This window comes from Desnuesiella massiliensis, assembly GCF_001403615.1.
GTDB lineage: Bacteria > Bacillota > Clostridia > Clostridiales > Clostridiaceae > Desnuesiella > Desnuesiella massiliensis.
In genome coordinates this window covers 517904-633246 of record NZ_LN879456.1, presented here as the reverse complement: position 1 = coordinate 633246, position 115343 = coordinate 517904, and the positions used below count along the sequence as shown (strand labels likewise).

The window sequence follows — 115343 nt, the reverse complement described above, 5'->3', positions numbered from 1 at the left end:
ATAAAGTCAAAATACTAGGCAAAATAATTAAAAAGTTATTACTTAAAAAAGTAGAAAGGCTTATCAGTTTCAAAGTATACCAAGGAATTTCTGCATTTAGCCCTTCGAACAAAGATATAAATTGAGGAATTACATTTAATATAATATAAGTAGCTACAAAAAATGTAACAATTATAACCAATATAGGATATGTTAGGCTTTGCTTGATTTTACTTTGAAAATCTATTTTCCTCTCATAATACTTACCAAGGTTATATAGTACAGAATCTATATTGCCACTTTCTTCTCCTAACTTTATAGAAGTAATAAAGAAACTTGAATACTCATAATTATTTTTTAAAAAGGCCTCACTTAAGGAATATCCCTTTCTTAAATTATCATTGACAGCTTTTAAAGATTTTTTTAGTTTTAAACTATCACATTGGTCATAAATAATATTAATACATTCCTTAATAGGTACGCCTACTTTATATAGAGTAGCAAAATCTTTACAAAATAGCATTAAATCCTTTATACCAACCTTATATAAAGTTTTTAAGAATATATTTCCGGATATACTTATATATCTTACAATCTTTAGGTTTTTCTCTTCTAATTCATTTAAAAGCTCAGCTAAATCACCTTTATAAAATGCTCTTCGCTTTTTACCCTCACCATCTATAAAAACAAAAAATATATACTTCATTTTATTAAATCTCTCCATATATTTGATTTTTATATTTTATATACTCTTCTAAGGAAGTAGTTCCACTAACAACTAACTTTTTACAACAGCTTACGATAGAATTATCTAAAAAAACCTTTAACTGTTCTCTAATTTTATAAATGCCTTCTCCTTCAATTAATATTTCTTTAATCTTACTATTAAAATGAATAACTTCGTTAATACTTGTTCTTCCACTGTAGCCACTGCCGTTGCAATAAATGCACCCCTTAGGTTTATATAAAACTAAATTCTGCGCTTCAGGGAGATAAAGAAGTTGCTTTTCTTCCTTGTTAGCATTGTATGTTACTTTACAATTATTGCATAGCTTTTTAACTAGTCTTTGACATACAATCCCAGTCAAGGCCTCTACTATCAAATGCCTATCAATACCTAGATCCATAAGTCTTAATATTACTCCCATAGCGTCGTTAGTATGGATAGTAGACAGTATTTTATGCCCTGTTACCGATGCTCTGATTGCTATTTCAGCTGTATCTCTATCTCTTATCTCTCCTATGATAACTACATCAGGATCTTGTCTAAGCACACTTCTTAGCCCAGCTGAGAAGGTCAAACCAGCTTTCATATTTATATTTATTTGATTTATACCATTAATTTTGTATTCTACTGGGTCCTCAATAGTACTTATGTTAAGCTTTGATATATCTAGTTCATTAATTAATGAATACATTGTAGTGGTTTTTCCGCTGCCTGTAGGCCCTGCTATTATAATCAATCCGTTGCTACTATTTAAAATATTTTTCAATAATTCAACCTGATTCGTACTAAAACCTAACTCTATCATATTATTTATCTTATAGTCTTTGTATAGTATTCTAAGTGCTAGTTTTTCCCCATTAATAGTAGGTATAGAAGATATTCTTAAATCATATTTTTTATTATCTAAGCTATAAATTATTTGACCATCTTGAGGCAATCTTTTTTCTGTTATATCCATACCTGCCATATACTTAATTTTGGAACATAAATTAGTATATTCATTAAGCTCAAGGTTTTTATAATCAGATAAATCTCCATCTATTCTCAATCTAATAAGAGCGCTATCATTAAAAGGCTCAATGTGAATATCTGTAGCCTTAAGATTTACTGCATTTTTAATTAGAAGATCATAGCTATTTAATGCAAAGTGTATATCTTCTGATAACGAGGTGTCTTTACCACTATGTTCACTAATGAGCCTAGATAACTTATCCTCAGAAACTATCATAGGAATTATATTGGAATTGTAAATCATTCTTAATTTTTCAATATCTAATTTTGAATGCTTTTCAGTCATAGCTACATAAATGTTATTATTATCCTTCTTGAAAGGAAATAACTTAAATTTACTTATTATCTCCTTCTGCAATAAATTTAAATTCTCCAAATGTAATCACCTCGTATAATAATATTGTTATAATTTTTGACTTTTTTTCCAAATAATAATCAATGTATTATGCTAAAAGCAGTAACAAATATAAGATTTTTAATGTGATTAAATATAATAAAACACTATGAAATTCGTTAAGTTTACATGAATTTCATAGTGTTTTATTTTCCGCACTCTCATGGATTAAGCTTAATTTATTGCTTTATAAAGGTGGTAGTAACTTAAATCATCAATAATAAGATTTATGGAGTTATTTTCTCGATTAATCATGTATACATTTGAGTTAAAATCAGCATCTATGTCTAAAAAATATAAATTTCCTTTTTCATCTGTAGTGAGACCGCCTTTTTCATGGACTTTTTTAGGAAAATCATAAATCAATCTTTTAATTTTTCCTAAAGAATTAATATTAAAAATTGATATTACATTATTTACATCCTTAGCTAAAATGAAAATATCATCTTTAAAAAATGTCATATCATATATGGTATCAATAGAATCATTTAGAATGGTATATTCCTTTGAAGCTAAATTATATTTTATTAATTGGCTCTTTTTCTCGTTTACTCGTAGAAGAATAATTAACTCATCACTATTTACAAAGTCCATAAAAGTAATATTACCTTTAAAGCTTTTTTCTTCATATTCTTCATTCTTTTCAAAATCAAATTTATATAATGCAGCTTTTTTTAAATTGTTTTCAGTCTTTACTCCATAATAAATCAAAGTATTTTCACCGTGCCATTTGAATAAATTTCCTGAAATCAAAGTATCAATAGGTATTTCTTTATATTTATTTTTATCTATATCAAATATCCTAGGTTTATCTTCAAAACTTAAATAATCGTCCTTAGCATAAGCTCTAAAAGCTACAGCTGTTCCTTTTGGACTCATAGTAATATCCGAAGCTGAGTAAAAATCATCTAATTCAATAGATTTATTGTTTGTGGTAATGCTTATATAACTATTGCTTAAACTTTGTCCTGTACTTTTTATAAATTGGTACAAATAAACATTATCTTTAATACTATATTTAAAGTTAGCTATGGGCTTAAGAGAATCAATATAATCCTTTTTCCCATTTATCAACTTAAATTCCTCTATTAACTTTGAAGAACTATTTTTCATCAATGTAACTTTAGAATAGGATTTTGTATTATTTACTTCTAATTCTTTATTTGTCTCTATTTCTTTTTTTGTACAGGAAGTAGTCATAAATAAAATTAAACTCATCATGAAACATAGTAATAATTTCTTCTTTATGAACATAATTAACTTCCTCTGCACTATTTATTTTAAAATACCGTCAAATACAAAAGTAGCATTTCCAATCATAAACACTTCATCTCCTACTATCTTTACTTTAAGATGACCTCCCTTAATATATACATTAATTTCATTCTCTATTAATCCCAATCTATAGGCTGCAAAAGCGGAAGCACAGTTTCCAGTACCACAAGCTAAAGTTGGTCCGGCCCCTCTCTCCCAAGTCATTACTTTGATATTGTTTTTATCAATAACCTCACAAAAGTCCACATTAGTACCTTTTGGAAAAAGCTCATGCTTTTCTAAATAACGGCCTTCTTCTATTTGAAAATCATGAAGTTTACCAAAAACTACTGTATGAGGTACACCTAAATGCAAAGATGTGATTGTATATTCCTTGCTATTTGCTGTAATGACTTCATTAATAATAGGTTTATTCAGTAATGCTGGTATGGAATTAGGATCAAAGGAGGGAATTCCCATGTCAACTACAATACTGTCTACTTCTTCATCTTTTATAGATATAGCTACTTCTTTTATACCGTCTCCAGTAAGAATTTTAAGTGGATTTTTTACAGAGATACCTCTTTCAAAAACATACTTTACAAAGCATCTTAATCCATTTCCACACATAGAGGCATAGGAGCCATCTGAATTAATTATCACCATCTCCGCGTCTGCTTTCTCAGTTTTTCTTACTAAAATAATTCCATCAGCACCAATTCCAAAATTTCTATTACATAATTTTTTAGCTAAATCTTCTTGTTCACTAGCTAATAAACCATGAAAGTCTTCAATCATAATAAAATCATTACCATTACCATGCATTTTGCTAAACCTCATGTCAAACACTTCCTTTTAAGTTATTTAATATATTATATTTAAATATTTATTATTCTTATAAAAAGTTCTGTTAACTATATTATATAATACGCGAAAAAATAATAAATAGATTTTTAAATTTTATATTAATTATTGGTATAATATATATATATATTTTATTCTATGTTAAAATTAATAAGAAAAATCTAGAAAGGATGACGTTTTTATGGCTTTAGATGGAGTATTTTTAAGTAAGATAGTAAAAGAGCTTAAAGCTTGTTTTATAAATAGTAGAATAGATAAGGTAAATCAACCTGAAAAGGACGAAATTATTATAACCTTTAGAAGTTTTAATGAAAATAAGAAATTATTAATAAGTGCCAGTGCTAACTACCCAAGAATACATATTACTAATCATAATAAAACCAATCCCCTTCAACCGCCTATGTTTTGCATGCTGCTTAGAAAATATTTAATAGGTTCAAAGGTTAAGGATATAGAGCAGATAGATAATGACAGAATAATAAAGATATCCTTTGAGGTTCAAGATGAGTTAGGTTTTAATAGTATTTACAATTTAATTATTGAAATTATGGGAAGACACAGCAATATCTCTTTGGTTAGGGATAGAGATCATATAATTATGGATAGTATTAAACATGTCAGTGCAGATATGAATAGCTATAGACTACTACTTCCTGGAGTAAAATATATCTATCCACCAAAATCCTCTAAACTTAACCCTTTTAACAATAACTTTAATGATCTGCTAACATTAGTAAGAGAAAAAGATATTAAAGTAGATAAATTCATTTTTTCAAATACCTATACAGGAGTTAGTAGTCTGCTATCTAAAGATATGTTCATTAGATTATCCGATGAATTTAATATTGGAGATATAACCTATGAAGAAATCTTTAATTTTACTAATAACTTCTTTTTAAAATTATCAGAAGAAAAAACTTTTCTTTGTTACTATCATAAAGATGAAATTAAAGAGTTTTATTGCATTGAGTTAAAAGCTTTTGAAGAATTTGAAAAATCAATATTTAAAGATGCTTCTTCATTATTAGATGAATTTTATTATAAAAAGGATAAGCAAGATAGGATTTATGGAAGAACTGCTGATATCCATAAAATATTACAAAATAACATTGATAGGTGTTTAAAAAAGATTTCAATTTTAGAAAATTCTTTAGAGGAATGTAAAGAAAAGGAATCCTATAGAATAAAGGGAGAATTATTAACTGCTAATATTTATAATGTAAAAAAAGGTATGAAAAGTATTGAAGTACAGGATTATTATAGCGAAAAGGAACAGTGGGTTAATATTGAACTAGACGAAAACTTAACTCCTTCTGCAAATATTCAATATTACTATAAAAAATATACTAAATTCAAGAAGGCTGAAGAAGTAGCTTTTGAACAATTAGAAAACGCCCGTGAGGAGCTTCACTATCTTCAATCCGTTTTAACTAGTATAAATAATATAGATAAATATGAGGAAATCCAAGAGATTAGATCTGAGCTTATTGAAAGTGGATATATTAAACATAGAAAAAAAGAGAAATCTAATAATAAATCCTCTAAGCCACTTCATTTTCTTTCTTCAGAAGGAGCAGATATATATGTAGGAAAAAATAATATGCAAAATGATTTTTTAACCTTAAAGTTTGGTGAGAAGAACGATATTTGGCTACATACTAAAAATATTCCTGGATCTCATGTTATAATTAAAGCAAAAAATTACACTGAAAGAACCTTAGAGGAAGCTGCTATATTAGCAGCATACTATAGTAAAGCTCAAAACTCTTCTAAAGTTCCAGTAGACTACACAGAAATAAAAAATGTAAAAAAACCCTCTGGTGCTAAGCCCGGTATGGTAATTTATTATACTAATAGAACTATTTTAGTGACTCCCTATGACTTAAAGCTTAAAAAAGTTGAATAGATATGATTAAACAAAGGTGATTATAAGCTATATATTCAAGAGAGCATAAAGGAATTGATAATGTTCCTTCATGCTCTCTTATTATGTAACTATTACAGATATTGATAATAATAACATTGAATTTTTCCGTTATAAAGCTTTCTATTCTTATCCGCTTTTTTTCCAAATACCTTTTCAAAGTTATTATAGGAAGTTAATATGTAAAGCTTCCAACTTGGCATATGTTGCTTTAACTCTCCAAGCTTTTTGTAAAGATTTATTACAGATTCCTCATCCCCTATTCTCTCTCCATAGGGCGGATTAGTAATCACATAACAGTAAGGCTTTTTAGAACTAAAATTATTGAAATCCATTCTATGAAATTCTATATACTTAGATATACCTGCCTTTTCGGCATTTTGCCTAGCTACTCTTAATACCTTATCATCAACGTCATATCCTAAAAACTTTAACGGAGATGTTTTTATGCTATTTCTCGCACTGCTTCTAACTTGTTCAAAATTGTCTGGATCCATAATAGGCCAATCTTCACATACGAATCTTCTATTTAATCCAGGTGCTATATTTTGAGCTATTAGACAAGCTTCTATTAATATAGTTCCTGAACCACAAAAAGGATCAACTAAGGTGTTTTCAGCGCTCCAATCGCTCACTAGAACAAGGGCTGCCGCCAGAGTTTCCTTAAGAGGTGCAGCACCTGCAAACTCTCTATATCCCCTTTTATGTAAACCTGGTCCTGTAGTATCTAATGTTAGAGTAGCTATATCTTTTAGTAAACCAATTTCTACTTTGTAGGTTGGTCCATCTTCCGGAAACCATTCAACCTTATAGCTGCTTTTCATACTTTCTACAATAGCTTTTTTCACTATAGATTGACAGTCAGGCACACTATATAATTTAGACTTAATTGACTTACCAACTACATGGATTTTACCATTAGAAGGTATTATATTAGCCCAGTTAATAGCCTTTGTTCCTTGAAATAAATCTTCAAAAGTCTCTGCTTTAAACTCACCTAGACTGATTAGAATTCTATCTGCAGTTCTAAGCCAAGTATTGCATATAGCAATATCTAATTCATCGCCTTCAAAGGTTACTTTCCCATTGTCAATCTTCAAATCATCATAACCTAGTTTTTTTAGTTCCTTTGCTGTTATTGCTTCTATACCAAAAGTTGTTGTTGCGATTAATGTGAACATGTTTTTTCTCCTTAAAAATTTAGTTCAATAAGTATTGGGCAGTGATCTGACCCCATAACTTCCGTTAAGATGTCGGCCTTTCCTACGAATGGTAATAAATTATTAGAAACAAAATGATAATCTATTCTCCACCCTGTATTTCTCTCTCTTGCTTTAAACATATAACTCCACCAACTATATTTAATGATATCAGGATTTATATGCCTAAAAGTATCCGTGTATCCATTGCCAATAAGTTTAGTTAACCACTCTCTTTCTATAGGCAAAAATCCAGAGGTCTTTTCATTAGCCTTAGCATTCTTTATATCAATTTCCTTATGCGCTGTATTATAATCCCCACATATTACAAGCTTTTTTCCTTGGCTTACAAGATTATTACAATAATCTAAGGTTGCATCATAAAAATCAAGCTTAAATTTTAATCTATCTTCATTCATTTGTCCATTAGGAAAATATATATTAATTAAGGTAAAATCCTTATAATCTGCTCTAAGTATTCTTCCTTCAGTATCAAAGGATTCTAAGCCAAAGCCTTTATATATTGCTTCTGGCTCATGCTTGGTATAAATCGCCACTCCACTATAGCCTTTTTTCTCGGCAAAGCTAAAATAAGATTTATAGCCAGCAATATTAATTATCTCTTCTGTTAGTTGATTTTCTTGAAGCTTAGTTTCCTGTAAGCAGAGAATGTCTGGATTTTCAGAAGTTACCCAATCTATAAAGCCTTTTTTCATTATTGCTCTAATTCCATTTACATTCCATGATATTATTTTCATATTCTTCACCCCAAAGTATTGATTTAGGTCTCATATATTTTTACTGAATCTTCTTCATCATACTCAACAATTTGAACTGCAATTATCTCTTCTTTTGATGTTGGTATGTTCTTGCCTACATAATCTGCTCTAATAGGTAATTCTCGATGGCCTCTATCAATTAGCACCGCTAATTGTATGCATTTTGGTCTACCTACATTGATAATAGCCTCTATAGCAGCCCTTACGGTTCTGCCAGTATAAAGTACATCATCTACCAATATAACCTTTTTATTTCTTACATCTACCCCTAAATTTTTATCGTTTAGCCTTGGAGTATCAGAAGCGTAAGTTAAATCATCTCTATACAATGTAATATCAACACTTCCTACAGACAAATCAATTCCTTCAAATTTTTTAATATTTTCTGCTAATCTATTTGCTAAGGGATATCCTCTTCTTTTTATTCCAATTAAAACTATATCTTCTATGCCTTTATTTTTTTCTATAATCTCATGAGAAATTCTTATTAAGCTTCTTCTTATGGCATCTTCATCAAGTAGAGTTGACTTGTAATTCATAAATACTCTCCCTCCAAAATTTAAAATTAAAAGCGCCCTATCAAACATTAAAGATAAGCGCTTTACAAAACTCTTTCTTTCAAGAAAATAATACTATAGACAATCTATTATTTCAACTCTTTACTTAAAATATTTAGAACATTTACATAATAATCTGGTAGTTCACTTTCAAACTGCATATACGTATTTTTTGTAGGATGAATAAATCCAAGAATCTTGGCGTGCAGTAATTGACCTTGAAGATTGAATCTTTGTTTTTTGAATCCATATACTGGATCTCCTAGTAAAGGATGTCCTATGTGACTCATATGTACTCTAATTTGATGAGTTCTTCCCGTTTCTAATATACACCTAACTAAAGTATTATTTTTGTATCTTTCAATAACCTTATAATGAGTTATGGCTTCTCTTCCATCTTTTATAACTGCAATTTTAATTCTTTCTACAGGATGCCTGCCTAAAGGCTCATTTATGGTGCCCTCGTCTTGTCTTAATAAACCTTCTACTACTGCATAGTATTCTCTTTTCATAGAATGCTCTTTTAATTGTTCTGCCAGTTTATTATGTGAATAATCATTTTTAGCAACCACAAGAATGCCTGAAGTATCCTTATCAATTCTATGAACTATTCCTGGTCTTAAAACTCCATTAATGCCAGATAAATCTTTACAATGATATAGTAATGCATTAACCAGTGTACCATTATAAACTCCAGGAGCAGGATGTACTACCATACCCTGCGGTTTGTTAACCACAATTATATCACTATCCTCGTACATAATTTCAATAGGTATGTTTTCTGGTTCTACATTTAATTCCTTTGGTTCTGGAATATTTACTAAAACAAAATCCATCTCTTTTAATTTGTAATTGCTCTTCTTTTCTTTGTTATTTACTAAAACTTTGCCTTCATCAATTATGTTTTGAATACTGGATCTTGATACATCTTGAAGAACTAAGGCTAGAAATTTATCTAGCCGAGTTCCTACATTTTCTTTTGTTACAATAAAATTAAAATCATTCATTATTTAACATCCTTTACTATGCATAAACCTAATATTATGGTTCCAAAAACCACTAACATATCTGCTATATTAAAGGTTGGAAAATAGTAAACATCCTTATAATGCAGCTGTATAAAATCTACCACATAAGTATAATAAAATCTATCAACTAAATTTCCTACGGCCCCAGCAATTATAAAAGAAATGCTTAGTTTTAAAATCTTTGATTGAGGTTTAAATTTAAATAGATAAAATATCATACCACTTACCACAATTAAAGTGGTTAGTGCTAAAAAGATAGTTTTATTCTGTAAAATACCAAAAGCAGCTCCTTTATTTTCTAAATATGAAAAGGCAAATATATTTTTAATTACAACAATATCATTGCCACCTTTTAATGTATTGATGGCCCAAACTTTTGTTATTCTATCTAATAAAATCCCTAGAAAAAGTATTAAATATGTCATTCCCATCCCCCTTAATATTAATCTGGCAGTTGATTTCTATACTGCTCATTACTGATTTTTTCAATAGGTTCTACATACTCCTCATCTTCATCATAAAAATCTTCTACATTTTGTAGCTTTTCGAACTGTTGCACTCCTTGATAACTATCTTCTGCATCAAAACCTACTTCATCGTATTCACTAATATCATTATAACCATAAGTAAAAGGATTTCCTATTACTTTTTCTTCTAAAGGTCTTTTTGAATAACTAGCATTCTCTATAGTGCTTATTTTCTCTTGACAGCTAACACAATACTGAGCATAAGGCACTACCTCTAAACGCTCTTTTATAATTTCTTTACCACATTTTTTACAAGTTCCATAAGTATCATGTTCAATATCAAGTAATGCTTCATCAATCTTTTTTATTAAAGATATTTCATTCTCTTTTAAGGCAGCCCCTCTTTCTAAATCATACATTGCACCTGCTATATCGCCCGTATGATTATCATAAAAAGAAAGCTCAGAAGATATTTCTGATAGAGAATTTAAAGTATCATATTTTTTCATCTTTTCTATAGTTCCTAGTACACTCTTTCTTTCATTTAATAATTTTCTTTTAAAATATTGTTTTAACTCATTATTCATACTATCCTTGCTCCTTTTTATTTGTTATCATTAGTTATTCTTTCAAAAGCAAGGATTTTTATTACATAGTTTTAGAAAAATATTACTAGAAATTTAAAAACATTCTAAAATATTTTTCTGAATTTGGAAAGGATATTTTAGTACAATCCCAATCTAAAATTTTTGTTTCACCTTTATTCCTTGAGGCTAGCACTGCAAAAGCCATAGCTATTCTATGATCACCAAAGGTCTCTATAGTAATATCCTTATTTATGAAATCTTCCTTTCCTTCAATATATAGATTATTATCAGTGTAACTGCAATTTATATCGCAGGTGGATAAATTACTCAAAATGCAGCTTATCCTATTACTTTCTTTATACTTTAATTCATTAACACCTTTTATAATAGATACTCCACTGCAGAAAGAGGCTAATATTGAAAAAACAGGTATTTCATCAATAATATTAGGAATATCCTCTTCTTCAATAATTATTGGCTTTAGCTCACTGGATTTCACTTGTAAACTCCCTATTGCTTCACCACATTCCTCTCCAGTAACCTGGTATTCAATATCAGCTCCCATAAGCTTCAGTATCTCAATATATCTCTTTCTTCTTTTATTTAGCAATAGATTATTTATTGTAATAGAGCTTTTAGGTATTAATATGGTGAGAGCTATTATAAAGGCTGCTGAAGATATATCTCCAGGTATATTAAGATCTCTACAGTGCATTTCAGAATTTTTTATATTTATAACTTTATCCTGAACTAATAGGCCTGCTCCAAGAAATTTAAAAAGCAATTCTGTATGATTACGGCTGTAATTCCTTTCGGTAACCTTCGTTATTCCTTCAGCCATATATCCTGCAATAAGTATACTAGACTTAACTTGAGCTGAATCTACTAACATATTATAGTCAATTCCCTTCAAAGCTCCATGTATAGACTTATTTATTGATAAAGGAAGTTTTCCCTCTATACTTCCTATATTCCCCCCCATATCTTTTAAAGGACCTATTACCCTATCCATAGGTCTTTTTGAAAGAGAAGTATCTCCAAGAAGCTTAGTCTGAATATTAGCTCCACACAATAACCCTGTTATAAGCCTAGCTGTGGTACCAGAATTACCGCAATCAATAGAATCCACATAAGAATTAAATCCTCTGTATCCTGGAGTAACTAATTCAATATTTTCATGATTTTCATATATTTTTACTCCTAAAGCTTTCATAGCATTCAAAGTAGAAATACAATCCTCACTAAAGGGAAAGTTTGTTATTCTATATTTCCCTTTAGGCAGGGCTCCAATTAAAAGTGCCCTATGAGATATTGATTTATCTCCTGGAAGTGATATTTCACCCTGAACAAAACTTTTATGTCCTTTAATTACTAAATCCATAAGCTTCACCTATAATATTTATTTTATCAATAATATCTTTCAAAGTTAATATATCAATGGTTTGTGCTGAATCTGAAATTGATATGTCAGGTTTTATATGCGATTCAATTATTAAACCATCAGCTCCCGCCGCTATAGCAGCCAAGGACATTGGAGCTACTAATTCTCTTAATCCAGTACCATGACTTGGATCAACAATTATTGGCAATCTATACTTATTTTTAATATAAGCCACGGCATTTAAGTCTAGTGTATTCCTTGTAGAGGTTTCAAAGGTTCTTATGCCCCTCTCACATAATATTATGTTCTCATTTCCATTTACCATAATATATTCAGCAGCATATAACCATTCTTTTATGGTTGCACTAATTCCTCTTTTTAGTATTACAGGAGCCTTAGTTTTACCAACTTCTTTTAATAAGCTATAATTATACATGTTTCTAGAGCCAATTTGTATAATATCAATATAATCTAGCGCATGTTCAACATCTCTTGTATCCATAATCTCTGTTGAAACTATCATATCAAATTCATCTTTTATTGACTTTAATATGCTTAACCCCTCGTTTTCCAACCCCTGGAAATCATAAGGAGAGGTTCTAGGCTTAAAAGCGCCTCCTCTTAATATATTTATGCCAATATTTTTTAGTTCTTTTGCTATAGCCCTCATAGTATCATAATTTTCTATAGCGCAAGGCCCAGAGATAACTATTTTATTTTTTAAACCAATTGTCTGGCTTTCTTTTAGTTTTATTTTTATAGGGTCTCCAGATAATTTATCTACCAAGAGTCTATCCATCTAATTATCACCTTCTATACTTTCTTTTATAGCCCAAAGCAATTCGTCCTCTGCTACAACAACTTTTATGGTCATATCACCAAAGGCGCCTAATAATACGAACCTCATATTATCATCATTTTTTTTATCGCTTTTTATTGTCTTTAAGAATTTTCTATAATCTTTTATACAATAATTAAGCTTTAAATCAAGCTTTCTATATAGATTCTTTATTCTTAAAAACACTCTTTCGTCTAAGCCAAGCTTTTTTTCTGAAAGCTTAAGAGCTACTAAAATACCTAGAGCTACTGCTTCACCATGAGACAATTCATATTGGGAGTCAATTTCAATGGCATGGCCAACAGTATGACCAAAATTTAAAGTATTTCTTAAACCCATATCCTTGAAATCTTTTTCTACTATATTTTCCTTTATTTCTACACATTTATTAATTATATAACTAATAACCCTAGGCTGTAAACTAGTTAAATCATCAATGTGCTGTTCAACATAAACTAACAGATCCTCACTATCTATTAAAGCATACTTAATTATTTCCCCAAAACCGTTTATCAATTCCTTTTTAGGTAATGTACTTAGAAAATCAGTGTAAATTAGTATTGCTTCAGGGTCATAGAAACTTCCTATAGCATTTTTAACATTACTATAATTGTAACCTACTTTACCTCCAATGCTACTATCCGTCTGGGAAATTAATGTAGTAGGTATATTTATATATTTAATTCCTCTCATATATGAAGATGCAACAAATCCACCTATATCTCCTAGGATACCGCCTCCAATTACTACTAATAGGTCTTCTCTGTTAGCCTTATTATTGAGTAAAAAGTCATATATTCTATTTACTGAGTGAAAATTTTTACTTTCCTCATTTAACCGAATAATCAACTTATGACTTAGCTCATAATTTAATAATTTTTTAATTGTCTCTAAATGTAGATTATACACTTCTGTATCTATGATATAAAAACACTTTTGATTTCTTTGAATTATACTATAAAACTCTCTAATAAAATCAATACTGCTTTCAAAAATCCATATATTTTTTTTCACACTAATCACTCCAAGCTAAAAATAAAATTCATAAAAAAACTCACTCAAAGTGAGTGAGATTTTAACTATTTCGTGCAAAGAAGCTTTTAATAGCATCTAAGTCTTCAGTCTTATAATCATCTTCATCTAAATTTTTTAAATCTAGATTTTCTACAGGCTCAATAGCTTTTTCTCTTATATCTTCCTCAAGAGGAGTTCCTATACTATAGTTCTTAACGAAATCTTTTTCTAAATCATCGAAAGTCTGTAGTTGAACATTCATAAAATTTCTAAACTTAGCTCTAAACTTTATGAATTCTTGTTTTATTTTATCATATTCTTCATTTACACCCATAACATCATTATGGGCTTTATCTAAAATCCTTTGAGCATTGTCATTAGCACTCTTAATAATGATCTCTGATTCCTTTTGAGCTGAAAATTTAGCTTGCTCTGCTGCATTTTGTGCTAATAATAATGTATTTTGAATAGTGCTTTCTATCTTTGAATAATGCTCTATCTTCTCATTCATCGCTGTAATTTTTTCTTTTAAAACAGAATTCTCTTTAAATAATTCCTCGTAATCCTCAACAATCTTATCCAAAAACTCATCTACTTCTTCTGAATCATACCCTCTTAATACCTTTTTAAACTCTTTATTATTAATATCCATAGGAGTTAATTTCATGAAGCTCACCTCATTTTATACATATTTTAGTATTTCTTTTCTTAATTTACCTTTAAGACTAGTTCCGATATTTTCGCCGATTCTAAATTTACCATAGCCTCTAACTGTTATAATATCTTTTTCTTTAATTAACACATCTTTTTCATTGATTTCTATGTAATTAATCATCACCTTACTTGAAGCGACTAGGTCCTGGGCTTTTGACCTTGAAATATTGCATATAGAACTAATAACGCAGTCAATTCTATCTGAAGAAACTAAAATAATCTGTCTATTAAAAGATACCTGAGGTAATAATTCTAAGTTTTCTATTAAGCTAACTTTACAGGATGAATTACCAATCTTATTTAGATTAGTTAAAACATATTCATAAATATCCTCATGAACCACTGTATAGCAGCAATTTTCATTAACTATAAAATCCCCAAATTTATTACGCTTTATTCCTAAAGCCATTATTGCCCCAAGATAATCCTTATGACTTAAAATTGAAAACTTTGATTTATTTTCAATTTTTAATACTTTCATAGGAAAGAGACTATATTGGTCTACATTAAATCCAATAAGTCTTCTTTCAGATAATTCAAAAATTCCTTCAGTTTTTAGTGCTATTGAATGATTATTAGCCAGTCTACTTACCTTACTCCAAATATAAGGTGGGTAAAATTCATTGGTAAATAATTCTTTATTAGTTTTATTAGCTAATAAAAATTTATCATATAACAATGAAATGGAATTTTTGTCATCATATTCATTAAAATAATTAATAAACTCATTCTTATTCATAATTTTCATCCTAAAATATAATAAAAATTATCCTTTGTAAAAATATATTATACATGTTTATTTAGACCAGTTAAATAAACCTTTTGAAGAAAGTTCACTTTTCAACTCGTTGGATACTTCAACATTAGAAGGAGACAATATATATACTCCCTTTTCTATTTCTTGTAATTCTCCACCTAAAGCGTAGCTTGCTCCTCCCATAAAATCAAGAAGACGTTGTGCAACTTTAGGGTCTAAGCTAGTTGTATTCACAACCACTATTTTTCTATTTTTTAAATCATCACAAATATCTGTTGCCTCTTCATAAGCTGAGGGCTTAGTTATAGTGACCTTTGCTGATACTGCAGTATGAATGTTTACAACTTTACTTTGTTTTTTAGAATTACTGCTAGGTATTATTGGTTCATACTCTTCGTCGTTATCTTCTCTCTCCATCTCCATGTCATCCAACTCTTCATCGTATTCATCCTCAAGTCCTAAAAATCCCCATACTTTATTTAATACCTTTGCTGCCATTTTTATTACCTCCTACTTTTATTTTTAAATATCGTAAATTCTTTTTCCGAATATACCTTCTCCAACTCTTATTATATTGGCGCCCTCTTCTATAGCCACCTTATAATCATTTGTCATACCCATTGAAAGATATGTCATTTTTACATTATTATAAGATTTGGTTTTTAAATCTTCATAGATTGATTTCATCTTTTTAAAGTAAATTCTAGAGCTTTCTTCATCACCCTTAGGTATTATAGTCATTAAGCCTTTAACTTTTACATAGCTGCATTTTTCAACTTCATTGATTAAATTAATTAAATCTTCTTCCAAAATACCACTTTTGCTTTCTTCTCTGCCAATATTAATTTGAATTAAGACTTTTGCTATCTTGTTTTTTAGACTAAATTGCTTTTCTATTTCTTCTAGCAATCTTACACTATCTAAAGAGTGGATTAAATGCACCTTATCCACGATATATTTAACTTTGTTTCTTTGTAAGTGGCCAATAAGATGCCATCTTATATTCTTATCCATTAAATTATCGTGCTTTTCAATTAGTTCTTGAACCTTATTCTCACCAAAGTCTCTAATATCTGCTTCATAAACTTTCAATATCTCTTCTATACTCCTGGTTTTGCTTACAGCAACTAAATTAACATCTGCAGGTATAGATCCAGTTATTATTTTGATTCTTTCTGATAAGTCCAACTATATCTACCCCTTTATAACATTATATTTGTTATATCTACTATTCTTCATAAATCTTAAAAATCCTTCAAAAATATTACTTAGAAGGTGATAAATATTTATTTTTCACATCACTTGTAATAGAGGGGATAACTACTTCTTTCTCCTCATATATGCTGACTTCAATTCCTCTATTTATAAGAGTTCTAACATAGCTATCATTACTTAATATATATTTTTTTATAACTTCTTTATTGCCTATAACATTTATGTAAAAGGGAGCAGGCAATTTGACCCCATTAATTCTTAAAAAAGCCCAACTACAATATATCTCAGAATTTGGCATAATTCTTTGGCCATTTATAGAAATAGCCTCTGCCCCTGAATTTCTTAATTCATTAATAACCTGAATCATATCAGTATTATGGACAGTTCTAGTATATCTTAATATAGGATCATCAACACTATTGCTGAATTCTCCGCTACCGTCTTTTATGGTAATTGCTAATCCTTCACCTTTTACATCTTTATACCCTAATATCATTTTATTAAGTTCAAGCTCACTAGAAATATCCTCAATTATTTTTGACTCCGAAGCTTCTCCTTGTTTATAATTTGAAAGCTTAGATAAGTTTTTAGAATATTCATCTTTTAATGCATATATATCTTTTACAAGTTTATTTCTTGAATTATATGCTTCTTGATATTGCTTTGCATTCAAAACTATTCTTTCTTCTGTATTATTAAGGTTAATATTTAAGGCAATTAGAATACCAATAATAATTGCTGCTATAAATACAAATACATTAGCTTCATTATTCTTCATTAAAATCACCTCATCAATGTGATTTTGCTTTTTCTATTAGCAGTCTCCTAACTATAGCAAAGTTATCAAAAATTCTTCCACCAAATACAATAACAGCAGCAATGTAAATTGGAATACCAAGTCTGTCTCCTAAATAAGCTAACCCAGCTGCCAAAGCTGCATTTCCAAAGAATCCAGAGATAAATATATCCGGTTGAAAGTTTTTTGATAAGGAAGCTCTTATAGCTCCAAACACAGAATCTAAACAAGCTAATATGGCAACGGACATATATGGAGAAAACTTATCCGGTATATTAACTTTCCAGACTATGCCTATAATTATTCCAATTAATAAACCTACAAAGGCAATCATACTATAATACCTCCTATTTCACTGGTTTTAAATAATCGTATTTATAAGTTCTATTGAACTTAGGAATTTTAATCGAATCAGATTGCTCGAATTTTTTATCATAGTAAGGTAAGGCTTGAAAATCTAGTGCTCCTGGGAAATTCATCATACCATATAAGTCACCTTTGTTTCCTATAGCCTTTATTACTATCCTTTCTCTTGGAGATACTTTTTCACCATTTATCTCAATAAAATTATTATTTGAAGAGCTTTTTATACCTGTTTGAATAGATACTCTTTTATCATTAATTGAAATAGCTTCAGCTCCAGAAAAATTAAGTTCGTTAATAATATACACCAATTCGTTATCGGTTATATATTGGTTAGATGCATTACTAGAAAATACTGAGTTTTTAGGATTAAGATAAATAATTATTCCTGGTCCCTCTACATCAACATTACCCATTATCAACCTAGTATCATCAAGTTGCTTTTTTAACTCCTTTGTTAAATCATTATTATCTGCAGCCGCATCTTCATATTTTTTTAATTGATTTAATAACTCATTGTTTTTTTTCTCAACTTCTGATTTTTCCTTCTTTAACTGCTCTATTTCTGCAGTTATATCTACTTGGTTGTAATTATTAGGGGTTATAGCTTTTTCTTTATCACTTAAAAGTTTAAACTGATAAGCTAAGAGAAAACCTAATAAAGCACACACACAAGCAACCAAAATCTGTGAAATATATTTTTTCATAAGCTATCCTCCTATTTTTCTATATATACTACAGGATTGCCGTTAAAGCTTATATCAATGTATCCTTTTGAATCTTTTATATTTTCATAAGATAATATATTTATAGCTTTATTTAATTTAGTTTTTAAATCATCTAGAGTTCCAATTATTACTTTCATATTATGATAATAGAGTTTTATATTTAATGTATCATTCAAATCTATGGAAGTAAATTCTATATCACTGGTATTATACTTCATTAATTTAGCATATTCTTCTAGCCACTGTAATCTTCTGTCATTAATGGGCAATAAGTTATCGCCCAGGTTAGTATTAGATAACTCTAAGCCATCTAACTTAATCAATTCATTATTAACTAAGTCCTTCTTTATTTCTAATAATCTTGACTCATCATCCAATAAGTAGAAGCTGTCACCTACTTGAATATAGTATCTAGGAACTCTTTCCTGCATTTTTATAAGCAATGTAGAGGGTAATTTTCTTTTTATCTCTACATTTAGTGCATATGGATTAGTTTTAATATTATTTATGTAGATTTCTTTATTTATATAAAAAATATTTTTACCTAATTCAATACCGCTATTTTTTACGATTTCTTCTTTCGACATTATTTTATTATTTACAACCTCAATATTAGTTATGTTAAAATATGGAGCCTTAAATAACAAGGTAAAAAACAGAGATATTAAAAATATAATAAAAATTATAGCTTTCTTCAATCTTCTTTTATGTTTTCGTCTTTTTATTAACTCATTTTTTTCTCTTACTCTTACTATTTCCCCCATAAAATACCTCTATAAAAAATATTCATACATATATAATAACATTGTATAAGATTAATTTCATTAAATTTTTTACTTAAAATTAAATTTTCATGTACAAATAATACATTTTCATGCTTTTACGCTCATAAATAGTGGCATGCAATAATGCATGCCACTGCTAAATATTTGCCTTTTGTCTAGATATGTTCAATAATACACCCATGGCTATCATATTAAAAAGCAAAGAAGATCCTCCATAGCTTATAAAAGGTAAGGGTACTCCAGTAACGGGCATAGAACCAGTTACAACAGCTATATTTACCATAGCCTGAACTGCTATTATAGAGGTTATTCCCGTAGCTAATAAAGTTCCATAGGTATCTTTTGCTTCAAGAGCTACCTTAATTCCTCTCCAAATAAAAACGAGGAATAAAGTTATTATAAAAATACAACCAACTAATCCAAGCTCTTCCCCAATAATAGAAAAAATAAAATCATTATGTGGTTCTGGCATGTAATAGGCCTTTTGTCTTGACTGTCCTAATCCTAATCCTAATATTTTTCCAGAGCCTAGAGCCAATAGAGATTGGATAAGCTGATAGCCATTACCAGCCGGATCCTGCCATGGATTTAAAAAATTAAGCATTCTTGCTCTTCTATAATCAGAAGAATATATAAAGAAAAGTGCCAATGCAGTAAGAGCTGGAGTAACTATTCCAAAAAGGTGGAAAGCCCTTGCGCCTGCCACAAAAAGAACAATCAAAGTAACTATCATTATTACAGAAGCAATACTCATATTTTTTTCTAGAAGAATCATTCCCGCATAAAATCCTGACACTAGGAGATAAGGAAATACCCCATAAAAGAAATCTTTAACTTTTTCACCTTTAAAATCAAGGCTTTTAGCTAAATAAAACACTACAGCATATTTTACTATCTCTGAAGGTTGTAAAGAGGCCCCTCCTATTCTTATCCATCGATAAGCACCATTTGTATCTGGAAAAAAGAAAACTGCTATTAACAATGGAATACATACTATAAGCAAAGGCACTGTAAACTTTTTTAATTTACGATAGTCAAAACTCATGCCCACAAACATGGCAGTAATCCCCAAAGCTGCCCATAATAATTGTCTTTTAAGATAGAACATGCTGTCTTTTTCTTTATATATAGATATATAAGAGCTGGCGCTATAAACCATTATTACTCCTATGGCAAGTAATAATAAGATTACAGAAAATAAAACAAAATCCACTTGCCCCTTAACAGGGTTCTTTTTTTTCATAAATAAGTATCCTCCTATTTTTTAAAAGGATAAAAATGCAACTAAGCAAAGCAATAAAGTAACTATAGAAAATACTGAAACGATTTTTGTTTCTGCCCACCCTAACTGCTCAAAATGATGATGTATAGGTGACATCCTAAAAACCCTCTTTCCGGTTAATTTAAATGAAGTAACCTGTATAATAACAGATAAAGTTTCTATTACGTATATTCCACCCACAATTACAAGGAGTAATTGAAATTTTAGAAGCATTGCTACCGTAGCCACCGCTCCCCCTAAAGCTAAGGATCCAGTATCTCCCATAAACACTCTTGCAGGAAAAGCATTATATCTTAAGAATCCTAATAACGCTCCAGATAAAATTAAACAAAAGATTGCTAAGGTATTATGTCCCATTCCATAGCTGATAATAGCAAAGAAAACTATTACTAAAATTGTTACTGAAGTTGCAAGTCCATCTAGCCCATCCGTTAAATTTACTGCATTAGTAACTCCAGCAAAGTAAAAGAGCATAAAAGGTATATAGAAAAACGTCATATTCAGTTCTCTATTTAAAAAAGGAATGTAAAGGTTAGTTCCTACTTTTAAATACGCATAAGTAGAAAGAGCTCCTGATACTATTAATAATAAAACCATCTTTTGCCATGCTCTTAACCCTAAATTGTCTTTATGTATGATTTTTAAGATATCATCTAAAAATCCTACAAAGCCATAGGCCATAAAGGCATATAAAGCAACCATAGCCTCATCACTGGGTTTACCCACCAATATAATCATGGATATTAAAGCAGAAAAAATAAAAATTATACCGCCCATAGTTGGGGTACCTGCTTTTTTTTGATGGCTTTTAGGACCATCTTTTCTAATGTTTTGACCAAACTTCAATTTATGAAGGATTGGAATTACTAAGGGTGCTATCAATGATGAAATTAAAAATCCTAAGGCAATAGGTAATATAGTATATGCATTTATAATGTTTTTCATGTCGTTAAATATCATATGAAATCCTGCTTAAACTATAAGCAGTTTCCTCCTTTCTATTCTTAGCTGTTTAAGTTCTGTAATTTAGTTATTATGCTTTCAAACTTCATTGACCTTGAAGCTTTTACTAGTATTATGTCCTCATCTTGAATAAGTTCTTCTATGATACCTGCTACTTTCTCTGTGGTTTCTACTAGAATACACTTACTTTCATCTTTAAATCCATGTAAAAAAGCTTCATTATATTCACCAACAGCTATTAGAATATCTATTCCCTTTTCTTTAGCATACTGTCCAACGGATTTATGAGCGCAGTAGGAGGCTTCCCCTAGCTCTTTCATAGTTCCTAATATAGCCACTTTTCTTTTGCCATTTATATTACACTGCACATCTAATGCTGCACGCATAGAATCTGGACTTGCGTTGTATGCATCATTTATAACTGTAAATTTGCTTCCTTTATTTATTTCCAGACGCATGGATGTATAGGTTAAGCTTTTTATGCCTAGCTGAATTTCATTAAAGCTTACTCCTAACAGCCTAGCGCAGGCAAAGGCTATTAATGCATTTTCTATGTTATGTCTGCCGGGAATAGGTAATGATAATACTCCTTCTAAGGTATTATTATTATATATCTGAAATTTACTGCTATCTTCCTCTAGTGATATGTTTCTTGCAAAATAGTCATAGTGATTTTCTTCCATACCAGCTTTAACTAAAATATATTTTTCCGTATTAATACTTTTTAACAGATCACTCTCACAATTAATTATCAAAGTGCTTTTAGCAGTAAAAAAGTCTGTAATCTCCATTTTAGCTCTTAATATGTTCTCTCGAGTTTTAAGGGTTTCTATATGAGATATTCCAATATTAGTGATTAAGGCAATATCTGGTCTAGCTATATCAGCCAAATTATGGATTTCATTTAAATTGCTCATCCCCATCTCTAGCACTGCAATATCATAACTCTCATCTAATTGAAATATCATCAGTGGCAATCCGATTTCATTGTTAAAGTTCCCCTTAGTCTTAAACACTTTATATTTGTAACCTAAAAATGCTGCAAGAAGATCCTTTGTAGTGGTCTTACCCGTCGAACCTGTGATTCCAACTACTTTTATATTTAGCTTTTCTCTATAATATTTTGCTAGCTTCTTTAAAGCTTCCCTTGTATCTCTAACCTTAATTACAGTACATGTTTTTGCTTTATCTGCATCAAATAACACTTCATCTACTATACATAGTAAAGCACCTTTATTAACTGCATCTAATACGAACTCATTGCCATTAAAATTATCGCCTTTTAATGCTATAAATATACTTTTATCATTAATGTTTCTGCTATCAGTTGAAAGACTGGTATATTCGCAAGTATTACCTATATTTATACATACACCCTCAACAGCTTTAATTATTTCATCTAAAGTTAATTTTATCATAGCAACACCACTTTCTAATTTGTTCTTAAGATCTCTTGAACAATTTTCTTTTCATCAAACTCTATAGTCTTATCCTTTAGTATCTGATAAGTTTCATGACCTTTTCCAGCAACTACTATAATATCATTTTGCTGTGCCATGGCTATAGCCTTTTCTATAGCTTCTCTTCTATTTTCAATGATAATATAATTTTTCTTAGAAAGCCCATTTACAATATCCTTTATAATATTCATTGGTTCCTCTGTTCTTGGATTATCCGAGGTGATTATGCATAAATCACTTATTTCAGTTGCTATTTTTCCCATTATTGGTCTTTTAGTAGCGTCTCTGTCTCCTCCGCATCCAAATACACAGATCAATCTCCCTTTTGTAAATTCTTTTACAGTACCTAGTATATTACTTAACCCATCTGGAGTATGAGCATAATCTATAATTACGCTAAATTTATCATTACCTATTATCTCACATCTCCCTGGCACTACTATCTTATTTATGGCAGCTTGTATAACTTCTTCCTTTACACCTTCATTTAGAGCTATTCTAATGCAACCTAGGGCGTTATAAACATTATATTTTCCTGGAACAGGCATGCTAAAGCTTAGCTTTTCTTCATTGTATATTATACTAAATTTGATCCCTTTTTCGCTAATAGAAATTCCTTTTGCCATAAAATCTGAGGCTTCTTCAATAGAAAATTTAAATATTTTCTTATGGCTAACATTGCTATTTATATAAGCTTCAATTTTTTTGCCATAGATATCATCTATATTAATTATTATATTTCTACTATTTTCAAATAATTTCAATTTTGCATTAAAATAATTTTCAAAGGTCTTGTGAAAATCTAAATGGTCTTGAGTTAAGTTAGTAAAAATTCCGTAATTAAACTCTATTCCGTAAACTCTATCTAGACTTAAAGAATGAGAAGAAACCTCCATTACACAATAATCTACTTTTTTCTCTACCATTTCATTAAATAATTTTTGAAGTTCTAAAGATTCAGGAGTGGTCCTTTCAGATTCATATCTATCTTTACCTATATAATTTGCAATAGTTCCAATAAGCCCAACTTTATAACCAGCTTCTTCAAGGATAGACTTTAAAATATAGGTGGAAGTGGTTTTACCATTGGTACCAGTTACGCCAATTATTTTTAACTTTTCAGAAGGATTACCATAATAGTTAGCAGAAGCTAATGATAAAGCTTTTCTACTGTCTTTTACTTTTATAATAGTGCAGTTTAACAATTCCTCTATATCATCTTCTACAATAATTGCCACTGCACCTTTTTCAAAAGCTGCTTTAGCATATTTATGTCCATCAGCCTTCAAGCCTTTTATGCAGAAAAACACATCACCTCTAGATATCTCTTTAGAATTATAATGAATATTATTAATATGGATATTTTCTTCTCCAAAGGCGACCTCATAATCCACTCCCTTTAATAATTCGCATAAATGCACCCAAATCATCTCCTAATAAATAAAATTTAAAACATAATAGTGGCATGTAGAATTACTATTAAGTAAAAAGCTACATGCCAAAAATTATTATCAATCTCCACCAGTTAGGTCTAGTATTATATCTAAAACTGTATCCTTTGAAACCTTTTGCTCAGGTTCTACACTTTGTTCCATAACTACACCTTCACCTGTGAACTTTGCTTTTAATCCAATACTCTTAAGGATTTCCATAGCTTTTTCCTTGCTATATCCTTTTAAGTCTGGCACTACTACCTCTTTATTATAGTTTGCCTCCTGAGATGTGTAAAGAATTATTTTGGTGCCTTCTTTAACTGTTATTCCCGGTTTGGGGCTAATATCTGTAATTATACTGTTGTTTTTGTCTAATTCAAAATTTAAGTTATTTGCCTTTAATATTTTAATGGCCTCTTCCTTCTTCAATCCTCTTACTTCTGGAATTATTACATCCTTCAAAAGGCTTCTTGCTACACTAGCGTCATCGGCATCTGCTTCTATGGCTAAGTAGTTGAAGATATCATTAAAGACTTGTTTTGCTACAGGAGTAGCAATTACACCAGCATAATATTCTCCAGCAGAGGGCTCATCAATGGATATAAAAATGCTTATTCTAGGATTTGATGCTGGAGCCATACCTACAAAAGAAGAAACATATTTTCCTCTTTCGTAAGTACCATTTTGGGAATTTACCTTTTGAGCGGTACCTGTTTTTCCTCCAATATGGTATCCCTCAATAAAGGCCCTTTTACTACTTCCTTCAGATATTACTTTTTCCAGGTAGCTTCTAAGAAGCTTTGTGTTCTCCTCACTAGCAATCCTTTTATTCACAAAATCATCAAAGGTTTTATATAAAACTTTATTATTATTGTTGTCAGTATAAGAAATCTCTTTCATCAAATGGGGTTTTACCCAAACTCCATTGTTAGCAACAGCATTGAAAGCTGCTAAGAATTGAACCGGATTTACTGTATTAGTTTGACCAAAGGATATAGTAGCAAGATCCACATCATTAATGCTACTAGTTTTTTTTACTATGCCCTTTGCTTCACCAGGCAAGTCAATACCTGTCTTCTGTCCAAGACCAAATAAACTAATATATTTATTTAACTTCTCTTTACCTAATCTTTGACCTATATTGATAAAACCTACATTACAAGAATTTTTTAATATATCTACAAAGTTTTCTGTACCATGACCTGTTCTTTTCCAACAATGGATTGTCCTATTTGCTACCTTAATGCTTCCGCCACATACAAATTTATCATTCTCATGTACTAGCCCTTCTTCCATGGCAGCAATAGCTGTAATAACTTTGAAAATTGATCCAGGTTCATAGGTATCATTAACGGCTCTGTTTCTCCAAAGTTTCTGCAATTCTTCATAACTACTTGTTTGCTCTCTTGAATTATTAGGATTAAAATCTGGCTTATTTACCATAGCCAGTATTTCACCAGTTTTAGTATCCATAGCCATTATAGACACAGCTTTAGCTTTATTATCTATTAATGCCTGATCAGCAGCCTTCTCACAGAAATATTGTATCTTTTCATCTATAGTTAAATAAATATCTTTCCCATCTATTGGTTCAGTATATTCAGAAATGGTATAAGGTAATTCATTGCTTCTTCTATCAATTTCAGCAATTCTTACTCCCGGCATACCTGTAAGTTCTCTATCATATTGAAGTTCAATGCCTGTTAACCCCTTACCATCTACATTTGTATTACCTAAAACATGAGCTAAAAAATTATTATTAGGATAATATCTTTTAGTGTCTGGTGATACCAAAACTCCTGAAATAAAAAGTCCTCTTACCTTATCCGCTTCTTGTTTTTCTATTCTTCTAGCTAAATTGGCGGAACCCGCTGGTGCTCCACTGGGCAGCCTTGTATTCAATGCTTTTAACACCTTAGATACGTCCATATTCATAGCTTGTGCAATTTTCGGCGCTATATCATCGTTATTTAAATTATTTTTTACTAAGTATTGTTTTATGGTGTTAAGATCGAAATCTACCCTATAAACATTAGCACTAATAGCAAGTTCCTTACCATTTCTATCTAATATCTTTCCTCTTCTAGCATCTATTTTAACAGTACTTGTCCATTGTTCTTCAGCCAAAGCATAATAATCTTTTGATTTTAAAATCATTATATATGTTAATCTAAAAAAAAGCATGAAAAAGATAAAGCAAAAAAACCCAAAAGCGATTATCATACGCTTTTTAATTATTACTTTATCTCTAAATCTTTGGCCTAACATTTTACCTCCATATTAAATTGCTAATTAAAATAAAAACCTTTTTAAATTATCAATAAAGTTATTTATTAGGTTTTTTTCAGCAGTATTCTCCTTAGGAAGGTCAAAATTATCTTTTGATAAATCTATGGCCATAGCACTATTCTTTTGAGGTTCTACCATATTTAAATTTTTTTCTGCTTGTGTTTTTACATATTCTATGCTACTTACCTTAAGCAAGTCAACTTTTAAAGCTTCATTTTTTAATCTTGTTGTTTCAATCTCTCTTTTTGTAGTAGCTAGATTCTTTTGCATATTGTATATCTTAGCATCTCTCCATACTAATGTAATACCTGATATAAAAACTAAGGCAACTACCTGTATTACAGATAACTTTCTCTTTCTTTGCTTTTGTTTAATCCTTCTATTTCTCTCCTGTTTAGCCCTTTCTAACTCTTTATATCTTTCTCTTTCTAATGCACTAGAATCCCTATTAGGAGATAAAACATTACTTCCAATAATATATTTTTTTTCATCTCTTAATACCATTCTTATTCACCTCTGATTTAAATTAGAACTAATTTTTCCGCAACTCTTAATTTTGCACTTCTACTTCTAGGATTATAGTTTAATTCTTCTTCACTAGCTTCAATAGGTTTTCTACTAATAACTTTGATAAGAGGTTTCTTTCCACACACACATATAGGAAACTCTCTTGGGCACGTACATGGATTTTCTATTCTTTTAAATACATTTTTTACTATTCTATCTTCTAAGGAGTGAAAGGTTATAACTGCAATTCTACCTTCTGGATTAAGATTTTCTATACCTTTCTCTATGGTGTTTTCTATAATATTTAGTTCATTATTCACCTCAATCCTTATAGCTTGAAAAGTTCTTTTTGCTGGATGAGGCCCTTCTCTCCTTGCTTTTGCAGGTATAGCTCTTTTTATTATATCTACTAATTGAAATGTAGTTTCAATAGGTTTGATTTTTCTGCTTTCAACAATGAAATTAGCTATTCTCCTTGCAAACTTTTCTTCTCCATATTCTTTTATAATTCTAAACAAATCTTCCTCGCTATACTCATTTATAATATTGTATGCTGTAAAGGTCTTATCCCTATCCATCCTCATATCTAAGGCAGCATCATTCATATAGCTAAAGCCTCTTTCAGCATTATCTAACTGATAAGATGATACCCCTAAATCCATAAGTATTCCATCAACCTTTTCTATTTTTAAATCTTTTAATATTTTTTCTATATTATAAAAATTATCGTGTACATAAATCACATTTTTATAGTCCTTTAATTTTTCTTTAGCCGCAGCAAGGGCATCACTATCCTGATCAATTCCTATAAGAATGCCTTTATTGGAAAGTCTTTTTAATATTTCACTAGAATGGCCTGCCCCACCTAGGGTGCAGTCTATATATATTCCATCCTCTTTTATATTAAGTGCTTCTATGCATTCATTTAATAGCACTGAAATATGTTTAAATTCCATAAATTATATCTCCTTCTAAATGCCTAATTCACTCATTTTTTCTGCTATTTCATCGAAATCTATATTAGAGCTATTATAATCTTCCCAATGATTTTTACTCCATATTTCTATTCTTGTTAATACTCCTATGCTTACAATATCCTTTTCTATTTTAGCATATTCTAATAGATTTTGTGGAATTAATGCCCTTCCTTGTTTATCAATTTCAATTTCATTGGCACCAGAAAAGAAAAATCTAGTAAAAGCTCTAGCATCTTTGCTTGTTAAAGGCAGCGCTCTTAATTTTTTCTCAAGTTCCTTCCACTCCTCTATGGTATAAGCATATAAACAACCGTCCAACCCTTTTGTCAGAACAAACTTTGCTCCTAATTCTTCTCTAAATTTAGAGGGAACTATTATTCTATTTTTACTATCAAGAGCATGATTATATTCACCTATAAACATATCTTGTGCATTTCCCTCCACTTTAATCCACTTTAAACCACTTTATAATTTAATTCTATAAAAAAATAAAAAACCCTTCTTAATTTTAAGGGTTTTTATAAAAAATTTAATTATATTTTACTTTATTCTATTATTGACAAAACGCTATTATTAATTTTAAACAACTCATTCTTATATTCTTTAATTAAGCTTATGTCAATAGACTCTAATAAACTCTTATATTCAAATATATCTATATCCCTAATTAAATATTTACTAATAAAGTTTCCAATACCGTCTATACTGTTAAACCTATAAGCATACGAGCCTAACAAGGCCTTTTTTACTCTATCCACATCAGAAGTTTTTATATTCTCCTCTCTATTTAAAGAAAAATGATCTAATAAATACTTATTAAATTCTTTAGGATTTTTACTTTCTCCTCCCATTAAAAGATAGGCATATTCCTCTTCAATAGCATACTCATAAGAAAAGCTATCATTTATTAAGCCTTTATTATATACAGTTTCAAAAAAATCAGAAGTTCTACCTAAATATAGCCTACTTAATATATTTATTATAAGCTTTCTTCTAAGTAATTCTTGCTTACTAATAAAAGTAAAATTATCTTTAAAACCTTGGATAAAATTCGGTACACTTAATCCCATAGAATTTTCAACCAAGTGTGTTACAATGTTATCTTTAGAATCATACTGTCCTAATACTGGAGTAAACAACTCCTTTTGCGGTATAAACTCATAAAGATTTTCTTTAATCTTATTTACATCCACATCCCCAACTATTACTAGTGCCATATTTTGAGGATTATAAAAGGTATTGTAGCAGTGATATAACATTTCCGGGGTTATCTTGTATATGGACTCTACAGTACCTGCAATATCATATTTAATAGGATGAGACTTATACATGTTTTGAAGCAGATTAAAATACACCTTAAATCCTGGATTATCCTCATACATTTTTATCTCTTGTTCAATTATTCCCTTTTCTTTCTCTACATTTTCATTAGTGAAATAAGGATTAAATACAAATCTTATCAATAGCTCTAAGCATTTTTCAAAGTTTGAAGTACAGGAGAAGTAGTAAGAAGTATTTTCAAAGTTAGTGTAAGCGTTGGGAGAAGCTCCCATAGCAGAAAATTGATTAAAAATATTTCCCTCTTTTTCTTCAAAAAGCTTATGTTCTAAAAAATGAGCTATCCCTAAAGGATATTCCTTTAAAGGCTCTTCCTTTGATTTTGAAAATTTGATATCTTTGGAACCATAATCTACAGTTATCATGGCAAAATACTTATTATATTCTTTTTTAGGTAAAATATAAGTCTTTAAACCATTTATATTATCATAATATAAGTCTTCATTTATATAATCAAGTTTTCTCACATCCATAACTATCATCCTTTCTTTATTGACCTATTGTATATATAGACCCTAGCTGTAAAATTTCAGCGGCTTTCTTTATTCTTTCAATATTAACCTTTTCAATATTATCTATAATATCTGCTATAGAATAAGTAACATTATAAATTTTCAGAGCAGATAGATAGTCCATAATACTGTACTGACTATCCTGAAGATTTTTCAAATCATTACTTAACTTTCTTTTTGCACTGGTAACTTCTTGTTCAGAAAACAAACCCTTTTTAATTGATTCTACCTGCTGAAAAATAATTTCTTTAGCTTTCTCGAAGTTTTTCGTGTCCACACCACTGGTTATAGTTAATAATCCCTTAAATTTATCAATAAAAGAATAACTGTAGTAGGCAAGACTATGTTTTTCTCTTACCTCATTAAATAATTTTGAATGAGTTCCTCCACCTAAAACCGAATTCATAACCGCTAAGGCAAAATAGTCCCCATTCATTAGTGTGGCATTAGTTCTATAACATAATGCTAATTTTCCTTGATTTACCTTCATACTATCCTGTACTACCTTTAATTCTTTTAAGCCGTAACCACTATTATTATTGTTAGTTACTTTTAAATTGCTTAGCATAGGAAATTTACTTAATTCATCAATGATCTGCGCTTTGTCAAAATTTCCTTGAATAAAGGCATACATATATGTATTTTTCTTTATGTCTTCCCAAAGCTTAAATAATAAATCATTTTTTATTATATTAAGTCTTTCCAAATTGCCATATTTATATATGGAATAAGGTTCACCCTCTGTGCAAAGTTCTTCTGCTCTTTCTATGGCATAATTATCCTTATCATCTATTCTTGAGTTTATTAAAATCCTTAAGTTTTCTTTTTCTTGTTCAAAATATTCATCATTAAATTTATTATTTTGAGATAAGGTTTCATCAATTATTTCATATAAAAAATCAATGGCTTTCTTCCAAAGATCTTCATTATTCATGGTATACTGCTTATCTAAAAAAGAAAAGTAAAAATTCATCATTAGCCTCTCACCTTTTTTAGATATAAATATATCAAAAGCTCCTCCATACATTTCTTGTAAATAAGTCCATATCTCTTTTGTAGATTTAAATTTATTACAACCTCTCTTTAAAACACCAGTTAGTAAATTGTAGTCTGTGGTGTATTCGTTTAATTCTAGAGGAATAATTAAACTAATGGCATTAGTCTTAAATTTACTAGTTTCTAAAAAAGTTATATTATCCATATAAAATCTCTCCTTTACTCCTTAAGATATTATAAATCAATTTTTATTAATATTATATATATTAAATATATGATTTCAGAATTCAGTTGTCATGTGTCTATTTTATCACAAAAATGCTACAATTATTTACTTTTAAGTATACGTTGACAAAATAAATTACATATTGTAGAATAACATAGTAAGTTTGTACTTTATGGGGGTAGATGAGTGCTGGTGTGCTCGCCAGTCTTCAAAACTGTGTTGCCGTGCTAAGACCACGACGGGTGGGTTCGATTCCCACATACTCCCGCCAATTATAGTGAAATCAATGCTTTGAGTCGTTATATCATATATAACCCTCAAAGCATTTTTTATTTTCAGAAAACTTAAAGACTCATATGCACTTCATAGTATTACTCAATTTCTAATAAATATAGAAAGCGGGTGTTTTCAATGGGTTCAAAGAAAATGAAATTAACCAGCAACATAAGTCCAAGACTACCAGAGCTACGTGAGCGGAAATTATTCCACAGTATAACAGTTAAAAATTTTTTTGAAACACATGATAAGTTTATGGCTGATAAATCATTGGAAGGTCTAAGAGAAAGTATATTCAACTACAGCAAGAAGATTTAATAGAGCATCATAAAAAAGCAAATATGTAGAGTATTTATTTAAAATAGGAATCCACTTCCATAGCAGATGTTTTTCATAAAACAATAAGGTGGAGTATTTCTCCACCTTATTAAAATTCCTACATTAATATATCAAATTTAAATCAAGGGGTAGACATTTCATCTCCTCCTTAATCCTTATGGACTTTTTAGCAATACTAAATTTATTTATCTAACTTCAAATAACGAAAATAGATGTTAAAATTACTATTGTACAAATACAACCTACTATAGTATTATAGAAAGTACTTTCTTCTTTTTTTACTTTTTTTAGTATAGAAACTGTATTAACATATAATACTATTCCTGCAATTATTGAACCATAAAAATATAATGCCCCCTTAAATTCATTCCCTTCCTCTAAATCTGTTTTACATTTATAAAATCTCATATTTATTATAATTCAACTCTTATTATATAAATCCTCCAATAAATGAAAATAGCCCACTAAGGGCAATATCAAGTCAACTTACTAGAATAGCGCTTTTAGCAAATATAATATTATGTAACACTTTTATTATTGATAAATATAATAATACTAGGTTACTGCTTAACCTATATACCAAAAGCGTTTTCTCAACCCAAACCCTTATGCATTTAGGCCTTAGAGTTACTAAACCTAGGATCTAAATGCATTTATTTTTATTTAGCTGTTTAAAAGTAAATCATAGGATTTATAACAAGAATTTGACTTTAGCTTGCTTCTGATATTGTTTATTGACCTTTCTTGTCTATTGCAAAGTATATTTCAATTTCAGGTTTTTTTGATACACTTTTTTCAGTATGATATTCATACTCCATATTTAAGGCTTTATAGCCCGAATTTGGTAACCATTGTGCATAGAAATATCTTTTTGCTTCCCCTATTGATAATCCCCATAAAAAACCTAACTTAGGCTTAATAGTAACTATTCCATAATATCCTTTTGGTAGTTCTACTTTTTCAAGGTTACTATTTTCTAAAAATCCGCCAATAAAAAGTTTAAAGCTTTTTGTTTGTTCATTATAATCCTTGCTTAAAACATAAAACGGTAAAACTTTACCATCTCTTTTATCTGCTATTTCATAATATTTTTTAGATAAAGTTATAATGTCTTTTGATACAGATTTATCATTGGAATTGAGCCATAATCCAAATACTGATATTCCTTCTGTTTTTTCAATTATTTTTACTTGCAACTTACTCATATACTTTCACCTCGAGATTAAAATACTCCTCACACTATCAAGTAAATATTTCTATAAATTATTCAACATATATAATAAAAATCCTTCCAAAAAATAAAAAAGAAGGTATCCTAAGGATTTATCCCTAAGCTACCTTTTAAGAAGAACACAAACCATAACTTGAATAATAGAGTTATAGCATACCTGTCTAAATATAACGTCTCACTTTATTCATATATTTTATATATTCTTCTCCGAATTTCTTAATACACCATCTTTCTTCTGAAAGAATAATCCAGTGTGCGGATACTTGAAAACCGATTAATAACGCAAGTAATATCAAGGATTGTGTTAGCAATACACACCCTAAAAAATAAATAAAATATGCAATGTACATAGGATTGCGGGATACTCGGTATAATCCGTTTAAATTTATTCCATTCATTTTAGGCTTAGCATAATTTACTACAGATACAGCGTATAAAATAATTCCTAAACTATATATTCCTAAACCTATGTAAAACCAATCAGAGTCAGTTTTGATTTTGAGTAATAATAGGTATAGTAAAATAAGGACGGTTGTAATTTGATAAACCCAGAATGCTACTTTTTCTCTTCCGATTAATGGAGCAAAGAAACCCGCACGTTTAAGTGATTTTTTGTCTATTATACTTAAAATCCCATATCTAATAAGTATTAGTGGTATTACTATCAAAAACGCATTCATTTTACCCCACCTTTTAGTTTTTTGCTCTATAACATTTCTATTTTAGTTGGTTCGCCTTTTCTAACTATTGTTTCTATAAAATCTATTCAACACTCGTAGTAAAAATCCTCTTAAAAATAATTATAATTGTATTACTTCTTATAAATTTGATATAATAACACATATATCCATTAAAGTAAATAGTTTTTAAAGTAGTTAGGAGATGGATTAATGGAAAAGTATTATTGGTTTTTTGCTTGGTTAAGTCTTTCTTTAGTTATTACACTATACGCATATGTATATAACAGAATTATACTTAGGCCTGTATTGGTATTTTTAGTGCCTTTTTTAATACTACCATGCTTTTTAGTTTCAAAAGCAATTGAACGCCTCCGTGATTTTTCAAAGAAGAATTTTAAATAAACTTTAAACCTATATTTTATACTTAACTTTAAGCAAATAAGAAAGGCAGCTCTTAGGGTAAAACCTATGGGCTGCCTTTCATAAATTTCTTTTATACTCCAAAATAAGTTTCCTAAAGCTTGTTTCAATTCTATGCACTTTTCATGCGGCAAGTACTGTGTTTCTATTCAGATGCCCTTATCATTGTTCTTCATATAAAATCTCACACCTTGAAATATAGATACTATTTGTTCCATATTAATATATCCGTTAGAATCTCCTTTAAGATAGTTGGTAACTATGTAATATCTTTTATTAAAATTCTCAATTATTTCTTGACCTGTTGCAGCCTTAATTATAGCTTTTGCTATTTTATTAGCATCATATTTGCTAACATCATTAACATTATCTATAAATACTCCTTCTACAAGCACGCAAGGCATATTTGTATATTTAGGTATATATAAATTACCCCCCTTAATACCTCTATTATAAGTACCTAAAGAATTTGAAACTTCTCTGCATATATTAATAGCAAATTGTTCTGACTTCCCTCCAGTACCACTAATCCAACACTCAGTTCCATAAACTTGAGTATTATACTTATTATAGTGAATACATAAATGTAAGTCTGAATTAATTTCATTTGCTTTTTTTACCCTATAGGATAAACTCTCATTTACAGAGTTAAATTTCATATCATAAGGTGTTATATCATAAGCCTCATGTCCTAAAGCATTTAAATACTTTATCAAATATTGAACTGTCTCTTTAGTACAAATATTTTCATCTAGTAGACCAACTGCTCCCCCATCAGGATAACAGTTATGACCAGCATCAATAGTTATCTTCATCAATATCACCTATACTTATTTTCTTTCACTGCTTGTCTAGTTGTAGATTGTCCAAAATAAAAACCTACAATCATCGTATAAATGGACATAAAATAAGTGTTAACCTCATTTCTAAAAGCTAACACACAAAATACTAAAGTAAGCAATAAAGCTATTAATTTTTTAACCTATAGTAAAGATTTCAACTCTTTAAATCTATCTTCATTTTTCATAAAATCACCTTCTTATTTAAATAATTGATTTTTAATATCTTCAACATCCTTTTTTACATCTTCCACGATATTAAACTTTTGAGATAACTCTTTTATAATTTCTTGGTTTTTATCTATAGTTGTACTTAGCCTTGTTTCCCTAACCATACTCTCATCCTGAATCCTGCTTACAAGCGCTTTATAGTCAATGCCTTGCTTATAATAAAACCACGCTAATAGCCCTAATACTGGACTAATTTTTATTAATTCTAAAAATATATTTTCCATATGTCACCTACTTTCTTAACTTTGTTAATTCTAGGCAAAATAAAAAAGCCTTTTACAGCCCTCTATTTTGCCTTTAATTCTATTTTTGTTTATGTCGCATTAGGTTTAAAAGCGGCGTGAGATTGAACTTACGCCGCTTAACATGAAAAAGGTTCACAACTAAGACTTATTTTTTGACTTTGAACGTAATATCAGTGCAATTATAAAGAATATAATGCTTGGTATTAAAAATATTACTCCATGAATCAGATTGTAAACATATAACGGCGTAGAAGCGTAAGGACTTATATTAGTATAATAATCATAATGTAAATACACTAGACCTCCAAAAAAACATATCAATAATACAGCACTAATACCAAATAGAATTTTTGCAGAAATAGATTTCACCATTTCACACTCCTTCACAAATTCCTCTTTACTTATACCACATTTCCTACATAAACGTATTAACTTCCTTAAGGAATATTATACCAAACACTACACTAATATAAAATAAAGAGTTTTATGTTAAATATATTGAAGAATATGTTTCATATATGATGTAACACAAATCTATAACGAGCTTAAAACAGAATCTCAATCTTTTTGAGAATTTGGTGCTTAGTCTCAAGCTATTTAAAAACGACAATAAGAAAAAAATAAAGGCGATATAAATTACCCTCATTTAATTATAAGTAGTATCAAGTTATTTTTTTACAATACTTATATTTTGCAAACAATTGTATAACTATTAAAAATAACAATATACCTAGCAAGCTTTTATATAATTGATGAATAGACATAAATTGTTTTTGAAGCAAATAAGCAATTCCAACGGAACATAGACCAGTTACAATATATTCGATTTTACTTGCTATTAAGTAAGATTTTTTATTAATGACTTCGAAGCCTTTAAGTATCGCTCTTTTTGAGGTAAAGTATTTTTTTTCATTGATCGTTATTCCGTAAACAATAAAAAATATACCAATAAGATAAAATATTGAATATATAATTATAACTCTCAAATACATCTCCCCTTTCTTTAATAGAATAACATTTTAATTTATTAATTTTAAGAATATAAATTCTTAAATATTCTTAATTATTAATTAAATCTTATTGAGTATTTTCTTTCAAAAGCGACGAAACTTTTTACATTACGTCACTTAATAACAACCTTACGTCTTCTCCAACACAAGTCTAACTTATTAGCCATAATTCAAATTATAGTTTCAGCCACAAAGCAGGACGAACACCGCCTTTATTGTCGCCTGAAGGGTGAAAAAGGCTGATGTTACATCTGAAGATATTGTTGCCGGAATTATTCTTGATTTGTCAGTTGCGGTGAATTTACCATAAAATTCACCGTTAAGATATTTTCTCAACTCACAGTCTGCCCATGTTGTGTCTTTATAAATATTATGGTAGGCGCGTTGCTCCACTATATCTTCGGTTATAATCAAAGCCGTGTTGTTTTGTATGTCAAGTATGCACCATTCGTATCTGTCAAATACTATTTTATCTCCTACTTGCATTTTTACATCCCTGTAGCGTTATATTTTCTCGGAATCTCTAAGCCTTAATTTATCTGGCTTCCTGATTCCTTTTTCACTAAAATCCCCCACTTTTCCGCAGCAAATTTTGACAATTACACCCTTGTAACTATATTCCATAATAGTTCGAAAAATCCTTCAATATTTAAACTATACTGTTATTGTTTAGTAAGTTTGGTTTCCTTTATACTTTAAATCAAGTCCATACTAACTCACGATATAATCATACTCTTCCTGAGTTATTTGATTATTAGCCAACATTTCATCTAATTTTTCTAAGCTGTAATTAAATCCATTCTTCCTTGTTCACTTAAATAAGCATCTACGCCATCTTTTAAGGTTGGTCGTTTAGCCATTACCTCCTCATACGTAAATCTGCCATCAATTATTCTTTGTGCTAAGTATTCTGCCATATTTACATACCTCGCATTAGTAATTCATCAATTACACCTTGCATAAGCTTTTGTGTTTTTAACAAATCTTCATTTTCCTTTTTTAATAAATTAAGTCTTTCATCATAAGACAAAGGTGCATCTATAATCTTATAAGTCAATGTTTTCTGTGGTAATACAACTTGATATTCTATTTCTTTTCCATAAGGTATTACAGGTGCATATAGAATGTTAAAAATAATATAAAATCCAGTTATATCAATGGCTTAGAAGGGTATAAATTTTTACACGAACTTCAAAACTGTGTTGCCGTGCTAAGACCACGACGGGTGGGTTCGATTCCCACATACTCCCGCCAATTATAGTGAAATCAATGCTTTGAGTCGTTATATCATATATAACCCTCAAAGCATTTTTTATTTTCTACATCAGAATTTATTTTTTTATATTGCAAATACTATAAAAGCAAACAATGAATAATTAGTGCTATGATAAGGAGAGATAAATATGAATAAACAAAAAAATAATATGTTAAACAACCTTAATAATGCTAAAGTTAATTCTGATGTACTAAATAATACTATTAAAGATGAATACAATAATGAACTTGAGTCGCTAAAAAAGTCTGAGGCTCAAAAGGCTAATTCCTATGATGAAGAAAACTTAGAAGATGGAGAAGACTTTTAAGCTAAGAACATAAAAAAGCTTTAAGAAGGCAAATTGCCTTCTTAAAGCTTTTTAAGCAATATGTTTTTAACAATTATATTGACTACACATTAAATCTAAAGTTAACTACGTCTCCGTCTTTCATTTCATATTCTTTTCCTTCTAACCTGTAATAACCTTTTTCTTTTGCAACAGACTCAGAGCCGCATTCTACTAACTTGTCATAGGATATTATTTCCGCACGTATAAAGCCTCTTTCTATGTCTGTATGTATTTTCCCAGCAGCTTGAGGGGCCTTTGTTCCTCTTACTATGGTCCAAGCTCTTACTTCTTGCTCTCCAGCTGTTAAGAAACTCATAAGGCCTAGCAGCTTATAGCTAGAGGTTACTAATTTATCTAAGCCAGTTTCTTGCAGACCATACTCTGCTAACATTTCTTTCTTTTCTTCATCTTCTAAGGTAGATAATTCTTCTTCAAGCTTAGCACAGATAACTATAACCTCTGAATCTTCCTTAGCAGCATACTCTTTTACCTTTTTAACATATTGATTTTCTAGATTACCTTCCATAAGCTCTTGTTCTGAAATATTTGCTGCATAAAGTACAGATTTAGAAGTTATTAAAAAGAACCCTTTTATAATTTCATTTTCTTCCTCGGTAACCTCTAGAGTTCTTACTGGATTTCCAGCTTCTAAATGAGCTTTAATTCTTTCCATAAGCGCATACTCTTCTTTAGCTTTCTTGTCTCCAGATCTTACAAGCTTTAATGCCTTTTCCATTCTTCTTTCTAATACTTCTAAATCTGAAAAAATCAGCTCAAGATTTATAGTTTCTATATCTCTTATTGGATCTACAGAACCTTCTACGTGAACTACATTTCCATCTTCAAAACATCTAACTACGTGCACTATAGCTGCCACTTCCCTTATATGGGATAAAAACTTGTTTCCAAGGCCTTCACCTTTACTAGCGCCTTTTACTAAACCTGCTATATCATAAAATTCAATAGCAGTATAAACTTTTTTTCTTGAATTATATATTTTCTCTAATACATCTAATCTTTTATCTGGAACGCTAACCACCCCTACATTTGGTTCTATAGTACAAAAGGGATAATTAGCTGATTCTGCACCAGCTTTTGTTATAGCATTAAATAATGTGCTCTTACCCACATTAGGCAATCCAACTATTCCTAATTTCATTTAAGTACATTCCTTTCTAACTTTAGTTTTTACATCTTCTAAATTATACTCTAGGAACTAGTTAATTTCAAGAATTTAAGCACAATACTATAATTTTATAATCCTATTGCCCTAACTGGAATTCATTGTTATAATGATATTTGTATATTTTTTAGCTTATTTAGTATATAAAATAACATAGAGGAGGTATGTATTATGGAAATGTGGATTAAGGAATCCCAAATTAATGATGCTGCCATGACTTATATGGTAAAAGAAACTTTAGTTAGAAGAAAAACTGAATATCAGGATCTAGCAATTGTAGACACCTATGCTTTGGGCAGAATGCTTTTATTAGACGGAATCGTTCAAACTACTGAAAAGGACGAATATGTTTATCATGAAATGATAACTCATATAGCTTTAAACACTCACCCAAATCCTAAGAAAGTTTTAGTTGTAGGTGGTGGTGACGGAGGAGCCATAAGAGAAATATTAAAGCACCCATCAGTAGAAAAAGCTGTGCTTTGCGAAATTGATGGAGCTGTTATAGAGGAATGTAAAAAGTTTCTTCCTCAAATAAGTTGTGCTTTAGAGGATCCAAGATGTGAAATATTCATAGGTGACGGAATAAAATATGTTCATGAGCATAAAAACGAATTTGATATAATAATTGTAGACTCCACGGACCCTTTTGGAGCAGCTGAAGGATTATTTGGTGGAAGCTTTTATAAAGAAATATCAGAATGCTTAACAGAGGATGGAATTTTTGTTGCGCAAACTGAAACACCTTTCTATCTGCCAGAAGTAGTTAAAAAGGTATTTGACGATGCCAACGCTGTTTTCCCCGTTACAAAATTATTTATGGCTGCAATTCCTACTTATCCAAGCGGATATTGGAGTTTTACCATAGGTTCAAAAAAACACGATCCTGAAAATGCAAACCTAGAAAACAGTCTAGAACTGAACACTAAATACTATACAAAAAAATTACATAAGGCAAGCTTCGTTTTACCTAAGTTTGTTGAAGATTTATTAAAGTAGTGTAAGCCTCGCGTTTTGCGAGGCTACTTTATTTTACTACTAATAATATTCAATTCTTCCTCAGTAAAATCAAAATATTGGTAAATAATTTCTTCTGAGTTAAAGGAATTTATAACATTAAATTCAGGTATACTTGCTTCCATTATTTTATTTGGATAGTATTCATATATATCCTCACCTAGTTTTTTTAGAATACACTTTAGGTAAAACTCGTAAATATCACAATTAAGCAACCTTACTAGTTTTTCATAATCGTAATGTTCATTCTTTAATATTATTGCATATACGTCTGCACTAAAATAATTCCCTTTATCTATAGCAAATCTATTATGTTTAGACTTATAAGGAAAGATTATTTTTTCCCTATTAAATATTTCACTTTTTCTTCCCCACTGCAATCTGTACCATGGCCTAATGCCCTTCTTACATTCCCTTCTATTTTCTAATTTTTCCTTAAAGGCTATAACATGTGTTAAAAAAACTGGGTATTCTTCTAAATTTATAATATCATCACTATATATTAATAACTTAGTATTTCCCTTAACTCTTCCCTTTTCTATATCAGTACTTTTTATCCAAGGCTTCAGTAAATCTTTTTCTATTAAAATATTATGTATATTACTCTTATCCAATATGAATGCCTTATCACAGCCGGTTATTATACCTTGACAGCTATAGGAAATATCTATTAACTTATTAGAACACTTTCTTTCAATCTTTTCTATAATAGCCTTCTCTTTTTCATGAGCTAAAATCCATATGCTATCCTTTAACTCTTTCTGATTTATATAATAATAGCTACATTTCTCCCTAATTATTAAATCATTTGCTTCTTCAACATTTTTAAATCTACATACTTTAATAAAATTTTCTTTTATATCCTCCACCCTTTTCTGAAGAAATATAATGCAAGGGTCTACTCCGATATTTTTAAAAGGTCTTATACCATAAAAGTCAATAAGCATCATAATATTAAACTTAGAATTTATATAATTTCTAAGATTCATAGCGCTTTGTGCCTCTATGAAGTATCTGCTCGTTATAAAAGAAACCTTACAATTCTTTTTACCAATCTCATAAGCTCTTTTAAAAAAACAATAATATATATCGCCTTTATTATTATAAACTTCATCAAAATTTTGTTTTAATAAATATACGTATTCTTTATTAACCATTTTATGTCCGACATAAGGAGGATTTCCAATAATAATATCAAAATCAGCATTTATAAAATCTGCTAAGAAATCCTTAAACTCTAAATTTAATTTTAGATTTAAAGGCTCCTCTATAAACATATCTATATTTAGAATTTTCAAGGCAAATTCATCTATATCAAAACCATATATATTATTTTGAAGTATGTGGCAGCCTATATTTGAAATATCTAAGCTCAAATTATGATTTTCGTTAATAATATCTAAATTATTTATATATATGGTTTTTAAATGTTTATAGCAGGGAATTAATATATTTCCACAGCCACAAGATGGATCTAAAATTTTCATAAAAGGATTTTGTATCACATCTTCTTGAGTTATGGATTCTTTAATTATCAAATTAGCTAAACTTAGCGGAGTATAGACAACTCCCTTTTCTTTTTTATTTTTTAAAGATCTATAGTAATAATCTCCAAAAGAACCTTTTCCATCAATGTTTAGCTCTTTTTTATATTCATTTATTTTAGATAATATGTGAATAATATCATTAGAGCAATGTATTAAATTATATAAATCCTGAATTACAAAATTAAAGTCCCTATTCATTGCATTTCTCCATTTCATTAATGTTAAGAGGTGATTTTATGAACAAATTTATTTCAGTACTATGTGCTGCTCTAATAAGCTTTAATGTGGCATCTTTAAGCAAAATAGATTTAAATTCAAACTATTCTTCCAAGGAATTAAACTGGTACTTTAATCCTAGAAATGATGGATTACCTCCTGAAGGTGCTAAAGATGGAATACATTTATTACAAAAGTTTGATTCTTATTATTTAGGTGATACCTCAAAAAAAATTCTTTATTTAACCTTTGATGAGGGATATGAAAATGGTTATACTAATAAAATACTTGATACCTTAAAAAAATACAATATTAAGGCAGCCTTTTTTGTAGTAAAACCTTATATAAAAGCAAATCCGGAAATTATTAAGCGAATGCATACTGAAGGTCATTTAGTTTGTAATCATAGTGCTAATCATCCTTCTATGGCATCTATTAAGGATTTTAGTAAATTCAAAACGGAGTTAACAGAGGTTGAAGAAGAATATAAAAAAATTACTGGTTCAGAAATGCCTAAATATTTTCGTCCACCTATGGGAAAATACAGTGAACTTTCTTTAAACTATACAAAAGAATTAAACTATAAAACTATATTCTGGAGTTTTGCTTATAAGGATTGGGAAGTCACTAAACAACCAGAGTTAGAAAAAGCAAAAAAGATTATATTAAATAGAACTCATAATGGTGCAATAGTTTTGCTTCATGCAGTTTCAAAAACCAATGCAGAAATCTTAGAAGATTTGATTAAGAGTTGGGTGAGTAACGGATATGAAATTAGGCCTTTAAGTGATTTATAAGGTAGTATAATAATAAAAGTAGCTATAAAGCTACTTTTATTATTATAATTACAGTATTATCCCTGAATTTTCTTTTCAACACTATCTAATATTCTGTTTCTTCTATTTAGCCCACTCTTAATCACTTCTTCACATTCTTTTGTAAGTAAGCTTCTGAAATTATCATCTTTTAAGCTAGTTAAGTTAATTTTTACATTCAAGACTGCACTTTCTATAGCCGTTTGCAATAACAATGCTGCAACTCCTGCATCAGACACCGCATTGACATTTCCTAGCTTTACAGCATGCTCAATATGATCATATAATTCAATAGATTTTAAATATAAACTTCTTGGAACTTCTAAAGCCAGTTTATAAGATTCTTCAATTTTATTTTTTCTATAGTTCTTTTCTTCTTCTGTATCCTTAGGAAGCTTATAGGCAGCCATAACTTCCATAAAAGCTTCAGTATCTTTTTCAATGTAGTCTAAAAACACATCCTTTAAACCATTGCTTTTCTCTAAGCTTGAATTAATAATTTCTTTTTCTCCATCACTATATTCATTATATACTTTCTTTCCTACAGTAAGATTAAAAACCATACTGTTTAGTGCTGCTGATAAGGCAGCAGATAAGGCGGCAACGCTTCCGCCACCTGGTGCAGGTGAATTTGAAGATAGCTCATTTATAAACTCTTTTATGGTCAATTCATTTAACATAGTATTTCCTCCCTAAATTTTCTATATTGTTATTTTAATCTTATTTTCAACCATCTCTACTAATTTCCCATTCAGAAGTAACTCTTCACATTTATCTAATTCCTTATACATTATAACATCTTCGTTAATGAAATTGATATGATCTCTTACACATTTATAAGCTTCCTGTGTTCCAATACCTAATTTAAATCCTTCTCTAAAGTCTATAGCTTGGCAAGCAGCTAGTATTTCAGTGGCTAGGACTCTCCTTACATTTTTTAGTATGCTAGCACTTTTTCTTGCAGCAATAGTTCCCATGCTTACATGGTCCTCTTGATTAGCTGAAGAAGGAATAGAATCCACAGAAGCTGGATGAGATAGCACTTTGTTCTCAGAAACCAAAGCTGCTGCTGCATATTGCGTAATCATAAATCCTGAGTTCAATCCTCCATTTTTAACCAAAAAAGCTGGTAAATCATTTAATTGATAATTTATTAATCTTTCTAATCTTCTTTCAGATATATTTCCAATTTCGGATAACGCTATAGATAGGAAATCGAAGCTTAAAGCCATAGGTTGACCATGGAAATTACCTCCTGAAATTACGTCCCCTTCTTCTGTAACAATAGGATTATCAGTTACAGAATTCATCTCAATATTTACTTTGCTCAATATGTAATTTATAGCATCCTTACTTGCACCATGAACTTGAGGAACGCATCTCAAAGTATAGGCATCTTGAACTCTCAATTCACCTTGTCTAGTTATAAAAGTGCTTTTATCTATTAGGTTCAATATATTTTCAGCAGTGTTGATTTGTCCTAAATGAGGTCTTATTTTATGTATCCTTAAGTCGTAAGCATCCTTTATTCCTCTTAACGCCTCAAGGGTTAATGCCGCTGCTATATCACTAATTTTCAGTATATTAATTGCATCATAAAGATTTAAGGCACCAACAGCTGTCATTACTTGAGTACCATTTATTAGAGCTAAACCTTCTTTGTAAGTAAGCTCTACAATTTTAATTCCAGCCTTATCCATGGCCTCTTTTCCACTCATAAGCACTCCATTATATTCAGCCTCTCCCTCACCAAGCATAGGTAAAACCATATGAGAAAGAGGAGCTAAATCTCCTGAGGCACCTAAAGATCCCTTTTCAGGTATAGAAGGATGTACCCCTTTATTAATCATAGCAATAAGAGTATTAAGAGTATTTTCACTTATGCCTGAAAATCCCTTACATAAAGCATTTACTCTTAAAACCATTATTGCTCTTACTACATCCCTTGGCAACAGATCTCCAAAGCCACAAGCATGAGATATTATAAGGTTTTTTTGAAGTACTTTACAATCATTATTTGATATAGATACATCAGAAAACTTTCCGAATCCAGTGGTAACACCATATACCACTTTATTATCCTTTACTATTTTCTCTATTATGCTTCTAGATTTATTTATTCTTTCCCTAGCATCCTCTGTAATATCTACTTCATAATTTTCTCTGCATATTTTCACCAAATCCTCTAAAGACAAATTATCTCCATTTAACAAAATCTTCATTCTTACGCCCCCTAATAATTATTAGGCATCTCTACTATATATTTTGAAACTGCCTCATACAGATAATATTCTTTTAAAATCTATAAATTCCTTCTATTTATGCAGTATTGAATTTTCTGAATTTATTTTATTATTTAACATTTTACCGTAGTAACGCTATATTATTTCCTTAGACATATAACTATAGCCGATAATACTATAAACAAAGATCCTATAATAATATAAAAATTAAAGGACTCTCCTAGCATTACTATACCTAAAATCATTCCTACTATAGGCTCAAGATTCCCTAGTATTGCTGACTGAGTAGGCCCTATTATCTTAACCCCTTCCATAAAAGCCGTCAATGCTATTATAGTTGATATAAATGATAATAATAATACAGATACAAGGCTATTAAAGTTTAAACTAAAGCTTAATTGATTTTTATATATACATATAGTGAACATTGAAATAGCAGCTATTATAGAAATATAAAAGGTTAACACATAGCTATTTATGTTTTTTAATATTTTATTTGAGGCACCTATTACATATAAAGAGTAAAACACTGCTGCTGCAAAAGCTAATTGCATACCTTTAATACTTATACTGTAATATTTCTCACCCACTAAAAGATAAATGCCCATTATAGATAATATCAATGAAAGAATTATATTAATATTTATTTTTTCTTTATATATTATTAAAGATAATAAAGTTACTATAACAGGATATAAATGCAATATCATTCCTGATAGTCCTATTGGGATATAGTTATATGAACTGAAAAGAGTAATAGCTGTAGAAGTATATCCTAATAGTCCAATTATAAAAATATATATAATTTCTTTTAATTTTAATTTCACCTTAATTTTTTTATTCCAAATATAATATGTCAAGAATATTGCAGCAAATAAAAATCTTAGGAAAAGCAAATTATAGGAATTAAGCCCATTTCTATAGGATACCTTTGCTAAAAGAGGCATAACCCCAAAACAAATGGTAGAAAGTAATATATACAATATACCTTTTAAATTTTTCAATTAATTCCCTCCTAAACATTTACATACAAATTAATTATAAAAAATAAAGCATAGAGTTACAATCTCTACGCCTTATTTTTTCTTTAGTTAATGTTTCAATCTACTCTCTAAGATATATAATTCTCTAATTAAATATGTCTATAGGGTGATTCAGTAATTTGAAGAATAAAGGATAGCATAGACCAAAATGTAAAAGATATAAAGCTTACTATATAAATTAAATTTGCTTCAAACATGTTTATAGCTATTAAAGATATTAAAAGCGAAAAGCTTAATATAATGACATTAATATTGGAGCTACCATAATTATTCATGATATATTTATGAATAAACAAGATTATAAATAATAAAAATAAGATAAAAATTATACTGCTTATCAATCCATTAGCTACAGATATCTGTATAAATATATTATGCATACCTCCACCTTCTACCCCCATAAGTGGTGCTTTAGAGGCTTTTATAACACTATCTGCCACATTTGCATTACCTACTCCAAAATACATATTTTCCTTAATTACTTTAATAGCTGTTTTCCATATGGCATAACGTCCATTAAGGTATAGTGATAATTTACCTGTATTATATAGCTTATACCAAGTAAATACAGAGGATGTAAATAGCATTAATATGGCTGTGGCCTTAATAAAACTATTTTTAATATTTAATATGATAAGAACTACAATAAATATGAGCATTGCTAATACGGCACTATTAGCTCTTGCCTTATATAGTATAAATATTTGCAAACAAATATTTAAAAAATATATATATTTATCACGGTTAAATCCATTAGCTAGAACCACTATAGATAGTATTATTGAAATAAAAGCCATAATACCTAGGGTATTTTCATTATTATATATTCCTGAAAATAGTTTGCCAGATATGCCGTAGGAATTAGATCCTATAGTAATTTTTGTATTAAAAAATAGCATCATTACGCTGATGATTCCCCCTATAAAAGATAGAAACACCATGATCTTACTTAGATTAATAATATTATTTATACTTTCCTTAATTGATGCCCTTTCTTCTAAACTAAATAAAGCAAAAAACTCTATAATAGCTACTAAAAATATTTTTATATTTTCTACTTTGCCAGTATTAAATACTATAGAAAGCAAAAATACTATTAGAAATAGAATTAAAAACATATGGTATCTTGTATAGTTTTTAAATTTATAAAGAATTATATCCCTCAAAATGATATAAATTGACCATAATATCATAATTTTACTGGTAATAGAATTAATTAATTTCACTTCTCCTAGTATGGTGACAAAGGAGATGCTTACTAATATATATATGACTTTATATAAAAATCTGTTATTTATAAAATTTAATACTTTTCTCATAATATCTCCTCATATACATTATTTATTTTATCTACTATATTTCTAGGCGAATACTCTTTTAGGCATTGTTCTCTAATATGTTTTTTGTCATATTTATGGTAATTTTCTTTAATATATATCATGGCATCACTTAAATGATGAATATTACCTATTTCCGTTAAGAGTCCATTAAAAGGTTTAATAATATCCTCAGCTCCGCCATTTTTTGTACCAACAATTGGCTTTCCTGCAGCTAAAGCTTCTATATAAACAACTCCGAAGGTTTCGCTTTCAGAAGCAAGTACAAAGCAATCACACTTATTCATATATTCTGCAACCTTTTCTCTAGACAAAGCCCCTAAAAGTTCAATTTTATCTTGCAAATCTAAGCTAATTATTAGATTTCTTAGATATTCTATCTCACTTCCAGTACCTCCTATGAATAATTTCATATTTTGCTCTTTATTTAGCGCCTTCCCAAAAGCTTTTATTAAAGTATCCATACCCTTACCTGGCTCTAAAAAAGCAAGAGAAAAGAAAACAAATTCAGAAGAAGAGTTAGTACTAGAATTGGCATCTAAAAATTTATCCAAATTAACCATATTGGGTATTACTTTTATACGATTATTACTAGTATAATTCTTTAATTCTTCCTTAAGAGAATTTCCCACTGCAATTATACAATCTGCCTTATTATAAGCATAAGAAATATGAGGAACATAACTATACTTCATATACCTGCTATGCTTCAAGGAACTATGTTCTGTTAGCACCAAAGGAATATTATATTTTTCACTAATATATGCGGCACTAATTCCTCCCCAAAAGGCTGAATGAGCGTGAATTAGATCAGGTTTACCTTCCTTATTTATAATATGTTTTAAAAGTTTCTCCATTCGTCTATTAAAAATCCTAAACATTAATGGATTCTTGGGTAGGTAATTATAATTTTTATATCTATAGGTATTAAGACCTTCTTCAATATTAAAGCTTATACCTTTTTTTTCATGTATCTTCCCTATTAATGTTAAAGGCCAGATTTCGTTATAGGCTATGGTTATTTTATGTCCAAATTTTTGTAAGGCTAAGGCTTGTTCTTTAAAAAAACTTCCTAGCACAGGATTTCTTGGATTAGAATACCAAGAGGGGATTACTAATATATGCATATTTATTCCTCCTAGCCTTTAAGGATATTATTTAGTTTCACTGCAATATTTGACCACTCGTAATCTTCAATGGCCTTGCAACTATCCTTATCTTCTAATTTTTTAATAGCATACTCCAAATTATTATATATGTCAATTTTATTATTGTTAGTCACAATACATTTAGAGTTATTATTAACCAAATTTAATATAGGATCTTTTTCGTCCCCTAAAATAGCGAAAATATAGGCTTCTGAACCAAAATAATCATATATTTTTGCTGGAATTTGATTAGAATTTTTATTTCCTAATAAGATTAAGAGTTCTGAATTCAACACATATTTTAAGGCTTCTTCATAAGGTATCCTTCCTGACACTCGAACGCAATCATGATTTTTTAATCTTTCTAAAGCTTCTAGGTCATCTATATTGCCAAAAAATAATATATTGAGATTAAGATAAAGTTCTTTATTTTTTTCTTTGATAATATCTAAAGTTTCAATAAAAGGTACTATATTTCTTAATCTTGAGAAAATTTCTCCAGCATAAACTATATTTATTTTTTCTTTATTAATTAAACTGGGCAAGGTTTCATTTTTTAATTTTGAGTATAATTTTTTATCGTAACCCCTATTAATTAAAAAAGTTTTTTCTCTAGGTATATTATATTTATGTATATAATCATTTCTATTTGCTTCTGTTACAAATACAAAGCTATCACAGTTATCTACAATGGACTTTTCTAAAGAATTTTCGAAATTCCTTCTTAAAAGACTATAATTTTTTCTGCTGGCATCCTCTATCCAAGGGTCACTCCAATAAGTTATCCATTTGGCACCCTTAAAGTAATTTTTAAATTTGTAAGCGGCTAAATGGCTAGAGGGAGGTTCATGCATTGAAAAGACTACATCAAAGTCATCTTGTTTAAAAGTGCTTTTTACATACTTATAACTTTTAAAAATCCAGAAAACATAGGCGTCGGGAATGGCTACTATATTCTTAATTTTCTTTAAAAATTTCATCATCCTACCTTTGCTGCTTTTAGAAACCTTATGTTCAGAGCTTTTTTTCTTTGGCATAACCAAATTAAATATCCATCCCCCATCCACTATATGAAGTTTAACCTTAGAACTTAGCAATTTAATAACATCTTCATCATAATAAATAGAGCTCTTTGGAAAATCTACAGTTATAACATGTACTTCATTATCCTCAATGTCTGAAAGCTTATTTAAATACCAAAGAGTTTCGATAGCAGCAGAGTTATTTATTAGTGGTGAATAGCAGGCTACAAACAGTATCTTCATTTTTTATTTTTCTCCTTGAATCTACTTTTTTATTTTTTTCTTAATCATTAGTATCAGTTCATTAAACTCTTCTAGTTTAGTTATATAAAAAACCAATAAATACACCATAACTGAAAACATACTAACTAAAGAAAGATAAATAAAATTATTAGTATAATTTACAAATATATTATTGATTAAAAGCAAAAATGCAGTCATAAAAACTATGGCTATAAAAACATGCTTTAAACAATTAATCATACGATGGAGGTTAATTTTATATATGCTTATATAAATGCTATAAGTCAATCCTATGCATATAAAAATTGATGCTATAGAGGTAGCGAGGGCTACTCCTGATAATCCCATAACTTTTGATAGTAATATACTTAAAAACACATTTATAATAACACCTATAATCCCATTAATAGTAGTGGTTTTAGTCTTTTGAATAGAGAAAAGTGCTGCATTTAAAAGATCTCTAACTGCATAAAAAGGCAATGCTATTGAATAAAATAACATGGTTGAAGCAGTCATCATAACTGCTATATCGTTAAATTCTCCTCTTTTAAACAAAATTATTGTTATAGGTTTGCTGAAAACCATTAATAAAATTGTAAAAGGAGCCATTAACATTATTAAATATATTATAGACTTAATTAAATAGGTATTAAAGGTGGTAAAGTCCTTTTCACTATATTTCTTAGATAAAAATGGGTACATCACCGTTACTATGGAAGTTGATATAGCTGAGTTTAAGAAAAGTATTATTCTTGATGAATAGTTTAAAGCCGATATGCTTCCTTGCTCAAAGCCAGAAGCTATAGCCTTGTCTATAATTAGGTTAATTTGATTTACACCAGCTCCTATAACTACAGGAATTATTAAATATAGTATCTTAATAATTCTTCTATCCTTAATTCTGAAATAGAAGGGATGAAATTTATAATTATGCTTTAATAATGAGGGAATCTGAACTAGCACCCTTAATAAATTTCCTATGGTAGTTGCTATAGTTAACCCAATAATATCATAGTTCTTAAAAATAAAAATATAGGCAATTATAGGAAGATTGAAAAAAATTCCGAGCAGTGAAGGAACTATAAAATCATCCATGACTTGAAGAAATGCTGTATAACAAGCGTTTAAGGTCATGAATAAAATATTAATTAGACTAATTCTTGTAAGCAGCACTGTTAACTCCAGAGTTTCCTTATTAAAATTAGGAGCTATAATCTTTATCAAACTTGATGTAAACACCATTCCAATAATAAAAACAAACAAGGAGATAATGGAGAGAATATTATTTATATTATTGGAAAATAAGAACATCTCCTTCTTGCCTTCTTTAGTATAAATCTCACTTAAAATTGGAATAAATGTAGTAGATATGGCTAATCCTATTATACCAAAAACAATTTCAGGTAATGCTACAGCCACATTATAAGCGTCTGTTTGATAATTAGCACCAAAAGCCGAAGCTACTAAGATATCTCTCAAAAAACCTAATACTCTGCTAAAAAGCGAAATTACCATCAATATAGAAATTGATTTTACAATCTTCTTTTGACTCATTTTTCCTCCATTATCTTTGCCTTTTATTATGCTTTAGAGCTAATAATATAAATTTAGGAATAACATTTAACCTTTTAATTCTCCAGGGTTCCTTAGAAACCCTATATAGCCATTCTAATCCTAGAGTAATCATCCATTTTGGTGCACGATTAACGCTGCCGGCTATGACATCAAAGCTTCCTCCTACCCCCATAAATACTTTACATTTCAATCTATCCATATAGTTAATTATAAATTTTTCTTGTCTGGGACATCCCATGGCCACGAATAAAACCTGTGCTTCTGAACTATTAATTTTTTCAATTAATTCATCGCAATTATTTATATCAAAATATCCATCATTAAAACCTGCAATAGATAGGGTAGGATAATGTTCTTCCAAATTTTCAATACATTTTTCTACTATGTTTTTCTTTGCTCCTAAAAGAAAAATGCTCTTTCCTTCTTCACTGCAGGTTTTGATTATTTCCTGCATCACCTCTATACCAGCTATTTTTTCTTTAACCGGTGTCCTTAGGAGCTTGGATACCAATATTACTCCAACCCCATCTGGAATTATAATAGATTCTTCTGCTTTAAAGTCAGCATTAAGATCTTCATTGTAATATCCATTAAAAAGCACTTCAGGATTTCCTGATATTATATGAGTTTTTCCACTCCTTCTAAATATCTCATTTATAAGTAAACCCTTTGTATCTGAAAAAATATTAAAATCTAATATACTTATGCTCATAAACATGCTCCTAACTATATAAGTTCTTTGTTTCTTTTATCATAGTATCAATTGAATACTTTTCCTTGCAACTTATATATGCTAACTCAGCCTTATGGTTTAAGGCTTCAACATCTTTTACTGCAGTTATCATTGCCTTTTTTAAAGCCTTTACATCTCCTTTATCTATGAGTATTCCCAATTTACCATTTTCTAAAATATTAGGAACTGCCCCTACCTTAGTAGCTATTATAGGCACTTTATTTTTTATGGCTTCTAATATTACAAAAGGAAAGCCTTCCTTTATCGAAGATAATATAAAACAATCAAAGCCTTTCATAAGTTCCATACCATTGCTTCGATATCCCATAAATTTTATATTATTATTATCTTTTGATAGTTCTTCCATATCAGCCCTTAAGATTCCATCACCTATAAGCAATAATCTCCCATTATAGCCTTCTTGGATAAATTCATTAAAGGCTTCGATAAGATATCTATGACCCTTTGTTTCATAGAAGTTTGCCACAAGACCAAAAGTAAAAATATCATTCTTAATTTTATTAGAGTCACTACCATTAAAATCTATGCCATTAGGTATATATACTAAATCATCCTTAGGCCTCATACCCATATTTTTAGCTATGGTTACGTCATTAGAATCTACACATATTAAGTGATTTGTTTTTTTAGCCTCATATTTCTCTAAAAACTTATATATACTTTTTTTTAGCGTACTCATAGGTTCATTAAATACAAAGCCATGAGCGGTATATATAATATTCTTAATTTTAGCTTTGTGAGCTGCTTCCCTAGCTAATATTCCCGCTTTAGAGCTATGACAATGTACTATATCATAATTATTATTCTTAAATTCTTTAAACAAAAACTTATATGCCCTTAAATCCTCTTTAGGATTAATTTCTCTAACCATAGACTCTACACTTATATGCTTTATTCCTAGATTTTTAAGCTCATCTATAAAAGCCCCACCTGGTGCAGAATATACAGTAATTTCATACTGGTTTTTTAAATACTCACATAAAAGAAGAATACTCTTTTGAGCACCTCCCATTTCTGACTGGGTTATTACATAAGCAAGTCTCTTCATCTTCTTTACCTCCTTCTAAACTTAGTAATAAAACAAGATATTAAGCTAGCTTAATATCTTATCTAATCCTTATCTATTACAATTTCAGCATTCTCTTTTTCAATTAGTTCATTTAGATTTTGTTCATCCTTTAAGCCAGCAGAGCTTTCTTTCATAAACATAATTTTAATAGTCTGAAGAATGAGCTTTAAATCCATTAATATAGAATAATTTTTTATATAAATTATATCATATCTAACCTTGTCTTCAGGAGTTGTACTATACTTACCTAAAACCTGCGCCAACCCTGTAAGACCTGCCTTAACTATAGTTCTATATTTATAATCAGGTATTTCTTGCTTAAATTTTTCTACGAAAAATGGACGTTCAGGCCTAGGTCCAACAACACTCATATCTCCACTGAGTATATTGAAGAATTGAGGTAACTCATCCATTCTAGTAGCACGCATTATTTTCCCCAGCTTAGTTATTCTAGGGTCATCTTCTCCTGCCAGAACAGGTCCTGTTAGCTTCTCAGCATTCATTACCATAGTTCTAAATTTAAGAACATTAAAGGTTCTTTCCTCCTCTGTAACTCTCTCTTGTTTGTAAAAAATGGTTCCGCCATCTTTTATTTTTATTGCTAAAGCACAAAATATCATAATAGGACTAGTCAAAATAATTCCTATTAATGAGATCACAATATCGATAATTCTTTTGAAAAATCTCTGTTCAAAGGTAAGGCCCAACTTTTGAACTTTAAACATAGGTATATCATCTGCTCTATTTAATTTTGAATTTAAGATAGCAATCTCATAGATATCTGGAATTATATAAATACTCTTCCTATCACTTAAACATCTATCTACTATTTCAGATTTTATATTATGCTCTACATCGCTGCATATAAAAACCACTTCTACATTGTCTAAATATCTATTTAAATCATTAGCTTTACCATTGCATATATACCTAATATTATACAGATCCTTTTGCTTTATTAATATCTTCTTGGTTAAATCCTCTAAAGACTTTTCTCCTACAATTAAGGCATCTTTAATACCATGAGCTCTTCTCTTCACTTTCCAGACTATAATTCTCCATAAACATAGAAATAAAAATTGTACAAAGGAGCTAATTATCAGTACACTTCTTGGATAAGCAAAACCTCTGGCAAAAAAGGTTATAAAGGCCGTAGTAACAAATAGAGAAAGAATTGTGAGGGTAATAGAATAAATAATTTCTCCTAGACCTTTTTTTAAAATATCATTCAATCCATATACGTACATAAAAATTAAATAGGCAATAGCTATAAAAGGAATCACATCAAAAAATGGTTCCAAATTAAACGCTGGAGGTTGAAAATCAAATTTTAACATAAAAGATAGATAAACAGATAACAATATTATTATAACATCAATAAAATATGTTCCAATTTTAAATATTTCCGTAACAAAGGATTTGTTTTTCATATTAGCACCTCTATTAAGTTCTAGTTTTCCTTAGATTATTGTACACTCTAAATTTTTCTAAGTCAATTTATTTATTCCTTTATTCCTTGTATATGGCGATAAAAATAAAGCGCACTGATAGCTTAAAATCAGTGCGTTTCTGTAAAGTTAACATTTGTTATTTTCATAACACTGGATAACTCACCCAATTCTATATTCAGTATATAGATAAATTCTATTCTATAGAATTTTTATTTTGCGATGATACTAATTCATATAATTCTCTAAACTCATCTTTATATTTTATGGTAAGTAAGTATTTAATAAAGCTTTCTTTTAAGTCTTCTCTTTTAAGAGCAAACTCAATACTTGCTTCTAAGAATCCTTGTTTATCACCTACATCATATCTTCGTCCCTCAAAATTGTATGCATACATGGCCTCATTGGTTATTAATTGTTTTAAAGCATCTGTAAGCTGTATTTCTCCACCTTTTCCTGGTTTAGTATTATCAAGAATATCAAAAATCTGTGGAGTAATAATGTATCTTCCCAATATTGCTACATTTGATGGTGCTTCTTCAACTTTTGGCTTTTCGACTAAATCCTTTACCTTATATATTCTATCTTCAATATGTATACCCTTAACAATGCCATATTTTGAAACATCCTTTAATGGCACCTCTTGGACACCTAAAATAGTGGTTTTAAATTCATTAAAACACTCTATTAACTGTTTTAAACAAGGAACCTTGCTATCGACTACATCATCCCCAAGCATTACGGCAAAAGGTTCATTACCAACAAAAGTTCTTGCACAGGCAATAGCATGCCCTAATCCTCTTGGTTCCTTTTGCCTAATGTAGTGTATGTTCGCCATATTAGAGATGTCCTTTACTAGTTGTAAAAGCTCATCCTTACCTGTATTTTCCAATTCCTGTTCCAGTTCAACAGATTTATCAAAGTGATCTTCAATAGCTCTTTTATTTCTTCCGGTTATTATTAAAATTTCCTCTATTCCCGAAGCAACAGCTTCCTCTATTATATATTGAATTGTAGGTTTATCTACTATAGGCAGCATCTCCTTGGGCTGTGCTTTAGTAGCAGGCAGAAATCTAGTTCCTAGGCCTGCTGCAGGAATTATAGCCTTTTTAACCTTCATTTTATTATCCTCCTTTAAGTGCACTATTTTTTCTAGATTTATAAAATCTATTTATATTTTTATTCATTTATAATAAAAATATCTATTATTCTTTTAATATTTTTTCTAACTGTAAAACTATCTCATCCTCTGCATCAATGCTTTTAGCTATTTTTAGATAAGACATAGCTTCCTCTCTATGATTTAACTCTAGATGGCACATGATTATATTTGTGCATATTTCAACAGTTTTTATAGCCTCAAAAGCTTTTTTAAAGTAGTTTAGAGCCCTATTAAAATCTCTAATACAAGCATGGTTTAAACCTAACTCATTAAATACTTCTACGTAATTACTTTCTATAGACAAGGATTCATTTAAATAATAAATGGCTTTTTCATGATTTCCTATTATTCTATATGCTATAGCAATATAATAATACAAAAGAGGATCTTCTTCCTCTTCTTCTAGTAATTTTAGAAATAATTTTAAGGCTTCTATAGGTTTATCATATAATATTTCTTTTGCTTTATTATAATCTACCTTAAATAATAACTTATTTTTAAGCTCTAATATAAGTTTATCCTCTTTGCCGCCTTTTTCAAAATATAAGTTTAAATTTATTAAAGATAATTCAAATTCATTGTTATCAAAATATATAGAAGATAGATACAAATAAGGTAGAGCATAATTTCTCATTTGAATTAATTTTTGAATATAATCTAACTCTTCTTCTTCATAGAATCTATTCTTTTTTCTCAAGGAATCACATATGCAAACTATTTTTTCTAACGCTTCTTCGTCTCCTTGTATCTGCACTAAAACCTTCATTAATATATAGGCTTCCTCTAAATTATTATTCTTTATATTTTCTGCTATTTTACTTTTCAAAAATACAATACCATTTTTGCTTTCTTCAAGTAACTTTTTATATAAATTATTATATTTAAATTCCTCATTTAAACTAATACAGTAGAACATAGCATAAAATATCTCACTAAAAGGTATATTATTAAAATCCTTAGTTTTACTAATTTTATTTGTTATAAATTTTGTATCAATAGGCAAAAACAATTCCTGTTTATTATCATTTAAATGTTTTATAAAACTTGAATCAGGTTTTAATACTGAAGTTAAAATACTTATATCTTTAATTTCAATAAAAATAATGTTCTTTAATTTTTCACTTAAGTCTATTTTAACGCTCATTAACACACCTCTATCATTGATTTTCTTTTGCCCGTTCAGAGAAAATCTATCCACTGCTAAATAGGTGGATAGATTCCAATATTATATTACAATGAAATCTAAGTTTTTGCAAATAAGCACTAAAATAATATTAATAATTAAATGCTTCCTCTATTAATTCCATTACGCTATTTTTAAACATACTTATCTTATTTTCTGAATCCTTTAAACTAATTCCCCTTACCGCAAGGTATATCTTCATTTTAGGCTCAGTACCAGAAGGTCTTACTACAAACCATGAATTATCCTCTAGCACAAATTTTAACACATTAGATTTTGGCAATTCTATAATCTTTTCTTCAATATTTATTAGATCTTTCTCTATACTTGTTTTATAATCTAGTTTTTTAATTATATTTACTCCATTTATAGAAGGTTTCATAGAATGTCTCAAATACTCAATACACTTTGATATTTTTTCTTGGCCTTCTTTACCTTTTAGTTCAAAGGAAAGCAGCTCTTCTTTAAAATATCCATATCTTTCATAAATATCTACCAAAGCTTCATTTAGAGATTTACCTAAAGACTTATAATATAGTGTCATCTCACATATCAGGCTAGCTGCAATTACAGCATCTTTATCTCTTACAAAGGTTCCTGCAAGGTATCCAAAGCTTTCTTCAAAACCAAAAATATAGGACTTTTCCTTAGTTTCCTCGAATTCTTTTATTTTTTCTCCAATATATTTAAAGCCAGTTAATACATCTAATACTTCTATATTAAAATCTTTTGCAATATTTCTAACTGAATCCGTAGTAACGATGGTTTTTATTATCGTTCCATTTTGGGGCATCTTATTCATCTCTTCTAGTGAACTCAAAATATAATGAGTAAGCAGCATACCAGTTTGGTTGCCAGTTAAAACCTTATATTCTCCTTTTGAATCCTTAACTACCACACCAATCCTATCACAGTCAGGATCTGTACCAAATATTATATCTGCTTTAATTTTTTCTGCTTCTTTTAATGCAATTTTAAATACTTCTGGCTCTTCTGGGTTTGGATAAGGAGCTGTAGGAAAGTTACCATCTGGCATTTCTTGTTCTTTAATTACAAAAACATTTTTATAACCTTGTTCCTTTAAAACTCTTCTAACAGGAATGTTTCCAGAGCCATGAATTGGTGTATAAATAATGTTTAGTTCTTCTGCCTTTTCATTAATTAAATCTTTTCTTATAGATAAATCTTTTACTCTATTAATATATTCTTTATCAACATCTTCCCCTATATAGCATAGTAGCTTTCTATTTATTGCTTCTTCCTCAGTGATATTTTTTATATCAGAAAAATCTTGAATTTCATTTATATTGCTCAAAATTTCTTTTGCTTTATTATCAGTTACTTGTCCACCATCTTCTCCATATACTTTATATCCATTATACTGTTTTGGATTATGAGATGCAGTAATAACTATTCCTGCACTACATTTTAAGTGCCTTACAGCAAAGGATAGCATTGGAGTGGGTCTTAAGCTTTCAAATAAATAAACTTTAATGTTGTTTGCACAGAGATTTAAAGCTGCAGCTTTAGCAAATTCTTCTGACATATTTCTTGAATCATAAGCTATAGCAATGGAAGGTGAAGTAAAATTTTTATTTAAAAAGTCAGCAAATCCCTGAGTAACTTTACCTACGGTATAAATGTTCATTCTATTACTTCCAGCCCCAATTATACCTCTTAAGCCACCAGTACCGAATTCTAAGTCTCTATAAAATCTATCTTCTATATCTTTTTCATCTTTTAAACTTCTAAGCTCTTGTTTTGTTTGTTCATCAATTAATTCTGCTTCTAACCAATGTCTCAATTTTTCGCTATAAGTCATAGTTCATTCCTCCTAGTAAAGTTCTAATAAAAATATTATACTATAAAAATCCTGGAAAAAATACTTATATTTTATAGCCTACAAATATTTCCATCACTCTTTTTGTATTTTATTACAAAAAATATATAAAAAAAAGCACAAAAGTGCTTTTTTAAAATGTGAAAAATATCTTATTCTACACCTTCGTCTTTGTCTTTAATGCTTACATAGCTTATAGATGCTAATACGGCTTTAATATCATCTACAAAAGAAATCTCCTCACTTACTTCCAAATCTTCAACTCTAATTACTGTACCTATTTTACCTCTAGTTAAGGAAGCATTTAGGTATTTAGGTAAATTACTAGCTTTACATTTAATTCTTACACTATCTTTTTCTTTTTGCACTATTCCGCCACTTTTAACAATGTTATTTTCATTACCGAAAACAATAGGTACTTCAGCCTCTACTAAATCGTCTTCTTGAATTTTTTCTAAATCAATATGTATTATTTGATTTGTAGCAGGATCTCTTTGAACTTCTTTTATTAAAGTTGTTATATCTCCACCATTTAAATTAATATTTAACTTTCCGTATTCACCATTCCACTGTACTTCCTTATTAAGATCTAACTCACCAACTTCAAACATTATATTATTCATACCCTTACCATAAAGAATCCCTGGTATTTTTCCTTCGCGTCTTAATCTTCTAGAAAAGTGTCTACTGCTATTTAATCTTGTATTAGCTTTTAAAAATTCCATTTTTATCCCTCCTGTTAAAATATTATTGTCTAAATGAGGGAATATTATTCATATAAGAATTTCAATTAGCAAATATAACAGGGTATTTTATTGATGAAAAATAAATATTATAATTTGTTTATATGGTATTGCATTTGAAATTTATTTAACTTATAATTATATTGTTTTTTAGAAAGCTCTTCAAAATCGCTGAAAATCAACGGTTTAAATATATAATTTTAAAGAAGGAAGGTGCTATATCAAGGTGTATAAATATGATCAAAATGAGACTCCTCTATTTGACGCATTGATGGAATATGTTAACAGGGAAACCATCCCATTTCATGTACCTGGACATAAAAAAGGTGTAGGCATGGATGAAGAATTTAAAAATTTTATTGGTGAGAATCCCTTTAAAATCGACGTTACGGTTTTTAAATTAGTAGATAGTTTACATCATCCAACAGGTCCTATAAAAAAGGCTCAAGAATTAGCTGCTGATGCCTATAAATCAGACGCTGCTTTTTTTTCTATTCATGGAACATCTGGCGCTATACAAGCTATGATTATGTCTGTAGTAAATGCCGGGGATACTATAATCATTCCTAGAAATGTTCATAAATCTATAACTGCAGGAATAATTTTAAGTGGTGCTGTTCCAGTTTATATGCAGCCTGAATTAGATAAAAAAGTAGGAATTGCTCACGGGGTAACCCCTGAAACTGTTGAAAAAACATTAAGAGAAAACCCTGATGCTAAGGCAGTACTAATAATTAATCCGACTTACTATGGTGTTGCTACGGATATTAAAAGAATTGCTGATATAGTTCATAGCTATAATATTCCATTAATCGTAGATGAGGCTCATGGTCCGCACCTTGCGTTTAATGAAAATTTGCCGATGTCAGCTATGGAAGCAGGGGCTGATATTTGTGCACAAAGTACTCATAAAATCATAGGAGCTTTAACTCAATGTTCCTTATTGCAAGTTAAGTCTAAATACATAGACACTCATAGAGTACAACAAATTTTAAATTTACTTCAAACTACTTCCCCATCATACATTTTGATGGCATCTTTAGATTGTGCTAGACGCCAAATAGCCCTTCATGGTAAAGAGCTTTTAGATAGAACTATAGCTCTAGCAAATTATGCTAGAACTGAAATAAATAAAATTCCTGGTTTTTCTTGTTTTGGTGAAGAAATACTTGGAAAGCCTGGTGCTTATGCTTTTGATCCTACTAAGATAACAATTACTAGTAGAGAGCTAGGACTTACTGGTTATGATTTAGATATGATATTATCTAATAAGTACCACATACAAATGGAGCTTTCAGACTTATACAATGTTTTAGCTGTTGGTTCTTTTGGGGATACAAAGGAAAGCATAGATAAATTGTTAGAGGCCTTAAATGAAATTAGCGAAGAGTATTCTTTAAAGAATAGCAAAAAGCCCGATTTTATAGATATACCTCCTATTCCACAGCAAGTTCTTATTCCTAGAGAAGCTTTCAATAGCCATAAGACTTCCATCCCATTAAAAGATAGTGTAGGTATGATAAGTGGAGAATTTTTATTAGCATACCCTCCCGGTATACCTGTATTATGTCCAGGAGAAATAATAACACAGGATATAATAAACTATGTTCAGGAGTTAAAAGCTGCAGGATTATATGTACAAGGAACTGAGGATCCTAAGGTTGATAATATAAAAGTAGTTAAAAAAGAAGATGCGGTTCGTATTAGCATCGAATAGAAAAAAGTAGAGGAAAAATCCTCTACTTTTTATTATGCCTCTATACCTTTTCTCAAGGCTAGCTTATTCAAATCTACAATTTTACTTGGCACACTTTTCTCTATAATTTGATCCCAATTAATATTTTCTAACTTCAAAGCCTTAATAAGAGCACCTAATAAAATAACATTTTGAGCTTTTATATTTCCTAGTTCCTCGGCTAAATGAGCAGCGTTAATTATTTTGATGTTTTCTATTACTGAGGCTAAGTTCTCATTTATATTTTCAGGATATTTTTCTTGCCCAATTAAAACCGTTACAGGATGAATTTCATAGTCATTAACTACTAATGCTCCATCTTTTTTTAAGAAGGGTACCCATCTTGCAGCTTCGCTTTTTTCAAAGGCTACTATAACATCAGCTGTACCTTTCTCAATTAGTGGTGAATGTACTTTTTCTCCGAATCTAACTTGAGTGGTTACACTGCCGCCTCTTTGTGCCATACCATGTACTTCAGACATTTTTACATCAAATCCAGCTTCTAATAATCCCTCTGTTAATATTTTGGATGCTAAGATAGTACCTTGACCACCAACACCAACAAATAAAATGCTTCTAGTATTACCCATTTTATTCACCCACCTTTTCTATTGCTCCAAATTTACAAACCTGTTTACACATTTCACAGCCATTACACATATTCTTATCAATGCTTACTACACCATTCCTATAATTTAAAGCAGGACATCCAGTTCTTAAACAAGCCTTACACTTCTTACATTTTTCAGGTAATATTCTACACTTCATATTTGCTCTATATTTAATAACTTCTTTCTTTAGAGCACAAGGCTGTTTTGTTATTATAACAAAAGGTTCAGTGCTATTATGTGCAGCTTTTACTGCCTCTTCAGTTTCTTTTAAGTTATAAGGATCCACTACTCTAAGATTTTCTTTCTTAATTCCAACAGAAATTACTAATTGCTCAATATCTATCATAGGAGCAACTTCTCCCTGTAATGTTTTTCCAGTACCTGGATTTTCCTGATGTCCTGTCATCCCTGTAGTCCTATTATCTAGTATACAAGTTACAATAGGAATATTATTATAAACTGAATCAATCAATCCTGTTATCCCTGAATGGAAGAAGGTGGAGTCTCCTATAAATGCAAATACTTTATTATTTGCTCCAGCCATGTTTCTAGCCTTTTGCATACCAAGTCCTGCTGAAACTGAAGCACCCATACAAATAACTGTATCTGTCACATTAAGGGGCGCCATCATTCCAAGGGTATAGCAACCAATATCTCCAGTAGATATAATATCCTTATATTTTGAAACCGCATAGAATATTCCTCTGTGAGGACATCCTGGGCATAGTACAGGAGGTCTAGAAGGAGCCTTTATGTCGACACTGTAGCTAGCATCAACTTCCTGATTTAAGATTGCTTTTCTGATTATTTCAGGATTTAATTCTCCGCATACAGGAATTATTTCTTTACCCACACATGGAATTCCCATAACCTTAACAGCATTTTCTATATAAGGTTCATTTTCTTCTATAATATATAACTTTTTAACCTTAGAAGCAAATTCTTTAATTAACTTATCTGGTAATGGATAAGTCATACCTAACTTTAGATAAGAAACTTTATCTCCAAAAACTTCTTTTGCGTAATTATAGCTTATGCCGCTAGTTATTATTCCTACGGAATCATCTAATATTTCCATTTTGTTTAAAGGTGAACTATTTGAATAATCCTTTAATCTATTTAATCTTTCCTCTACCTCATAATGTTTTTTTCTCGCATGAGCTGGTATCATAATGTATTTCTCAATATTTTTTGAATAGTCTTTAATAGTACTTTCTTTCTTTTCTCCTAATTCCACTACACTCTTAGAATGAGAAACTCTAGTGGTAGTCCTAAATAAAACTACAGTGTCAAATCTCTCACTTATATCAAAGGCTTCAGCCATAAAATCCTTACATTCCTGAGAATCCGAAGGCTCAATTAATGCTACTTTGGCATGGGGAGCAAAAAGCCTATTGTCTTGCTCATTTTGTGAAGAATGCATACCTGGATCATCAGCAGTAACCACAACAAAGCCGCCATTTACCCCTTCATAAGCCATGGTAAATAGAGGATCTGCTGCCACATTTAACCCAACATGCTTCATGGTTGTTAAACTACGTGCTCCTCCGATAGAGGCTCCTGATGCAACTTCAAAACCAACCTTTTCGTTGGGAGCCCATTCAGCATATACCCCTTCATAAGTTGCGAAATTTTCTAGTATTTCTGTACTTGGAGTCCCTGGGTAAGCAGCAGCTATTTTACATCCTGCCTCATAGGCTCCTCTTGCAATGGCTTCATTTCCAGACATTATAACTTTCATAATACAATTCCTCCTATCTTTGTTTACTAGATAACTAGTGCCCCTAAGGCTATAGAATATAGTTTTGACTTAGCAGTATCTGCTCTAGACACTAATATAATAGGGCATTTTGCACCTACTACTATTCCAGCGCTTTCTGCCATAGCGAAATAGGTTAGTGACTTTCCTAATAAATTACCTGCTTCTATATTAGGTACAAGTAAAATATCACTATCTCCAGCCACATCACTAATAATCCCCTTATGATCTGCAGCTTCCTTTGAAACAGCATTGTCTAAAGCTAATGGTCCATCTATGACACAATTTTTTATCTGGCCTCTCTTATTCATTTGAGAAAGCATAGAGGCATCAATAGTAGCTTGCATAGAAGGATTTACAGTTTCTACAGCACATAAAGGAGCTACTTTGGGCTTTTCTATACCTAGTTTATTAGCTACTAGTACAGCATTGTTTATTATTTCAACCTTTTCACTTATATTTGGATATGGAACCATTCCACCATCAGTTAGAAATAGAACTTTATGATAGCTATTTACACTATATAGCATCACATGAGACAATAAACTATTACCTCTTAGTCCATATTCTTTATTTAATACAGCTTTAAGTAAATCTGCTGTATTTAATAATCCTTTCATTATAAAATGAGCCTTACCTGAACTTACTAACTCTACTGCCTTTGCAGCAGCCTTATTAATATTTTTTTCATCAATGATTTTAACATTTTCAAAGTTTAGATTTTCGTCATGAATAATTGACTTTATTTTAGCTTCATCACCTACTAAAATAGCGTCAACAATACCTAAACTACAGGCGTCACTTACTGCTTTTAAAACCTCTTTATCTTGTGCCACAGCCACAGAAAGAGTTCTTTTTTCTTTTACCTTTACTTTTTCTAATAATTGTTCTAAATTTTTTATCATGATACCCCCCCGAACTTAGTTTTATAGATCATAGTACATTTCGTATTCCACAGGCGATGGTACTGGGAAAACTTTAAGAAGTTCCTTTTCATACTTGTATTTGATCCAATTATTAATAAAGTGTTCATCAAACACACCATCTCTGGTTAAAAATTCATAATCTTTTTTTAGTTCATTTAAAGCTTCATCTAATGATGTAGGTAGCGCTTCTATTTTATTTCTTTCTTCTTCAGATAATTTGAAAACGTTTATATCCATAGGGCCATATCCTGCATCCACTGGATCGATTTTATTAACTATTCCATCTAAACCAGCCATTAATAGTGCTGAATAAGCTAAATAAGGATTAGCTGTAGCATCTGAGGATCTAAATTCAAATCTTCTCTTTTGAGGATCTTTTACATAACCAGGAACCCTGATTACTGAGCTTCTATTTCCTGTAGCAAAGCATATAGATACAGGAGCTTCAAAGCCTGGTACTAATCTTTTATAAGAATTTGTTGAAGGATTAGTAAATGCAAGCAATGCTTTAGCATGCTTTAGTATTCCTCCAATAAAGTACATGGCATCTTTACTTAATTGAGAATATCCATTCTTATCATAAAATAGATTTTGTCCATTTTTTCTTAATAACATATGAACATGCATTCCGCTGCCTGCTTCTCCAAATAGAGGCTTTGGCATGAAAGTAGCTGTCTTACCATTAGCAATAGCTTCATTTTTTATAACATATTTAGCCATCATTGTAGCGTCGGCCATTTTTTTCATCTCGCCTAATTCCACCTCTATTTCAAGCTGTCCGGCAGCACCTACTTCATGGTGATGATATTTTACTGGTATGCCCATCTCTTGAAGCTTAATGCTCATTTCACTTCTTAAATCATTATTTACATCATATGGGAGACCTATGTGATAGCCTTTCTGGAAAGGAACTTTATATCCGTAGTTTTCCTCTTTATCATTTCTGCTCCAAGGAGCTTGCTTGGAATTAATGGTTACTTCTTGATGATTGTTTTTTGTTTCAAAACTTATATTATCAAAAATATAAAACTCAAATTCTGGTCCTATAATGAATTCATCTGCTATACCTAGCTTTCTCATATAATCTTCAGCTTTTTCTGAAACAAATCTTGGGTCACCACTAAATCTTCCTGACCTATCTCCAATAGTATGTATATCAGCTACCATACTTAAAGTCTTAACTTTGCAATAAGGATCTATAAAGGCTGTACTCATATCAGGAATAAAACACATATCTGAGTTTTCTATAGAGGAATATCCGTAGCTAGATCCGTCAAAACCTATGCCATCTGCAAAAAGACTTTCACTTAATCTTTCTACGGGAATAGATAAATGATTCCATCTTCCAGGTAAGGTAATTACCTTAAAGTCAATAATTTTTACATTTTCTTTTTTTACAAATTCCACTAATTCTTTAAATTCTTTAAACACATTTGTCCCCCCTATTATAGAATATTTTTAATTTTTTATAAATTGTCCTAATTTTAGTATAATACATGAAATATCATTGTCAATTTATTCTGCTAAAGTGAATGCAATATTTCATTATTCTAAATAAAAAATAACTAGCCAGGGGTGAAAAATACATCAACTCCACTAACTAGTCATTTTTAATACATTTTATTACAAATTATCATATATAATCCTAGAATCTATATCTTTTATGTTATTACACCCAGTTAAAACCATAGCTGACTTCAAGTCATTGTATAAATTATCTATATATAATTTAACACCTTCTTTTTCTCCTCCAAAGGATGCAGTGACAAAAGGTCTTCCTATGAGAACTGCATCTGCTCCTAAGGCTAACATCTTCAGTACATCTACTCCACTTCTTACTCCACCATCAGCCAAAATCTTAACCTTTCCTTTTACTTTACTAGCAATGTTAGGAAGGACCTCTGCCACTCCAGGAGTTTGATCTAAAACTCTGCCTCCGTGATTTGATACTACTATGGCATCTACCCCTGCTTCCACAGCTAATAAAGCTTCATCAACAGTCATTATACCTTTTAATATAAAGGGTAGTTTTGTACTGTTTACAATCTCTTTAATTTCCTCTACGGTCTTTGGCCCTACTGGTTTTCCATGCATTGCAAGAGTTATGAGTCCTGCAGCGTCTATATCCATACCTACCGCAAAAGCACCTGCTTCTTCTGCAAGCTTAATTTTTTCTATAACACTGTCATTTTTCCATGGCTTTATTATAGCAATACCCTTTCCATCATGTTCCCTAAGCTTACTTAAATTTGTTATAAGAAATGAATCTACAGCAGTATCTCCTACCATAGGGAAGATTCCACCTTCTAAACAGCCTGATATTACCCAATCAATATACTCTTCTTCTGTAAATTTTCCTCCCATATTTAATGTAGTACCAGAAACTGGTGCAGCAAATACAGGTAATCTCATATCTTTTCCAAATAAATTAATCGAGGTATCTGGGTCTTTAGCATTATGCATAACTCTCATATTTAATTTATAACTAGCAAGAGCATCTACATTTATAGAAAAGGCTTCTCCAGTACCTTTTCCACCCATGCCTGGAACCTCCCCTGCACAGGCAATACCATTACATACTTTGCACACCTTACAGCTTCCATTCAAATTTTCTCTAGCATTTTTAAGTACATCTTTGTAATTCATAAGAATCCCCCTTTTTTATAAATCTTCTTCTGTTATAACCTCTATGCCCTCTTGCAATAGAAGTTCAGCAGTGACACCATTACCTTTAATTTTCTTATTTGAAAAACTTCCATCATATATAATACCCCTACCACAGGAAGGGCTATTAGACTTTAAAATAGCCTTTTCAACCTTTAAAGCCTTAGCTATTTTTAGAGTTTCCATAGCCCCCTTTATAAAGTTTCCTGTAAGGTCCAAGCAATCTTTATTCATCACCTTAGCTTTATTCAGTAAAACATCCTTGCCTTCTCCGCCTACAATTTCTGCACAGGCTCTAGGAGTTGTTAAGCCTCCTAATTGTTCCGGGCATACAGGTATTGCTTCTCCCTTTTCCAACAAATTATATATATTTTCATTATAATTATTTCGGGCGTTATATTTACAATTAATTCCACATAAACAAGCGCTGACTAAAATCATTATTAGCTCTCCTTACCTTAATTCTACCACAGTAACTCCATTACCACCCTCACCATAGGCTCCTAGCCTAAAAGTCTTTACATGAGGATGAGATTTAAGCATATCTGCAATTGACTTCCTTAAAACTCCAGTACCCTTTCCATGAATAATTGAAACTTCTTTTAATCCTCCAAGATAAGCTTCATCAAGGTATTTATCTACATTATACCAGGCTTCCTCTGAATCCATTCCCCTTAAATCTATAGAGGTAGCTACTGATCTTAAATTTAGTTTAACCTCTCTTTTAGAAGCCTTACGGCTTTCCTTTGTGGATTCGGAAGTATTAGCTAAATCCTTTAGCTTAACATTTATTTTCATGATTCCCGCCTGAACCTGTAGTTCTCCTTTGTTATCTGGTAAAGTAAGTACGATAACCTTTTGGTTCAATGAGGGTAAAAATAGTTCCATGCCTAATTTAACAGTTTTAATCTCATCGCTTTTATTTTGTTTTACAAAAGTTTGGCCTTCACTACTTTTATCTAACTTCTCTTTTAATGTCTTTCTGTGCTCTTCTAGCTGTTGTCTTGCCTCACTAGAATAACCTAGCTTCTCTAATTCTCTCATATTCTTTAATATATCATCCGCTTCTTCTTTAGCATCTTTTATTATGCTTTTAGCTTCTCTTCTAGCTTCATATAATGTATTTTCTCTAGCTTTATTTAAATTGTATAATTTTTCTTCATATTTTTCTTTTAAATTTTCCATTTCTAGCTTTAGTACTTCTGCAGCCCTAGCATCCTTTTCTGCCTTAATACTTTTATCTTGTAAGCTCTGTATTAGATCCTCAAACTTAAGAGTATCACTTGAAATCAAGGACTTTGAATTTTCTATTACTTCATCAGACAATCCTAGTCTTCTAGAGATCTCAAAAGCATTGGACTTTCCAGGAATACCTATCAATAATCTATAGGTAGGTCTTAAGGTCTCAACATCAAACTCTACAGAAGCATTTTCAACCCCTGAGGTCTTTAAAGCATAGGCTTTCAACTCACTATAGTGTGTAGTAGCTACTATTTTGCAATTCCTTTTTCTTAAAGTCTCTAATATAGAAACTGCTAAAGCAGCCCCTTCTGTAGGATCTGTTCCAGCCCCCAATTCATCAAATAATACTAAAGAATTGTGATCAGCCTTATCCATTATGTCTACTATATTAGTCATATGTGAAGAAAAAGTAGATAAGCTTTGTTCAATGCTTTGCTCGTCTCCTATATCTGCAAAAACCTCTTTAAAAAATGCTATGCAAGATTTTTCTCTAGCAGGTATAAGCATACCACTCATACCCATTAAATGTAAAAGTCCCACAGTTTTAAGAGTAACAGTTTTTCCCCCTGTATTAGGTCCAGTAATAACCAAGGAGGTAAATTCTCTTCCAAGATAAATATCCGAAGATACTACCTTTTTAGGCTCTATTAAAGGATGCCTTCCCTCTATGATATCTATAATTCCATTATCGCTTATAATTGGAATTGTTCCATTGATACTGCTTGCATACTTAGCCTTAGCAAAAATAAAATCTAATTCCCAAACTATACTAGAATCATTCTTTACAATATCTATATTATTATAAAGCTTTAAGCATAGTTCAGATAATATTCTCTCGATCTCTGCCTTTTCTTTTAGCATTAGCTCTTTTATCTCATTATTTAAATTAACTAAACTCATAGGTTCAATGAATAAAGTAGCTCCTGAGGAACTTTGATCATGTACAAGCCCTGGTACAGAGCCTTTATGCTCTGCCTTTACAGGAATTACATAACGATCTCCTCTCATGGTATATAAATTATCCTGTAAATATTTAGAATTTGATCTAATAATAGAATTCACTTTATCCTTTACAGAACTATTTTTTTCCTTTAAGCTTCTTCTTATGTTATATAATTTCTCACTAGCTCTGTCAGAAATCTCATCCTCGCTGATTATAATATTAAATATATCATCTTCCAATCTCTTTAAAGGCACTATACCTTCACATAAATCCTCTAATACAGGAAAAGCTTCTTCATCTTCTTTTCTCTTTATATAATCCTTAAATTTACGAGCGCATCTTAACATTTGAGCTATCTTTAAAATTTGTCCTGTAAGTACACTAGCTCCTTTTTCAATTCTTCCTATAGGCTCTCGCACATCATATAACCCCTCAAAAGGCGGATTCCCCTTTTTCATTAAAAGCATTAATGCCTCTTGGGTTTCTTTTAAATGCTCTCTCACCTCATAAATATTATCATAGGGCTTTAGAGAGTCTATAACTTCTTTAGCAGCTTGAGTATTTACATACTTCTTGATTTCATCTTTTATTTTGCTGTATTCTAGTACCTTTAATGCCTTCTCATTCATAAAATTCTATCCCTTCATTTTTAGTCTATTCTACTCCTCTTTTATAATGTCCCTTAGTATAAGCATTTAGTTTTAAGTTTACAGAACTAAGGAGCAGACTTTTAAGAACAGTAATAGTTTCTTCATAGTTTTCGTCTATAAAGTCTATCCTAAAAGAATTAATACCCATTTTCATTAACTCATTTTTTTCTCCCAATAAATTTAAAGCACTAGGGTTATATATATAACTTCTACAAAATTTATCTGTTCTTAATATAAAGTTTTCACCTTTTCTATCTCTTAAAAGATAAAAATCCTTCTCACATTCTAATTTACAATTATTATCTGAGCATTTTTCTCCAATGAAACTTCCAATAGGACAATATTCGCTTATCATTAACTCCGGTCTACCATAAATAAGCATTTGAGCTTTATTATTTACTGCTGCAAAATCTTTTATTTCTTTGCTGTTTAATTCTATGCTTAAACAAGCTAAATGTAAATCATTATAAAAATTTAGGTTATGGTTATTATAAATATTTAACTTATAATCACCAATTATTTTAAATTGATTTTTATAGATATTTATAATTCCTAAATTTGCAGTAACAAGTCCTTTTATAAGAGATTTATTATTATCAATAACTTTACATACATATTTTAGTTCTCTTTCCTTTAATATATTAGGTACCTTTAAGAAATACCCTTGTGAAATATGACCTAAATCCTCTTCCTTAATAGCTCCTTTAAATCTAAAAAAAGGATTAACTATTATATTTTCAACTTCCATATCTGTAAGGGCTTTTAATTGTTCCTTACTGCATACTGATATCATATAGTTTAAGGAATTATTGCTTATTAAAGATTTTTCCTTTAGAATTATTTGTCCCTTATTTCTTTTATACATTATTTTTACATCATTCTCAATAGTTTCTATAATCTTTCTTCTCAAAGAATTAACAGAAGATATTGGTAAAAATCCCTGTTCATAAGAGTTAAAAGATATTTCATTTATTTTAAAGGGGCTATCTGAGAATTTTTTTATATTTTCCTCAATTTTGTCCTTATCTAGAGGTTTATTCAAAGCCTTTTGAACTATATCTCCTTCAATTTCATATATTCTATTATTGTAATAAGCTATAATTTTTATTGGCTTATTAATTAAAAATTCTACATTAGCTTTAATATATATTTTTTTATAATAAGGATTTTTATATAGCTCTTCATAGCTTTTCATTAAATTATTATCTAGGGTTTTATATAATTCATCCCCCTTTTTGTAGGCTGAAGGAAATAATTTTACCTTATCCCCTTTCTTGGCTGAAGAAACCTCTTTATTGTCCTTAATAATTTTGGATACTGTGAAGCCTGAATCTCCATTTCTTATACCATCACCAAGAGAAATTTCGCAGGTTAGTACTATACTATTATCCTTTAATATCTTTCCTAAGAATATTCCTGTGTTTTTAGGATAGGATGCTGCCATCATATCTTTTCCTTGATTCTTGTATAGATAGGCCTTTGAGAAACCTTCTCTATTGAACAATTGTAACAATTTTCTATTTTCACTTTCTAGATTAACTAAAGCTTTATTGTAGTGGCTATCTATAGCTCTTTTATAGCTTTCTACAACACCAGCTACATATTCAGGACGCTTCATTCTACCTTCTATTTTAAAAGAAGAAGTACCTGTATTAACTAAATCCTCTACGTTATCTATAGTGCAGATGTCTTTTGGACTTAATAGATAAGCACTTCTACTAACGTCACCTTTTATATTTGTGATAGTATAGGGAAGCCTACAGGGCTGAGCGCATCTTCCTCTATTTCCGCTTCTTCCTCCTATTATACTACTCATGAGACATTGCCCAGAATAACAAATACATAAAGCTCCATGAACAAATATCTCTGTTTCAATATTTAAGTCTTTAGATATATATTTTATATCCTGTAAGGATAATTCCCTAGATAAAACTATTCTTTCAAAGCCTTTATCCTTTAGAAATAAACATGCTTCACCATTATGAACAGTCATTTGAGTGGACGCATGTATTTCTAAGTTTGGTAAGTACTTTTTTATTAAGTAAGAAAGTCCAGCATCTTGAACTATCAATGCATCTACACCTATACTATATAAGAAATTTGCATATTCTAAAGCCTCTTTAATTTCTTTTTCCTTTATTAATGTATTTAAAGTAATGTATACTTTAACACCATAGATATGGCAATAGTCTACTACCTTTTCAAGCTCATCATTATTAAAGTTTGATGCATAGGCTCTAGCAGAAAATTTACTTCCGCCCATGTATACTGCATCTGCTCCAGCATTTATTGCTGCATATAAGCTTTCTAAACTTCCCGCTGGAGCTAGTAATTCTACTTTTTTCATATTATTCATCTCTCCTATAAGATTAAAGGATTAAAACAATTGTAGGGAAACAATGCATACCCTTAGCTTGTATCTTACCATAATCTTAATATTCACCATATTATGGCAAGATACAAACTAACAATTGAAATTGTTTCCCTACATTATTATAACTTATTTTAAATAATAATCAAAATAAAAAAATCTTTTGGTACCTTATATATTTTTGTAAATTTTTTTTAATGCTTTAATAAATACTTCAATATGTTCTTCTTCATTAAAATAACCTAAGCTGACTCTAACAGTTCCTTTATTTATGGTTCCTATAAAAGAATGAATAAGAGGAGCACAATGGTATCCTGTTCTAACTGCAATATTTTCATTATCTAAGAGATTGCCTGTTAATGAGCTATCCATACCTTCTATATTAAATGATACCACCCCTGTTCTGTAAAGATTATTATCTATACCATATAAAATTATAAAAGGTAATTTTTTAAGCTCCTTTAAAAGCAATTTACAAAGGTTCAATTCCTTCTCTCTTATAACATTAATTCCAATTTCATTTATAAAATCAATACCAGCCCCTAATCCAAGGATACCGGGGCAATTCAAAGTTCCACTCTCAAATTTATCTGGAATAACTTCCGGCTGAACCATAGAATTTGAATAGCTCCCTGTCCCCCCTTCTTTTAAAGGTTTTAAACATATATTAGGATTAATGTATATTCCTCCTATGCCTTGAGGACCATATAAAAGCTTATGTCCGGAGAATGCCAAAAGATCAATATTGTCCTTTTTAATATCTATGGGTAGCAGTCCTAAACTTTGACAGACATCTACCAAAAATATAATTTCCTTTCGCCTACATAACTCACCTATGCTATTAATATCTTGTATAGTTCCTAGAACGTTTGAAACATGATTAATAACCACAAGCTTTGTATTGCGTTTTATTTCTTTCTCAATATCTACTAAGGATACCCTGCCTTTTAAATCTATAGGTACTACAGTTATGCTAACTCCCTTTAAATTTAATGCTTTTAAAGGCCTAAGTACAGAATTATGTTCTGATGCTGTAGTAATTACATGATCCCCTTCATTAAGCAAACCTTTAAGAGCTAAATTTAAGCTTTCCGTAGCTCCACTGGTAAATACAATATTCATTTCATCATCACAATTTATCATTTTAGCTATTTTTATTCTCGTGCTTAGTATTTCTTCTGCTAGATTTATAGCCATTTTATGCGAACCACGCCCTGGATTAGCTCCAATATTTTTCATAGTATATAAAATTTTTTCATAGACCTTTTCTGGCTTTGGAAAGGTTGTAGCCGCATTATCAAAATATATCATAATATCACCTTTATTCATAAAATTATATTATAAATATATTCCGATTTATTTTTTATATTTCCTTTTAGCTATAAAAATAAGAAGTCTTTAAAGACTTCTTATTCCACATTATCTTTTAATAAAGGATTTTTTTGTTTTTTGATTTTTACTAAGTCAATTTGATTATCTAAAAACTTATTCTGCAAATCAATTAATTTATACTTATAAGTTTGCAGTTGAAATTTTATCTCCTTATTCTGTGCAAGCAGCTCCTTATTTTGAACTATACACTCTTGAGCAGACTCCTGCATAGCATCTAATTGAACCTGTAAATTGCTTATTTCTTCTTGTTGTTTTTTTACAATATTAGGATCTTCAAGAGTGAGCATTTTATTTCTTAAATCTTCATTAGTACTTTGAATTTCTTTTGTTTGATGCTTTAGAGATTCAAGTTCATCTCTAAGCTTTGTTTCTATCTCTTCAAAATGCTTTACTCTATATAATAACTCATTATAATCCTCTTTTAACTTAAAAAGATCATCTACTGCATTTACTGCAGATAGTACTGCAGCGGAAGAAGAACTCAACTTGGCGTTATTATCTAATATGTTTTTCATTTTTTTATCTACATAGTTAGCTACCTTGTTTAAATATTCTTCACTCTCATGGCCCTTTAAATTATATTCTATGCCATTTATTCTTACTGTTATAACGTTCATCTAAACACCCTCTTAGATAAATTCATAAAATACATATTTATATTCTATCATAAATTCTACCCATATAAAACATGAAATTAAGCATCTTAAATAAAATAACTAGCCAAATATATCAGTAAATTGACTAGTTATTCTAAAATATGCCTTATCTTAATTGTGCTCCTAATTTATATTCTAATGAACGTAATATTTTTTCATGCACTTTATTTACCTCATTATCTGTCAAGGTCTTATTATTATCTCTATAAACTATAGCATAAGCTACACTCTTCTTACCTTCAGGAATTTGCTTTCCCTTGTATATATCAAATAATTTTACGGACTCTAATATACTACCACCTTGCCTTACGATAACCTCTTCAATATCTTGAACAAGTATACTATCATCTATAAGTATAGCAATGTCTCTGGTCACTGATGGAAATTTAGGTAACGGCCTATAATTTTTTTCTAGATTAGATAGCGCATATAATTTATCCAAGTTAAGTTCTGCCATAAAGCAGGATGTGTCTACACCGTAATTATCGCAGACATCTGGATGAATTTCTCCTAATATCCCTATATATTCTTTACCAATATAAAGGTCTGCAGTTTTTCCTGGATGGAAAGTAGCATTTTCTGACTGTCTTTTAAAGCTTACGGATTTTATACCTAATACATCTATTATATTTTCTACAACACCCTTTAAATCAAGATAATCTACTCCACCATAAATCCCCAGTGTAACCATATTAACTTCCTTAGGTAATTTATTTGGATCTGTATTAGGGATATATACTTTTCCAAGTTCAAATAATCTTGCTTCTTCATTGCTTCTTGAGTAATTTCTTCCTAATGCTTCCATCATTGAAGCAATGGTTGTTGTTCTCATAACACTAAAATCCTCACCTAAAGGATTTCTTATCTTTAAACAAGTTCTTAGTTCACTTTCCTGTGGTAGATTTATATTATCAAAGGTTCTTGGACTGACAAAAGAATAGCTAATAGCTTGATTTAAGCCTGAAGATAATAATGTGTTTATTATCATGTCATCCATTTGTTGTTTAATATTTTTACCACCTTTTAAACTATTGGTTTTTATTATAGTAGTAGGTATATTGTCATAACCATATATTCTAGCTACTTCTTCAGCAACATCTTCTCTAATTTCTATATCATTTCTAAAGGTTAGAGAAGTTACAATCAAATCCTCTCCCTCAATTTCTGTGGTTAAATCTAAGCTATCTAAATATTGCTTCATAGCTTCTTTTTCTATTTCTGTTCCTAAGAATTCATTGATCCACTTAGAGTTAACCTGTAATTTTTTTTCTTCTCTTTTTTCCAAGCAAATGTCAATAGTATCTTGCATTACTTCTCCAGCGCCTAACTCTACTGCTAAATTACAAGCTCTGTCCATAGCCATTTGAACCAAATTAGGATCAATATCTTTTTCAAATCTAGAGGAAGACTCAGTTCTTAATGCTAGCTTCTTAGAATTAATTCTTATATTAGTGCCTTCAAAATTTGCACACTCAAAAATCACTTCTTTGGTATCTTCCTTTATTTCAGAGTCTAGCCCTCCCATAATTCCTGCCAAGGCGATAATTTCTTCACCATCTTTTATACATAGTATTTCATTATCTAAATTTCTTTCAACCTCATCTAAAGTAGTAAACTTTTCATCATTTTTCGCTCTTTCTACTACAATAGAGCCAGTTTTGATCTCTCTCTTATCAAAAGCATGCATTGGCTGGCCTAACTCTAACATTACAAAATTGGTTATATCAACAATATTATTTATAGGTCTAACACCTGCATCCATTAATCTTTCTTGCATCCAACTTGGAGAAGGCTCAATCTTTACATTTTTCAGCCCTCTAGCCATATATCTTTTACAGAGATTATCTCTAACATCTACTTTTAATATATTATTTATACTCTCGCTACTTTTAACTTCAAAACTAGTACTTGGCATATTATACACTGTACCTAAAGTAGCCGCAGTTTCTCTAGCCATACCAACAACACTTAAGCAATCTGGCCTATTTGATGTAATCTCAAAGTCTATAATAGCATTATCTAATCCTAAAACCATCTTAATATCTTTGCCTAAAGGAGTTTCTTTAGGCAGAATCATTAGCCCATGCACTTCAATATTTTCAGCAATACCTAACTCTTCCTCTGAACACATCATACCATTAGATACTATTCCTCTTAGCTTACCTTTTTTAATTTTCATTCCATTAGGTAAACTAGCTCCATGTAAAGCTACAGGGACAATATCTCCCTCTTTCATATTGTTAGCTCCAGTAACTATTTGTACTAGCTCCTCTTCTCCTACATTTAATTGACAAACAACTAATTTATCCGCATCTGGATGAGGCTCTATCTTTTCTATTTTTCCTGTTACTACATTGATTATATCATCACCTTTTGTAATAACCTCTTCAACTTTAGAACCTGACAAAGTTAATTTGTCTCCAAGCTCTTTAGCACTTATATTTATTTCAACATAATCCTTTAGCCATTTATAAGGTACTTTCATTCCTGCCGCCTCCTTAGAACTGATTTAAAAATCTCATATCGCTTTCATATAATAATCTTATATCATCTAATCCATATTTAGTCATTACCATTCTGTCAACTCCAAATCCGAAGGCAAAACCGCTATATATCTCAGGATCTATACCACAGTTTCTTAGCACTTCAGGGTGTACCATCCCGCAGCCCAATAGTTCAATCCAACCGCTACCTTTACACACCCTACATCCTTCACCTTGGCATACAAAGCAAGTAGCGTCCATTTCTGCTGAAGGCTCTGTAAAAGGGAAATGATGTGGCCTAAATTTTGTTTTAACCTTATCACCAAACATTTTTTTTGCAAACATCTCTAAAGTTCCCTTTAGGTCTGCAAAGGTTATGCCTTTATCCACTACTAAGCCTTCCATTTGATAAAAAATAGGTGAATGAGTTGCATCCGCTGCATCTGATCTATAAACTCTACCTGGAGAAATCATCTTGATAGGAGGCTTCTCATTCTCCATAACCCTTACTTGAACAGGAGAAGTTTGAGTTCTTAATACTATATTGTCATTAATATAAAATGTGTCTTGTTCACTCCTTGCAGGATGATTTTTAGGTATATTTAAAGCTTCAAAATTATAATAATCTAACTCTACCTCTGGTCCTTCTTCTATGGAAAATCCCATAGATATGAATATTTCCTTCATATGCTCTAAGGTTAAATCTATAGGATTTCTCTTACCTAAAAATCTTTTATTTCCTGGTAAAGATATGTCTATTACTTCCTTTTCTAACTTAGCTTGTTTTTCCTGATTTTTAATATGAGTAAGAGCTTCCTCTATTTTTCCTTCAATGATTTCTCTTACCTCGTTAGCAACCTTTCCTATAACAGGTCTCTCTTCTTGAGTTAAAGCTCCCATTCCTCTAAGTATAGAGGTAAGTTCTCCTTTTTTACCTAGATATTTTACTCTTATATTTTCAATTTCATTGCTAGATGAAATTTTGCTGATTTCACTTACAGCTGCTTCCTTAATTAATTCTAATTTTTCTTTCATCAATATTCTCCTTTCTAAATTTTTTACAAAAAAATAAAACCCATCCCGAAAGGGACGGATTCATCCGCGGTACCACCCTAGTTAGTAATTAAAAAATCACTCACTCTTTAATTTAACGCTTATAGCGCTAATAGCTACTATTTTATTTCACTATTAGGACTCCAGAGTGAACTTCAATATGATGTCTAATAAAAAAGCTTACAGTCTATGGCTTTTTCTCCCTGAAAAAGACATTACATTTACTCTCTCTTTCACAGTCGGTATCTATTATATTTTAATACTTGTCATTATACCTATTGTAAAGTTTTTTTTCAAGTACTATTTAATATTTTGCCTAACTATTTCAAACATCATTATAGAAGAAGCTACTGCTACATTTAAGGATTCTGCTTCTCCTGGCATTGGTATTTTAAGCTTTATATCAGCCAAATTATAAATAACTTCACTTACACCATTACCTTCATTTCCAACACAAATAACTAGCTTTCCTTTTAGTTTTTCATCAAAATAGTTTTTATTAGTTTGCAGGCTGCTCACTATGAATTTAAATCCCTGCTCTTTAAGCTTAAAGATAAACTCCATGTCCTCATCCTCTATTATTGGAACATAAAAAATTGATCCCATAGTAGAACGTAAAGTTTTTTCATTAAATACATCTACAGTACCTTTTGTTAAAATAACGCCTAAAGCACCGCTAGCATGAGCTGATCTTATTATAGTGCCTAAATTGCCGGGATCTTGAACCTTATCTACTAGTACATAAAAACCTTCCTGAAAGTCAACTTCATGTGGTTTAATGTTTATTACAGCAGCTACACCTTGAGGATTTTCAGTACTGCATAAACTATCAAATAAAGAATCTTTAAGAATGCTTACTCTACTTTGTGGAAAATCATATTCTTCAACGCTATTTATAAATTTTTCTTTACTAGATTCTTTAATAAACACATTATCTACGGAGTAATTTGATTTTATTGCTTCCTCAAAAAATCTTAATCCCTCAATAAAAAACTGCTTTTTTTCTCTTCTATGCTTTTTTTCTTTAAGTTTTCTTACTTCCTTATATAACGTGTTATCCTTACTAGTTATAGTATTCAAATTTTCACCTCAATTATATGAAAATTTTATCTAGATATTATATTTTCTAATTTTGTTAAATCTTCCGTAGAACCTATAGCTACAACGATATCCCCAGTTTCTATCATATCATCTGCATTGGGTGATACATTTATCTCGTCATTTCTTTTAATAGCCATAACATTTATTCCATGATTGGCTCTTACATTTAACTCCCTTAAGCTTCTATTATACCAATCCTTTGGAGCTTCAATTTCAATAATACTATAATCTGGTGAAAGTTCTATATAATCAAGGATATTTGAAGATACTAAATTATGTGCAACTCTTACACCCATATCCTTTTCTGGAAGTATAACCCTATCAGCCCCTATTTTATATAAAACCTTAGCATGTAACTCACTTTGGCCTTTGCATATAATATACTTAACTCCTAACTCTTTTACAATCAACGTAACCATTACACTAGCCTGCATATTTCCACCTATAGTGATTACAGCCACATCAAAATTTCTAACGCCTAAAGTTCTTAAAGCATTTTCATCCATAGCATCCATTTGCACAGCATGAGTAACACTATCGGATATTTCCTGAACCAAATTCTCATCTTGGTCAATAGCTAATACATCGTGACCTAATGCATATAGCGTTTTTGCTACAGAAGTTCCAAATCTACCTAAACCAATAACCACATATTGTTTGCTTGACATAATAAGCACCCCTTATCCAACTAATATTTTATCTTCAGGATATTTAATTGAAGAATTACTCTTTTTATTTGCTAAAGCTAGTATAACAGTCATAGGACCTACTCTTCCGCAATACATAGTAAGAATTATTAAAATCTTTCCTATAAAACTTAACTTTGTAGTCAATCCTAAAGTTATTCCTACAGTACCGAAGGCTGATGTAACTTCATACAAAATATATTCAAAGCTAGCCCCTACCTCAGTAATTGACAGTATCATTGTTACTCCAATAACCAAAGTTAGAGCTAATGTAGAAAGGGCAAAAGCCTTGTATACCAAATCCTTAGGGATCTTCTTTTTAGATATCTCCGTATCTTCCCTACCCTTTATAATAGATACAATAGTCATTAATAATATGGCTGCTGTTGTAGTTTTTATTCCACCAGCTGTAGATCCTGGCGAACCTCCTATAAACATTAAGATTATAGTAAGAAATCTACCAGCCATAGACATATCCGCTGTAGAAATTGAATTGAACCCTGCAGTTCTAGGAGTGACAGAGGCAAAAATAGAAGATAGTATTTTACCTTTGAAGCTCATATTTTTCATGGTTCCTGGATTATTAAATTCAAATAAGAACATTAGAATAGCCCCCCCAACTATTAAAGAAATAGTCATGAGTATTGCTACTCTTGCATGTAGAGATAATTTTTTTAATCCTCTATAATTATAGATCTCTAACCATACAGAAAATCCCAATCCACCTATAGCAATTAAAGATGCAATAGTTAAAATGATTACAGGGTTTTCAGCATAGGAAGTCAAGCTTGAAAAATTACCTATTAAGTCAAAACCGGCATTACAAAAACCCGAAACAGCATGGAAGATACTAAAATATATACCTTTTCCCAAACCGTAATCCGGAATAAATTGAGTAGATAGCAATAACGCACCTATAATTTGCACAGAAAAAGTAAATACAAGAACATATTTTGCCATCTTCACAAGTCCCTGAATATTAAAGGTATTCATTGCCTCTTGTAATACAAGTCTTTCTTTTAAAGTAATTTTTTTGCCTAGTAATAATGCAAATAAAGTAGCAAAGGACATAAAGCCTAATCCACCAATCTCTATTAAAAACATTATCACAGTTTTACCGAAATAACTCCAGTGTGTTCCAGTATCCACTGTAACTAGCCCAGTAACACAAACCGCTGAAGTGGATGTAAATAAACTGTCAATAAAATTAGTGCTAGTACCATTGGAAGAGGAGATAGGTAAGGTTAAGAGTATTGCACCTGTAAATATTACTAAAGCAAAACCTAAAGCCAATATTTGTACAGGATTTAATTTTATATTTTTAGTTATAGTAATTTTCATTATGCTTCACCTCAAAGCATTGTTATTTTGACTTTAAATATTATTTTATACTAATATATGTATTTTACAAAATATCCTATAGCTTAATAAGATAAAATAAAATGCGACTTTACGCCGCATTCCTTTATTTTATGCATTTATATGCTTTTTTGCAATTTCTACTAATTCTGAGAAAGCTTTTGGATCATTTATAGCTATTTCAGATAGCATTTTTCTATTTATATCTAAGCCTGCTAGCTTTATTCCATTCATGAATCTTGAATAAGAAAGACCATTCATTCTTGCACCAGCATTTATTCTTGCGATCCATAGCTTTCTGTAATCTCTCTTCTTTAATCTTCTTCCTACATAAGCATTTCTTAATGCTCTTATAACTGTTTCGTTTGCTGTTCTAAACAACTTGCTTTTTCCACCATAATAGCCTTTTGCAAGCTTTAACACTTTTTTATGATTCTTACGAGCATGCACAGCTCTTTTAACTCTTGCCATTTTGTAAACCTCCTATCAGTAATATCTATTATAGATATGGTAATAATTTCTTCATTACTTTTTCTTGTGCAGTTGAAACATAAGCAGTCTTTCTAAGATTTCTCTTTCTCTTAGAAGATTTCTTAGTTAATATATGGCTTTTGAAAGCCTTAGCTCTCTTTAACCTTCCACTTCCTGTTAATTTAAATCTTTTAGCTGCTCCTTTATGAGTTTTCATTTTTGGCATGATAAAATCCTCCTCTCAAGTATTATGCTTTTTTTGGAGCCAAAACCATGGTCATGTTTCTACCCTCTAGTTTAGCTGGTTTTTCAACAATACAAACATCTTCTACTTTAGCTAAAAACTTTTCAAGTATTTTAGCCCCTATATGAGAATAGTCTGCTTCTCTCCCTCTAAATCTAACGGTTACTTTTACTTTGTCTCCATCAACTAAAAATTTTCTAGCATTGTTAGCCTTTATCCCTATATCATGTTCTTCAATAGTAGGGCTAAACCTTATTTCTTTAATGTTTACAATTTTTTGCTTCTTTTTAGCTTCTTTTTCTTTTTTAGATTGCTCATATATGAATTTCCCAAAATCCATTATTCTGCATACAGGTGGGTTGGCATTAGGTGATATCATTACTAAATCTAATTCTTTTTCTTCAGCAATCTTCAAAGCTTCTCTTGAAGGAATTATACCTAATTGACCACCATCATCTGCAATAACCCTTATTTCTTTTTCTCTTATTTCTTCATTAATAAGAAATTCTTTACTAATATTTTTTCACCTCCACTATGGATTAAGGCTATAGAATAAATAAAAAAGAACGGCATAAGCCGTTCTCTATTATTAAAATCAGAATAATAATAACATCCTTAACCTTACTAGCCTTGCTGTAAGGTGAGAAACGGCTGTTTCTTCTTAACACAATGTTGATTATATCAGCATCTAAAATTCTTGTCAACACCTTTTCAAACTTTTATTTCATCTTTACTACAAATTTTGCATTGGTTACAGATATGCACTCTATCCCCAAACACATTATTTATAGTTTGAATTATCTCTTTATTGGTACAATTTTGTATCCCATGAATTATTATTCTTTTTGGTGAGTTTGTAATAAGCCCGCTGATTATTATATCTTCTATATTTATACCGCCATTTACAAATCTAGAATCCAAAAGTTCATTTAAAAATTCTTGAAATATATCCTTGCCAAAATTATCTTTTATTTCATAACTTCCACCTTTTACTATCACTATATTAACTTCTTCTAATTTACTATCTTGAATATCAACAAAATATTTTAAAAGCTTTATAAACTCGTTGTATTCTTTTTCCACCATATACTTTTCAACAATCTTATCTACAATGCTCTCTATATCATCAATTAACTCTTTCATTCTAAAAGTAATAAACCCATCGATATTTATTTCTTGATTTTCTTCTATACAATCTTTTATTCTCTCTACAATACTATTCTTTCTATTCATACAGTACACATCATTTTCATCACTAATAGTAAAATCCACTAATAAATCAGTTATTTTTTCTTGAATATCACAAATTTCTTCATGTTTTAGAAAAAAATAAGTGTCATTAATAAATTCATACATCTCTTTTTTCTTAAAGATATCTATAACAATCTTATATATTACATTACTCATATATAAGTTTACCATATCCCTCAACTTCTCGCTATAGTCACTTTCATCGCATAATATTTTTATGAAGTGAGTATTTCTTTCTATGCTTTCGCAGATCCCTAATACTATATTTTTTGATTTTAAATGGTTTCTTAATCCTTGTATTTCGTCTATTATATCTTCATTATTTTCATAAGCTACTTTTAGTAAAAGCATCTTTTCTCACTCCCTTCTTACACATAGTATGTGTTTAAAGATGAGGTATATACAAAAAAATAATAACAATTCTCGACAGATAAGATTTTAGATCTTTCGCAGTATATATAGTATAATTGAATATAAGTTTAATATATTGAAAGTGTTTTTCTATAAAACATAGGTAAAAATTTAGAGGTGAATAAAAAAAATGAAAAGTGCTATAGTAGACTTTAGAGTTTCAGAAGAAGAGATAAATAATTTAAAAAATTTAAATTTAAATATAATTAAGTGCCCTAAATGTGAAAAATTATATGATGCAGTCTGTGGTCATCCTGATATGCAGATCCATGTATTAGACAAAACAAAAGTTTTAGTTCACAAAACCATGGATAAAAATTTAATAGAAGAACTTATAAAATTAAATATTTCTATTATCTTTTCTAATAGAGAGTTAAAAAGAAGTTACCCTGATAATGTTATATTAAACGCTGTAAGCTTAAATAATTACTTTATACATAATTTAAAACATACGGACGAAAATCTTTATACCAATAGAAAGGATTCGATTCTAATAGATGTAAAACAAGGATACACAAAATGTTCTACAGCGATATTATCAGAAAAGGCTATTATGACTAGTGATGTTTCAATTGCGAAAAAATTAGTTAACTATCACATTGATGTGCTATTGCTTCCACCAGGTGATATAGAGCTACCAGGACTAAACTATGGATTTATTGGAGGTTGCTGCGGACTTATTGACAAACATCATATGGCTTTTTTTGGAGACTTAGATTGTTATGCCTATAAAAAAGAAGTGGCTCAATTTCTAAAAAAGCATAAAATAGCTCCCTTATTCCTAAGAAAAGGCAAATTGATAGACAGAGGAAGTCTTTTTATAATCTAGGAACTTATATGCATAACAGCAAAAGCACTGAGTTTTAATTCAGCGCTTTTATTTAATCAATCCTAATGCTAAAAATTAAAACCTTTGGAAATTAACATTTCCAAAGGTTTTATGATTGGAGGCGCCACCCAGATTTGAACTGGGGATAAAGGTTTTGCAGACCTCTGCCTTACCACTTGGCTATGGCGCCATAATGGAGCGGAAGACGGGATTCGAACCCGCAACTTTCACCTTGGCAAGGTGACACTCTACCATTGAGTCACTTCCGCTAGCTGGTGGCTAGACCAGGAATCGAACCAGGGACACGAGGATTTTCAGTCCTCTGCTCTACCGACTGAGCTATCTAGCCTGGAAAATATGGCGACCCAGAAGGGACTCGAACCCTCGACCTCCGGCGTGACAGGCCGGCACTCTAACCAACTGAGCCACTGGGCCATTAATGGTGGGCACAACAGGGATCGAACCTGTGACCCTCTGCTTGTAAGGCAGATGCTCTCCCGGCTGAGCTATGCGCCCTTGTGTAACTGCGACACATCTATTATTATATAACCTGCTCTTTAAAAAGTCAATATATGTTTAAAAAACTTTTAATTAATAATTTGAAAAAGTGCCATTAAAAACTAAGATTTTTAATGGCACAAATAAAGCATACTAATTCTCTACTTCAATTTTTTTATCAATTCCCCTATTTCTTCATTAGTGAAAACATAGTTTTTATTACAAAAATGACATTTTAGTTCTTCACTTTTTCCTTCATTGTAAATTTCATTTAAATCTTTTTCTCCTATGCTAATAAGGGCCTTTTCCACCTTTTCTCTTGAACAATCACATTTATATTGAGGAACTATTGACTCCATTATATTTAGGTCCATTCCATCAAAGATAAATTCCAATATCTCTGTAATATTCATACCTTTTGATATCATTTCAGTTATTGGAGGTGTTTCCTGTAATCTGTACGTAATTAAATCAGCCAGCAATTCCTCTGCATCAGGCATCATTTGAATAATAAAGCCACCAGAAGCTCTGATGCTCATATCTCTATCTACTAAAACTCCTAAAGAAACTGCTGAAGGGGTTTGCTCTGAAACTGTGAAATAATAAGCAAAGTCCTCAGCAACTTCACCAGAATATATAGGTACTTGTCCTACATAGGGTTCTTTCAATCCCAAATCTCTTATAACTAATAAATTACCTTTTCTACCGATAGCTCCGCCCACATCTAATTTTCCTTTTTCATTTAATGGTAGATCTACCTTTGGATTACTTATATAGCCTTTTACCCCTGCATCACTATAGGAAGTTACTACTATACTCCCAGCCTCTCCGCCTCCTGATATTTGAAGCGTTACTACATCTTTTTCGCTTTTAAGCATAGAACCCATTAAGGAACCACCTGTCAACATTCTTCCTAAAGCAGCGGCTGCTGTGGGAGTACAATTATGTATTTCTGTTGCCTCACTAACTAAATCAGTAGTTATTGCAGCAACTATTCTAATCATTCCATTTTTTGCAGTAGCTTTTACTAATATATCCTTCATGTTTATCCCTCCATAATCTACTTTAAAACATAAACTAATCTCTCTGTAGTTTCTTCTATTATATTGCTATTATAATCATCAAATTTTTCAACAATAGTAAGCCCACATTCAGATAGTATACTATCTATAAATTCTTCAGTGTAGGCTCTCTCTATGTGCTGCTCATCAAATCTTTCATATAAATCATCGTTTTTAACAAAAAACGTTAAGCTCATTTCTAAAATATCATCTTCAAAAAAGTTTTCCCAGCAATAAAAAACCTCACTATCGTCATAAGTATAGGTATTATTAGACATGACCTCACTTAACTTATAATAAGAATTTATATCAAAAATAAAAATTCCATCATCGCTTAAATGTTTTTTTACGTTTAAAAAGTACTCTTTTAAGGCTTCAATATCTACAATATAATTAGTAGAATCCAAAATACAAGTAATCAAATTAAATTTCTGATTTAGATTTAGAGAAGCCATATCCTGATGTACTAGCTTACATTTTAATTTACTCTTTCTAAATTTATTATCTGCTTGCATTAACATGTCTTCAGAATTATCTACAATCCATATATTTTTAAAATATGGAGCTATTCTTATTGACATATTACCTGTACCACAAGCTAAGTCCAGATAATTTTGCATTTCCACATTATATTTTTTACAAATATCTAATATTTTCTTTTCATATTTTTCATAGTTTATATCTTCATATATCAATCTATCATATATTTCTGCAAATTTATTGTAACTCCCCATCTTAACCACCACAATTCACCTTAAAATTAAATTCATACTCTTATAATATCACCTTAATAATATTATATATAAAACCTTAATTAGTCAATGGATACCCCCTTTAATATCATTAATAATTTCATAATTCTTAGGCATATTCATAGACTTTTTACGCTTTGTCATTATTCCGCCAATTCTTCCACTTTCCTCTGCTGTTAATCCTCCCCATCCAAATTCGTCCACTTTTTCTTTTAACCCTAACTCTTCAGCTATTTCATATTTAATTTTTTCTCTAAGCTTTTCTACTTCACTTAATTCTTTATTAGCCTTAATCTTGGCCTTTATTATTTTTTTCAGCGGTGTTTTTCCCATAAGTTCTACCCCCTGCTTCTTTTCGGTAATATTTCATATTAATAATTATTTATGTCCTGTTTTAATTTATATTTTTCACTAACTAAAGCAGCTTTATTCACTAACATATTAAATTTTTTAATAAATGCTTTTAGCAAAGTATATATTTTTCACCTATATAGTTATATAATATAGTAAAGAAATTTTTAGGAGGGATACTATCCATGAATTATAATGTAGCAGTAGTTGGAGCCACAGGAATGGTTGGAAGAAAATTCATCGAAATTTTAGAACAAAGAAACTTTCCAGTAAACAATATTTATTTTTATGCCTCAAGTCGTTCTGCAGGTACAAAAATACAATTTAAAAATACAGAAATATTAGTAGAAGAATTAAAAGAAGAAAATATTAAAAACAAAAAAATTGATTTTGCACTTTTTTCAGCTGGTGGAGATACTAGCTTAGAATTCGCACCTATATTTACTAATTATGGCTCTATAGTAATAGACAATAGCAGCGCTTGGAGAATGCACCATGAAGTCCCTTTAGTGGTTCCGGAAGTTAATCCAGAGGATATAAAAAAGCATAAAGGAATTATTGCAAACCCAAATTGCTCTACAATACAAGCAGTAGTAGCTTTAAAGCCTCTTCACCATAAATATGGCATTAAAAGAATAATTTATTCTACTTATCAAGCAGTATCTGGTGCTGGTATGAATGGTCTTAATGATTTGCTTGAAGGTTATAATGGTCAGCCTCCAAGGAAATTCTCTCACCCTATAGCAGGAAATCTTCTTCCTCATATTGATGTTTTTACTGAGAATGGATATACAAAAGAAGAACTAAAGATGATTAATGAGACAAAAAAAATACTTCATGATGATTCTTTAAAAATAACCGCTACTACTGTTAGAGTTCCTGTAGCTTACGGTCATAGTGAAAGTATAAATGTAGAATTAAATAATGCTTATGAACTAGAGGATATTTTTGAACTCTACGAGGAGTGCGCAGGAATTGTTTTAAAAGATGATTTAGCGAATTTAGTGTACCCAATGCCTATTGAAGCTGCTGGGAAAGACGAGGTTTTTGTAGGTAGAATCAGACGAGACTTTAGCATTGATAACGGATTAAATCTTTGGGTTGTAGCCGATAATATCAGAAAAGGCGCAGCTCTGAACGCCATTCAAATTGCCGAATATATAATTAATAATAAATAGAAAGGTTGGATGAAATATGTCTTTATTTAAAGGCTCAGGCGTAGCAATTGTTACTCCTTTCGATGAAAATGGAGTTAATTTTAAAAAACTTGAAGAGTTATTGGAGTGGCATATTAAATCTGGTACAGACGCAATCATAGTATGCGGAACTACCGGCGAAGCCTCTACCATGTCAGAGAATGAAAGAAAAGAAACCATAAAATTTACTGTAGATATAGTTAATAAAAGGATTCCAGTAATCGCTGGCACTGGAACCAACAACACCGCAGCTTCCATATCTATGAGCAAATGGGCTGAAAGCATTGGAGTAGATGGATTATTAATAATTACACCTTACTATAATAAGACTACTCAAAAAGGTTTAGTTGAACACTTTAAGGCTATAAACGACTCAGTAAATATACCAATTATAGTTTATAATGTACCTGGTAGGACAGGTATGAATATCTCTCCAAAAGCTTTATTGGAAATATCAAAGTTTAAGAATATAGTAGCTATAAAGGAAGCCAGTGGAAATATAAGTCAAGTGGCAGAATACAAAGCTTTATGCGGGGATAAAATAGATATTTACTCTGGCAACGATGACCAAATTATCCCGATTTTATCTCTTGGTGGTATAGGTGTAATTTCTGTTGTAGCTAATATTATCCCAAAAGAAGTTCATGAAATGTGTAAATTATATCTAGATGGCAATGCTAAAGAAGCTCTTGACATACAATTAAAAACTTTATCTTTGACTAACGCTTTATTTATTGAGACTAATCCAATTCCGGTGAAAACTGCCATGAATTTAATGGCACTAAACGTAGGTGAACTGAGATTGCCCCTATGTTCTATGAGTGAAAATAATTTAAATGTATTAAAGGAAGAGCTATCTAAATCCGGTCTTATATAATTAACTTTAGGAGGTATTTATGGTAAAAGTCATTTTAAATGGTTGCAACGGAAAAATGGGAAGAGTAGTACAACAATGCGCTAAAAATGGTGAAAAACTAAAAATAGTAGCAGGCATTGATAAAAACTATGAAACCTCATCTACCTTTCCTATATTTAATAGCATAAAGGAGTGTTCTTTAGATGCAGATGTGATTTTAGATTTTTCTAGGTCTGAAGCCTTAGATGGATTAATGGAGTATGCGTTAAAACACAACAAAGCAGTAGTTTTATGTACTACCGGATATAACGAAAACCAATTACAATATATAAGTGAATGCAGCAAAAAACTTCCTCTTTTCAGATCTGCTAATATGAGTATTGGTATTAATTTAATTAGCTCTATATTAAAGTCCATTACGCCAGTTTTATTTGAAAATTATGATATTGAAATCATAGAAAAGCATCACAATCAAAAGGTAGACTCTCCTAGCGGTACTGCTTTGCTATTAGCTAACGCAATAAAATCTTCTATTAAAGAAGAAACTGAATTTGTTTACGGCAGAGAAGGAAATGCCAAAAGAGAGCATAAAGACATAGGCATTCATGCTGTTAGAGGCGGAAATATCGTAGGCGATCATGAGGTTATATTCGCTGGAGCTGGAGAAGTTATTGAAATCACTCATAAGGCCATATCTAGAGAGGTATTTGCCCTAGGCGCTCTTAAGGCTTGTGAATTTATGGCTAATAAACCTGCCGGTCTTTATTCTATGAATGATGTTTTAAATTTAAAATAGTAAAAAAGATTGGGAGTCTAAAATTCCCAATCTTTTTTTACTACTTATTTCTTTTCTACATAAGCTTTATCAAAGAACATAAATCCTAATGGTGATTTTCTAACACCTTTTACATAGTCTTTACTGCAAACTACATTTGAATAATAATATATTGGAATTATAGGCATATCATTCATCAATATATCTTCAGCATCATGCAATAATTTCATCCTCTTAGCTTGATCTACTTCTTTTTTAGCTTCATTTATTAACCTATCATATTCAGGATTTTTATAAGCAGCATCATTATTACCAGAATTTGAAGTCCACATATCCAAGTATGTCATTGGATCTACATAGTCAGCTAGCCACCCATGTCTTGCTATACTATAGTTCTTATCATTTCTAGATTGTTGGAAAACTTTCCACTCTTCAACCTTCAATTCCATATCTATATTTAAGTTCTTCTTCCACATATCTTGAATAGCTTGAGCTATATTTTTGTTGTCTCCCTTATCATTATATAAGAAAGCAATTTTAGGGAAGCCCTTTCCATCTGGATACCCAGCTTCAGCTAATAATTGTTTAGCCTTGGCAATGTCTCCTTCTGGTTTAAAGTATTCTTTTGATTGGAAGTCCTTAGATGGACTTTCAGGTATACCTTTAGAAACAAAGCTAACAGCTGGTACTTGACCACTCTTTGTAACATTTTCTACTATAAGTTTTCTATCAATAGCATAAGTTAGAGCTTTTCTAACTCTTGGATCTTTTAAAGCCTTAGCTGCTGCTGGGTCAACTTTTTCAGCATTTTCAGATAAATTTATGCAATAGAAATAAGTTCCTAGGAAAGGAGAAATCTTGGCTATTCCATCCTTTAATAATTGTGCTACCTCTTGAGCAGGCGGAGTTTCAATTAAATCTAATTGACCAACCTTAAATGCTGATAGATAGCTTGTAGAATCCTCTATCATCTTATACTCTATTTTATCTAGTTTAACTTCTTTACTATTCCAATAATTTTCATTCTTTGAGAACACTATAACATCTTTTGGTTTCCATTCAGTCATTTTAAATGCTCCATTAGAAACATAAGATTCAACCTTTGTAGCCCAAGCTTCTGGGTCTTTCTCAACTATATCCTTCCTAACTGGGAAATAAGTTGGGAAGGCCATTAGCGATAAGAAATATGCTGTAGGATACTCTAAATTAACTTTTAAAACTGTATCACTTTCAGCTTTAACACCTACATCTTCAGCCTTAGCTTTTTTAGTATTATAGGCTTCACCATTTTTTAAATAATATAATTGGTATGCATATTCTGCTGCTACATCAGGATTTAAAGCTCTCTTCCATGCATACTCAAAGTCTTGAGCCTTAACAGGCTGGCCATCTGACCACTTAGCATCTTTACGCAAATAGAAAGTATAGCTTAAGTTGTCCTTTGATATTTCATATTTTTCTGCCACTCCATAGATAGGTTGATCCTTATCATCAAATTTCATTAATCCTTCAAAGGCATTTGATAAAACTGTAGCCCCATCTACAGCGGCATTTAAAGCAGGATCCAAGGTCTTTGGATCTACCCCTAAATTATATTTAATAACTTGAGGTACATTTGTTTTTGTTTCAGATGCCGGATCTTTTTTAGTGCATCCTACTAGAGTTGTGGCCAAAAGTGTAAATGCAAGAAATAAAGAACTTAGTTTTGATAGTTTGCGTTTAATCATTTCATTTCCCCCTTTATATATTATTTATAAAAGTAATTTAATTATTTTGTTAAATCACCTCCTTATAAAAAGTAATGTTATATCAATACAAATGACATGCTACGAAATGATCTTTTCCCATTTGCTTCAATTCAGGATCTTGCTCATTACAAATAGGTTTAGCATATTTACATCTTCCCTTAAACCTACAACCTGGAGGTGGGTCAATAGGTGAAGGAATTTCTCCTTCTAATACAATTCTTCTTTTTGCAGCAGATTCATCCGGATCAGGAATTGGTATAGCTGATAACAGAGCTTGAGTATAAGGATGAAGCGGATGGCTATACAATTCATTACTTTCCGCTATCTCAACTAACCTTCCCAAATACATAACCCCGATTCTATCTGATATATGTTTAACCATAGAAAGATCATGGGCTATAAATAAATAGGTCAAACCTAAATCATTCTGTAAATCTTCTAACATATTTACAACCTGAGCTTGTATAGATACGTCTAATGCAGAAATAGGCTCATCGCATATTATGAATTCAGGTTGTACAGCTAAAGACCTTGCTATACCTATCCTCTGTCTTTGTCCTCCTGAAAACTCATGAGGATATCTATTTATATGATCTCTATTTAGTCCAACCTTCTTTAATAGATCCTGAACCAAATTCATGCGCTCTTTCCCCTTGGCTAGACCGTGTATATCAATAGCTTCCCCAATAATGTCTCCTACAGTCATTCTTGAATTCAATGAAGCATAGGGATCTTGAAATATCATCTGCATTTTTCTTCTATAATCCAGCATCTGCTTTTGTGAATATTTAGATATATCTACTCCATCATAGATTATATCGCCGGCAGTAGGTTCATATAGTTTTATAATAGTTCTTCCCGTGGTAGTCTTGCCGCAGCCTGATTCTCCAACTAGCCCTAAAGTCTCCCCTCTATTTATAGTAAAGGATACTCTATCCACCGCCTTTACATAACTATTACCCTTGAATAATAAACTATTTTTTACAGGAAAGTATTTTGTCAAATCCTTTATCTCTAACAATACTTTTTTATCACTCATGATTATGCCTCCTTCACTACAGGGGATTGTACTTTTGGCGCTTGATAATGATTAAGCCAGCAAGCAGCTACATGATCTGTTCCTATTTCAAATAAAGGAGGTCTTTCATTAATGCATACCCTCATAGCATATTCACACCTAGCGGCAAAAGGGCATCCTACAGGCGGCTTTAACAAGTCTGGTGGTTGTCCTTCAATTGGCTTTAATCTCTCTTTAATTAATGTTTTGGGATTAGGGACACTTTTTAATAGTCCCCAGGTATATGGATGCCTAGAACGGTAGAATATATCTCTCGTACTTCCACTTTCGACTATTAGTCCTCCATACATCACATTTATCCTGCTGCATACATCAGCAACTACTCCTAAATCATGAGTTATGAGTATTATTGAAGTGTTGATTTTATCTTTTAAATCTTTCATCAATTCCAATATTTGAGCCTGAATTGTTACATCCAGAGCTGTAGTCGGCTCATCAGCAATAAGAAGCTTTGGACTACAAGCTATAGCCATAGCTATCATAACTCTTTGTCTCATACCACCAGAAAATTCATGAGGATATTGTTTCATTCTTTTATCCGGACTAGGTATACCTACAATGGATAACATGTGAACGGCAGTTTTATAAGCGTCACTCTTATTCATATTCTTGTGCTTTATTAAAGGTTCCATTAATTGTTTTCCAATAGTATACACTGGATTTAAAGACGTCATAGGGTCTTGAAATATCATACCTATGTCATTACCTCTAATTCTCTCCATTTCTCTCTCAGTAAGCTTTATTAAATCTGCTCCTTCAAATAATATTTCTCCATCTACTACCTTGCCGCTATCTGCCAGAAGCCTCATTAAGGACATCATAGTAACACTTTTACCGCTGCCTGACTCACCAACTATACCAAGTGCTTCTCCCTTTCTAAGAGAAAAGCTTATTCCTCCCACAGCCTTTACTTCTCCAACATGGGTAAAAAATGAAGTTTTTAAGTTCCTTATATCAAGTAATGCATCCATGTTAATCTCTCCCTTCCACTACTTTCTTAACTTAGGATCTAAGGAATCTCTTAATCCATCACCAAACAAGTTAAAGGCTAGCATGGTCAAACAAATTGCCAAAGCAGGAAATAAAAGTTGATAAGGATAAGAGGTATAACCTTGTAATGCCTCTGAGGTTAAAGTTCCCCAAGAAGCCTTAGGTGCTGGTATTCCCAATCCTACAAAGCTTAAAAATGCCTCAGTAAAGATTGCAGATGGAATCAATAATGTTAGAGTAACTATAATTGGTCCCATGCTGTTAGGAATTAAGTGCCTAAATAAAATTCTTTTACCAGAAGCCCCCAAAACTCTAGCTGCTAAAACAAATTCTTGTTGCTTTAATTGAAGAATTTCACCTCTTACAATTCTAGCCATAGACAGCCAATAAGAAATAGCCAAAGCAATAATTATACTTTTTAAGCCCGCTCCCATAACTACCATTAAAAGTATTACATATATCATCATAGGAATCGAATAAATTACATCCACTACTCTCATCATTATGTTATCAACATTACCTCCGAGATAACCTGAAATTCCTCCGTAGATAACTCCTATGATTAAATTTAAAAATGACGCTACATAACCAATTAATAATGAATATCTAGCTCCATACATTACCCTGACGAATAAGTCTCTACCAAATTGATCAGTGCCAAACCAATGAGCAGCACTTGGCTTTTGATTAGCTACTTTAAAATCATTGGTAAAATAATCATATTTAGAAAACATAGGCACAAATATAGCCATTAGAGTAATTACAATAATAAAAATCAGTCCTATTAAAGCTAACTTATTGCTTTTAAGTCTTCTCCAAGCATCTTGCCAATAAGTTATGCTTGGCCTAACTATATCATCTACCTTCTTTTCTTCATTTGAGGCCAAATCAAAAAGTTCCTTATTTAATTCCATTACTATTCCCCCCCTATTTTCCTTTACGCTTCGATACTATCTAATTTAATTCTTGGATCAATGATTACATAAAGTATATCCACGACAAAGTTACATATTATCAAGAATGTACTATAAAAAACAGTAACACCTAATAGAGTGGTATAGTCTCTGTTGTTTATTGAATTAACAAATTCCCCACCTAACCCTGGTATGCCAAATATTCTCTCAACAACAAAACTACCAGTTAATATTGCAGCAACTAAAGGACCAAGGTATGTTACAATAGGAATTAAGGAGTTTCTTAAAGCATGTTTGTAAATAACAGCATTTCTGCTTAATCCTTTTGCTTTTGCAGTTCTTATATAGTCTTGTCTAATAACTTCTAACAACCTTGACCTAGTTAACCTCGCTATAAAAGCCATAGAATAACCACCTAGTGCAATTACAGGCATAATATAGTTCTTAGGTTCGTCAAAGCCAATTACTGGCAGCCATTGTAATTTTACTGAAAATAAGATAATAAGTAAGGTAGCCATAACAAAGCTTGGTATGGTCACTCCCAAGGTAGCTAAAACCATACATAAAGAATCAGGCCACTTTCCATGATTTAGTGCCGATATAATACCCATGTATACACCTATAATCAATGATACTAATATTGCAACAACTCCTAACTTAGCGGAAGTTGGAAATGAATATCCAATAACCCAGTTAACTGTTCTTCCTTCGTACTTCATAGCCGGACCCAAGTCGCCTTTTATCAAATTTGAAAGATATAGGGTATATTGCGTTAATAAAGGCTTGTTTAGTCCAAATTTCGCTTCTAGGTTTGCTTTTATCTGTGGTGGTAGCTTTTTCTCACCATCAAAAGGTCCTCCAGGCATAAATCTCATTAGAAAAAAAGTTAAAGTTACAACTACCCAAACAGTTACTATACTAGCTAATAATCTTTTAATTATATACTTTACCATTAAGCTTCCCCCTTATTTTTTTAAATAGTAAAATAGATAATTCCCCCCTTTTTTATGTGTTTATTATAATAAAAACACAGTATTCATCCTATTTTTTTAAAATATGTAATATATTTGAAGTAAGGATTATATAAATAAAGATATAGTATTTATATGTTCTAAAAACTATTCTTATTCAAAGAGTTTTATGAAATTTAAAACGCATTACGCTTCATTTTTTATAATATTACCACAATGACTTTTTGGTGTCAAATTTATTTAACAGTTCATTAACAAATTGTTCTCATATATAAATACCGCTTTTTAAAGGGGTTTAAGTCGTTTTTTCTGTATATTCAATGAAAAAATATGCCTACTTTTTTATTTGAGCACATTCATTCAATATTTTCAATTTTCAGATATAAGATTTGTATTGTATCTTTATTTTCAAATCAAGACTATTAAATTAAATATTTATATATAAATATTTAATTTAATAGAGACATACATAACAATAAAAGCCAAATACGTAAGTACTTGGCTTTTATTGCTATATCTTATTATTTAAAAAATTTTCTATCCTATTAAGTCCAGCTTCTAAATTTTCAATACTATAAGAGTAAGATATTCTCATAAATCCTTCTCCTTTACTTCCAAAAGCAGAACCTGGTACGCAAGCTACTCTATTTTTATGTAATAATTCTAGACAAAATTCCTCACTATTGCGGTTAATTTTTTTTATGGATGGAAAAATATAAAAAGCTCCCTTAGGAATAACTACCTCTAATCCTAAAGCTATCAATCTACTGTACACATAGTCTCTTCTTTTTACAAAATTCTCTTTCATCATATCAACATCACTTAAAGCACTTTTAAGTCCTTCTAGAACTCCCCATTGCGAAATAGAGGTAGCACAAGAGACATTATATTGGTGAATTTTAAGAATTTCCTTCATTAAGGTAACATTTGAACATACATAGCCTATTCTTAAGCCTGTCATTGAAAACATTTTAGAAAAACCACTTATTAATACTACCCTATCTTTTAAATCTTGAAATTGTGAGATTGAATTATACTCTTCATAGCACAAGGAGCTATAAATTTCATCAGTTATTATCAAAATATTTTTTGCCTTTAAAATTTCATATAGCTCTTTTTTATTTTCATTAGATAGTATGGCTCCTGTGGGGTTGCTAGGATAAGACAATATAATAGCCTTAATATTGTCATTAGAAGCTAATACATCTTTAAGCCTTAGTACATTTATAGAGAAATCATCATTCATATCGTAATAAGAGATTTTTGCTCCCATTATTTTCAGGATACTTTCATAGGCAGGATAGGCAGGATTAGGAATTAAAACCTCATCACCCTCATTAATTAGAGCATTAAAAACTGAAAATAACCCTTCACTGCCTCCTGTAGTAATACATATTTCATCTGGACTATAATGGATATCAAAGGATCTATACAAATAATTTGAAATTTCCTTTCTTAGTTCATATATTCCAGCATTTGCAGTATACTCTGTCTTATTATTTTCTATGGCTCTAATCATGGCACTTTTTATACTTATGGGCACAGGAAAGTCCGGTTGACCTAGGGTTAAAGAAATAGCATCTGGATAATCTGATACCTTATTAAAAAACTTTCTAATACCTGATATTTCAATATTCTGCACCCTCTTATTTACCATCAATATTCTATCCCCTCTCTTGCCATTACACCTTGATTAAAGTAGTGTTTTATATCCTTCATCTCCGTTACTAAATCTGCTCTCTCTATAAGAGACTCAGAAGCGTTTCTTCCCGTAAGAATAAGCTCCATATCCTCAGCTTTTTCTTCTATTAATTTAATTACATCTTTTTCTGTTAAAAAATTATTATAGAGAGTAGCCATAACTTCATCCATTATTAATATATCACATTCTCTATTTTTAATTACTTTTAGGGCAAAGTTATAGGCTTCCTGTATTTCCTTTTTTAATTCCTTTTTTTCTTCTTCATTTAATGTCCATACAAATCCCCTAGGCTTTTCAAATCTAAATATTTGAAAATTAGGACTTAATAATTTTCCAATTTCTAATTCACCAGTGTTTCCACCCTTCAGAAATTGTAACATATAAACTTTATATCCGTCTCCAGCAGCTCTTACAGCTAATCCTACCGCTGCTGTAGTTTTACCTTTTCCATTGCCTGTATATATTTGTACATAACCTTTTTTTAGCTTTCCCATCAAAATCGGCACCCCTTTAATTTAAAATTACTTATAAATGGTCTTTACTAAATTATTATATTACTTTTTTGATTAAATAGAAACCTTTTATGTTTATACCCCTTTCAATAAATTGTTTATTTTATTATAATAATGTATTATAGTTAATTATTTTGGCGAAAGGATGATACAATGAATTATAATTTAACAGACCCCTATGAAATTGCAAGATACATAAAAGAGTCCAAAAAGTCTACTCCAGTAAAAGCCTATGTTAATGGAGCCTTAGAAAATTGCCCTATGGGAAATATAGAATGGTATGGCAGTGGTACTTTCTTTATATTATTTGGTGAAAGTGATGAAATATCTACTTTCTTACTTGATAATAAAGATAAAATTAAAAATTTCAGGATTGAAAATGACAGAAGAAATTCAGCTATACCTTTAATAGATCTTTTAAATATAGACGCTAGAATAGAACCCGGTGCTATAATAAGAGATAAGGTTAAAATTGATAAAAATGCTGTTATTATGATGGGTGCTGTTATAAATATAGGCGCTGAGATCGGCGAGGGTACTATGGTAGACATGAATGCTGTAGTAGGTGCTAGAGGTAAATTAGGAAAAAGAGTTCACTTAGGTGCTGGTGCCGTAGTAGCAGGAGTTTTAGAACCTCCAAGTAAAACTCCTTGCGAAATTGGTGATGATGTTTTAATAGGAGCAAACGCTGTTATACTTGAAGGAGTTAAAATAGGTAAGGGTTCAGTTGTAGCTGCTGGCTCAGTTGTAGTAGAGGATGTTCCTGAAGGAGTAGTAGTAGCTGGTACCCCTGCCAAAGTAATAAAGCATGTAGATGATAAAACTAAGAACAAAACTCAAATATTAGATGACTTAAGAAAATAAAAAGTAGGTGTACACCTACTTTTTCATCTTTCTACTGCTTATACAACAACAACTTCTTCTTTATTTTCTTCTTCATCTATAGAATCTTCCTTATTTACCTTCTCCATTTTAGAAATAGATACTTCATAAGCTACTTTTTTAATGACCTCAGTATCAGATATTTTTTTCTGATATTCTCTGCTTTGAAGTCTTCCCCAAATTCTTATGTTATCGCCTACACTAAGAGTCTGACAAAATCTTGAATTTCTACCCCAAGCTATAGTTGGTATGTAGTCAGATTTATTATAGGCTCTATTAACAGCTAATAATATATCTGCAATTTCTCTTCCAAACGGGGTAGTTCTATACACTGGTTCTTTACAGATATATCCATCTAGATATATTTCATTTGGATTTTTGCTTCTTTCAGTGCAGGGTTCAATATTTCTAGCAAAAACTGTTAATATAAGTTTGTTAATCCCATCTACTACTTTATTATAAGATCTTAATTGGCCATCAACTATTATGTCTGATCCAATATTAAAATCTATACCAGATGTTATCCTTTCTGATACGGTTACATTTAATAAATCCTTTGAATCACTTAATCTCATCACTTCTAGTTCAAATGTATAGAACCCCTCTCCATACATTTCATGACTAAACTCTAGTTTAGAAGCAATTTTCCCCTCTAGATAAATCTTGTTATTTAACATTAAATTGTCCATCTTAACCCCTCTCTCCCTTGGTTTTTAATTTGTCTTACATCAATATATTATTCTAGGTAATAATTAAATATTACTAAGATTTTTTATTTTAAGACAAATTAAATATACTCTTCCATTATAATACATTTATACGTCCTATTTCAATATTTTACTTTAATATTTGTTTTCCTTCGGAATTTATATAATAATTTTCCTTATATATCAAGTTTGAAACCATAACGAACTCATATCCATCCTTTTTTAATTTTTCTATTATCCTAGGTAAATTTTGAGGAGTGTACTTAGCATCATTATGAAATAGCAAAATAGAACCTGGCTTGGTTTTAGTAATAACTCTGTTATATTCAATTTCTGCTCCTTGGGATTTCCAATCTATACTATCTACATCCCACTGTATACAAAATCTTTTCATGCTTTCAACAGTGGATATAACCAAATCATTATATGCTCCACTTGGGCATCTGAATAGCTTACTGTTTTTACCTGTTAAATTCATTATTTTTGTATCAGCTACTTCTATCTCTTTAATAATTCGTTCTCTAGATATCTTAGTCATATCTGGATGCATATTACTATGATTACCTATCTCATGACCTCTTTTGTCAATTTCTTTAATTAGCAATTCATTTTTAGGAGTATAGTCAATCCATCCACCTACTACAAAAAATGTAGCTTTAACCTTGTACTGATCTAAAACATCTAAAATTTTCATAGTATTGTCTTCTCCCCAGCTTAAATCAAAAGTTAAAGATATTTTTTTCTCTTTTGTATCTACAGAATATATAGGCAATTTCCTTGTTATATTAAACACTGCCTTAACTTTACTTTGAAATACTAAGGTGGCTGCCACAGCCAGTAAGAATAATAAAAATCCTATATATCCTTTTTTAAAAATAAAGGATCTTACTCTAATAATCAAATCTACTATCCTCCTTCAACATCATTCTAATAATTTATATTCAGCATTAAAACAAATATGTTATTAAAAAAAATAAAGCACCCATTCCTTTGGATGCTTTTTATGTTATAATATATTAGATATTCTTTCATTTCACTTGGAAGGGTGGGGTATGAATGTATGAAAGCACTGTTGAACTAGCAGAAAATAAATTATTGGTGTTATACGTAATAAAAAGCATTAAAATACCAATATCAAATAAGCAGATTACTGAAATAATTTTGCAGAATGGATTTATAAATTATTTTACCTTACAGCAATATATTTCAGAATTGGCTTCCTCTAAGTTTATCCAATATTCGGACAGAAATGACAAAAAACTATTATTGATAACAGATAAAGGTGAAAAGGTACTCTCTCTGTTTAAGGATAGGTTAGCTACTTCTAAAACTGATATAATCGATAATTATATCAAGGATCAAATTGAAAATATAAAAAAGGAACTAACTTTAACAGCTACTTACACTGTAGATGAGAATAACAATTTTATAGTAAATTTAAGAGCTATAGAAAATGATTCATTGCTAATAGACTTGAAATTAAATGTAGCCTCTAATAAACAAGCTATTCACTTGTGTAATAAGTGGAAAAGTAATTCTTCAGAAATCTACAATAAAATAATGCAGTTATTAATAACTAGTTAAAAAAATATTACACTAGGGTCATACCATTAGGTTCCTTACCTATTGGTATGGTCTTAATGTTCATTTTATAAATGTCGTATATTATTAATGAATTTCCATAGTTATTTCCGATATATAAATATCTTCCTTTTTTAATAATCCCTCTAGGCATACCTCCAACTTTTATTTTTCTAACTTCCTTTCCCTCACTTATATCAACAATACTAATTGTACCCTCTAAGAAATTAGACACAAAGCACATCTTTTCTACATAATCATAATAGACATCTACAGGAGCTTTACCCACCTTTATGGTGATTATTTTTTTGAATTTTACTAAATCAAATAGAGTAATACTACCAACTTTATCTAATCCTAGATTACTTTCACATACTATTATATATTTATTATCGGAAGTAATTATAGCCTTAGTGGGGTAAGCTCCTACTTTTATAGAGGCTAAGATATCATTCTTTGCACAATCTAATATACTAACACAATCACTCTGCATATTAGCTATAACGCCTAGTTCGCTTTTTCTACTTATGTCTATGTTATGAGGCATATTTCCACAAGGTATTTCCTGTATTATTACATTAGTAACTAGATCAAATACAATAATGCTATTAGATTCTCCACATACTATATATGCATGATTGTTAAACACATCTACATCATTACAATGAATGCCAATATAATAATTTTCTTTTTCTACGCAATCTACAATATCTATTTTTGAAATGCTATTATTATAGCTATTAGCCACAATGATTTCGCTCTTCCAGCTACATATACCATGAGGTCCTACCCGGCCTTCCTTGCTATTCAGACATATCTTTTTATGACTATAATCTCCTAAGGAAATTTGAGATACAAAATCAGAGGAAGTATTGCATACATATAAATAATCCATATATAACTACCCCACAATTAGCAGAAGCAGTTTTCACCTCCTTTCTCCTAATAATATATGTAAGTGTTATAAAACAGGTTATAGATTTTTAAAAATTCATTTTGGTAAAATTAATGTTGAAGTTACTTCACTGTATGTCATATAATATTAGTGGACAAATTGTAAGAAAGCGAGAGGATTTATATGTATACTTTTGAGACTACAGGGGTCTGTGCAAAAAAAATAACTTTTGAGATTGAAGATAATAAAATAGTAAAAGTTAATTTTATAGGAGGCTGTCCTGGAAATTTATTAGGCGTATCAAAGCTTGTGGAGGGTATGGAAATACATGAGGCTATCCATAGGCTTAAAGGGATAAATTGCGGAAATAAACCCACTTCTTGCCCTGACCAACTTGCAAAAGCTTTAGAAAGCTACCTTTCTACTAAATAAAAATCACGAGAGCAATTTTTATTAAAAGGCTACTCCCTAGCCTTTTAAAATGCACAATTCACAATGATTGAAAAAAGCGACTTTCGTCGCTTTTTTATAAGTATCCTATCCTTTATTCCTTATAATCTTTCTCATATCTCCTATCATATACAAAGAACCACAAATTAAAATCATATCTTTTTCACCACAATAGCTTAATGCTTTTCTATAAGCCGCTGAGTACTCCACCATACTTTCACAATTTTCATTGAGCCTTAAAATTTTAAGCCTTAACTCTTCCGCAGAACTAGCTCTATCACTATGAGGAGTAACAGCTATGATTCTATTCCCTAGAGGTATTATTGCATCTAGCATTTCATCTACCTGTTTATCAGCTAAAATGCCGATTATTATTATTAAATTATCGTACTGAAAATATTTCTGAACATTATCTTTTAAGTTTATGATTCCATCTATATTGTGAGCTCCGTCTATAACTACTAAGGGATTTGTGCTTAACAGCTCTAAGCGGCCTGGCCATTTTACTTTCCTAAGAGCATTTAGAATAGTTTCTTCTTTAATAATTATATCTTCTATCACTGAAAGCTGCTCTATAGCATTTACAGCCAAAGCACAATTAAGAAGTTGATGCTGACCCAGTAAAGCCAATTCTAGGTTATACCTTTTTTTCTGGGTAATAACTTCTATATTTTGGCTTAAACCATAGCTGGAAGAAGTCACTCCTAAATATTTCACATCCCCTTTATTTATGTAAAGAACCCTTGAATGATTTTTAGTTGATACCTCATTAATTACTTCTATAGCCTCTCTTTCTTGCGGATATACAATAACAGGAGTGTTATACTTTATTATGCCTGCTTTTTCATTGGCTATTTTACCTAAGGTATCTCCTAAAATATTCATATGATCATAGCTTATAGAAGTAATGATAGATAATAATGGATTTATTACATTGGTAGAATCTAGTCTTCCACCTAATCCCACCTCAATTACTGCATAGTCCACCTTGTTATTATAAAAATATAAAAACATTGCACAAGTTATTATTTCAAATTCTGTAGGATGGTCATAGCCAAAGGCTATAACCATATCTACTGCTTTAGCTACCTCAGTAACCACAAAAGCTAAGTCATCTTTGGAAATATTAAGGTTGTTAATCTGAATCCTCTCTTCGAATTCTTCCAGATAAGGGGAAGTATACATTCCAACCTTAAATCCAGCTTCCACTAAAATGGCATTAATCATAGCTGTAGTCGAACCTTTCCCGTTAGTCCCACCTATATGGATGCATTTAATCCCCTGTTGAGGATTACCTAAAAACTCTAATATCTTTAGGGTTCTTGTTAAACCTAAATTACTTCCAAATTTCGAAGTTTGAGTAATATAATTCATCGCTTCTATATAGTTCATATTTACACCTATTTTAAACTTTCAATTCTTGTTAAAACAGCCTCTAACATGACTCTGTATTTCTCTCCCTTAGCCTTTTCTTCAGCTACTACCGTTTCTGGTGCTTTACTTACAAAGCTTTGATTATTTAATTTCTTTTCTACTCTATCTATTTCACCTTGCAATTTATCTTTTTCTTTATTTAATCTCTCTAATTCCTTCTCTCTATCTACTAAATCCAATAGAGGCATAAATAGCTCTCCCCCTCTTATAACTACGGATACTGAATTTTCAGGCACTGAATCTTTATCCTTTATAAACTCAACTTCAGAAGCAGAAGCTAACTTTTCAAAATAAGTTACTCCATTTTTAAATGCACTTATAGCTTCCTCTGCCGCATAAGCCATTACTTTAGCTTTTCTTGAAGGCGGAACATTCATTTCAGCTCTTACATTTCTTAAAGCTTTAATTGCTTCAATGATTAAATCCATCTCTTTTTCTGCCTCTAAATCCTTTAGGCCTTCTTCATAATTTGGCCAGTTAGAAATAGTGATAGATTCATATTCAGCATCTAAGTGAGTGTAAATCTCCTCTGTTATAAAAGGCATAACTGGGTGTAATAGTTGTAATCCAGTTACTAAAACCTTATATAGCACATTAAAGGTGATCCCCTTTTGTTTTTCATCTTCTCCATATAATACTGGCTTGCTTAATTCTATATACCAATCACAGAACTCCGTCCACATAAAATCATAAATCTTCTGCAAAGCAATTCCTAGTTCATATTTGTCAATATTTTCCGTAACTTCCTTTACTAAGGTATTCATTCTAGATAATATCCATCTATCAGCTAAGGTATAGTCTTTTTCATTTTTATATTTTTCCATTAAGGTACTATCTAAATTCATAAGCACAAATCTTGAAGCATTCCATATTTTATTTGCAAAGTTTCTAGCAGCCTCTACTCTTTCAGGATAGAATCTTATATCATTACCTGGCGCATTTCCAGTTACTAACATAAATCTTAAAGCATCTGCACCATAAGTATCTATAACTTCTAATGGATCTACTCCGTTGCCTAAAGACTTAGACATCTTTCTTCCTTCAGAGTCTCTTATAATACCATGTATAAATACAGTATCAAAAGGAGTTTCTCCCATATTGTGTATTCCAGAGAATATCATCCTAGCTACCCAGAAAAATATAATATCATAACCAGTAACCAAGGTGCTTGTTGGATAGAAGTATTTTAAATCCTCTGAGTTCTCTGGCCATCCCAAGGTAGAAAAAGGCCATAGAGCTGAGCTGAACCAAGTATCTAGCACATCATTATCCTGTTCTATTTTGCTGCTTCCACATTTTGTGCAAGCAGTTGGGTCTTCCATAGTAACAATTATTTCTCCGCAATCCTTACAGTACCAAACTGGAATCCTATGTCCCCACCATAATTGTCTAGATATACACCAGTCTTGGATATTTTCCATCCAATTATAATAAACTTTTTCAAATCTTTCAGGAACAAATTTAGTCTTCTTCTCTTTCACTACTTCTACAGCAGGTTTAGCTAGGGATTCCATTTTCACATACCATTGTTTTGATATTAAAGGTTCTATGGTGGTTCCACATCTATCATGGCAACTTACATTATGAAGGTGAGGCTTAATGTTAACTAAATAACCTTGTTCCTCTAAATCCTTAACTATGGCTTTTCTTGCTTCATATCTATCCATGCCCGCATATTTTCCACCAGCTTCATTTATGGAGCCTTTATCATCCATGATCTTAATTTCCGGCAAGTTATGTCTTTTTCCTACAAGATAGTCATTGGGATCATGAGCAGGAGTTATTTTTACTGCACCAGTTCCAAACTCCATATCAACATATTCATCAGCGATAATGGGAATCTCTCTATTTACCAATGGTAGTAATAAAGTCTTTCCTACTAGATGAGCAAATCTCTCATCCTTTGGGTTTACAGCTACTGCAGTATCTCCTAGCATTGTCTCAGGTCTAGTAGTAGCAATTTCTAAATATTCCTCAGTACCTTTTACAGGATATTTAACATGCCAGAAATTACCCTGTTGTTCTTTGTATTCAATCTCTGCATCGGAAAGAGCCGTCATACATTTTGGACACCAATTGGTAATTCTATCTCCTTGATAAATGAGACCTTCATTATATAACTTTACAAAAACATGTCTTACCGCCTTACTTAGTTTTTCGTCCATAGTAAAACTTTCACGAGTAAAGTCTGCAGAACATCCCATCTTCTTTAATTGTTCTCTTATTCTCTCTCTATATTCATCGGTCCATTCCCAAACCTTTTCTAAAAAAGCTTCTCTTCCCATTTCTTTCTTTTTAAGTCCTTGCTTTAAAAGTTCATTTTCTACTTTTACTTCTGTAGCAATACTAGCATGATCTTCTCCAGGCAACCAAAGGGTAGAAAAGCCTTGCATCCTTTTTACCCTAATTAGAATATCCTGCAAAGTATTGTCTAAGGCATGACCTAAATGTAATTTTCCGGTTATATTTGGTGGCGGCATTATAATTGTGTAAGGCTTTTTACTTTTATCAACTTTTGGTGTAAAATATTTTTTCTCTTCCCAAGATTTATAAATCCTACCTTCAAACTCTTTCGGACTATAGGTTGTAGAAATATTTTTGTTTTCTTCCATAATGTTTTCCTCCTACTTTTATACAAAATTGTTTATTTACTTTAACATAAATAGTTTTGAAATAATTTATCACGGTGTTAGCATCTGATAAATTAAAAAAAGCCTTCGTCCTAATAAAAGGACGAAGACCTATTCGCGGTACCACCTTTTTTCCCACTAAGCATGGGCTCTTATTCATTAACGGCTAGAACACCGTCTTTACCTACTATAATTTCAGCAAAGAAGCTCAAAAGCTACCTTCAAGACTTAGTTGAATAAAAACCTTTCAGCCTATGGGTTTTTTCTCTGTAAAACACTTTTAATCTTTACTCCTCTTTGTCACAGCTTATATATTTATTTATAAGATAATTATAATATTATTTATGTCACTGTCAAGTGTAAATTGAAATGTATCATGCTTTATTATCTAAGGCTTCTAAGGCAATATCTTCTTCGATGTCCTTAGGAAGTATATTTTCTTTCTCTAAATTCTTAAAGGCTACAGCCATCATAAGCTTTATTCTGTTTAGCTGATTAACCTCACTGGCTCCTGGATCATAATCTACTGCAGTAATATTAGATTCAGGATATTTTTCTTTTAGAGCTTTTATCATTCCTTTACCTGTAACATGATTTGGCAAACAAGCAAAAGGCTGCATACAGATAATATTATTTACGCCACTTTCTATCAGCTCAATCATCTCCGCAGTTAAGAACCAACCCTCTCCAGTTTGATTACCCAGAGATACAATTTCTGAAGCTTTTTTTGCTAGTTCTTGTATAGTTTTTGGTGCTTCAAATCTTTTGCTCTTTTCTAAAGCTTCTTTCATAGTTTTTCTATAAAACTCTATACCTTTAATAGCTAATAATCCCCCAATTTGTCCCTTCTTACTCCCAGATAAATATTTGTATTTAAAATCTGAGTCATAAGCTGAATATAAGAAGAAATCAATTAAATCAGGCATCACTGCCTCTGCACCTTCATCTTCTATTATATCTACCACATTATTGTTTGCAGTAGGATGGAATTTTACTAATATTTCCCCTACAAGTCCCACTTTAGGCTTTTTAACTTGGTTAATTTCTAAAGTATCAAAATCTTTTACTAATTCTTTTATGTTAGTTTTAAATTCCTTTAGACTTCCATTAATAACATTAGACTTTGCCTTTCTAACCCAATGCTCGTACAATTTATTGGCAGATCCTTTTATTTTTTCGTAGGGTCTGACCTTATATAGCACTCTCATTAGTATATCTCCATAGACAAGACCCATTAACCCTTTATTTATTAAAGAGGCTGTTATCTTAAAGCCTGAGTTTTGCTCAAGACCTCCTGCATTTAAAGATATAACGGGAATATTTCCATAGCCTGCATCTTTGAGAGCTTTCCTTAAAAAGCCTATATAATTAGTAGCTCTACAGCCTCCTCCGGTTTGAGAAATTATAACGGAGATATTGTTTGCATCATAATTCCCTGACTTTAATGCTTCTATTATCTGTCCTACTACAATAATAGAAGGATAGCAGGCATCATTATTAACATATCTTAACCCTTCCTCCACTGCCTTTTTATCTATGGATGGAAGTACCACTAAATTATATCCTGAAGCTTTAAAAGCCTCTTGAACAAATTGAAAATGAATAGGGGACATTTCTGGTGCTAAAATTGTATGTGTTTCTCTCATTTCTTTAGTAAATTCTATTCTAGGATAATCTAAAACTTCTGGCTTAGAAATATAATTATTTCTATCTCTTTCTTCAAGGGCCGCCTTTAGGGATCTTATTCTTATCTTTACTGCGCCCAAGTTATTTCCTTCATCAATTTTTAATACTGTATATATTTTTCCTGAATTGGATAGTATCTCTTGCACTTGATCCGTGGTAACTGCATCCAAACCACAACCAAAGGAATTTAGCTGTATCAACTCCAGATTATTTTGAGTAGCTACAAAGTTTGCAGCCGCATACAGCCTGCTGTGATACATCCACTGGTCAACCACCCTTAGAGGTCTATCTATTTTAGCTAAATGAGCTATACTATCCTCTGTTAGCACTGCCATACCAAAGCTAGTAATCACATTAGGAATTCCATGATTGATCTCTGGATCTATATGGTAGGGTCTACCACTTAAAACAATTCCTTTATTCCCGGTTCTTATTAGATAATCTAGTACTTCCTGTCCTTTTATTTCTATATCCTTTTTAAATAATTCTCTTTCTTCAAAGGCATTGTCCACTGCTTTTACTATTTCTTTATAAGAAACATTGAATTGTTTAAATTCATCAAACAAGCGTTTTGTTAACTTGCTTTTATTATTTAATGAAATAAAAGGATTCATAAACTTTATATTCTTTTCTTTTAAAACATCCATATTATTTTTTATAACCTCCGGGTAAGAAGTTACAATAGGACAATTATAATGGTTATCAGCATCTTCAAACTCTTTATTTTCGTAAGGAATGCACGGATAGAATATAAGATCTACATTTTTATTAACTAAGCTCATAATATGACCATGAACAATTTTAGCTGGATAACAAGCAGATTCAGAGGGTATTGTTTCCATACCCAATTCATATATCTTTTTATTAGATCTAGGTGACAATTCCACTCTAAATCCTAATTCTCTAAAAAACGTTACCCAAAAAGGAAAGTTTTCATATAAATTTAATACTCTTGGTATACCTACTCTGCCTCTTTTAGCCTCTTCAGCACTTAAAGGTTTATAATCAAATGTCCTTTTGTATTTATAATCGTAGAGATTGGGAATATCAGAGTTAGAGATTTCCTTTCCAGCTCCTCTTTCACATCTGTTACCAGAAATGAAGCTATTTCCATCAGAGAACTTATTTATAGTAAGCAAACAATTATTTCCGCAAAGCCCACACCTTTTCATAGAAGTATCTACAGTAAAATTATCTAATTCATCATAATTGACCAATGTGGATTTATATTGTCCATCAAATCTTTCTTTGGCTATTAAAGCTGCTCCAAAAGCTCCCATTAGACCAGCTATCTCAGGTCTAACAGCCTCTCTACCAGAAACTAACTCGAAGCTTCTTAATACTGCGTCATTATAAAAAGTACCACCTTGAACTATTATTTTCCTTCCCATTTCTTTAGGATCGCGAATTTTTATTACCTTAAATAATGCATTTTTTATTACAGAATAAGATAGCCCCGCTGAAATATCCCCTACAGTAGCACCCTCCTTTTGAGCTTGTTTAACTCTGGAGTTCATGAAAACAGTACACCTTGATCCTAAATCTACAGGATTATGAGCTAAAAGTGCCTCTTCAGCAAATTGTTGTACGCTTAAATTTAATGATTTTGCAAAGGTCTCAATAAATGAACCACAGCCTGAGGAGCAAGCTTCATTTAATAAAATACTATCAATGACACCATTTTTTATTCTGAGGCATTTCATATCTTGTCCGCCAATATCTAATATAAAGTCAACCCCAGGCAAAAAATACTCTGCAGCTTTGTAGTGAGCTATGGTTTCTATTTCTCCTACATCTACAGATAAAGCTGCTTTAATCAAAGCCTCGCCATAACCTGTTACCGTTGAATTTACTATGACGGCCTTAGAAGGCAACTTACTGTACAAATCTTTCAGTACATTTACTATCAAATTTAGCGGATTGCCTTGATTGCCTCCATAGTAAGTATATAATAGCTCTTCTTTTTCACCTATTAGCACTATCTTCGTTGTAGTAGAGCCTGCATCTATACCTAAGTAACACTTACCGCTGTAATGTCCTAGATCTTGTTTTACCAATTTATTATTATAATGCCTATTTTTAAAATCCTTAAGCTCCTCTTTATCTACAAACAAAGGACGTAATCTTTCTATTTCTTTATCTTCTATGTCTTTAATATTATTTAGCTTATTAATTAAACTCTCAAAATACATGCTATAGCTCTTTTTTGAAGCTAAAGCTGCCCCCATAGCTACAAATAGCTGTGAATTTTTCGGAAATATTACCTGTTCTTCTCTTAAATTCAAAGTTTCTTTAAATCTATTTCTTAATTCAGATAAAAAATATAAGGGACCGCCTAAAAAGGCGATATTTCCTCTAATTGGTTTTCCGCAAGCAAGTCCACTTACTGTTTGAGTAACTACTGCTTGTAAAATAGATACTGCAATATCTTCTTTACTTGCCCCTTCATTTAATAAAGGCTGAACATCGGTTTTAGCAAAAACTCCGCACCTAGCAGCTATAGGATAAATAGTTTTATAGTTTTTAGCTAATTCATTGAGTCCTAAAGCATCTGTCTGGAGTAGTGAGGCCATTTGATCTATAAAAGCACCAGTTCCACCTGCACAAGTACCATTCATTCTCTGCTCTATACCTTTTGAAAAATAAGTTATCTTTGCATCTTCGCCGCCAAGTTCAATGGCTACATCTGTTTCAGGTATAAATCTCTCAACAGTATTTGTAGAAGCAATTACCTCCTGAACAAATGGAATACTAAGCCATTTTGAAATAGCCATTCCCCCTGATCCAGTCACATTTATTGTTATATCATTATTCTTATACTCCTCATAGGCTTCTTGTAGCAATTTCACTATAGCTTTTTTTATATCGGAAAAGTGCCTCTCATATTTACCATAAATTAATCTATCGTTTTTATCCATAAGTACTATTTTAACTGTAGTAGAACCTACATCTAATCCAACGTGAATTACTTCTCTCATTAAATATCATCTCTTTCTTTACAAATAATACTATATATAAAAATAATATAACACTCATATTAATATAAAAATAATTAATGTAAAATGAGTGTTAAAAATCACATCTTAAAGTCATAAGCAATATATGTGTATGGTGCAAATAAAAGGGTTATTAACAAATTTTAGCATCACTTATTTCAAACGTCAATGGTATATTCTTTAATATAATCTAATTAATTCTATATTTTTTAATCTCAATAATTCAACTTTCACAATGATGGCTTTTAGGTTAACTTACTTCATTTCTATGAAATAATACGTATTTTTATAGCAATAAAGCAGAATTACTTTAACTTTTATATATTATGAATATTTTTCTTATTATTGGCTAAAAATCTAAATAATATAGAAAATATTTTACATTCTCTAGGAGGTAAAAATGAGTTACTTTCAAAAAGCTAACGAACACTATAATCTTCAAGATTATAAAAAAGCTATTTCTCTATACCAAAAGGCTATTGAAAATAAAGAAAATGAGGCTTGCTCTTATTATAATTCTGCAGTATGTTGCATAAAGCTTAAAGAATTTTCAAAGGCTTTAGATTTACTAAAGTCTGCTATACTGTTAAAACAAGACAGCAAATATTTTTTTAATTTAGCTTATTGCTATTCCATGTTAGGTGATAATAAGAAAGCTCTTATTTATTTTAATACAGCTTGGGCATTAAATCACAATGATAACGACTGTGAGAAAGCCATTAATTTAATCATAAAGAATATCAAGAAAACACCCTAAATTAAGGGTGTTTTTACCATTCCCCGATGATCTTATCACCTTTATGGTCTAAATCGAATCTTCTACTATTAAAATAGTTCCCCCCCTTATAAAAAGTTGCATCCACATTAATCCACTTATCTTCTTCAGAAATATAAACCTGATTCCAAGCATGGCTCACCCAGCTTACTCCATTAAATCCTTCTCCTGTAACCATTCTAACCTTTAATCCTGTTGCTCTAGCCATGGCTACATAAAGGCAGGCATAATCAAAGCATATGCCTTTTTTCGTGTCAAAAGTAGGAATAGCCCCAGAAGGAACACTAAAATTATTGTTTAAAACCAAGTTTGCCTTATTATAATCATAGTCAATATTAGAACCAATCCAATTATATAAAGCTCTGGCTTTAGACTTATCATTTTTATAATTAAGAACTATATCCTTTGCAAAATTATCTATAGTCGTATTGGACTTTATACCTTCCTCTAGTGTAATTCCATTATAATAGATTACCTGTCTTATTTTGCTATTCTTGTAATCTAAATTATTTTCTAAGGCATTTTGTTTAACTTCAATTTTAAAAGAATTATTAATTATATAGGGTAACTGCCTTGCCAAAGGAGAATTAGTTAATGGAATTACAATTTGCTTACAAACATAACTATAAAGCTTGGATTGTTCAAGATAGCCATTTAATATTGAATTTAAATTGATTATGGACATAAAATTAAAAGCAAAGGCTAAGATTAAAACATAGCAAAAGGCTCTTGGTATCTCAAAAATAAAACCTAACATTCTTTTACTAAAATTATTTTTATTTCTGAAATGTCTTTCCACATTATCAAATATAGGATAAAATGTTATTTTATTCAACAACTCTATTACAAATAGAATTATTATGTATAGTATATACATAATTAATGGTAAAATTAAAATATATATAATTGCAACATGCTTATCCAAATATTCTAGTAGTGCTTTGGGTAAAACAAAGGATATATCCCAGTTATGTTCAATAAAAATATTCTTATTTATATATATAGCTAAAAACATAGAAGCTACAAAAGAAATACTTTTTTCTATATCTCTAAGATCATTTTTTAAAGTGTCAGAATTAAATTTTGACATAAACCCTCGCACTAAAGGAATAATAAGAACTAAAATAAAAAGAAAAGATATAGGATTAAACCTCATTTTTTTCACCTACTCATCAATGTCATCATAGACTTTTGAACTCATTATTTCATCTATAATGCTCTTAGCATATTCAAAGCTATATCCTTTAGAAATTAAATAACTATATAGTTTTCTATTAATCTTATTTCTGTCCTTTTCTGTTTTCACAATACTAATATATTTTTTTAATGCTAAGTTTTTACCTATTTCAATTTCATCTTCTTTATCTAATTTTCTTAAGTACTCATTTATAATTTCTTCATCTATGCCTTTAGTTATCAAAGAGTATTTTATCTTATTTTTTCCCCACCTTTTTATATTTTGATTAATATAGAGTTCTGTGTACTTTTCATCATCAATAAATTTATATTCACATAAAAAATTTATTGCTTTAAGAATAGACTCTTCACTAAAGCCCTTTTGAATTAGTTTTAATTTAATTTGCTTTGTGGTCTTACTGGTTTTATCTATAATTTTAAGAGCATAGTTTTTACACTTTATGAAGTCATCTTCTATTATTGCCTTATTTACTATGTTTAAATCAACATTAGATCCAACCTTTAAATTTAGCTTAAAAACTAACTCTTTATGGCAAGAAAAATAATATTCTTCATTTATATATATATTTACTCTATCTAAATTTTTTTTCTGAATTTCAATTTTGGTAATTTTAAAGTCCATATTATCCTTCTTTCATTAATTTTCTGATTTAAGTATGTGAATAGTTGGATTGTTTAAAACCCTGTTAGCTACTTCATAAATATCTTCACTATCAATACCTTGAAGTTCTTTCATATCATTAATAAATTCATAAATATCTTCATTTTCCATACATTGATGTAAAACATAATTACATAAGTCTGTTGAATCTTCCAAGGTAGAAACCACTGCAGTCTTATGAACTTTTTTCATAAGTTCCACAGTTTCCTTATTAAAAACTATGGTTTTATTTTTGATATTCACTATGCACTCTTCAATGGCCTCTATAGCTTCCTCTATAGTTTCTTCTGCTACGGCAGTGTATATAGTGAGAGTTTTAATATTATTTGTCATATCCATATGTGTATATATATCATAAGCTAATCCCCTATTTTCCCTTACCTCTCTAAACAGTACAGAATTGGCACTTTCCCCCAACTTATGATTTAATATTTTTAAAGGCAACTCTTTATTTTTGTCTAAATCATGAAAGGTATATAAATATGTTATGGTGCTTTGCTCAATATCTTTTTTATAGGATATTGCTTTTGTGGATTTGTTATTTTCTTTTATTATATCTTTTATTTTAACTTCACAGTATTGCCAATTATTAAAGTAGGTTTTAATTAAATCTAATGCTTCTTCATGATCATAAGATGATACTAATACAATCACCGCATTATTAGGAACATAATTTTTTTTATAATAATCTATTAAGATTTTTCTTGAAAATTTTTTTACATTCTCTTCATTACCAATAATATCATACCTAAGAGGGCTCTTATGAAAAGCAACTTCATTAAGTCTTTTGAAACTAAAATCTTCTAAATCATCTTTACTGGTTCTGATTTCAGCTAAAATAACCCCTCTTTCTTTTTCTAATTCTTCCTTAGGCAAGGTAGAATTTATAAGCATATCACTTAAGATGTCTACGGATTTTTCCATCTCCTCTTCCAAAGCAGTTATGCTGTAGACTGTACAGCTATAATCTGTATAAGCGTTATATTCCCCTCCAAGGCACTCTAGCTCATTATTTAATTCTTCATTATTTCTAGATAAGGTACCTTTAAAAAGCATATGCTCAATAAAATGAGATATACCCTTCTCTTCTATATCTTCATATAATGGACCTGCCTTAATGCCAATTTGTAATGAAGCAATTTGTGTATCTCGCTTTATAGTAAGTACCCTAAGGCCATTATCCAAAGTTGTATCCATCGAGTCAAAATACCATTTTTTCATTAACATTCTCCTTAAAAATAAATATTATAACTTTATATTATAATCTTTTTGCAATGTTCTTAATACTAAATTATATCAAAATTAGTTAAGAAAAAAAAGAGATTTACTCCCCATCTGTTACCGTACAGTTTATTAAATGCTTTAATGTGTTTTGAATCAAAATTATAGTATAATACTATT

The 115343-nt window shown here is 30.5% G+C and carries 106 protein-coding genes, 6 tRNA genes and 3 other annotated features (1 of these 115 cut by a window edge); of the genes, 14 read left to right on the top strand and 98 right to left on the bottom strand.

Annotated features, from left to right (window positions below; genetic code table 11):
• The 4 genes from BN2665_RS13745 to dapF form a co-directional block, all read right to left on the bottom strand.
• On the bottom strand, positions 1-685 hold the 5' portion of the coding sequence (locus BN2665_RS13745) for a type II secretion system F family protein (RefSeq protein ID WP_055667672.1). It extends 506 nt beyond the left edge of the window; 685 of the gene's 1191 nt are visible here — the first part of the coding sequence; its start codon is at positions 683-685; its stop codon lies off the left edge, out of view.
• Between the two features lie 4 nt (positions 686-689).
• Positions 690-2093, bottom strand: coding sequence for a GspE/PulE family protein (locus tag BN2665_RS13740; protein WP_055667671.1), 1404 nt, complete (start codon positions 2091-2093; stop codon positions 690-692).
• 192 nt (positions 2094-2285) lie between these two features.
• Positions 2286-3365 (bottom strand): hypothetical protein, encoded by a 1080-nt coding sequence (locus tag BN2665_RS13735; protein ID WP_055667670.1) that lies wholly within the window; start codon positions 3363-3365, stop codon positions 2286-2288.
• A 21-nt stretch (positions 3366-3386) separates the two neighbouring features.
• Complete coding sequence (dapF, locus tag BN2665_RS13730; protein ID WP_055667669.1) at positions 3387-4205, bottom strand: diaminopimelate epimerase; 819 nt, start codon at positions 4203-4205, stop codon at positions 3387-3389.
• Positions 4206-4410: 205 nt separating this feature from the next.
• On the opposite strand from dapF, the gene BN2665_RS13725 reads away from it, so the two are divergent.
• Positions 4411-6135: an Rqc2 family fibronectin-binding protein gene (locus BN2665_RS13725; RefSeq protein ID WP_055667668.1), complete on the top strand. Its 1725-nt coding sequence runs from the start codon at positions 4411-4413 to the stop codon at positions 6133-6135.
• Positions 6136-6227: 92 nt separating this feature from the next.
• Here the strand turns inward: BN2665_RS13725 and BN2665_RS13720 are convergent, their stop codons facing one another.
• From BN2665_RS13720 to yfmF, 27 genes are all read right to left on the bottom strand, one after another.
• On the bottom strand, positions 6228-7334 hold the full coding sequence (locus tag BN2665_RS13720) for a THUMP domain-containing class I SAM-dependent RNA methyltransferase (protein ID WP_055667667.1): 1107 nt from the start codon (positions 7332-7334) through the stop codon (positions 6228-6230).
• A gap of 11 nt (positions 7335-7345) precedes the next feature.
• The gene (locus BN2665_RS13715; protein ID WP_055667666.1) at positions 7346-8110 is read right to left on the bottom strand and encodes an exodeoxyribonuclease III; all 765 of its coding nucleotides are present in this window, start codon (positions 8108-8110) and stop codon (positions 7346-7348) included.
• A gap of 23 nt (positions 8111-8133) precedes the next feature.
• Positions 8134-8670: a bifunctional pyr operon transcriptional regulator/uracil phosphoribosyltransferase PyrR gene (pyrR, locus tag BN2665_RS13710; protein ID WP_055667665.1), complete on the bottom strand. Its 537-nt coding sequence runs from the start codon at positions 8668-8670 to the stop codon at positions 8134-8136.
• Positions 8671-8777: 107 nt separating this feature from the next.
• Positions 8778-9695: an RluA family pseudouridine synthase gene (locus tag BN2665_RS13705; protein WP_055667664.1), complete on the bottom strand. Its 918-nt coding sequence runs from the start codon at positions 9693-9695 to the stop codon at positions 8778-8780.
• A complete protein-coding gene (gene lspA, locus BN2665_RS13700; RefSeq protein WP_055667663.1) occupies positions 9695-10141 on the bottom strand; it encodes a signal peptidase II in 447 nt (148 codons plus the stop codon). The genes BN2665_RS13705 and lspA overlap by 1 nt, the downstream gene beginning before the upstream one ends.
• A gap of 17 nt (positions 10142-10158) precedes the next feature.
• Positions 10159-10770, bottom strand: a complete 612-nt coding sequence (locus BN2665_RS13695) for a TraR/DksA C4-type zinc finger protein (RefSeq protein WP_055667662.1) — start codon at positions 10768-10770, stop codon at positions 10159-10161.
• Between the two features lie 85 nt (positions 10771-10855).
• Positions 10856-12151 carry a 3-phosphoshikimate 1-carboxyvinyltransferase gene (aroA, locus tag BN2665_RS13690; protein WP_055667661.1) on the bottom strand — a complete coding sequence of 432 codons (1296 nt, stop codon included), beginning with the start codon at positions 12149-12151 and terminating at the stop codon, positions 10856-10858.
• Positions 12135-12950, bottom strand: coding sequence for a 3-deoxy-7-phosphoheptulonate synthase (aroF, locus tag BN2665_RS13685; RefSeq protein WP_055667660.1), 816 nt, complete (start codon positions 12948-12950; stop codon positions 12135-12137). Before aroF ends, aroA begins: the two co-directional genes overlap by 17 nt.
• The gene (gene aroB, locus BN2665_RS13680) at positions 12951-14003 is read right to left on the bottom strand and encodes a 3-dehydroquinate synthase (RefSeq protein ID WP_055667659.1); all 1053 of its coding nucleotides are present in this window, start codon (positions 14001-14003) and stop codon (positions 12951-12953) included.
• 61 nt (positions 14004-14064) lie between these two features.
• Entirely contained in the window at positions 14065-14670 is a 606-nt protein-coding gene (locus BN2665_RS13675) for a DivIVA domain-containing protein (protein ID WP_055667658.1), read from the bottom strand.
• A gap of 15 nt (positions 14671-14685) precedes the next feature.
• Positions 14686-15456, bottom strand: a complete 771-nt coding sequence (locus BN2665_RS13670) for a YlmH family RNA-binding protein (RefSeq protein ID WP_055667657.1) — start codon at positions 15454-15456, stop codon at positions 14686-14688.
• Positions 15457-15513: 57 nt separating this feature from the next.
• The gene (locus BN2665_RS13665) at positions 15514-15972 is read right to left on the bottom strand and encodes a cell division protein SepF (RefSeq protein WP_055667656.1); all 459 of its coding nucleotides are present in this window, start codon (positions 15970-15972) and stop codon (positions 15514-15516) included.
• A gap of 24 nt (positions 15973-15996) precedes the next feature.
• Positions 15997-16662: a YggS family pyridoxal phosphate-dependent enzyme gene (locus tag BN2665_RS13660; protein WP_055667655.1), complete on the bottom strand. Its 666-nt coding sequence runs from the start codon at positions 16660-16662 to the stop codon at positions 15997-15999.
• Positions 16663-16738: 76 nt separating this feature from the next.
• Complete coding sequence (locus BN2665_RS13655; RefSeq protein ID WP_055667654.1) at positions 16739-17467, bottom strand: DUF881 domain-containing protein; 729 nt, start codon at positions 17465-17467, stop codon at positions 16739-16741.
• Positions 17468-17480: 13 nt separating this feature from the next.
• Entirely contained in the window at positions 17481-17819 is a 339-nt protein-coding gene (locus BN2665_RS13650) for a small basic family protein (protein WP_055667653.1), read from the bottom strand.
• A gap of 13 nt (positions 17820-17832) precedes the next feature.
• On the bottom strand, positions 17833-18555 hold the full coding sequence (locus tag BN2665_RS13645; RefSeq protein ID WP_055667652.1) for a DUF881 domain-containing protein: 723 nt from the start codon (positions 18553-18555) through the stop codon (positions 17833-17835).
• Between the two features lie 11 nt (positions 18556-18566).
• The gene (locus BN2665_RS13640) at positions 18567-19340 is read right to left on the bottom strand and encodes a cell division protein FtsQ/DivIB (protein WP_055667651.1); all 774 of its coding nucleotides are present in this window, start codon (positions 19338-19340) and stop codon (positions 18567-18569) included.
• A gap of 157 nt (positions 19341-19497) precedes the next feature.
• A complete protein-coding gene (gene spoVE / locus BN2665_RS13635; RefSeq protein ID WP_055667650.1) occupies positions 19498-20604 on the bottom strand; it encodes a stage V sporulation protein E in 1107 nt (368 codons plus the stop codon).
• Positions 20605-20625: 21 nt separating this feature from the next.
• Positions 20626-21603, bottom strand: a complete 978-nt coding sequence (gene mraY / locus BN2665_RS13630; RefSeq protein ID WP_423229856.1) for a phospho-N-acetylmuramoyl-pentapeptide-transferase — start codon at positions 21601-21603, stop codon at positions 20626-20628.
• 44 nt (positions 21604-21647) lie between these two features.
• Positions 21648-23024, bottom strand: a complete 1377-nt coding sequence (locus BN2665_RS13625; RefSeq protein ID WP_055667649.1) for a UDP-N-acetylmuramoyl-tripeptide--D-alanyl-D-alanine ligase — start codon at positions 23022-23024, stop codon at positions 21648-21650.
• 14 nt (positions 23025-23038) lie between these two features.
• Positions 23039-24487 (bottom strand): UDP-N-acetylmuramoyl-L-alanyl-D-glutamate--2,6-diaminopimelate ligase, encoded by a 1449-nt coding sequence (locus tag BN2665_RS13620; protein ID WP_055667648.1) that lies wholly within the window; start codon positions 24485-24487, stop codon positions 23039-23041.
• Between the two features lie 90 nt (positions 24488-24577).
• On the bottom strand, positions 24578-26767 hold the full coding sequence (locus BN2665_RS13615; RefSeq protein ID WP_055667647.1) for a stage V sporulation protein D: 2190 nt from the start codon (positions 26765-26767) through the stop codon (positions 24578-24580).
• Positions 26768-26791: 24 nt separating this feature from the next.
• Positions 26792-27292, bottom strand: coding sequence for a hypothetical protein (locus tag BN2665_RS13610; RefSeq protein WP_055667646.1), 501 nt, complete (start codon positions 27290-27292; stop codon positions 26792-26794).
• Between the two features lie 17 nt (positions 27293-27309).
• On the bottom strand, positions 27310-28251 hold the full coding sequence (rsmH, locus tag BN2665_RS13605) for a 16S rRNA (cytosine(1402)-N(4))-methyltransferase RsmH (protein WP_055667645.1): 942 nt from the start codon (positions 28249-28251) through the stop codon (positions 27310-27312).
• Positions 28252-28266: 15 nt separating this feature from the next.
• On the bottom strand, positions 28267-28695 hold the full coding sequence (mraZ, locus tag BN2665_RS13600) for a division/cell wall cluster transcriptional repressor MraZ (protein ID WP_055668404.1): 429 nt from the start codon (positions 28693-28695) through the stop codon (positions 28267-28269).
• A gap of 122 nt (positions 28696-28817) precedes the next feature.
• Positions 28818-30083 carry an EF-P 5-aminopentanol modification-associated protein YfmH gene (gene yfmH / locus BN2665_RS13595; protein WP_055667644.1) on the bottom strand — a complete coding sequence of 422 codons (1266 nt, stop codon included), beginning with the start codon at positions 30081-30083 and terminating at the stop codon, positions 28818-28820.
• Positions 30084-30099: 16 nt separating this feature from the next.
• The gene (gene yfmF / locus BN2665_RS13590) at positions 30100-31323 is read right to left on the bottom strand and encodes an EF-P 5-aminopentanol modification-associated protein YfmF (RefSeq protein WP_055667643.1); all 1224 of its coding nucleotides are present in this window, start codon (positions 31321-31323) and stop codon (positions 30100-30102) included.
• 195 nt (positions 31324-31518) lie between these two features.
• On the opposite strand from yfmF, the gene BN2665_RS13585 reads away from it, so the two are divergent.
• Positions 31519-31615: transfer RNA gene (locus tag BN2665_RS13585), tRNA-Sec, on the top strand.
• Positions 31616-32690: 1075 nt separating this feature from the next.
• Here BN2665_RS13585 and BN2665_RS13570 read toward each other — a convergent pair.
• The 8 genes from BN2665_RS13570 to BN2665_RS27350 form a co-directional block, all read right to left on the bottom strand.
• Positions 32691-33164: a GyrI-like domain-containing protein gene (locus tag BN2665_RS13570; RefSeq protein ID WP_055667640.1), complete on the bottom strand. Its 474-nt coding sequence runs from the start codon at positions 33162-33164 to the stop codon at positions 32691-32693.
• A gap of 187 nt (positions 33165-33351) precedes the next feature.
• Positions 33352-33870 carry a methyltransferase family protein gene (locus BN2665_RS13565; RefSeq protein WP_055667639.1) on the bottom strand — a complete coding sequence of 173 codons (519 nt, stop codon included), beginning with the start codon at positions 33868-33870 and terminating at the stop codon, positions 33352-33354.
• A 569-nt stretch (positions 33871-34439) separates the two neighbouring features.
• Positions 34440-35105 carry an N-acetylmuramoyl-L-alanine amidase gene (locus tag BN2665_RS13555; RefSeq protein ID WP_055667637.1) on the bottom strand — a complete coding sequence of 222 codons (666 nt, stop codon included), beginning with the start codon at positions 35103-35105 and terminating at the stop codon, positions 34440-34442.
• A gap of 224 nt (positions 35106-35329) precedes the next feature.
• A complete protein-coding gene (locus BN2665_RS27475) occupies positions 35330-35584 on the bottom strand; it encodes a BhlA/UviB family holin-like peptide (protein WP_055667636.1) in 255 nt (84 codons plus the stop codon).
• 159 nt (positions 35585-35743) lie between these two features.
• Complete coding sequence (locus BN2665_RS13545) at positions 35744-35992, bottom strand: hypothetical protein (RefSeq protein WP_242865950.1); 249 nt, start codon at positions 35990-35992, stop codon at positions 35744-35746.
• Positions 35993-36267: 275 nt separating this feature from the next.
• Positions 36268-36591: a hypothetical protein gene (locus BN2665_RS13540; protein WP_055667635.1), complete on the bottom strand. Its 324-nt coding sequence runs from the start codon at positions 36589-36591 to the stop codon at positions 36268-36270.
• A 207-nt stretch (positions 36592-36798) separates the two neighbouring features.
• Positions 36799-37101, bottom strand: coding sequence for a DUF6273 domain-containing protein (locus tag BN2665_RS13535; RefSeq protein ID WP_195892698.1), 303 nt, complete (start codon positions 37099-37101; stop codon positions 36799-36801).
• Between the two features lie 293 nt (positions 37102-37394).
• A complete protein-coding gene (locus BN2665_RS27350) occupies positions 37395-37532 on the bottom strand; it encodes a hypothetical protein (RefSeq protein ID WP_195892697.1) in 138 nt (45 codons plus the stop codon).
• 486 nt (positions 37533-38018) lie between these two features.
• On the opposite strand from BN2665_RS27350, the gene BN2665_RS13530 reads away from it, so the two are divergent.
• On the top strand, positions 38019-38198 hold the full coding sequence (locus tag BN2665_RS13530; RefSeq protein WP_055667634.1) for a hypothetical protein: 180 nt from the start codon (positions 38019-38021) through the stop codon (positions 38196-38198).
• A gap of 82 nt (positions 38199-38280) precedes the next feature.
• Here the strand turns inward: BN2665_RS13530 and ychF are convergent, their stop codons facing one another.
• Positions 38281-39378: a redox-regulated ATPase YchF gene (ychF, locus tag BN2665_RS13525; RefSeq protein ID WP_055667633.1), complete on the bottom strand. Its 1098-nt coding sequence runs from the start codon at positions 39376-39378 to the stop codon at positions 38281-38283.
• A 195-nt stretch (positions 39379-39573) separates the two neighbouring features.
• Here ychF and speE point away from each other — a divergent pair, with 195 nt between their 5' ends.
• Positions 39574-40401, top strand: a complete 828-nt coding sequence (gene speE, locus BN2665_RS13520) for a polyamine aminopropyltransferase (RefSeq protein WP_055667632.1) — start codon at positions 39574-39576, stop codon at positions 40399-40401.
• A 23-nt stretch (positions 40402-40424) separates the two neighbouring features.
• Here the strand turns inward: speE and BN2665_RS13515 are convergent, their stop codons facing one another.
• A complete protein-coding gene (locus tag BN2665_RS13515) occupies positions 40425-42164 on the bottom strand; it encodes an Eco57I restriction-modification methylase domain-containing protein (protein WP_055667631.1) in 1740 nt (579 codons plus the stop codon).
• A 38-nt stretch (positions 42165-42202) separates the two neighbouring features.
• On the opposite strand from BN2665_RS13515, the gene pdaA reads away from it, so the two are divergent.
• On the top strand, positions 42203-42979 hold the full coding sequence (gene pdaA, locus BN2665_RS13510; RefSeq protein WP_074042311.1) for a delta-lactam-biosynthetic de-N-acetylase: 777 nt from the start codon (positions 42203-42205) through the stop codon (positions 42977-42979).
• Between the two features lie 56 nt (positions 42980-43035).
• Here the strand turns inward: pdaA and BN2665_RS13505 are convergent, their stop codons facing one another.
• From BN2665_RS13505 to BN2665_RS13440, 14 genes are all read right to left on the bottom strand, one after another.
• On the bottom strand, positions 43036-43677 hold the full coding sequence (locus BN2665_RS13505) for a cyclodeaminase/cyclohydrolase family protein (protein ID WP_055667630.1): 642 nt from the start codon (positions 43675-43677) through the stop codon (positions 43036-43038).
• A 21-nt stretch (positions 43678-43698) separates the two neighbouring features.
• Positions 43699-45219, bottom strand: a complete 1521-nt coding sequence (gene hutH / locus BN2665_RS13500; RefSeq protein ID WP_055667629.1) for a histidine ammonia-lyase — start codon at positions 45217-45219, stop codon at positions 43699-43701.
• Positions 45220-45380: 161 nt separating this feature from the next.
• Positions 45381-46244: a DMT family transporter gene (locus BN2665_RS13495; protein ID WP_055667628.1), complete on the bottom strand. Its 864-nt coding sequence runs from the start codon at positions 46242-46244 to the stop codon at positions 45381-45383.
• Positions 46245-46372: 128 nt separating this feature from the next.
• Positions 46373-47602: an O-antigen ligase family protein gene (locus tag BN2665_RS13490; protein ID WP_055667627.1), complete on the bottom strand. Its 1230-nt coding sequence runs from the start codon at positions 47600-47602 to the stop codon at positions 46373-46375.
• Positions 47599-48747 carry a glycosyltransferase gene (locus BN2665_RS13485; protein ID WP_055667626.1) on the bottom strand — a complete coding sequence of 383 codons (1149 nt, stop codon included), beginning with the start codon at positions 48745-48747 and terminating at the stop codon, positions 47599-47601. Before BN2665_RS13485 ends, BN2665_RS13490 begins: the two co-directional genes overlap by 4 nt.
• An 11-nt stretch (positions 48748-48758) precedes the next feature.
• Positions 48759-50033: a glycosyltransferase gene (locus BN2665_RS13480; protein ID WP_055667625.1), complete on the bottom strand. Its 1275-nt coding sequence runs from the start codon at positions 50031-50033 to the stop codon at positions 48759-48761.
• Positions 50034-50054: 21 nt separating this feature from the next.
• Complete coding sequence (gene murJ / locus BN2665_RS13475) at positions 50055-51587, bottom strand: murein biosynthesis integral membrane protein MurJ (protein WP_055667624.1); 1533 nt, start codon at positions 51585-51587, stop codon at positions 50055-50057.
• Between the two features lie 10 nt (positions 51588-51597).
• Positions 51598-52320: a WecB/TagA/CpsF family glycosyltransferase gene (locus BN2665_RS13470; RefSeq protein WP_055667623.1), complete on the bottom strand. Its 723-nt coding sequence runs from the start codon at positions 52318-52320 to the stop codon at positions 51598-51600.
• A gap of 10 nt (positions 52321-52330) precedes the next feature.
• Positions 52331-53410, bottom strand: a complete 1080-nt coding sequence (locus tag BN2665_RS13465) for a glycosyltransferase family 4 protein (protein ID WP_055667622.1) — start codon at positions 53408-53410, stop codon at positions 52331-52333.
• Positions 53411-53472: 62 nt separating this feature from the next.
• The gene (locus BN2665_RS13460) at positions 53473-54861 is read right to left on the bottom strand and encodes a sugar transferase (RefSeq protein WP_055667621.1); all 1389 of its coding nucleotides are present in this window, start codon (positions 54859-54861) and stop codon (positions 53473-53475) included.
• Positions 54862-55075: 214 nt separating this feature from the next.
• Positions 55076-55999 carry a UTP--glucose-1-phosphate uridylyltransferase GalU gene (galU, locus tag BN2665_RS13455; RefSeq protein WP_055667620.1) on the bottom strand — a complete coding sequence of 308 codons (924 nt, stop codon included), beginning with the start codon at positions 55997-55999 and terminating at the stop codon, positions 55076-55078.
• Positions 56000-56084: 85 nt separating this feature from the next.
• Complete coding sequence (locus BN2665_RS13450) at positions 56085-57185, bottom strand: tetratricopeptide repeat protein (RefSeq protein WP_055667619.1); 1101 nt, start codon at positions 57183-57185, stop codon at positions 56085-56087.
• Positions 57186-57315: 130 nt separating this feature from the next.
• Positions 57316-59046 (bottom strand): phospho-sugar mutase, encoded by a 1731-nt coding sequence (locus BN2665_RS13445; RefSeq protein WP_055667618.1) that lies wholly within the window; start codon positions 59044-59046, stop codon positions 57316-57318.
• Positions 59047-59216: 170 nt separating this feature from the next.
• Positions 59217-59789 carry a 50S ribosomal protein L25 gene (locus BN2665_RS13440; RefSeq protein WP_055667617.1) on the bottom strand — a complete coding sequence of 191 codons (573 nt, stop codon included), beginning with the start codon at positions 59787-59789 and terminating at the stop codon, positions 59217-59219.
• Positions 59790-60033: 244 nt separating this feature from the next.
• Here BN2665_RS13440 and BN2665_RS13435 point away from each other — a divergent pair, with 244 nt between their 5' ends.
• Complete coding sequence (locus BN2665_RS13435; protein ID WP_055667616.1) at positions 60034-61524, top strand: aminotransferase class I/II-fold pyridoxal phosphate-dependent enzyme; 1491 nt, start codon at positions 60034-60036, stop codon at positions 61522-61524.
• 32 nt (positions 61525-61556) lie between these two features.
• On the opposite strand, the gene BN2665_RS13430 is transcribed toward BN2665_RS13435, so the two are convergent.
• The 19 genes from BN2665_RS13430 to ytxC form a co-directional block, all read right to left on the bottom strand.
• The gene (locus tag BN2665_RS13430; RefSeq protein WP_055667615.1) at positions 61557-62132 is read right to left on the bottom strand and encodes an indolepyruvate oxidoreductase subunit beta; all 576 of its coding nucleotides are present in this window, start codon (positions 62130-62132) and stop codon (positions 61557-61559) included.
• Between the two features lies 1 nt (position 62133).
• The gene (gene iorA, locus BN2665_RS13425) at positions 62134-63894 is read right to left on the bottom strand and encodes an indolepyruvate ferredoxin oxidoreductase subunit alpha (RefSeq protein WP_055667614.1); all 1761 of its coding nucleotides are present in this window, start codon (positions 63892-63894) and stop codon (positions 62134-62136) included.
• 26 nt (positions 63895-63920) lie between these two features.
• Complete coding sequence (locus BN2665_RS13420; RefSeq protein ID WP_055667613.1) at positions 63921-64817, bottom strand: phosphate butyryltransferase; 897 nt, start codon at positions 64815-64817, stop codon at positions 63921-63923.
• Positions 64818-64838: 21 nt separating this feature from the next.
• Positions 64839-66269 (bottom strand): type I glutamate--ammonia ligase, encoded by a 1431-nt coding sequence (gene glnA, locus BN2665_RS13415; protein WP_055667612.1) that lies wholly within the window; start codon positions 66267-66269, stop codon positions 64839-64841.
• A gap of 192 nt (positions 66270-66461) precedes the next feature.
• On the bottom strand, positions 66462-67484 hold the full coding sequence (locus BN2665_RS13410) for an alpha-hydroxy-acid oxidizing protein (RefSeq protein WP_055667611.1): 1023 nt from the start codon (positions 67482-67484) through the stop codon (positions 66462-66464).
• Between the two features lie 15 nt (positions 67485-67499).
• The gene (locus BN2665_RS13405; RefSeq protein WP_055667610.1) at positions 67500-67943 is read right to left on the bottom strand and encodes a 2-thiouracil desulfurase family protein; all 444 of its coding nucleotides are present in this window, start codon (positions 67941-67943) and stop codon (positions 67500-67502) included.
• Between the two features lie 12 nt (positions 67944-67955).
• A complete protein-coding gene (locus BN2665_RS13400; RefSeq protein WP_055667609.1) occupies positions 67956-70316 on the bottom strand; it encodes an endonuclease MutS2 in 2361 nt (786 codons plus the stop codon).
• A 25-nt stretch (positions 70317-70341) separates the two neighbouring features.
• Entirely contained in the window at positions 70342-72684 is a 2343-nt protein-coding gene (locus BN2665_RS13395) for a U32 family peptidase (RefSeq protein WP_055667608.1), read from the bottom strand.
• Positions 72685-72879: 195 nt separating this feature from the next.
• Positions 72880-74019: an aminotransferase class V-fold PLP-dependent enzyme gene (locus tag BN2665_RS13390; protein WP_055667607.1), complete on the bottom strand. Its 1140-nt coding sequence runs from the start codon at positions 74017-74019 to the stop codon at positions 72880-72882.
• Positions 74020-74117: 98 nt separating this feature from the next.
• A complete protein-coding gene (locus BN2665_RS13385) occupies positions 74118-74717 on the bottom strand; it encodes a cell division protein ZapA (protein ID WP_055667606.1) in 600 nt (199 codons plus the stop codon).
• 145 nt (positions 74718-74862) lie between these two features.
• Entirely contained in the window at positions 74863-77241 is a 2379-nt protein-coding gene (pheT, locus tag BN2665_RS13380; RefSeq protein ID WP_055667605.1) for a phenylalanine--tRNA ligase subunit beta, read from the bottom strand.
• 13 nt (positions 77242-77254) lie between these two features.
• Positions 77255-78274 carry a phenylalanine--tRNA ligase subunit alpha gene (gene pheS / locus BN2665_RS13375; RefSeq protein WP_055667604.1) on the bottom strand — a complete coding sequence of 340 codons (1020 nt, stop codon included), beginning with the start codon at positions 78272-78274 and terminating at the stop codon, positions 77255-77257.
• A 47-nt stretch (positions 78275-78321) separates the two neighbouring features.
• Positions 78322-78538 (bottom strand) — a binding site (T-box leader).
• 54 nt (positions 78539-78592) lie between these two features.
• A complete protein-coding gene (locus tag BN2665_RS13370; protein ID WP_055667603.1) occupies positions 78593-79372 on the bottom strand; it encodes a TrmH family RNA methyltransferase in 780 nt (259 codons plus the stop codon).
• Between the two features lie 26 nt (positions 79373-79398).
• Positions 79399-80061 carry a potassium channel family protein gene (locus BN2665_RS13365; RefSeq protein WP_055667602.1) on the bottom strand — a complete coding sequence of 221 codons (663 nt, stop codon included), beginning with the start codon at positions 80059-80061 and terminating at the stop codon, positions 79399-79401.
• 12 nt (positions 80062-80073) lie between these two features.
• The gene (locus BN2665_RS13360; RefSeq protein ID WP_055667601.1) at positions 80074-81420 is read right to left on the bottom strand and encodes a TrkH family potassium uptake protein; all 1347 of its coding nucleotides are present in this window, start codon (positions 81418-81420) and stop codon (positions 80074-80076) included.
• A gap of 129 nt (positions 81421-81549) precedes the next feature.
• Positions 81550-81909 (bottom strand): 50S ribosomal protein L20, encoded by a 360-nt coding sequence (gene rplT, locus BN2665_RS13355; protein ID WP_055667600.1) that lies wholly within the window; start codon positions 81907-81909, stop codon positions 81550-81552.
• Positions 81910-81937: 28 nt separating this feature from the next.
• Positions 81938-82135 carry a 50S ribosomal protein L35 gene (gene rpmI, locus BN2665_RS13350; RefSeq protein ID WP_055667599.1) on the bottom strand — a complete coding sequence of 66 codons (198 nt, stop codon included), beginning with the start codon at positions 82133-82135 and terminating at the stop codon, positions 81938-81940.
• 22 nt (positions 82136-82157) lie between these two features.
• Positions 82158-82670, bottom strand: a complete 513-nt coding sequence (infC, locus tag BN2665_RS13345; protein WP_055667598.1) for a translation initiation factor IF-3 — start codon at positions 82668-82670, stop codon at positions 82158-82160.
• Between the two features lie 35 nt (positions 82671-82705).
• Positions 82706-82822, bottom strand: a sequence feature (ribosomal protein L20 leader region).
• 42 nt (positions 82823-82864) lie between these two features.
• Positions 82865-83755 carry a putative sporulation protein YtxC gene (ytxC, locus tag BN2665_RS13340; protein WP_055667597.1) on the bottom strand — a complete coding sequence of 297 codons (891 nt, stop codon included), beginning with the start codon at positions 83753-83755 and terminating at the stop codon, positions 82865-82867.
• A gap of 190 nt (positions 83756-83945) precedes the next feature.
• On the opposite strand from ytxC, the gene BN2665_RS13335 reads away from it, so the two are divergent.
• A complete protein-coding gene (locus tag BN2665_RS13335) occupies positions 83946-84644 on the top strand; it encodes a DUF6873 family GME fold protein (RefSeq protein WP_055667596.1) in 699 nt (232 codons plus the stop codon).
• 116 nt (positions 84645-84760) lie between these two features.
• Here the strand turns inward: BN2665_RS13335 and BN2665_RS13330 are convergent.
• The 8 genes from BN2665_RS13330 to BN2665_RS13295 all read right to left on the bottom strand — a co-directional run bounded on the left by BN2665_RS13330 (position 84761) and on the right by BN2665_RS13295 (position 87288).
• Positions 84761-84834: transfer RNA gene (locus BN2665_RS13330), tRNA-Cys, on the bottom strand.
• Between the two features lie 4 nt (positions 84835-84838).
• Positions 84839-84913: transfer RNA gene (locus BN2665_RS13325), tRNA-Gly, on the bottom strand.
• Positions 84914-84917: 4 nt separating this feature from the next.
• A tRNA-Phe gene (locus BN2665_RS13320) sits at positions 84918-84993 on the bottom strand.
• Between the two features lie 9 nt (positions 84994-85002).
• A tRNA-Asp gene (locus tag BN2665_RS13315) sits at positions 85003-85079 on the bottom strand.
• Between the two features lie 5 nt (positions 85080-85084).
• Positions 85085-85160, bottom strand: a tRNA-Val gene (locus BN2665_RS13310).
• Between the two features lie 143 nt (positions 85161-85303).
• Positions 85304-86185, bottom strand: coding sequence for an Hsp33 family molecular chaperone HslO (gene hslO / locus BN2665_RS13305; protein ID WP_055667595.1), 882 nt, complete (start codon positions 86183-86185; stop codon positions 85304-85306).
• Between the two features lie 17 nt (positions 86186-86202).
• Positions 86203-86937, bottom strand: coding sequence for a class I SAM-dependent DNA methyltransferase (locus BN2665_RS13300; protein ID WP_055667594.1), 735 nt, complete (start codon positions 86935-86937; stop codon positions 86203-86205).
• A gap of 84 nt (positions 86938-87021) precedes the next feature.
• Positions 87022-87288 (bottom strand): alpha/beta-type small acid-soluble spore protein, encoded by a 267-nt coding sequence (locus BN2665_RS13295; RefSeq protein ID WP_055667593.1) that lies wholly within the window; start codon positions 87286-87288, stop codon positions 87022-87024.
• 203 nt (positions 87289-87491) lie between these two features.
• Between BN2665_RS13295 and BN2665_RS13290 the strand changes: the two genes are divergently transcribed.
• From BN2665_RS13290 to dapB, 3 genes are read left to right on the top strand one after another with little or no spacing between them, the layout of a single operon-like run.
• Positions 87492-88484 carry an aspartate-semialdehyde dehydrogenase gene (locus BN2665_RS13290; RefSeq protein ID WP_055667592.1) on the top strand — a complete coding sequence of 331 codons (993 nt, stop codon included), beginning with the start codon at positions 87492-87494 and terminating at the stop codon, positions 88482-88484.
• A 16-nt stretch (positions 88485-88500) separates the two neighbouring features.
• Positions 88501-89379 carry a 4-hydroxy-tetrahydrodipicolinate synthase gene (dapA, locus tag BN2665_RS13285; protein WP_055667591.1) on the top strand — a complete coding sequence of 293 codons (879 nt, stop codon included), beginning with the start codon at positions 88501-88503 and terminating at the stop codon, positions 89377-89379.
• Positions 89380-89398: 19 nt separating this feature from the next.
• Positions 89399-90154 (top strand): 4-hydroxy-tetrahydrodipicolinate reductase, encoded by a 756-nt coding sequence (dapB, locus tag BN2665_RS13280; RefSeq protein WP_055667590.1) that lies wholly within the window; start codon positions 89399-89401, stop codon positions 90152-90154.
• A 44-nt stretch (positions 90155-90198) separates the two neighbouring features.
• Here dapB and BN2665_RS13275 read toward each other — a convergent pair whose 3' ends face one another.
• The 7 genes from BN2665_RS13275 to BN2665_RS13245 form a co-directional block, all read right to left on the bottom strand.
• Positions 90199-91860, bottom strand: coding sequence for a peptide ABC transporter substrate-binding protein (locus tag BN2665_RS13275; protein ID WP_055667589.1), 1662 nt, complete (start codon positions 91858-91860; stop codon positions 90199-90201).
• An 82-nt stretch (positions 91861-91942) separates the two neighbouring features.
• A complete protein-coding gene (locus BN2665_RS13270) occupies positions 91943-92920 on the bottom strand; it encodes an ABC transporter ATP-binding protein (protein WP_055667588.1) in 978 nt (325 codons plus the stop codon).
• Between the two features lie 2 nt (positions 92921-92922).
• Positions 92923-93930 (bottom strand): ABC transporter ATP-binding protein, encoded by a 1008-nt coding sequence (locus BN2665_RS13265; RefSeq protein WP_055667587.1) that lies wholly within the window; start codon positions 93928-93930, stop codon positions 92923-92925.
• 18 nt (positions 93931-93948) lie between these two features.
• Positions 93949-94863 (bottom strand): ABC transporter permease, encoded by a 915-nt coding sequence (locus BN2665_RS13260; protein ID WP_055667586.1) that lies wholly within the window; start codon positions 94861-94863, stop codon positions 93949-93951.
• A gap of 23 nt (positions 94864-94886) precedes the next feature.
• Positions 94887-95816, bottom strand: a complete 930-nt coding sequence (locus BN2665_RS13255; RefSeq protein ID WP_055667585.1) for an ABC transporter permease — start codon at positions 95814-95816, stop codon at positions 94887-94889.
• Between the two features lie 529 nt (positions 95817-96345).
• Positions 96346-97491 (bottom strand): aminotransferase class I/II-fold pyridoxal phosphate-dependent enzyme, encoded by a 1146-nt coding sequence (locus BN2665_RS13250; RefSeq protein ID WP_055667584.1) that lies wholly within the window; start codon positions 97489-97491, stop codon positions 96346-96348.
• Positions 97491-98030: a cob(I)yrinic acid a,c-diamide adenosyltransferase gene (locus BN2665_RS13245; protein ID WP_055667583.1), complete on the bottom strand. Its 540-nt coding sequence runs from the start codon at positions 98028-98030 to the stop codon at positions 97491-97493. Before BN2665_RS13245 ends, BN2665_RS13250 begins: the two co-directional genes overlap by 1 nt.
• A gap of 171 nt (positions 98031-98201) precedes the next feature.
• Here BN2665_RS13245 and dapD point away from each other — a divergent pair, with 171 nt between their 5' ends.
• Complete coding sequence (gene dapD, locus BN2665_RS13240; RefSeq protein WP_055667582.1) at positions 98202-98912, top strand: 2,3,4,5-tetrahydropyridine-2,6-dicarboxylate N-acetyltransferase; 711 nt, start codon at positions 98202-98204, stop codon at positions 98910-98912.
• 38 nt (positions 98913-98950) lie between these two features.
• Here the strand turns inward: dapD and BN2665_RS13235 are convergent, their stop codons facing one another.
• A complete protein-coding gene (locus tag BN2665_RS13235) occupies positions 98951-99619 on the bottom strand; it encodes a single-stranded DNA-binding protein (RefSeq protein ID WP_055667581.1) in 669 nt (222 codons plus the stop codon).
• Between the two features lie 148 nt (positions 99620-99767).
• Entirely contained in the window at positions 99768-100538 is a 771-nt protein-coding gene (pdaB, locus tag BN2665_RS13230; RefSeq protein ID WP_341452631.1) for a polysaccharide deacetylase family sporulation protein PdaB, read from the bottom strand.
• A 155-nt stretch (positions 100539-100693) separates the two neighbouring features.
• Between pdaB and BN2665_RS13225 the strand changes: the two genes are divergently transcribed.
• A complete protein-coding gene (locus BN2665_RS13225; RefSeq protein ID WP_055667580.1) occupies positions 100694-101221 on the top strand; it encodes a DUF4364 family protein in 528 nt (175 codons plus the stop codon).
• A gap of 7 nt (positions 101222-101228) precedes the next feature.
• On the opposite strand, the gene BN2665_RS13220 is transcribed toward BN2665_RS13225, so the two are convergent.
• Entirely contained in the window at positions 101229-102113 is an 885-nt protein-coding gene (locus tag BN2665_RS13220) for a YncE family protein (protein ID WP_055667579.1), read from the bottom strand.
• Positions 102114-102296: 183 nt separating this feature from the next.
• Here BN2665_RS13220 and BN2665_RS13215 point away from each other — a divergent pair, with 183 nt between their 5' ends.
• Complete coding sequence (locus BN2665_RS13215; RefSeq protein ID WP_055667578.1) at positions 102297-102545, top strand: TIGR03905 family TSCPD domain-containing protein; 249 nt, start codon at positions 102297-102299, stop codon at positions 102543-102545.
• 105 nt (positions 102546-102650) lie between these two features.
• Here BN2665_RS13215 and BN2665_RS13210 read toward each other — a convergent pair whose 3' ends face one another.
• The 3 genes from BN2665_RS13210 to BN2665_RS13195 all read right to left on the bottom strand — a co-directional run bounded on the left by BN2665_RS13210 (position 102651) and on the right by BN2665_RS13195 (position 111291).
• Positions 102651-103955, bottom strand: a complete 1305-nt coding sequence (locus tag BN2665_RS13210; RefSeq protein WP_055667577.1) for a bifunctional folylpolyglutamate synthase/dihydrofolate synthase — start codon at positions 103953-103955, stop codon at positions 102651-102653.
• Between the two features lie 8 nt (positions 103956-103963).
• The gene (locus BN2665_RS13205; protein ID WP_055667576.1) at positions 103964-106609 is read right to left on the bottom strand and encodes a valine--tRNA ligase; all 2646 of its coding nucleotides are present in this window, start codon (positions 106607-106609) and stop codon (positions 103964-103966) included.
• Positions 106610-106723: 114 nt separating this feature from the next.
• Positions 106724-106940 (bottom strand) — a binding site (T-box leader).
• A gap of 61 nt (positions 106941-107001) precedes the next feature.
• Positions 107002-111291, bottom strand: a complete 4290-nt coding sequence (locus BN2665_RS13195; RefSeq protein ID WP_055667574.1) for a 2-hydroxyacyl-CoA dehydratase — start codon at positions 111289-111291, stop codon at positions 107002-107004.
• 418 nt (positions 111292-111709) lie between these two features.
• Between BN2665_RS13195 and BN2665_RS13190 the strand changes: the two genes are divergently transcribed.
• Positions 111710-112066, top strand: coding sequence for a tetratricopeptide repeat protein (locus BN2665_RS13190; protein WP_055667573.1), 357 nt, complete (start codon positions 111710-111712; stop codon positions 112064-112066).
• Between the two features lie 13 nt (positions 112067-112079).
• Here the strand turns inward: BN2665_RS13190 and BN2665_RS13185 are convergent, their stop codons facing one another.
• The 3 genes from BN2665_RS13185 to BN2665_RS13175 are packed head-to-tail and all read right to left on the bottom strand — an operon-like array spanning position 112080 to position 115163.
• The gene (locus tag BN2665_RS13185) at positions 112080-113240 is read right to left on the bottom strand and encodes a transglutaminase-like domain-containing protein (protein WP_055667572.1); all 1161 of its coding nucleotides are present in this window, start codon (positions 113238-113240) and stop codon (positions 112080-112082) included.
• A 9-nt stretch (positions 113241-113249) separates the two neighbouring features.
• A complete protein-coding gene (recX, locus tag BN2665_RS13180; RefSeq protein WP_055667571.1) occupies positions 113250-113903 on the bottom strand; it encodes a recombination regulator RecX in 654 nt (217 codons plus the stop codon).
• A 15-nt stretch (positions 113904-113918) separates the two neighbouring features.
• Positions 113919-115163 (bottom strand): M16 family metallopeptidase, encoded by a 1245-nt coding sequence (locus BN2665_RS13175; protein WP_055667570.1) that lies wholly within the window; start codon positions 115161-115163, stop codon positions 113919-113921.
• Between the last annotated feature and the right edge of the window lie 180 nt (positions 115164-115343).

Excerpts from the sequence above, each read along its gene's own strand:
- BN2665_RS13255 (WP_055667585.1), bottom strand. The coding sequence starts at position 95,816 with ATGGTAAAGTATATAATTAAAAGATTATTAGCTAGTATAGTAACTGTT.
- BN2665_RS13270 (WP_055667588.1), bottom strand. The coding sequence starts at position 92,920 with ATGAGTGATAAAAAAGTATTGTTAGAGATAAAGGATTTGACAAAATAC.
- dapD (WP_055667582.1), top strand. The coding sequence starts at position 98,202 with ATGAATTATAATTTAACAGACCCCTATGAAATTGCAAGATACATAAAA.
- BN2665_RS13460 (WP_055667621.1), bottom strand. The coding sequence starts at position 54,861 with ATGAAAAACAAATCCTTTGTTACGGAAATATTTAAAATTGGAACATAT.
- BN2665_RS13480 (WP_055667625.1), bottom strand. The coding sequence starts at position 50,033 with ATGAAGATACTGTTTGTAGCCTGCTATTCACCACTAATAAATAACTCT.
- BN2665_RS13365 (WP_055667602.1), bottom strand. The coding sequence starts at position 80,061 with ATGTCAAGCAAACAATATGTGGTTATTGGTTTAGGTAGATTTGGAACT.
- BN2665_RS13505 (WP_055667630.1), bottom strand. The coding sequence starts at position 43,677 with ATGTTAAATGAATTGACCATAAAAGAGTTTATAAATGAGCTATCTTCA.
- yfmF (WP_055667643.1), bottom strand. The coding sequence starts at position 31,323 with ATGGATAATATAACTTTTTTAGAAACTAGTAAATTTAAGACTAATGCC.
- galU (WP_055667620.1), bottom strand. The coding sequence starts at position 55,999 with ATGAAGGTTAAAAAGGCTATAATTCCTGCAGCAGGCCTAGGAACTAGA.
- BN2665_RS13290 (WP_055667592.1), top strand. The coding sequence starts at position 87,492 with ATGAATTATAATGTAGCAGTAGTTGGAGCCACAGGAATGGTTGGAAGA.
- ychF (WP_055667633.1), bottom strand. The coding sequence starts at position 39,378 with ATGAAATTAGGAATAGTTGGATTGCCTAATGTGGGTAAGAGCACATTA.
- BN2665_RS13295 (WP_055667593.1), bottom strand. The coding sequence starts at position 87,288 with ATGGGAAAAACACCGCTGAAAAAAATAATAAAGGCCAAGATTAAGGCT.
- BN2665_RS13430 (WP_055667615.1), bottom strand. The coding sequence starts at position 62,132 with ATGGGTAATACTAGAAGCATTTTATTTGTTGGTGTTGGTGGTCAAGGT.
- BN2665_RS13625 (WP_055667649.1), bottom strand. The coding sequence starts at position 23,024 with ATGATAAAATTAACTTTAGATGAAATAATTAAAGCTGTTGAGGGTGTA.
- BN2665_RS13195 (WP_055667574.1), bottom strand. The coding sequence starts at position 111,291 with ATGAGAGAAGTAATTCACGTTGGATTAGATGTAGGTTCTACTACAGTT.
- dapB (WP_055667590.1), top strand. The coding sequence starts at position 89,399 with ATGGTAAAAGTCATTTTAAATGGTTGCAACGGAAAAATGGGAAGAGTA.
- BN2665_RS13720 (WP_055667667.1), bottom strand. The coding sequence starts at position 7,334 with ATGTTCACATTAATCGCAACAACAACTTTTGGTATAGAAGCAATAACA.
- rsmH (WP_055667645.1), bottom strand. The coding sequence starts at position 28,251 with ATGGAATTTAAACATATTTCAGTGCTATTAAATGAATGCATAGAAGCA.
- BN2665_RS13335 (WP_055667596.1), top strand. The coding sequence starts at position 83,946 with ATGAAAAGTGCTATAGTAGACTTTAGAGTTTCAGAAGAAGAGATAAAT.
- rpmI (WP_055667599.1), bottom strand. The coding sequence starts at position 82,135 with ATGCCAAAAATGAAAACTCATAAAGGAGCAGCTAAAAGATTTAAATTA.
- BN2665_RS13220 (WP_055667579.1), bottom strand. The coding sequence starts at position 102,113 with ATGGATTATTTATATGTATGCAATACTTCCTCTGATTTTGTATCTCAA.
- BN2665_RS13655 (WP_055667654.1), bottom strand. The coding sequence starts at position 17,467 with ATGAAGAATAATGAAGCTAATGTATTTGTATTTATAGCAGCAATTATT.
- BN2665_RS13395 (WP_055667608.1), bottom strand. The coding sequence starts at position 72,684 with ATGAAAAAAGTAGAATTACTAGCTCCAGCGGGAAGTTTAGAAAGCTTA.
- BN2665_RS13445 (WP_055667618.1), bottom strand. The coding sequence starts at position 59,046 with ATGACTTATAGCGAAAAATTGAGACATTGGTTAGAAGCAGAATTAATT.
- BN2665_RS13410 (WP_055667611.1), bottom strand. The coding sequence starts at position 67,484 with ATGAATTACAAAGATGTACTTAAAAATGCTAGAGAAAATTTGAATGGA.
- pyrR (WP_055667665.1), bottom strand. The coding sequence starts at position 8,670 with ATGAATTACAAGTCAACTCTACTTGATGAAGATGCCATAAGAAGAAGC.
- BN2665_RS13555 (WP_055667637.1), bottom strand. The coding sequence starts at position 35,105 with ATGAAGATAACTATTGATGCTGGTCATAACTGTTATCCTGATGGGGGA.
- BN2665_RS13225 (WP_055667580.1), top strand. The coding sequence starts at position 100,694 with ATGTATGAAAGCACTGTTGAACTAGCAGAAAATAAATTATTGGTGTTA.
- BN2665_RS13265 (WP_055667587.1), bottom strand. The coding sequence starts at position 93,930 with ATGGATGCATTACTTGATATAAGGAACTTAAAAACTTCATTTTTTACC.
- BN2665_RS13420 (WP_055667613.1), bottom strand. The coding sequence starts at position 64,817 with ATGATAAAAAATTTAGAACAATTATTAGAAAAAGTAAAGGTAAAAGAA.
- BN2665_RS13515 (WP_055667631.1), bottom strand. The coding sequence starts at position 42,164 with ATGAATAGGGACTTTAATTTTGTAATTCAGGATTTATATAATTTAATA.
- dapF (WP_055667669.1), bottom strand. The coding sequence starts at position 4,205 with ATGAGGTTTAGCAAAATGCATGGTAATGGTAATGATTTTATTATGATT.
- BN2665_RS27350 (WP_195892697.1), bottom strand. The coding sequence starts at position 37,532 with ATGGCAGAATACTTAGCACAAAGAATAATTGATGGCAGATTTACGTAT.
- BN2665_RS13215 (WP_055667578.1), top strand. The coding sequence starts at position 102,297 with ATGTATACTTTTGAGACTACAGGGGTCTGTGCAAAAAAAATAACTTTT.
- pheT (WP_055667605.1), bottom strand. The coding sequence starts at position 77,241 with ATGAAAGTACCTTATAAATGGCTAAAGGATTATGTTGAAATAAATATA.
- pheS (WP_055667604.1), bottom strand. The coding sequence starts at position 78,274 with ATGAAAGAAAAATTAGAATTAATTAAGGAAGCAGCTGTAAGTGAAATC.
- mraZ (WP_055668404.1), bottom strand. The coding sequence starts at position 28,695 with ATGTTTATAGGTGAATATAATCATGCTCTTGATAGTAAAAATAGAATA.
- BN2665_RS13190 (WP_055667573.1), top strand. The coding sequence starts at position 111,710 with ATGAGTTACTTTCAAAAAGCTAACGAACACTATAATCTTCAAGATTAT.
- murJ (WP_055667624.1), bottom strand. The coding sequence starts at position 51,587 with ATGAGTCAAAAGAAGATTGTAAAATCAATTTCTATATTGATGGTAATT.
- pdaA (WP_074042311.1), top strand. The coding sequence starts at position 42,203 with ATGAACAAATTTATTTCAGTACTATGTGCTGCTCTAATAAGCTTTAAT.
- BN2665_RS13440 (WP_055667617.1), bottom strand. The coding sequence starts at position 59,789 with ATGGAATTTTTAAAAGCTAATACAAGATTAAATAGCAGTAGACACTTT.
- BN2665_RS13405 (WP_055667610.1), bottom strand. The coding sequence starts at position 67,943 with ATGATTTTAGTCAGCGCTTGTTTATGTGGAATTAATTGTAAATATAAC.
- BN2665_RS13485 (WP_055667626.1), bottom strand. The coding sequence starts at position 48,747 with ATGCATATATTAGTAATCCCCTCTTGGTATTCTAATCCAAGAAATCCT.
- aroF (WP_055667660.1), bottom strand. The coding sequence starts at position 12,950 with ATGGATAGACTCTTGGTAGATAAATTATCTGGAGACCCTATAAAAATA.
- BN2665_RS27475 (WP_055667636.1), bottom strand. The coding sequence starts at position 35,584 with ATGGAAAATATATTTTTAGAATTAATAAAAATTAGTCCAGTATTAGGG.
- BN2665_RS13185 (WP_055667572.1), bottom strand. The coding sequence starts at position 113,240 with ATGAGGTTTAATCCTATATCTTTTCTTTTTATTTTAGTTCTTATTATT.
- dapA (WP_055667591.1), top strand. The coding sequence starts at position 88,501 with ATGTCTTTATTTAAAGGCTCAGGCGTAGCAATTGTTACTCCTTTCGAT.
- BN2665_RS13275 (WP_055667589.1), bottom strand. The coding sequence starts at position 91,860 with ATGATTAAACGCAAACTATCAAAACTAAGTTCTTTATTTCTTGCATTT.
- BN2665_RS13615 (WP_055667647.1), bottom strand. The coding sequence starts at position 26,767 with ATGTTAGGCCAAAGATTTAGAGATAAAGTAATAATTAAAAAGCGTATG.
- BN2665_RS13715 (WP_055667666.1), bottom strand. The coding sequence starts at position 8,110 with ATGAAAATAATATCATGGAATGTAAATGGAATTAGAGCAATAATGAAA.
- BN2665_RS13645 (WP_055667652.1), bottom strand. The coding sequence starts at position 18,555 with ATGAAAAAATATATTTCACAGATTTTGGTTGCTTGTGTGTGTGCTTTA.
- BN2665_RS13705 (WP_055667664.1), bottom strand. The coding sequence starts at position 9,695 with ATGAATGATTTTAATTTTATTGTAACAAAAGAAAATGTAGGAACTCGG.
- BN2665_RS13565 (WP_055667639.1), bottom strand. The coding sequence starts at position 33,870 with ATGAATGCGTTTTTGATAGTAATACCACTAATACTTATTAGATATGGG.
- aroA (WP_055667661.1), bottom strand. The coding sequence starts at position 12,151 with ATGGATTTAGTAATTAAAGGACATAAAAGTTTTGTTCAGGGTGAAATA.
- ytxC (WP_055667597.1), bottom strand. The coding sequence starts at position 83,755 with ATGCTTTTACTAAAAGTAGCTTATGAAAATAATGAAGATATAATAGAC.
- BN2665_RS13210 (WP_055667577.1), bottom strand. The coding sequence starts at position 103,955 with ATGAACTATATAGAAGCGATGAATTATATTACTCAAACTTCGAAATTT.
- speE (WP_055667632.1), top strand. The coding sequence starts at position 39,574 with ATGGAAATGTGGATTAAGGAATCCCAAATTAATGATGCTGCCATGACT.
- iorA (WP_055667614.1), bottom strand. The coding sequence starts at position 63,894 with ATGAAAGTTATAATGTCTGGAAATGAAGCCATTGCAAGAGGAGCCTAT.
- lspA (WP_055667663.1), bottom strand. The coding sequence starts at position 10,141 with ATGACATATTTAATACTTTTTCTAGGGATTTTATTAGATAGAATAACA.
- BN2665_RS13175 (WP_055667570.1), bottom strand. The coding sequence starts at position 115,163 with ATGAAAAAATGGTATTTTGACTCGATGGATACAACTTTGGATAATGGC.
- rplT (WP_055667600.1), bottom strand. The coding sequence starts at position 81,909 with ATGGCAAGAGTTAAAAGAGCTGTGCATGCTCGTAAGAATCATAAAAAA.
- hutH (WP_055667629.1), bottom strand. The coding sequence starts at position 45,219 with ATGAAGATTTTGTTAAATGGAGATAATTTGTCTTTAGAGGATTTGGTG.
- BN2665_RS13670 (WP_055667657.1), bottom strand. The coding sequence starts at position 15,456 with ATGAATAAGAATGAGTTTATTAATTATTTTAATGAATATGATGACAAA.
- recX (WP_055667571.1), bottom strand. The coding sequence starts at position 113,903 with ATGGACTTTAAAATTACCAAAATTGAAATTCAGAAAAAAAATTTAGAT.
- BN2665_RS13610 (WP_055667646.1), bottom strand. The coding sequence starts at position 27,292 with ATGGTATTAAGAGATGAAAAAAAATATATTATTGGAAGTAATGTTTTA.
- hslO (WP_055667595.1), bottom strand. The coding sequence starts at position 86,185 with ATGAAGGATATATTAGTAAAAGCTACTGCAAAAAATGGAATGATTAGA.
- BN2665_RS13470 (WP_055667623.1), bottom strand. The coding sequence starts at position 52,320 with ATGAGCATAAGTATATTAGATTTTAATATTTTTTCAGATACAAAGGGT.
- BN2665_RS13675 (WP_055667658.1), bottom strand. The coding sequence starts at position 14,670 with ATGAAATTAACTCCTATGGATATTAATAATAAAGAGTTTAAAAAGGTA.
- BN2665_RS13640 (WP_055667651.1), bottom strand. The coding sequence starts at position 19,340 with ATGGGGGAAATAGTAAGAGTAAGAGAAAAAAATGAGTTAATAAAAAGA.
- BN2665_RS13735 (WP_055667670.1), bottom strand. The coding sequence starts at position 3,365 with ATGTTCATAAAGAAGAAATTATTACTATGTTTCATGATGAGTTTAATT.
- BN2665_RS13260 (WP_055667586.1), bottom strand. The coding sequence starts at position 94,863 with ATGGAATTAAATAAGGAACTTTTTGATTTGGCCTCAAATGAAGAAAAG.
- spoVE (WP_055667650.1), bottom strand. The coding sequence starts at position 20,604 with ATGAAAAAAAAGAACCCTGTTAAGGGGCAAGTGGATTTTGTTTTATTT.
- BN2665_RS13250 (WP_055667584.1), bottom strand. The coding sequence starts at position 97,491 with ATGGTAAATAAGAGGGTGCAGAATATTGAAATATCAGGTATTAGAAAG.
- BN2665_RS13400 (WP_055667609.1), bottom strand. The coding sequence starts at position 70,316 with ATGAATGAGAAGGCATTAAAGGTACTAGAATACAGCAAAATAAAAGAT.
- yfmH (WP_055667644.1), bottom strand. The coding sequence starts at position 30,083 with ATGGATGTGAGAAAACTTGATTATATAAATGAAGACTTATATTATGAT.
- BN2665_RS13390 (WP_055667607.1), bottom strand. The coding sequence starts at position 74,019 with ATGATATATTTTGATAATGCGGCTACAACCTTTCCAAAGCCAGAAAAG.
- BN2665_RS13530 (WP_055667634.1), top strand. The coding sequence starts at position 38,019 with ATGAATAAACAAAAAAATAATATGTTAAACAACCTTAATAATGCTAAA.
- BN2665_RS13490 (WP_055667627.1), bottom strand. The coding sequence starts at position 47,602 with ATGAGAAAAGTATTAAATTTTATAAATAACAGATTTTTATATAAAGTC.
- BN2665_RS13665 (WP_055667656.1), bottom strand. The coding sequence starts at position 15,972 with ATGGCAGCAAAGGTATTAAATAAAGTATGGGGATTTTTAGGACTTGAG.
- BN2665_RS13695 (WP_055667662.1), bottom strand. The coding sequence starts at position 10,770 with ATGAATAATGAGTTAAAACAATATTTTAAAAGAAAATTATTAAATGAA.
- BN2665_RS13465 (WP_055667622.1), bottom strand. The coding sequence starts at position 53,410 with ATGAAGAGACTTGCTTATGTAATAACCCAGTCAGAAATGGGAGGTGCT.
- BN2665_RS13570 (WP_055667640.1), bottom strand. The coding sequence starts at position 33,164 with ATGAGTAAGTTGCAAGTAAAAATAATTGAAAAAACAGAAGGAATATCA.
- mraY (WP_423229856.1), bottom strand. The coding sequence starts at position 21,603 with ATGATATTTAACGACATGAAAAACATTATAAATGCATATACTATATTA.
- BN2665_RS13385 (WP_055667606.1), bottom strand. The coding sequence starts at position 74,717 with ATGAACGTTATAACAGTAAGAATAAATGGCATAGAATATAATTTAAAG.
- BN2665_RS13205 (WP_055667576.1), bottom strand. The coding sequence starts at position 106,609 with ATGGAAGAAAACAAAAATATTTCTACAACCTATAGTCCGAAAGAGTTT.
- BN2665_RS13300 (WP_055667594.1), bottom strand. The coding sequence starts at position 86,937 with ATGGGGAGTTACAATAAATTTGCAGAAATATATGATAGATTGATATAT.
- BN2665_RS13650 (WP_055667653.1), bottom strand. The coding sequence starts at position 17,819 with ATGATTGCCTTTGTAGGTTTATTAATTGGAATAATTATAGGCATAGTC.
- BN2665_RS13245 (WP_055667583.1), bottom strand. The coding sequence starts at position 98,030 with ATGGGAAAGCTAAAAAAAGGTTATGTACAAATATATACAGGCAATGGA.
- BN2665_RS13235 (WP_055667581.1), bottom strand. The coding sequence starts at position 99,619 with ATGGACAATTTAATGTTAAATAACAAGATTTATCTAGAGGGGAAAATT.
- BN2665_RS13725 (WP_055667668.1), top strand. The coding sequence starts at position 4,411 with ATGGCTTTAGATGGAGTATTTTTAAGTAAGATAGTAAAAGAGCTTAAA.
- BN2665_RS13360 (WP_055667601.1), bottom strand. The coding sequence starts at position 81,420 with ATGAAAATTACTATAACTAAAAATATAAAATTAAATCCTGTACAAATA.
- BN2665_RS13535 (WP_195892698.1), bottom strand. The coding sequence starts at position 37,101 with ATGCAAGTAGGAGATAAAATAGTATTTGACAGATACGAATGGTGCATA.
- BN2665_RS13450 (WP_055667619.1), bottom strand. The coding sequence starts at position 57,185 with ATGAGCGTTAAAATAGACTTAAGTGAAAAATTAAAGAACATTATTTTT.